Annotated in this window: 100 protein-coding genes and 3 pseudogenes (1 of these 103 running past the window's edge); 30 read left to right on the top strand and 73 right to left on the bottom strand. The window is 64.2% G+C overall.

Annotation, left to right across the window (positions count from 1 at the left end):
- The 15 genes from trpB to LDZ27_RS14995 all read right to left on the bottom strand — a co-directional run.
- Window positions 1-360, bottom strand: the 5' end (the start) of a protein-coding gene (gene trpB / locus LDZ27_RS15065; RefSeq protein WP_244816798.1) for a tryptophan synthase subunit beta. The gene continues 834 nt to the left of window position 1, outside the view; only the first 360 of its 1,194 coding nucleotides appear in the window; its start codon is at window positions 358-360; the stop codon falls past the left edge of the window.
- A gap of 62 nt (window positions 361-422) precedes the next feature.
- Window positions 423-1,091, bottom strand: a complete 669-nt coding sequence (locus LDZ27_RS15060) for a phosphoribosylanthranilate isomerase (protein WP_244816797.1) — start codon at window positions 1,089-1,091, stop codon at window positions 423-425.
- 2 nt (window positions 1,092-1,093) lie between these two features.
- Window positions 1,094-1,891 (bottom strand): tRNA pseudouridine(38-40) synthase TruA, encoded by a 798-nt coding sequence (gene truA / locus LDZ27_RS15055; RefSeq protein ID WP_244816796.1) that lies wholly within the window; start codon window positions 1,889-1,891, stop codon window positions 1,094-1,096.
- 1 nt (window position 1,892) lies between these two features.
- Window positions 1,893-4,043 (bottom strand): FimV/HubP family polar landmark protein, encoded by a 2,151-nt coding sequence (locus LDZ27_RS15050; protein ID WP_244816795.1) that lies wholly within the window; start codon window positions 4,041-4,043, stop codon window positions 1,893-1,895.
- 175 nt (window positions 4,044-4,218) lie between these two features.
- The gene (gene asd / locus LDZ27_RS15045) at window positions 4,219-5,340 is read right to left on the bottom strand and encodes an aspartate-semialdehyde dehydrogenase (protein ID WP_244816794.1); all 1,122 of its coding nucleotides are present in this window, start codon (window positions 5,338-5,340) and stop codon (window positions 4,219-4,221) included.
- Between the two features lie 400 nt (window positions 5,341-5,740).
- On the bottom strand, window positions 5,741-6,808 hold the full coding sequence (gene leuB / locus LDZ27_RS15040) for a 3-isopropylmalate dehydrogenase (protein WP_244816793.1): 1,068 nt from the start codon (window positions 6,806-6,808) through the stop codon (window positions 5,741-5,743).
- A gap of 17 nt (window positions 6,809-6,825) precedes the next feature.
- Window positions 6,826-7,476: a 3-isopropylmalate dehydratase small subunit gene (gene leuD, locus LDZ27_RS15035; protein WP_244816792.1), complete on the bottom strand. Its 651-nt coding sequence runs from the start codon at window positions 7,474-7,476 to the stop codon at window positions 6,826-6,828.
- Window positions 7,477-7,500: 24 nt separating this feature from the next.
- Complete coding sequence (leuC, locus tag LDZ27_RS15030; protein ID WP_244816791.1) at window positions 7,501-8,910, bottom strand: 3-isopropylmalate dehydratase large subunit; 1,410 nt, start codon at window positions 8,908-8,910, stop codon at window positions 7,501-7,503.
- 246 nt (window positions 8,911-9,156) lie between these two features.
- Complete coding sequence (gene gltA / locus LDZ27_RS15025; RefSeq protein ID WP_244816790.1) at window positions 9,157-10,458, bottom strand: citrate synthase; 1,302 nt, start codon at window positions 10,456-10,458, stop codon at window positions 9,157-9,159.
- Window positions 10,459-10,614: 156 nt separating this feature from the next.
- Window positions 10,615-10,908 carry a succinate dehydrogenase assembly factor 2 gene (locus LDZ27_RS15020; RefSeq protein WP_244816789.1) on the bottom strand — a complete coding sequence of 98 codons (294 nt, stop codon included), beginning with the start codon at window positions 10,906-10,908 and terminating at the stop codon, window positions 10,615-10,617.
- A gap of 2 nt (window positions 10,909-10,910) precedes the next feature.
- Window positions 10,911-11,612, bottom strand: a complete 702-nt coding sequence (locus LDZ27_RS15015; protein WP_244816788.1) for a succinate dehydrogenase iron-sulfur subunit — start codon at window positions 11,610-11,612, stop codon at window positions 10,911-10,913.
- 22 nt (window positions 11,613-11,634) lie between these two features.
- The gene (gene sdhA, locus LDZ27_RS15010) at window positions 11,635-13,410 is read right to left on the bottom strand and encodes a succinate dehydrogenase flavoprotein subunit (RefSeq protein ID WP_244816787.1); all 1,776 of its coding nucleotides are present in this window, start codon (window positions 13,408-13,410) and stop codon (window positions 11,635-11,637) included.
- Between the two features lie 5 nt (window positions 13,411-13,415).
- The gene (gene sdhD / locus LDZ27_RS15005) at window positions 13,416-13,784 is read right to left on the bottom strand and encodes a succinate dehydrogenase, hydrophobic membrane anchor protein (RefSeq protein ID WP_244816786.1); all 369 of its coding nucleotides are present in this window, start codon (window positions 13,782-13,784) and stop codon (window positions 13,416-13,418) included.
- Between the two features lies 1 nt (window position 13,785).
- Complete coding sequence (sdhC, locus tag LDZ27_RS15000; RefSeq protein WP_244816785.1) at window positions 13,786-14,196, bottom strand: succinate dehydrogenase, cytochrome b556 subunit; 411 nt, start codon at window positions 14,194-14,196, stop codon at window positions 13,786-13,788.
- A 188-nt stretch (window positions 14,197-14,384) separates the two neighbouring features.
- Window positions 14,385-15,182, bottom strand: a complete 798-nt coding sequence (locus LDZ27_RS14995) for a GntR family transcriptional regulator (protein WP_370653426.1) — start codon at window positions 15,180-15,182, stop codon at window positions 14,385-14,387.
- 609 nt (window positions 15,183-15,791) lie between these two features.
- Here LDZ27_RS14995 and LDZ27_RS14990 point away from each other — a divergent pair.
- The 6 genes from LDZ27_RS14990 (at window position 15,792) to acnA (ending at window position 24,062) form a co-directional block, all read left to right on the top strand.
- Window positions 15,792-16,778, top strand: coding sequence for a malate dehydrogenase (locus tag LDZ27_RS14990; protein WP_244816783.1), 987 nt, complete (start codon window positions 15,792-15,794; stop codon window positions 16,776-16,778).
- Window positions 16,779-16,913: 135 nt separating this feature from the next.
- Window positions 16,914-17,906: a CoA ester lyase gene (locus LDZ27_RS14985; RefSeq protein WP_244817284.1), complete on the top strand. Its 993-nt coding sequence runs from the start codon at window positions 16,914-16,916 to the stop codon at window positions 17,904-17,906.
- Window positions 17,907-18,016: 110 nt separating this feature from the next.
- Window positions 18,017-19,192, top strand: a complete 1,176-nt coding sequence (prpC, locus tag LDZ27_RS14980; RefSeq protein ID WP_244816782.1) for a 2-methylcitrate synthase — start codon at window positions 18,017-18,019, stop codon at window positions 19,190-19,192.
- Between the two features lie 97 nt (window positions 19,193-19,289).
- A complete protein-coding gene (locus LDZ27_RS14975) occupies window positions 19,290-19,811 on the top strand; it encodes a hypothetical protein (RefSeq protein WP_244816781.1) in 522 nt (173 codons plus the stop codon).
- A gap of 33 nt (window positions 19,812-19,844) precedes the next feature.
- On the top strand, window positions 19,845-21,296 hold the full coding sequence (locus LDZ27_RS14970; protein WP_244816780.1) for a bifunctional 2-methylcitrate dehydratase/aconitate hydratase: 1,452 nt from the start codon (window positions 19,845-19,847) through the stop codon (window positions 21,294-21,296).
- A 60-nt stretch (window positions 21,297-21,356) separates the two neighbouring features.
- Window positions 21,357-24,062, top strand: coding sequence for an aconitate hydratase AcnA (gene acnA / locus LDZ27_RS14965; RefSeq protein WP_244816779.1), 2,706 nt, complete (start codon window positions 21,357-21,359; stop codon window positions 24,060-24,062).
- A 101-nt stretch (window positions 24,063-24,163) separates the two neighbouring features.
- On the opposite strand, the gene LDZ27_RS14960 is transcribed toward acnA, so the two are convergent.
- The 3 genes from LDZ27_RS14960 to LDZ27_RS14950 are packed head-to-tail and all read right to left on the bottom strand — an operon-like array spanning window position 24,164 to window position 26,136.
- Complete coding sequence (locus LDZ27_RS14960; RefSeq protein WP_244816778.1) at window positions 24,164-24,775, bottom strand: hypothetical protein; 612 nt, start codon at window positions 24,773-24,775, stop codon at window positions 24,164-24,166.
- A gap of 52 nt (window positions 24,776-24,827) precedes the next feature.
- Window positions 24,828-25,610, bottom strand: a complete 783-nt coding sequence (locus LDZ27_RS14955) for a molybdopterin-dependent oxidoreductase (protein ID WP_244816777.1) — start codon at window positions 25,608-25,610, stop codon at window positions 24,828-24,830.
- 4 nt (window positions 25,611-25,614) lie between these two features.
- The gene (locus tag LDZ27_RS14950; protein ID WP_370653451.1) at window positions 25,615-26,136 is read right to left on the bottom strand and encodes a cytochrome b/b6 domain-containing protein; all 522 of its coding nucleotides are present in this window, start codon (window positions 26,134-26,136) and stop codon (window positions 25,615-25,617) included.
- Between the two features lie 241 nt (window positions 26,137-26,377).
- Here LDZ27_RS14950 and LDZ27_RS14945 point away from each other — a divergent pair, with 241 nt between their 5' ends.
- Both LDZ27_RS14945 and LDZ27_RS14940 read left to right on the top strand, forming a co-directional pair.
- A complete protein-coding gene (locus LDZ27_RS14945; protein ID WP_244817283.1) occupies window positions 26,378-27,049 on the top strand; it encodes a heavy metal response regulator transcription factor in 672 nt (223 codons plus the stop codon).
- Window positions 27,046-28,446, top strand: a complete 1,401-nt coding sequence (locus LDZ27_RS14940) for a heavy metal sensor histidine kinase (protein WP_244816775.1) — start codon at window positions 27,046-27,048, stop codon at window positions 28,444-28,446. Before LDZ27_RS14945 ends, LDZ27_RS14940 begins: the two co-directional genes overlap by 4 nt.
- A 12-nt stretch (window positions 28,447-28,458) precedes the next feature.
- On the opposite strand, the gene LDZ27_RS14935 is transcribed toward LDZ27_RS14940, so the two are convergent.
- The 13 genes from LDZ27_RS14935 to LDZ27_RS14875 form a co-directional block, all read right to left on the bottom strand.
- Complete coding sequence (locus LDZ27_RS14935; RefSeq protein WP_370653450.1) at window positions 28,459-30,183, bottom strand: FAD-dependent oxidoreductase; 1,725 nt, start codon at window positions 30,181-30,183, stop codon at window positions 28,459-28,461.
- Between the two features lie 62 nt (window positions 30,184-30,245).
- Window positions 30,246-31,337: a DedA family protein/thiosulfate sulfurtransferase GlpE gene (locus LDZ27_RS14930; RefSeq protein ID WP_370653449.1), complete on the bottom strand. Its 1,092-nt coding sequence runs from the start codon at window positions 31,335-31,337 to the stop codon at window positions 30,246-30,248.
- Between the two features lie 206 nt (window positions 31,338-31,543).
- Window positions 31,544-32,509, bottom strand: a complete 966-nt coding sequence (gene denD / locus LDZ27_RS14925) for a D-erythronate dehydrogenase (RefSeq protein WP_244816772.1) — start codon at window positions 32,507-32,509, stop codon at window positions 31,544-31,546.
- A gap of 20 nt (window positions 32,510-32,529) precedes the next feature.
- The gene (otnI, locus tag LDZ27_RS14920; protein WP_244816771.1) at window positions 32,530-33,318 is read right to left on the bottom strand and encodes a 2-oxo-tetronate isomerase; all 789 of its coding nucleotides are present in this window, start codon (window positions 33,316-33,318) and stop codon (window positions 32,530-32,532) included.
- Window positions 33,319-33,359: 41 nt separating this feature from the next.
- A complete protein-coding gene (locus LDZ27_RS14915; RefSeq protein WP_244816770.1) occupies window positions 33,360-34,001 on the bottom strand; it encodes an aldolase in 642 nt (213 codons plus the stop codon).
- On the bottom strand, window positions 34,001-35,296 hold the full coding sequence (gene otnK, locus LDZ27_RS14910; protein WP_370653425.1) for a 3-oxo-tetronate kinase: 1,296 nt from the start codon (window positions 35,294-35,296) through the stop codon (window positions 34,001-34,003). The genes LDZ27_RS14915 and otnK overlap by 1 nt, the downstream gene beginning before the upstream one ends.
- Complete coding sequence (gene ltnD / locus LDZ27_RS14905) at window positions 35,293-36,186, bottom strand: L-threonate dehydrogenase (RefSeq protein WP_244816769.1); 894 nt, start codon at window positions 36,184-36,186, stop codon at window positions 35,293-35,295. Before ltnD ends, otnK begins: the two co-directional genes overlap by 4 nt.
- A 21-nt stretch (window positions 36,187-36,207) precedes the next feature.
- Window positions 36,208-36,912, bottom strand: a complete 705-nt coding sequence (locus tag LDZ27_RS14900) for a FadR/GntR family transcriptional regulator (protein ID WP_244817281.1) — start codon at window positions 36,910-36,912, stop codon at window positions 36,208-36,210.
- 90 nt (window positions 36,913-37,002) lie between these two features.
- Complete coding sequence (locus tag LDZ27_RS14895; RefSeq protein ID WP_244816768.1) at window positions 37,003-37,341, bottom strand: thioredoxin family protein; 339 nt, start codon at window positions 37,339-37,341, stop codon at window positions 37,003-37,005.
- A 58-nt stretch (window positions 37,342-37,399) separates the two neighbouring features.
- On the bottom strand, window positions 37,400-37,927 hold the full coding sequence (locus LDZ27_RS14890) for a chromate transporter (RefSeq protein ID WP_244816767.1): 528 nt from the start codon (window positions 37,925-37,927) through the stop codon (window positions 37,400-37,402).
- Entirely contained in the window at window positions 37,924-38,472 is a 549-nt protein-coding gene (locus LDZ27_RS14885; protein ID WP_244816766.1) for a chromate transporter, read from the bottom strand. Before LDZ27_RS14885 ends, LDZ27_RS14890 begins: the two co-directional genes overlap by 4 nt.
- Before the next feature lie 73 nt (window positions 38,473-38,545).
- Window positions 38,546-39,481 (bottom strand): 2-dehydropantoate 2-reductase, encoded by a 936-nt coding sequence (gene panE, locus LDZ27_RS14880; protein WP_244816765.1) that lies wholly within the window; start codon window positions 39,479-39,481, stop codon window positions 38,546-38,548.
- Between the two features lie 35 nt (window positions 39,482-39,516).
- Window positions 39,517-39,858 (bottom strand): hypothetical protein, encoded by a 342-nt coding sequence (locus LDZ27_RS14875; protein WP_244816764.1) that lies wholly within the window; start codon window positions 39,856-39,858, stop codon window positions 39,517-39,519.
- 251 nt (window positions 39,859-40,109) lie between these two features.
- Between LDZ27_RS14875 and gndA the strand changes: the two genes are divergently transcribed.
- The gene (gene gndA / locus LDZ27_RS14870) at window positions 40,110-41,516 is read left to right on the top strand and encodes an NADP-dependent phosphogluconate dehydrogenase (protein ID WP_244816763.1); all 1,407 of its coding nucleotides are present in this window, start codon (window positions 40,110-40,112) and stop codon (window positions 41,514-41,516) included.
- Between the two features lie 47 nt (window positions 41,517-41,563).
- Here gndA and LDZ27_RS14865 read toward each other — a convergent pair whose 3' ends face one another.
- The 8 genes from LDZ27_RS14865 to LDZ27_RS14830 form a co-directional block, all read right to left on the bottom strand.
- Complete coding sequence (locus LDZ27_RS14865; protein ID WP_244816762.1) at window positions 41,564-42,064, bottom strand: DUF4411 family protein; 501 nt, start codon at window positions 42,062-42,064, stop codon at window positions 41,564-41,566.
- A gap of 2 nt (window positions 42,065-42,066) precedes the next feature.
- Window positions 42,067-43,233 carry an XRE family transcriptional regulator gene (locus LDZ27_RS14860; protein WP_244816761.1) on the bottom strand — a complete coding sequence of 389 codons (1,167 nt, stop codon included), beginning with the start codon at window positions 43,231-43,233 and terminating at the stop codon, window positions 42,067-42,069.
- 176 nt (window positions 43,234-43,409) lie between these two features.
- A complete protein-coding gene (locus LDZ27_RS14855; RefSeq protein WP_244816760.1) occupies window positions 43,410-44,531 on the bottom strand; it encodes a Gfo/Idh/MocA family protein in 1,122 nt (373 codons plus the stop codon).
- Window positions 44,528-45,601, bottom strand: a complete 1,074-nt coding sequence (locus LDZ27_RS14850; RefSeq protein ID WP_244816759.1) for a sugar phosphate isomerase/epimerase — start codon at window positions 45,599-45,601, stop codon at window positions 44,528-44,530. The genes LDZ27_RS14855 and LDZ27_RS14850 overlap by 4 nt, the downstream gene beginning before the upstream one ends.
- A gap of 4 nt (window positions 45,602-45,605) precedes the next feature.
- Window positions 45,606-46,568 carry a substrate-binding domain-containing protein gene (locus LDZ27_RS14845; protein WP_244816758.1) on the bottom strand — a complete coding sequence of 321 codons (963 nt, stop codon included), beginning with the start codon at window positions 46,566-46,568 and terminating at the stop codon, window positions 45,606-45,608.
- A gap of 27 nt (window positions 46,569-46,595) precedes the next feature.
- Window positions 46,596-47,612: an ABC transporter permease gene (locus LDZ27_RS14840; protein WP_244816757.1), complete on the bottom strand. Its 1,017-nt coding sequence runs from the start codon at window positions 47,610-47,612 to the stop codon at window positions 46,596-46,598.
- Window positions 47,593-49,080, bottom strand: coding sequence for a sugar ABC transporter ATP-binding protein (locus LDZ27_RS14835; RefSeq protein WP_244816756.1), 1,488 nt, complete (start codon window positions 49,078-49,080; stop codon window positions 47,593-47,595). The genes LDZ27_RS14840 and LDZ27_RS14835 overlap by 20 nt, the downstream gene beginning before the upstream one ends.
- 2 nt (window positions 49,081-49,082) lie before the next feature.
- Window positions 49,083-50,102, bottom strand: a complete 1,020-nt coding sequence (locus LDZ27_RS14830) for a LacI family DNA-binding transcriptional regulator (protein ID WP_244816755.1) — start codon at window positions 50,100-50,102, stop codon at window positions 49,083-49,085.
- Between the two features lie 192 nt (window positions 50,103-50,294).
- On the opposite strand from LDZ27_RS14830, the gene LDZ27_RS14825 reads away from it, so the two are divergent.
- Together LDZ27_RS14825 and LDZ27_RS14820 are read left to right on the top strand one after the other, a co-directional pair.
- Window positions 50,295-50,711 (top strand): YciI family protein, encoded by a 417-nt coding sequence (locus tag LDZ27_RS14825; protein ID WP_244816754.1) that lies wholly within the window; start codon window positions 50,295-50,297, stop codon window positions 50,709-50,711.
- A gap of 470 nt (window positions 50,712-51,181) precedes the next feature.
- A complete protein-coding gene (locus LDZ27_RS14820) occupies window positions 51,182-52,339 on the top strand; it encodes a branched-chain amino acid ABC transporter substrate-binding protein (RefSeq protein ID WP_244816753.1) in 1,158 nt (385 codons plus the stop codon).
- A gap of 2 nt (window positions 52,340-52,341) precedes the next feature.
- On the opposite strand, the gene LDZ27_RS14815 is transcribed toward LDZ27_RS14820, so the two are convergent.
- Window positions 52,342-53,244 (bottom strand): LysR substrate-binding domain-containing protein, encoded by a 903-nt coding sequence (locus LDZ27_RS14815; protein WP_244817280.1) that lies wholly within the window; start codon window positions 53,242-53,244, stop codon window positions 52,342-52,344.
- 112 nt (window positions 53,245-53,356) lie between these two features.
- Between LDZ27_RS14815 and LDZ27_RS14810 the strand changes: the two genes are divergently transcribed.
- The 3 genes from LDZ27_RS14810 to LDZ27_RS14800 all read left to right on the top strand — a co-directional run bounded on the left by LDZ27_RS14810 (window position 53,357) and on the right by LDZ27_RS14800 (window position 56,988).
- The gene (locus tag LDZ27_RS14810; protein WP_244816752.1) at window positions 53,357-54,511 is read left to right on the top strand and encodes a methionine aminotransferase; all 1,155 of its coding nucleotides are present in this window, start codon (window positions 53,357-53,359) and stop codon (window positions 54,509-54,511) included.
- Window positions 54,512-54,559: 48 nt separating this feature from the next.
- Complete coding sequence (locus tag LDZ27_RS14805; protein ID WP_244816751.1) at window positions 54,560-55,342, top strand: ABC transporter substrate-binding protein; 783 nt, start codon at window positions 54,560-54,562, stop codon at window positions 55,340-55,342.
- Between the two features lie 74 nt (window positions 55,343-55,416).
- Complete coding sequence (locus LDZ27_RS14800) at window positions 55,417-56,988, top strand: DHA2 family efflux MFS transporter permease subunit (RefSeq protein ID WP_244816750.1); 1,572 nt, start codon at window positions 55,417-55,419, stop codon at window positions 56,986-56,988.
- A gap of 30 nt (window positions 56,989-57,018) precedes the next feature.
- On the opposite strand, the gene LDZ27_RS14795 is transcribed toward LDZ27_RS14800, so the two are convergent.
- From LDZ27_RS14795 to LDZ27_RS14785, 3 genes are all read right to left on the bottom strand, one after another.
- Window positions 57,019-57,456, bottom strand: coding sequence for a DUF29 domain-containing protein (locus LDZ27_RS14795; RefSeq protein WP_244817279.1), 438 nt, complete (start codon window positions 57,454-57,456; stop codon window positions 57,019-57,021).
- A 90-nt stretch (window positions 57,457-57,546) separates the two neighbouring features.
- A complete protein-coding gene (locus tag LDZ27_RS14790) occupies window positions 57,547-61,224 on the bottom strand; it encodes a DUF748 domain-containing protein (RefSeq protein WP_244816749.1) in 3,678 nt (1,225 codons plus the stop codon).
- Between the two features lie 165 nt (window positions 61,225-61,389).
- Window positions 61,390-62,859, bottom strand: coding sequence for a DUF1254 domain-containing protein (locus tag LDZ27_RS14785; protein WP_244816748.1), 1,470 nt, complete (start codon window positions 62,857-62,859; stop codon window positions 61,390-61,392).
- A 253-nt stretch (window positions 62,860-63,112) separates the two neighbouring features.
- Between LDZ27_RS14785 and LDZ27_RS14780 the strand changes: the two genes are divergently transcribed.
- Both LDZ27_RS14780 and LDZ27_RS14775 read left to right on the top strand, forming a co-directional pair.
- A complete protein-coding gene (locus tag LDZ27_RS14780) occupies window positions 63,113-63,763 on the top strand; it encodes an FMN-binding negative transcriptional regulator (RefSeq protein WP_244816747.1) in 651 nt (216 codons plus the stop codon).
- 157 nt (window positions 63,764-63,920) lie between these two features.
- Window positions 63,921-66,209 (top strand): heavy metal translocating P-type ATPase, encoded by a 2,289-nt coding sequence (locus tag LDZ27_RS14775; protein ID WP_370653448.1) that lies wholly within the window; start codon window positions 63,921-63,923, stop codon window positions 66,207-66,209.
- On the opposite strand, the gene LDZ27_RS14770 is transcribed toward LDZ27_RS14775, so the two are convergent.
- On the bottom strand, window positions 66,134-66,637 hold the full coding sequence (locus LDZ27_RS14770) for a thioesterase family protein (RefSeq protein ID WP_244816745.1): 504 nt from the start codon (window positions 66,635-66,637) through the stop codon (window positions 66,134-66,136). The two genes, LDZ27_RS14775 and LDZ27_RS14770, sit on opposite strands and share 76 nt — an antisense overlap.
- A gap of 377 nt (window positions 66,638-67,014) precedes the next feature.
- On the opposite strand from LDZ27_RS14770, the gene LDZ27_RS14765 reads away from it, so the two are divergent.
- From LDZ27_RS14765 to purU, 3 genes are all read left to right on the top strand, one after another.
- The gene (locus LDZ27_RS14765) at window positions 67,015-70,083 is read left to right on the top strand and encodes an acetoacetate--CoA ligase (RefSeq protein WP_244816744.1); all 3,069 of its coding nucleotides are present in this window, start codon (window positions 67,015-67,017) and stop codon (window positions 70,081-70,083) included.
- A 138-nt stretch (window positions 70,084-70,221) separates the two neighbouring features.
- On the top strand, window positions 70,222-71,538 hold the full coding sequence (locus tag LDZ27_RS14760) for a hypothetical protein (protein ID WP_244816743.1): 1,317 nt from the start codon (window positions 70,222-70,224) through the stop codon (window positions 71,536-71,538).
- Between the two features lie 117 nt (window positions 71,539-71,655).
- Complete coding sequence (gene purU / locus LDZ27_RS14755) at window positions 71,656-72,531, top strand: formyltetrahydrofolate deformylase (protein ID WP_244816742.1); 876 nt, start codon at window positions 71,656-71,658, stop codon at window positions 72,529-72,531.
- Between the two features lie 67 nt (window positions 72,532-72,598).
- Here the strand turns inward: purU and LDZ27_RS14750 are convergent, their stop codons facing one another.
- From LDZ27_RS14750 to LDZ27_RS14710, 9 genes are all read right to left on the bottom strand, one after another.
- Window positions 72,599-73,453 carry a glycine betaine ABC transporter substrate-binding protein gene (locus tag LDZ27_RS14750; protein WP_244816741.1) on the bottom strand — a complete coding sequence of 285 codons (855 nt, stop codon included), beginning with the start codon at window positions 73,451-73,453 and terminating at the stop codon, window positions 72,599-72,601.
- A gap of 124 nt (window positions 73,454-73,577) precedes the next feature.
- The gene (locus tag LDZ27_RS14745; protein ID WP_244816740.1) at window positions 73,578-74,777 is read right to left on the bottom strand and encodes a hybrid-cluster NAD(P)-dependent oxidoreductase; all 1,200 of its coding nucleotides are present in this window, start codon (window positions 74,775-74,777) and stop codon (window positions 73,578-73,580) included.
- Window positions 74,778-74,807: 30 nt separating this feature from the next.
- Window positions 74,808-76,103, bottom strand: coding sequence for an SRPBCC family protein (locus tag LDZ27_RS14740; RefSeq protein WP_244816739.1), 1,296 nt, complete (start codon window positions 76,101-76,103; stop codon window positions 74,808-74,810).
- 50 nt (window positions 76,104-76,153) lie between these two features.
- Window positions 76,154-76,912, bottom strand: a complete 759-nt coding sequence (locus LDZ27_RS14735) for an electron transfer flavoprotein subunit beta/FixA family protein (RefSeq protein WP_244816738.1) — start codon at window positions 76,910-76,912, stop codon at window positions 76,154-76,156.
- Window positions 76,909-78,069 carry an electron transfer flavoprotein subunit alpha/FixB family protein gene (locus LDZ27_RS14730; RefSeq protein WP_244816737.1) on the bottom strand — a complete coding sequence of 387 codons (1,161 nt, stop codon included), beginning with the start codon at window positions 78,067-78,069 and terminating at the stop codon, window positions 76,909-76,911. The genes LDZ27_RS14735 and LDZ27_RS14730 overlap by 4 nt, the downstream gene beginning before the upstream one ends.
- A gap of 4 nt (window positions 78,070-78,073) precedes the next feature.
- Entirely contained in the window at window positions 78,074-79,987 is a 1,914-nt protein-coding gene (locus tag LDZ27_RS14725) for a (Fe-S)-binding protein (protein ID WP_244816736.1), read from the bottom strand.
- Window positions 79,988-80,002: 15 nt separating this feature from the next.
- Complete coding sequence (locus LDZ27_RS14720; RefSeq protein ID WP_244816735.1) at window positions 80,003-82,066, bottom strand: NADH:flavin oxidoreductase; 2,064 nt, start codon at window positions 82,064-82,066, stop codon at window positions 80,003-80,005.
- Window positions 82,067-82,097: 31 nt separating this feature from the next.
- Entirely contained in the window at window positions 82,098-82,634 is a 537-nt protein-coding gene (locus tag LDZ27_RS14715) for a DUF5943 domain-containing protein (protein WP_244816734.1), read from the bottom strand.
- A 23-nt stretch (window positions 82,635-82,657) separates the two neighbouring features.
- Window positions 82,658-83,629: a dipeptidase gene (locus tag LDZ27_RS14710; protein ID WP_244816733.1), complete on the bottom strand. Its 972-nt coding sequence runs from the start codon at window positions 83,627-83,629 to the stop codon at window positions 82,658-82,660.
- A 414-nt stretch (window positions 83,630-84,043) separates the two neighbouring features.
- Here LDZ27_RS14710 and LDZ27_RS14705 point away from each other — a divergent pair, with 414 nt between their 5' ends.
- Window positions 84,044-85,039 (top strand): GlxA family transcriptional regulator, encoded by a 996-nt coding sequence (locus tag LDZ27_RS14705; protein WP_244816732.1) that lies wholly within the window; start codon window positions 84,044-84,046, stop codon window positions 85,037-85,039.
- Between the two features lie 12 nt (window positions 85,040-85,051).
- Here LDZ27_RS14705 and LDZ27_RS14700 read toward each other — a convergent pair whose 3' ends face one another.
- Genes LDZ27_RS14700 through LDZ27_RS14675 form a run of 6 tightly spaced genes read right to left on the bottom strand, consistent with a single transcriptional unit; the run spans window position 85,052 to window position 92,128 of the window.
- Entirely contained in the window at window positions 85,052-85,495 is a 444-nt protein-coding gene (locus LDZ27_RS14700; protein WP_244816731.1) for a dihydroneopterin aldolase, read from the bottom strand.
- A complete protein-coding gene (locus tag LDZ27_RS14695; RefSeq protein WP_244816730.1) occupies window positions 85,492-86,151 on the bottom strand; it encodes a sarcosine oxidase subunit gamma in 660 nt (219 codons plus the stop codon). The genes LDZ27_RS14700 and LDZ27_RS14695 overlap by 4 nt, the downstream gene beginning before the upstream one ends.
- Window positions 86,141-89,143: a sarcosine oxidase subunit alpha family protein gene (locus tag LDZ27_RS14690; protein ID WP_244816729.1), complete on the bottom strand. Its 3,003-nt coding sequence runs from the start codon at window positions 89,141-89,143 to the stop codon at window positions 86,141-86,143. Before LDZ27_RS14690 ends, LDZ27_RS14695 begins: the two co-directional genes overlap by 11 nt.
- On the bottom strand, window positions 89,140-89,439 hold the full coding sequence (locus tag LDZ27_RS14685) for a sarcosine oxidase subunit delta (RefSeq protein ID WP_244816728.1): 300 nt from the start codon (window positions 89,437-89,439) through the stop codon (window positions 89,140-89,142). The genes LDZ27_RS14690 and LDZ27_RS14685 overlap by 4 nt, the downstream gene beginning before the upstream one ends.
- A gap of 13 nt (window positions 89,440-89,452) precedes the next feature.
- Window positions 89,453-90,697, bottom strand: a complete 1,245-nt coding sequence (locus LDZ27_RS14680) for a sarcosine oxidase subunit beta family protein (protein WP_244816727.1) — start codon at window positions 90,695-90,697, stop codon at window positions 89,453-89,455.
- 36 nt (window positions 90,698-90,733) lie between these two features.
- Window positions 90,734-92,128, bottom strand: a complete 1,395-nt coding sequence (locus LDZ27_RS14675) for an L-serine ammonia-lyase (protein WP_244816726.1) — start codon at window positions 92,126-92,128, stop codon at window positions 90,734-90,736.
- A gap of 288 nt (window positions 92,129-92,416) precedes the next feature.
- Here LDZ27_RS14675 and LDZ27_RS14670 point away from each other — a divergent pair, with 288 nt between their 5' ends.
- From LDZ27_RS14670 to LDZ27_RS14660, 3 genes and pseudogenes are all read left to right on the top strand, one after another.
- Window positions 92,417-92,731: a hypothetical protein gene (locus LDZ27_RS14670; protein WP_244816725.1), complete on the top strand. Its 315-nt coding sequence runs from the start codon at window positions 92,417-92,419 to the stop codon at window positions 92,729-92,731.
- Window positions 92,732-92,851: 120 nt separating this feature from the next.
- On the top strand, window positions 92,852-93,940 hold the full coding sequence (locus LDZ27_RS14665) for a GlxA family transcriptional regulator (RefSeq protein WP_244816724.1): 1,089 nt from the start codon (window positions 92,852-92,854) through the stop codon (window positions 93,938-93,940).
- Window positions 93,941-93,989: 49 nt separating this feature from the next.
- A pseudogene (locus LDZ27_RS14660) lies at window positions 93,990-94,753 on the top strand (class II aldolase/adducin family protein).
- 4 nt (window positions 94,754-94,757) lie between these two features.
- On the opposite strand, the gene LDZ27_RS14655 reads toward LDZ27_RS14660, so the two are convergent.
- From LDZ27_RS14655 to LDZ27_RS14625, 7 genes are all read right to left on the bottom strand, one after another.
- Entirely contained in the window at window positions 94,758-95,750 is a 993-nt protein-coding gene (locus LDZ27_RS14655; RefSeq protein WP_244816723.1) for a GlxA family transcriptional regulator, read from the bottom strand.
- A gap of 7 nt (window positions 95,751-95,757) precedes the next feature.
- On the bottom strand, window positions 95,758-96,660 hold the full coding sequence (gene choW, locus LDZ27_RS14650) for a choline ABC transporter permease subunit (protein ID WP_244816722.1): 903 nt from the start codon (window positions 96,658-96,660) through the stop codon (window positions 95,758-95,760).
- The gene (locus LDZ27_RS14645; RefSeq protein WP_244816721.1) at window positions 96,653-97,831 is read right to left on the bottom strand and encodes a glycine betaine/L-proline ABC transporter ATP-binding protein; all 1,179 of its coding nucleotides are present in this window, start codon (window positions 97,829-97,831) and stop codon (window positions 96,653-96,655) included. Before LDZ27_RS14645 ends, choW begins: the two co-directional genes overlap by 8 nt.
- Before the next feature lie 242 nt (window positions 97,832-98,073).
- On the bottom strand, window positions 98,074-98,691 hold the full coding sequence (locus tag LDZ27_RS14640) for a flavin reductase family protein (protein ID WP_244816720.1): 618 nt from the start codon (window positions 98,689-98,691) through the stop codon (window positions 98,074-98,076).
- A gap of 227 nt (window positions 98,692-98,918) precedes the next feature.
- Entirely contained in the window at window positions 98,919-99,071 is a 153-nt protein-coding gene (locus LDZ27_RS14635) for a hypothetical protein (RefSeq protein ID WP_008354186.1), read from the bottom strand.
- 205 nt (window positions 99,072-99,276) lie between these two features.
- Window positions 99,277-99,861: a hypothetical protein gene (locus tag LDZ27_RS14630; RefSeq protein WP_244816719.1), complete on the bottom strand. Its 585-nt coding sequence runs from the start codon at window positions 99,859-99,861 to the stop codon at window positions 99,277-99,279.
- A gap of 149 nt (window positions 99,862-100,010) precedes the next feature.
- Complete coding sequence (locus LDZ27_RS14625; RefSeq protein WP_244816718.1) at window positions 100,011-100,694, bottom strand: MgtC/SapB family protein; 684 nt, start codon at window positions 100,692-100,694, stop codon at window positions 100,011-100,013.
- Between the two features lie 107 nt (window positions 100,695-100,801).
- On the opposite strand from LDZ27_RS14625, the gene LDZ27_RS14620 reads away from it, so the two are divergent.
- Entirely contained in the window at window positions 100,802-101,914 is a 1,113-nt protein-coding gene (locus LDZ27_RS14620) for an AGE family epimerase/isomerase (RefSeq protein ID WP_244816717.1), read from the top strand.
- 6 nt (window positions 101,915-101,920) lie between these two features.
- Here the strand turns inward: LDZ27_RS14620 and LDZ27_RS14615 are convergent, their stop codons facing one another.
- On the bottom strand, window positions 101,921-103,462 hold the full coding sequence (locus tag LDZ27_RS14615; RefSeq protein WP_244816716.1) for a methyl-accepting chemotaxis protein: 1,542 nt from the start codon (window positions 103,460-103,462) through the stop codon (window positions 101,921-101,923).
- 250 nt (window positions 103,463-103,712) lie between these two features.
- Between LDZ27_RS14615 and LDZ27_RS14610 the strand changes: the two genes are divergently transcribed.
- Window positions 103,713-104,150 (top strand): PaaI family thioesterase, encoded by a 438-nt coding sequence (locus LDZ27_RS14610; RefSeq protein ID WP_244816715.1) that lies wholly within the window; start codon window positions 103,713-103,715, stop codon window positions 104,148-104,150.
- Between the two features lie 98 nt (window positions 104,151-104,248).
- On the opposite strand, the gene LDZ27_RS14605 is transcribed toward LDZ27_RS14610, so the two are convergent.
- Genes LDZ27_RS14605 through LDZ27_RS14590 form a run of 4 tightly spaced genes read right to left on the bottom strand, consistent with a single transcriptional unit; the run spans window position 104,249 to window position 107,829 of the window.
- Window positions 104,249-105,097, bottom strand: coding sequence for an ureidoglycolate lyase (locus LDZ27_RS14605; RefSeq protein WP_244816714.1), 849 nt, complete (start codon window positions 105,095-105,097; stop codon window positions 104,249-104,251).
- Between the two features lie 44 nt (window positions 105,098-105,141).
- Entirely contained in the window at window positions 105,142-105,885 is a 744-nt protein-coding gene (locus LDZ27_RS14600) for an SDR family oxidoreductase (protein WP_244816713.1), read from the bottom strand.
- Window positions 105,886-105,937: 52 nt separating this feature from the next.
- The gene (locus LDZ27_RS14595; RefSeq protein ID WP_244816712.1) at window positions 105,938-106,786 is read right to left on the bottom strand and encodes an amidohydrolase; all 849 of its coding nucleotides are present in this window, start codon (window positions 106,784-106,786) and stop codon (window positions 105,938-105,940) included.
- Window positions 106,783-107,829: an aldo/keto reductase gene (locus LDZ27_RS14590; protein WP_244816711.1), complete on the bottom strand. Its 1,047-nt coding sequence runs from the start codon at window positions 107,827-107,829 to the stop codon at window positions 106,783-106,785. Before LDZ27_RS14590 ends, LDZ27_RS14595 begins: the two co-directional genes overlap by 4 nt.
- Before the next feature lie 285 nt (window positions 107,830-108,114).
- Here LDZ27_RS14590 and LDZ27_RS14585 point away from each other — a divergent pair, with 285 nt between their 5' ends.
- A complete protein-coding gene (locus LDZ27_RS14585) occupies window positions 108,115-108,915 on the top strand; it encodes an IclR family transcriptional regulator (RefSeq protein ID WP_370653424.1) in 801 nt (266 codons plus the stop codon).
- An 83-nt stretch (window positions 108,916-108,998) separates the two neighbouring features.
- Window positions 108,999-109,544 carry a hypothetical protein gene (locus LDZ27_RS14580; RefSeq protein WP_244816709.1) on the top strand — a complete coding sequence of 182 codons (546 nt, stop codon included), beginning with the start codon at window positions 108,999-109,001 and terminating at the stop codon, window positions 109,542-109,544.
- A 2-nt stretch (window positions 109,545-109,546) separates the two neighbouring features.
- On the opposite strand, the gene LDZ27_RS14575 is transcribed toward LDZ27_RS14580, so the two are convergent.
- Window positions 109,547-111,946: a GNAT family N-acetyltransferase gene (locus LDZ27_RS14575; protein WP_244816708.1), complete on the bottom strand. Its 2,400-nt coding sequence runs from the start codon at window positions 111,944-111,946 to the stop codon at window positions 109,547-109,549.
- Between the two features lie 242 nt (window positions 111,947-112,188).
- On the opposite strand from LDZ27_RS14575, the gene parA reads away from it, so the two are divergent.
- The 3 genes and pseudogenes from parA to LDZ27_RS14565 form a co-directional block, all read left to right on the top strand.
- A complete protein-coding gene (gene parA, locus LDZ27_RS14570) occupies window positions 112,189-112,851 on the top strand; it encodes a ParA family partition ATPase (RefSeq protein WP_244816707.1) in 663 nt (220 codons plus the stop codon).
- Between the two features lie 24 nt (window positions 112,852-112,875).
- Window positions 112,876-112,981 (top strand): annotated as a pseudogene (locus LDZ27_RS29035) (chromosome partitioning protein ParB); the annotation flags it as partial.
- A gap of 83 nt (window positions 112,982-113,064) precedes the next feature.
- Window positions 113,065-113,937 (top strand): annotated as a pseudogene (locus LDZ27_RS14565) (ParB/RepB/Spo0J family partition protein); the annotation flags it as partial.
- Window positions 113,938-113,978: 41 nt separating this feature from the next.
- Here the strand turns inward: LDZ27_RS14565 and LDZ27_RS14560 are convergent.
- Window positions 113,979-115,343 (bottom strand): replication initiation protein, encoded by a 1,365-nt coding sequence (locus tag LDZ27_RS14560; RefSeq protein WP_244816705.1) that lies wholly within the window; start codon window positions 115,341-115,343, stop codon window positions 113,979-113,981.

Here is a 115,343-nt window from a genome sequence, read left to right as displayed (position 1 = left end):
CACGCCGTGCTGGCCCGCGCCGGTTTCGGCGATCACGCGCGGCTTGCCCATTTTGCGCGCGAGCAGCGCCTGGCCGATCACGTTGTTCACCTTGTGCGCGCCGGTGTGATTCAGGTCCTCGCGCTTCAGATAAAGCTGCGCGCCGCCGAGCATGTCGCTCCAGCGTTTCGCGTGATAGATCGGGGAAGGACGGCCGACGTAGTGCTTCAGTTCGTAGTCGTATTCGGCCTGGAAATGCGGGTCCTGTCGGGCCGCGTCATAGGCTTCGCGCAGTTGGTCCAGCGCGTGAATGAGCGTTTCGGAGACGAATACGCCGCCATATTGGCCGAAATGGCCTCGTTCGTCAGGCAAGTTGTACATTGCGTCACTCTCTCGGTGGCGGACCGGCGGATCTGGGATCGACGTTCGGCCCGCATTCGGAATCAGCCGGCGTCCGCTTCGCGCACCGCGCGCACGAACGCCGCCATTCGGGCGGAATCTTTCACGCCCTTGGCGCCCGGCACTTCGATGCCGCTGGAGACATCGACCGCGAACGGGCGCACGCGCCGGATGGCGTCACTGACGTTTTGCGCGTTCAACCCACCACTCAAAACGGCCCGATGCCCGAGATCTGTTGGAATAAGTGACCAATCGAATGCCTTTCCGCCGCCGCCGAAACCCTCGACGAGCGCGTCGAGCAAAATACCGCCTGCGGCTGAATAGTTAAGCGACGATTCTACCAAATCGCTTGCAGCCGCATCAGGCCCCACGCGCACGGCGCGCCACCAGGGCAAACCCGCAATCGCGGCGAGTTCGGCGCATTGTTCGGGCGTTTCGTCGCCGTGAAATTGCAAAATGGACAGCGGCACGTTCGACGTGACTTCCTCGATCCACTCCGGCGTCGCGTTGACGAAAAGGCCGACCGCCGCCACGAGCGGCGGCACGCGCCGTGACAACTCCACCGCCTGCGACACACTCAGCGAACGCGGGCTCGGCGGATAAAAGACGAAGCCCACGGCATCCGCGCCGAGCGCGACAGCGTGCTCGACGTGTTCCACGGTGGAAAGCCCGCACAGCTTGATTCTGGTCCGATGCAAATCTCGATCGTTCATGGCTAGTCAGCCCAGATGGCGCTCCACGGCATGCTGGCGATATGCGGCGGCGGCACCGCGAAATGCTCGGGGTAGCCGACTTCCGCCAGATACAGCCCGTCGGGCATGAAGGTCGGCGCGGCGGCGCGGCGGTCGCGCGCGGCGAGGACGTCGGCCATCCACGAAGCGGGATGCCGCCCACGCCCGATCGCGACGAAGCATCCCATCAGGTTACGCACCATGTGATGCAGGAACGCATTGGCGCGAAAACGGAAATGGACGAAATCGCCCTGTTCGCGCACGTCGATCTGATAGACGTGCTTCACAGGCGTCTTCGACTGGCAATCCGCCGCGCGAAACGACGAAAAGTCATGCTCGCCGATGAGGCAGGCCGCGGAATCGCGCATGGCGGCGACGTCCAGCGGCGTGTGCACCCAACCGGCGCGTTTCGTCAGCATGGGTGAACGCACCGGATTGACGTACAGCACGTAAAAATACGTCCGCTCGAAGGCGGCGAAACGCGCGTGGAAATCGTCGGGCATCGGCTTCGCCCACCGCACGGCGACCGATTCCGGCAAGAACGCATTCGTGCCGCGCACCCAGGAAAACTCAGCGCGGTCCAGTTCCGTATCGAAATGGACGACCTGGCCGACGCCGTGAACGCCCGTATCCGTGCGTCCGGCGACAACCGTCTGAAGCGGCGTCTGCGCGAATCGCGCGAGCGCGCGCTCCAGTTCGTTCTGCACCGTGTTGCCATGCGGCTGCGACTGCCAGCCGCAAAACGCCGCGCCGTCGTACTGAATGCCAAGCGCGATACGCATGTCAGGAATGCGGCGCGAGCGTCGAAAGCAGCGCGGCGGCTTGCGGGCGCGTGCCCGAATCGTTCGACGCGATGACTTCCTGCAGCAACGTGCGCGCGCCGGACAGATCGCCGAGTTCGATGTATTCCACGGCCAGTTCGAGCTTGTTGCGCGCGATGGTCGCGAGTTGCGCGGCGGTCAGCGCGGGCAGCGGCTCGGTTTGCGTCGACGGCAGATCGAGGTCGAAGTCCAGACTGAGCGGTCCGAACTGCGTTGCGCCGAGACCCGCAACCGACGCCGCGCCCGCCGTTCCCGCCTCGATTTCCTCGGCGGCCGAAGGTGGCGCGGCATCGGCGAGTGGCGGGAGCGCGACGGCCTCGGCTTGCTGCGCGGCGTCCGTCTCGGCGACGGGCTGCGGCACGAACGGCACCGGCTCGATCGGCGTGTGCGCGTCCGCGTGCGGCGCCGCCAGCGGCTCCTGATGCGCCGACGATGCGTTGCCATCGGACGGGGCGTTCAACGTCAATTCCATGCGCGGCGGCAGGCTCATGTCGAGCGAATCGAGCGCATGAACGGCCTCGGTCGGAAACTTGGGCATCGGAAAACGATGCGCGGCGGGCGGCTCTGCATCCTCGACAGCCTCGTCGTGCTGCTGCGCCTCGCGCGCCGCTTGCTCTTCGATCGCGCGCTGATCGGCGGCGCGTTGTTCCGCGGCCTCTTCGTGGGCCGCGAGCGCCTGCGCTTCGCGCAACTCGGCTTCGCGCGCAATGATTTCGCGCGCCGCCGCCTCGCGCGCCGCTTGTGCCTGGGCCTCGCGTTGTGCGGCTTCGAGCGCTTGTGCGTCGCCCGAACGGGTATCGCGCTCGGCCATTTCGCGCGCCAGCGCCTCGCGCGCCGCCGCTTCGCGGGCGCGGATTTCGCGCGCTTCCGCCTCTTGCGCGGCGGCCTGACGCGCGGCCGCCTCGCGTTCCTCGGCTTCCCATTTCTCGGCTTCCCGATGCGCCGCTTCACGGGCGGCGATTTCGCGGGCGTGAGCCTCGCGCTCGTCGGCTTCCTCGGCTTCGTCCGATTCGGCCGGACGCGGCGGCACGAACCCGGCGTGCAGCGCCGCGGGCGGTGCCGGCACGAACGGCGCGGCGTGATCCGTGGCATTCGCATGCCCGGCGTGTGTTTCGGGGGCGCGCGGCGTCGCTTCGGGCGGAGCGGCGGGAGCGGTTTCGGCGGATGCCGGCGCGTCGTCGTCGGACGGCGCGGCGAACGCCTGTGCCGCCTCGTAGCTCTCCATGCTCGCGGCCACGGCGTTCAGCTCGGACGCGTCGCGCTGAACGGCCTGGCCTTCGAGATCGGCGGCGCCGGTGGCGTCCGTCTGCGGCTTCGCGGGCGGAACGGGCGTCGATGGCGGAATCGGCGGAATCGGCGCGCGCGCCGACGAGCGCGCCTGCGCTTCGGCTTGCGCCTGCACGCGGCGACGCTTGCGCGAACGCAGCATCATCAACAGAAAGAGGACGACCAGCACCGCGATAGCGATGCCGAATAACATCGGATCGGCGCCCGAGCGAGGCTTGCCCGCGCCCGGCGCGGCGGGTGCAGGTGCGGACGCGGCGGGCGCCGCTTCGGTGGCCGGCTGCGACGCGCCTGCAACGTTCGCCGGCTCGCTCGCCCCGCTCGCGGCAGGCGCGACGGCCGGCGCGCTCGCGGGTGCAGGCGCCATCTCGACGCTTGACGCCTGCGCGGTCGCGCTCGCGGCATTCGTCGGCTGCTCCGCCTGGGGCGCCGACGCGGGCGCAGCGTCCGACGCACCGCCCTGGCCGGTCGACGGCACGTTGAGCACCGCCCCGAGCTTCAGCCTGTTGATGTCGTGGCCCGCGAACGCGTTCGGATTCGCATCGAACAGCGCGCGCGCCATCTTTTCCTTGACGGCCCGTTCCTTCGAGCCGGTGATCTCGCCAGCGATGTCGTTCAGCGATTGCCCCGGCTTGACCGCGTACCGCTGCGCGGGCGCGTCGGCGGACGAGGCGGCGTCGGCGGACGAGGCGGCGTCGGCGGACGGGCCGCTCGCCTGCGCAAGCACCGCGCCGGAGTTCGTCCAGAGCGCCGCGCAGACGGCGACGCTTGCCGCGGCGAGCGCCGCACGCGATGACGGGAGGAAGGACCGGCGAGGTGGTCGAATCATTGATGCTCCAGGTACAACAAGGGTTGAATCACAAGCGAAGTCTGACGGGCGCGATGGCCGCAACGGGCAGCCGATTCGCACGCAGTCCCAAAAAAGCGGCCGCGCAAAACAAAAAGCGCCGCGATAACGCGACGCTTCCTGTTCGAGGTCCGCGCTCTCAGGCGCGTAGTTTACTTTACTTGTCCAGCAGAATGCGAAGCATGCGGCGCAGCGGCTCAGCGGCGCCCCAAAGCAGCTGGTCGCCGACCGTGAACGCCGACAGATATTCGCCGCCCATCGCGAGCTTGCGCAGACGGCCGACCGGCACCGTCAGCGTGCCCGTGACGACGGCCGGCGACAGATCGCGCATCGACGCTTCGCGCTCGTTCGGCACGACTTTCACCCAGTCGTTCGCCGAAGCCAGAATGCCGTTGATTTCGTCGAGCGGCACGTCGCGGTTCAGCTTGATCGTGAGCGCCTGCGAGTGGCAGCGCATCGCGCCGATCCGCACGCAGAGGCCGTCGACGGGAATCGATCCCGGCTCGCCCATCGCCGGCTTGCCGAGAATCTTGTTGGTTTCCGCGCCGCCCTTCCACTCTTCCTTCGACATCCCTTTGCCGAGATCCTTGTCGATCCACGGAATCAGCGAACCGGCGAGCGGCACGCCGAAGTGGTCGGTCGGCATTGCGTCGCTGTTCATCGTGGCGAGCACCTTGCGGTCGATGTCCAGAATGGCCGACGACGGATTCGCCAGATCGCCCGCCACCGAAGCGTTGAGCGCGCCCATTTGCGAGAGCAGCTCGCGCATGTTCTGCGCGCCCGCGCCCGACGCGGCCTGGTACGTCATGGCCGTCATCCAGTCGACGAGGTTTTCGCGGAACAGGCCGCCGAGCGCCATCAGCATCAGGCTGACCGTGCAGTTGCCACCGACGAAATCGCGCCCGCCCTTGACGAGCGAATCCTTGATGACGTTCAGATTGACCGGATCGAGAATGATGACCGCGTCGTCCTTCATGCGCAGCGCCGATGCCGCGTCGATCCAGTAGCCCTTCCAGCCCGCCGCGCGCAGCTTCGGATACACGTCGTTCGTGTAGTCGCCGCCCTGACACGTGATGATCGCGTCGCACTTTTTCAGGTCGTCGATGCTCGTCGCATCCTTGAGTTTCGTCTCGTTTTTGGCGAACGACGGCGCGTTGCCGCCCGCATTGCTGGTGCTGAAGAACACCGGTTCGATCAGATCGAAATCGCCTTCCTGCTGCATGCGCTGCATCAGGACGCTGCCGACCATGCCGCGCCAACCAACGAGACCTACGTTCATGACTAACCTTATCTGTGAGAGCTTCCCCGCATCCTTACCCGGCGTGGCCGCGCGGGGAAGACGCTCGGACACGAGGGACGATCAGCGAATCGTGATCGCTTTGATGGAGCGTTTCGTAATCGTAACGCGCGTCTTGGCGATGCCAGCGGCGGCAACGTCGCGCTTGATGATGGCGAGTTCCGTCGCGACGGCTTGCGAGCCGCGTCCGAGGCAATTCAGAGAGAATTGAGAGTTCTTCGCCATGACCAAAGAATATACACGATACCCGGGCGTTTTCGTCAGGCAAGTGCGGCTTGCGCGCAGAATCGACGCCGATCGTGCGTCTACGCCACCGATGCAGGGCGAAATACCGCGATCGGCCGCTTCACGGAAAACGGCCGATCGTGCGCGAGCCAGCGTCTTAGAGCGCAGCGAGCACCGCGTCGCCCATTTCCTTCGTGCCGACGATCTTGCCGTCCTGCGTGGCGATGTCGCCGGTGCGGTAGCCTTGTTCCAGCACCTTCCTCACCGCGTTCTCGATGCGGTCCGCCTGCTCCGTCTTGCCGAGCGAATAGCGCAGCATCATCGCGGCGGAAAGGATGGTTGCGAGCGGATTCGCGACGCCCTTGCCCGCGATGTCCGGCGCGGAACCGTGCGACGGCTCGTACAGGCCCTTGTTGTTCTTGTCGAGCGACGCCGACGGCAGCATGCCGATGGAGCCGGTCAGCATCGCGGCCTCGTCCGAGAGAATGTCGCCGAACATGTTGCCGGTCACGACCACGTCGAACGCTTTCGGCGCCTTGACAAGCTGCATCGCCGCGTTGTCGACGTACATGTGCGACAGCTCGACATCCGGATATTCCTTTGCGACGTCGATCATCGTGTCGCGCCAAAGTTGCGACGTTTCGAGCACGTTCGCCTTGTCCACGCTTGTCAGCTTCTTCTGCCGCTTTTGCGCGGCGGCAAACGCCACATGCGCGATGCGCCGCACTTCCGGCTCGGAATAGCGCATGGTGTCGAAGCCTTCGCGCGCGCCTTCGAACGGGCCGTCCGGCGCCTGACGCACGCCGCGCGGCTGGCCGAAGTAGATGTCGCCGTTCAGCTCGCGCACGATCAGGATGTCGAGACCGGACACGATCTCGGGCTTCAGGGACGACGCGCCCGTCAATTGCGGATAGCAGATCGCCGGACGGAAGTTGGCGAAGAGTTGCAGATGCTTGCGCAGGCCGAGAATCGCCTGTTCGGGGCGCAGCGCGCGCTCGAGCGTGTCGTACTTCCAGTCGCCGACCGCGCCGAAGAGAATCGCGTCGGCTTCTTTTGCGAGCGCGAGCGTCGAATCCGGCAGCGGATGGCCTTTCGCCTCGTAGCCCGCGCCGCCGACGGGCGCCTCTTCAAGCTCGAACTTCTCGCCGAGCGCGTTCAGCACCTTGACCGCTTCAGCCGTGATTTCCGGACCGATCCCGTCGCCGGGCAAAACTGCAATCTTCATCGTCTCTTCCTTTGGGTTTATCCGATCACGCGGTTATTCAGCCACGGCTGCTTGGCGAGGCGCTCCGCTTCGAACTGGCGAATCTTGTCGGCGTGGCGCAGCGTGAGGCCGATGTCGTCGAAACCGTTCAGCAGGCAATACTTGCGAAAACCGGGGACGTCGAACGCGTATTCGGTGCCGTCGCCGGTGCGCACGACTTGCGCTTCCAGATCGATCGTCAGCTTGAAACCGACGAACGCATACGTTTCGTTGAAGAGCTTGTCCACCTGCTGCTCCGTCAGCACGACCGGCAGCAGACCGTTCTTGAAGCAGTTGTTATAGAAGATGTCCGCGAAACTCGGCGCGATGATCGCGCGAAAGCCGTACTGATCCAGCGCCCACGGCGCGTGTTCGCGCGAACTGCCGCAGCCGAAGTTCTTGCGCGTGAGCAGAATGGACGCGCCCTGATAGCGCGGCTGATTCAGCACGAAATCGGGATTCAGCGGCCGGTTGCTGTTGTCCTGACCGGGCTGGCCGACATCGAGATAACGCCATTCGTCGAACGCGTTGGGACCGAAGCCCGTGCGCTTGATCGACTTGAGAAACTGCTTCGGGATGATCGCGTCCGTATCGACGTTTTCGCGATCCAGCGGCGCCACGAGCCCGCTATGAACGATGAACTTTTCCATGGTCTGTCTGAGTGTCCCGTTGGATCAGGCGAGCTTGCGCACGTCGACGAAATGGCCTTCGATGGCGGCAGCCGCGGCCATCGCCGGGCTGACGAGATGCGTGCGGCCGCCCGCGCCCTGACGTCCTTCGAAATTGCGGTTCGATGTGGAGGCGCAGCGCTCGCCCGGATCGAGGCGGTCGGCGTTCATCGCAAGGCACATCGAGCAGCCCGGCTCGCGCCATTCGAAACCGGCGTTCGTGAAGATCTTGTCCAGCCCTTCGCGCTCGGCCTGCGCCTTGACGAGACCCGAACCCGGCACGACCATCGCGAGACGCACGTTCGACGCGACGCGCTTGCCGAGCGTCTTCACGACATACGCGGCGGCGCGCAAGTCTTCGATGCGCGCGTTCGTGCACGAACCGATGAAAATCTTGTCCGGACGGATGGATTCGATCGGCGCGTTCGGTTCCAGCGCCATGTACTTGAGCGCGCGCTCCATCGCGTCGCGCTTGACCGGGTCCTTCTCGCGGTCGGGATCGGGCACGCGGCCGTCGATCGACGTCACCATTTCCGGCGACGTGCCCCACGTCACTTGCGGCACGATCTCGGCGGCGTTGATCTCGACGACGCGATCGAATTGCGCGTCCGGGTCCGACTTGAACTGGCGCCAGTACTCGACCGCCTGATTCCATTCGACGCCCTGCGGCGAGTACGGACGGTCCTTCAGGTAATTGATGGTCGTGTCGTCCACGGCGACCATGCCGGCGCGCGCGCCCGCTTCGATCGCCATGTTGCAGACGGTCATGCGGCCTTCCATCGTGAGCGCGCGAATGGTCGAGCCGCCGAATTCGATGGCGTAGCCGGTGCCGCCCGCCGTCCCGATCTTGCCGATGACCGCGAGCACGATGTCTTTCGCCGTGCAGCCGCGCGGCAGCGCGCCTTCGACCTTGACGAGCATATTCTTGCTCTTCTTTTGCAGCAGCGTTTGCGTGGCGAGCACATGCTCCACTTCCGACGTGCCGATGCCGTGCGCCAGCGCGCCGAACGCGCCGTGTGTGGACGTGTGCGAGTCGCCGCAGACGATGGTCATGCCCGGCAGCGTCGCGCCCTGCTCCGGCCCGATGATGTGCACGATGCCCTGACGCAGATCGTTCATCTTGAACTGCGTGATGCCGAAGTCGTCGCAATTGGCGTCGAGCGTATCGACTTGCAGCTTGGAGACCGGGTCCGCGATGCCGTTCGAACGATCGGTCGTCGGCACGTTGTGATCGGACACGGCCAGATTCGCGCTGATGCGCCAGACCGGGCGCTCGTGCATCTTCAGGCCCTCGAAGGCCTGCGGGCTCGTCACTTCATGCAGCAGGTGCCGGTCGATGTAGAGGATCGAGGTGCCGTCCTCTTCGGTGTGGATGACATGCGTGTTCCACAACTTGTCGTAGAGAGTCTGGGACATGATGAGCGCTTTCGTGGATGACTGCGGGGTGACGCTGCTTCGCTTCGTTCGCAGCTTGTCCGCCGATTATGCCACCTTCCCCGGCGCGCCGGGTACCACTCAATCGCAAAAAAACCAATCAAAACAGAGGCTTATCGTAGTGCCATCAGTACCCGGATGCGCACTACCAGCCTCGATCTCGTTCCGAATGAAAAAACCCCGGCAACTGCTTGCCGGGGTTCTTGCGACGCATGAGCGCCGATTCGCTTACCGCTGATCCAGCGGCTTCGCCTCGCGCGGCGTCTGGCCGATGAACAACTGACGCGGGCGGCCGATCTTCTGCTCGGGATCCGCGATCATTTCGTTCCACTGCGCGATCCAGCCGACGGTACGCGCCATCGCGAAAATGCAGGTGAACATCGACGTCGGGATGCCCAGCGCGCGCTGCACGATGCCCGAGTAGAAATCGACGTTCGGATACAGCTTGCGCGACACGAAGTATTCGTCTTCCAGCGCGATCTTTTCCAGTTCCATCGCGAGCTTGAAGAGCGGATCGTCGTGCAGGCCGAGTTCGTTCAGGACTTCATGACACGTTTCGCGCATCAGCTTCGCGCGCGGATCGTAGTTCTTGTAGACGCGGTGGCCGAAGCCCATCAGCTTCACGCCCGAGTTCTTGTCCTTCACCTGCTTGATGAACTCGGGAATATTGTCGACGGAGCCGATTTCTTCGAGCATGTTCAGCGCGGCTTCGTTCGCGCCGCCGTGCGCCGGGCCCCACAGACACGCGATGCCCGCCGCGATACAGGCGAACGGATTCGCGCCCGACGAACCCGCAAGACGCACCGTCGAGGTCGACGCGTTCTGCTCGTGGTCCGCATGCAGGATCAGGATGCGGTCGAGCGCGCGCACCAGCACGTCGTTGACCTTGTACTCCTCGCACGGGTTCGAAAACATCATGTGCATGAAGTTCGCGCTGTACGACAGGTCGTTCTTCGGGTACACGAACGGCTGGCCGATGCTGAACTTGTACGCCATCGCGACGAGCGTCGGCAGCTTCGCGATCATGCGAATGGCCGACACTTCACGGTGACGCGGATCGTTGATGTTCAGCGAATCGTGATAGAACGCGGACAGCGCGCCGACCGCAGCGGTCAGCACGGCCATCGGGTGCGCGTCGCGACGGAAGCCGCGGAAGAAGAAGTGCATCTGCTCGTGCACCATCGTGTGACGCGTAACCGTGTCCACGAATTCCTTGTTTTGCGCGGCGGTGGGCAGTTCGCCCTTCAGAAGCAGGTAGCAGGTTTCGAGAAAGTCGGCATTCACGGCCAATTGCTCGATCGGGTAGCCGCGATACAGCAGCTCGCCCTTGTCGCCGTCGATGTACGTGATCGCCGAATTGCACGAGGCCGTCGACATGAAGCCCGGGTCATACGTGAACTTGCCGGTCTGCCCGTACAACTTGCGGATGTCGATCACGTCGGGGCCCATCGTGCCCTTGTAGATCGGCATTTCGACGCTCGGCGAATTATCGCTGAACGATAGCGTGGCTTTAACATCTGACGGGGTCATAGCACATCCTCAATCGAAGTATGGGTACAGGTTTTCGATAATTTGCACGACGGAAGCTGGGCGGCAAGACTGTCGTGTCAGCCGCTGTTGCGCTTGGCTCGTTCTTTCGCCTTGTGACCGGCGTATTTTGCAGAACTCCCGCGATTTCTGCCGAAATCACACGGAACGCAGCCACTGCAGCAGGCGCATCACGTCCGGCGTGGCGAGATCGCCTTCCGGTTCGGTGCGCGCGAGCAGCAGGTCCATCAGTTCGTTGTCGCTCAGTTCCAGCAGGCGGGTCAGGGCGGCCACGTCGGCGTCACTGAGGTCATGCTCATATCGGCTGAAAAAACGTTCGAAAATCAGATCGTTTTCCAGCAGGCCGCGCCGCGCGCGCCAGCGAAGACGCGCGCGGCGAAGAGGGTCGGACTGATGCGAGTCGTCCTGCTTGTCGACCATGTCATCGTCCATCGTCAAACCGCCCGACGCACCAGCATTTCCCTGATCTTGCCAATCGCCTTCGTCGGGTTGAGCCCCTTCGGGCACACGTCGACGCAGTTCATGATCGTGTGGCAGCGGAACAGGCGATACGGGTCTTCGAGGTTATCCAGGCGCTCGCCGGTGGCCTGATCGCGGCTATCGGCGATAAAGCGATACGCCTGCAGCAAGCCCGCCGGCCCCACGAACTTATCCGGATTCCACCAGAAGCTCGGGCACGATGTCGAGCAGCTCGCGCACAGAATGCACTCGTAAAGGCCATCGAGTTCATCGCGCTCCACCGGCGACTGCAAACGCTCCTTCTCCGGCGGCGGCGTGTCGTTGATCAGATACGGCTTGATCGAGTGATACTGGTTGAAGAACTGCGTGAAGTCGCAGATGAGATCGCGCACCACCGGCAGCCCCGGCAGCGGACGCAGCACGATGCGCTGCGGCAACTCATTCAGATTCGTCAGGCACGCAAGCCCGTTCTTGCCGTTGATGTTCATCGCGTCCGAGCCGCACACGCCTTCGCGGCACGAACGACGGAACGACAGCGTCTCATCCAGCGCCTTCAACTTCACCAGCGCGTCGAGCAGCATGCGTTCGTGCTGAATCTCCAGCTCATACGTCTGCATGCGCGGCGCGGCGTCCTTATCCGGATCGTAGCGATAGACCTCAAAAATTCTCTTTACCATTTCGATTCCCTTGCTTTGTGCCTTAGAAGGTACGCGCCTTCGGCGGCACCGATTCGACCGTCAGCGGCTTCATCTGCACCGGCTTGTAGTCGAGGCGATTGCCTTCGCTGAACCACAGCGTATGACGCATCCAGTGCTCGTCGTCGCGATGCTCGTAGTCGCTATGCGCATGCGCGCCGCGGCTTTCCTTGCGCGCTTCGGCCGAGACCATCGTCGCGCGCGCCACGTCGATCAGGTTCGCCAGTTCCAGCGCTTCGACCTTCGCCGTGTTGAACACCTTCGACTTGTCCTTCAGATGCACATGCTTCACGCGCTCGGCCAGTTCAGCGATCTTGCCGACGCCTTCTTCCAGCAGCTTCGCGGTGCGGAACACGCCCGCATGCGCCTGCATCGTCGCGCGGATGTCGTTGGCGATGTCCTGCGTGTATTCGCCCGACGTCGATTTCTCCAGCACCGCGAGACGTTCGAGCGCGAAGTCGGCGGCATCGGCCGGCAGCGGCTTGTGCTCCTTCATCTCGCTTGCATGCTTGACGATGTGATTGCCCGCCGCGCGCCCAAATACGACGAGATCGAGCAGCGAGTTCGTGCCCAGACGATTCGCGCCGTGCACCGAGACGCACGAGCATTCGCCCACTGCATAGAAGCCGTTGACCGGATCGTTGTAGCCGTTGGCGGTGCCGACCACTTGTCCGTGCATGTTGGTCGGAATACCGCCCATCTGATAGTGGATGGTCGGCACGACAGGGATCGGCTCCTTGATGCAGTCGACGTTGGCGAACTTCAGCGCGATCTCGCGAATCGACGGCAGACGCTTCATGATCGTCTCGGCGCCGATGTGCGACAAATCCAGCAGCACGTGATCCTTGTTCGGACCCACGCCGCGGCCTTCCTTGATCTCCTGGTCCATCGAGCGCGAAACGAAGTCGCGCGGCGCGAGGTCCTTGAGCGTCGGCGCATAACGTTCCATGAAGCGGTCGCCGTTGGCGTTGCGCAAAATGCCGCCTTCGCCGCGCACGCCTTCGGTGATCAGCACGCCCGCGCCCGCCACGCCCGTCGGATGAAACTGCCAGAACTCCATGTCCTGCAGCGCGATGCCGGAACGCGCGGCCATGCCGAGGCCATCGCCGGTATTGATGAACGCATTGGTCGAGGCCGCGAAGATGCGCCCCGCGCCGCCTGTTGCGAACAGCGTGGTCTTGCCTTCGAGGATGTACACGTCGCCCGTTTCCATCTCGAGCGCGGTCACGCCGAGCACGTCCCCATCGGCGTCGCGAATGAGATCGAGCGCCATCCATTCGACGAAGAAGTGCGTTTTAGCCGCGACGTTCTGCTGATACAGCGTATGTAGCAATGCGTGGCCGGTGCGGTCCGCTGCGGCGCATGCGCGTTGAACGGGCTTCTCGCCATAGTTCGCGGTATGGCCGCCGAACGGACGCTGATAGATGGTGCCGTCCGCATTGCGGTCGAACGGCATGCCCATGTGTTCGAGTTCATACACGGCATTGGGCGCTTCGCGGCACATGAACTCGATCGCGTCCTGGTCGCCGAGCCAGTCGGAGCCCTTGATCGTGTCGTAGAAGTGGTAGTGCCAGTTGTCCTCGCTCATGTTGCCAAGCGATGCGCCGATGCCGCCTTGCGCGGCCACCGTGTGCGAGCGCGTCGGAAACACCTTCGACAGCACCGCGACGGAGAGGCCCGCGCGCGCCAGTTGCAGCGATGCGCGCATGCCCGATCCGCCCGCGCCGACGATGACCACGTCAAAGCGACGACGCGGCAGGGAAGTCTTGATTGCAGCCATGTTCTTTAAACTCTCCAGAGAATCTGTGCAGCGTAGCCGGCGCATCCGATGAGCCACAGCACGGTCAGCACTTGCAGACCGAGGCGCAAGCCGACGGGCTTCACGTAGTCCATCCAGATGTCGCGCATGCCGACCCACGCGTGATAGAAGAGCGAGAGCAAGGCGACGAACGTGGCGAGCTTCATCCACTGCATCGCGAAGATGGAGGCCCAGCCTTCGTAGGAGAAGTTATGCGCGCCGAAGAAAAGCACGAGCAAGACGAGCGTATACACCGCGACGACGATAGCCGTCACGCGTTGCGCGAGCCATTCGCGCAGGCCGTAATGCGCGCCGACGACAAGACGCTTCGGGCCGACTCTGTTCTGAGTTGCCATGTTAGAAGGCTCCGAAAAGTTTGAGCGCGACGGCGAGCGTCAGCACGAGCGAGACGACGAGCACCGCGATGGCGGTCTGACGCCCGCCTTCCTTGTTCACGGCGACGTGTGCATCGAGCGCGAGAAAGCGGATGCCCGCGCAGAAGTGATGCAGATACGCCCACGACAGCACGAGCGTGATGATCTTGACGACGGGGTGCGCGAGAAAGCCCTTGAAGGCGTCGAAGCTGATTTCCGAGGTGAGGCTCTGATCGAGCAGATACAGCAGGAATGGCAGCGCGATGAACAGCAGCAGGCCGCTGATGCGATGCAGGATCGACACCTTCCCCGCCCACGGCAAGCGATACTTCGCGATCTGTCCAAGCCCGATGTTCCGGTACTCGGGCCTTGGTTTTTTTACGGCTTCAGCCATGCTAGACCCCAACTCGTTATTACACTAACCCGCGATTTTAGCGCCATTTCATTTCGCGCTGCAGCGAAAAGCCGCCTAAGAGACTATTGCTGCTCACGCGAAAATGGCGCCCTCGAGAACGCCTTTCACGCCTTTTCCATGTTGGACCGGCATCCGGTTGCGGATGCCGCGGCCCCGCCCTTCGTCGTTCAACTCAAGTCGTTTTGATAGTAGTAGCCGGTCGTGACGTACCAGCCGCGCCGCACTTCCACGGGACGATCGCCATACGTGTAGGACACACGTTCGACCGACAAAAGCGGAAAGCCCGCCTGGACCTCCAGCAATTGCGCGACCGGCTCTTCGGCGGCGACCGCGCGGATCTTCTCCGAAGCGCGGATCATGCGCGTGCCGAACTCGGTCTCGAACATGGCGTACAGCGGACCCTTGTAGTCGGCAAGGCGTTCCGCCGTGAGTCCGCGAAACACCGCGCCCGGCAGCCAGATTTCGTCGAAGACGGTCGTCGCGCCGTCGAATTGCAGCAGGCGTCTGATGAGCACGACGGGATCGGCGGGCTTGAGATCGAGCTGGCGCGCGATTTCGGCGGGCGCGCGCAGGCGTCGGCATTCGAGCAGGCGGCTGACGTGGGGATGAACGTCGCCATCGTCGGGCAAAAGGCGCAGGAACCGGAACTGCACGCGGTCTTCGCTATGCGTCGCAACGAACGTGCCTTTGCCCTGACGCCGCACGAGCAGATTGTCGGCGGCGAGTTCGTCGATCGCCTTGCGCACCGTGCCCTGGCTCACTTTGTAGCGTGCGGCGAGTTCGACTTCGCTCGGGATGATCTCGCCCGGCTTCCATTCGCCGGATTCGAGGCCGTGCGTGATGAGCGCCTTGATCTGCTGATAGAGCGGGCTGAACGTCGGCGACGCCGTGCCGGCAGCCTCAGCCGCCTGTGCGCTGCCGTTTTGTGGGGGCGTGCCCGCCGGGTTCGCCGGATTGGAATTCATGCCGCGCATTTCAACACAAAGGCCCGCCGCACGTCCACATTTTCACGCGAGATCTTATGTCTTATATAAGACATAAGATAGTGTTGACTTTGCCTCTGCGCAATCCTACACTCCTTGTCGAGCAAGGGTTTGCGGGTCGTCGCGCGGTTCGCCGCATGTCCGTTCGGCGCTGTTTTTTCGGCAGTTTTCCGCTGAAGCGGTCGCTGTCGCGGGCGTACCGGTTCCACGCCACAAGCCGCCAGGCACGCCCTTTCGCTTTCGCCTCACGCCGATCGGCCACACGATTCGCGCGCCGCTGCCTGCCTACCGCCTCGCAACGTCAAGCGCCGTATCGAATGGGCGCTTGCCGTCAGACTCGAGCGAATCTCCGCGTCCCTGCGCAACGCCGCACCTTCCTCGCTCAATGTGAAGATTTCATGGCATGCCAGTCATGCCGCCACGCAGCCATGCGGAACAGGCGCCGCGCATCCATCGCGCGAGACCCCGCGTTGCAGAACGCTTTCGGGCGTTCGCGGGCGGCGTGGCCGGGATGTCTTCATCACGCTTGGCGTATCGCGCATAAAATGGCGTTTTTCCCTAGCGTTCCACGCACCGTCCAGGAGAGTTTCAATGGCTAAGTCCGCAAAGCGCGTTGCCGTCACCGGCGCCGCAGGTCAAATCGGCTACTCGCTGCTGTTCCGTATCGCCAATGGCGATCTGCTCGGCAAAGACCAGCCCGTGATTCTTCAGTTGCTCGATCTGCCGCAAGCGCAAGCCGCCGTGAAGGGCGTCGTGATGGAACTGGAAGACTGCGCGTTCCCGCTGCTGGCGGGCGTCGTCGTCACGGACGATCCCAAGGTCGCGTTCAAGGATGCCGACATCGCGCTGCTCGTCGGTGCGCGTCCGCGTTCGAAGGGCATGGAGCGCAAGGACCTGCTGTCGGCCAACGCCGAGATCTTCACGGTTCAGGGCCGTGCGCTGAACGAAGTCGCGAGCCGCGACGTCAAGGTGCTGGTCGTCGGCAATCCGGCCAACACGAATGCATACATCGCGATGAAGTCGGCGCCGGATCTGCCGAAGAAGAACTTCACCGCCATGCTGCGTCTGGACCATAACCGTGCGCTCTCGCAACTGGCGGCGAAGTCGGGCAAGCCGGTGGCGTCCATCGAAAAGCTGGCCGTGTGGGGCAATCACTCGCCGACCATGTACCCGGACTTCCGCTTCGCGACCGCCGAGGGCGAGAACCTCACGAAGCTCATCAGCGACGACGAGTGGAACCGCAACACGTTCATCCCGACCGTCGGCAAGCGCGGCGCGGCGATCATCGAGGCGCGTGGCCTGTCGTCGGCGGCATCGGCGGCTAACGCTGCGATCGACCACGTGCGCGACTGGGTGCTCGGCACGAACGGCAAGTGGGTCACCATGGGCATTCCGTCGGATGGCTCGTATGGCATTCCGGAAGACATCATCTACGGCGTGCCGGTTACGTGCGAAAACGGCGAGTACAAGCGCGTCGAAGGTCTGGAAATCGACGCGTTCTCGCGCGAAAAGATGGACGGCACGCTGAACGAACTTCTGGAAGAGCGCGACGGCGTGGCGCATCTGCTCGGCAAGTAAGTTCCGCTGTACGCGGCGCGGACGCTCGACGGCGTTCGCGCCTGATTCGAACGCGCTTGGACACGCGCCGAGCGCGGCCGAATCAGAAGCATGAGCAGCATCGCATTCACTTTCCCTTCGGACCCGACGCCGACAATGCCCGCTCTCACTCCCGCCGAAGTGCTGTTTGACGGCGAGCCGCAACCGGCCGTTCTGCCGCCCTGCGACCACTACGCCGGCAGCGAAAAGCTGGTCCGCAAGTCGCTCGCATTGCAGGCGCAGCTCGGCCCGGTGTTCGACATCACGCTCGATTGCGAAGACGGCGCGCAAGTCGGCCGCGAAGCCGAGCATGCGGAGATGGTCGCTTCGTTCGTCGGCGGCGAAGACGATCGTTTCGGGCGCGTCGGCGTGAGAATTCACGACTTTCATCATCGCGCGTGGCGTGACGATGTGCGCGTCATCCTGCGCCAGGCGAAGAAGGCGCCCGCCTATGTGATGCTGCCGAAAATCCGCGGCGTCTTCGATGCCGCCGAGATGATTGCGTTCATCGAAGCATCGCGCTGCGAGTTCGGCATCGCGCAATCCATTCCCTGTCATCTGCTGATCGAAACGCATGGCGCGCTCGCGGAAGCGTTCGAACTGGCCGCGTTGCCGGGCGTCGAGTCGCTCAGTTTCGGCCTGATGGACTTCGTGTCCGCGCACAACGGCGCCGTTCCCGATACCGCGATGCGCTCGCCCGGCCAGTTCGATCATCCGCTCGTGCGGCGCGCGAAGCTGGAGATCGCGGCGGCATGCCACGCGCACGGAAAGGCGCCGTCGCATAACGTGTCGACGGAAGTGCGCGACATGACCGTCGTCGTGAACGACGCCGCGCGCGCTCGCAATGAGTTCGGCTACACGCGCATGTGGAGCATTCATCCGGAGCAGATTCGGCCTATTGTCGAGGCCTTCTCGCCGCGCGCCGACGAAATCACGCTCGCCGCAGAGATCCTGCTTGCGGCGCAACGCGCGCAGTGGGGGCCGACGCGCCACGGCGACACGCTGCACGATCGCGCGAGCTATCGCTATTACTGGTCGGTGCTGCGCCGCGTGCACGCGACAGGCCACGCGCTGCCCGACGAATGCGCGCCGCTTTTTGCTGCGGGATAGATGCGAACGGAACAAGGTTTAGGTCACGCCGCGCGAGCTACAGGTTCGACGCGCCTTTCAAGCAAAAGAGACGACGCTGCTGCACGGGCGTCCACAGGAGACTTGAAGCAATGAGCGATACCGTATCGACCGACGCGCCCGCCGCAGCGGGTGGTTTCAAGCCGAAGAAATCCGTCGCGCTGTCAGGCGTGACGGCGGGCAACACCGCGCTGTGTACCGTCGGCAAGACCGGCAACGACCTGCACTATCGCGGCTACGACATTCTCGACGTTGCGACCACGAGTGAATTCGAGGAAATCGCGCATCTGCTCGTGCATGGCAAGCTGCCGAACGTCGCGGAACTGAAGGCGTACAAGACGAAGCTCAAGGCATTGCGCGGCCTGCCCGCGAACCTGAAAGCGGCGCTCGAATGGATTCCCGCGTCGGCGCATCCGATGGACGTCATGCGCACCGGCGTCTCCGTGCTCGGCACCATCCTGCCGGAGAAGGACGATCACAACGTTCCGGGCGCGAAGGACATTGCTGACAAGCTGATGGCATCGCTCGGCTCGATGCTGCTCTACTGGTACCACTATTCGCACAACGGCAAGCGCATCGAAGTCGAAACCGACGACGATTCCATCGGCGGCCACTTCCTGCGTCTGCTGCATGGCGTCGAGCCTTCGCAGTCGTGGGTACAGGCGATGCACGTCTCGCTGAATCTCTACGCCGAGCATGAGTTCAACGCGTCCACGTTCACGAGCCGCGTGATCGCCGGCACGGGATCGGACATGTACTCGGCGATCACCGGTGCCATCGGCGCGCTGCGCGGCCCGAAGCACGGCGGCGCGAACGAAGTCGCGTTCGAGATTCAATCGCGCTATCAAACGCCCGACGAAGCCGAAGCCGACATTCGCCGCCGCGTCGAAAGCAAGGAAGTCGTGATCGGCTTCGGGCATCCGGTCTACACGATCTCGGACCCCCGCAACAAGGTCATCAAGGAAGTCGCGAAGTCGTTGTCGAAAGAAGCGGGCGACACGAAGCTCTTCGACATCGCCGAGCGGCTCGAATCCGTGATGTGGGACGCGAAGAAGATGTTCCCGAACCTCGACTGGTTCAGCGCGGTCTCGTATCACATGATGGGCGTGCCGACCGCGATGTTCACGCCGCTTTTCGTGATCTCGCGCACGTCGGGCTGGGCGGCGCACATCATCGAGCAGCGCATCGACAACAAGATCATCCGGCCGAGCGCGAATTACACCGGTCCCGAGAATTTGAAGTTCGTGCCGATAAATAAGCGAAAATAGCGGGCTGCGCGATCGGAACCGGCGATGCGCCATTCCCGCCATTCCCATCCGCGCAACAACCGCCACTCAACTTACATGTTTTTGAAAGGTTTTATCGATGAATAAACTTCTGATCGCTGCAATCGTCGGCACTCTGGCAACCACGAGCGTCTTCGTGAGCGCCGACGCCTTCGCCGCGACAACCGAATCGAGCGCGGCCAAGGCCAAGCGCCCCGCTCCCGCGCGCCGCCTGATCAAGCGCAAGCCCAAGGCCGAAGCGGCCGCGGCAGCGAAGACCGACCCGGTTCCGGAAGGCGCGGTGAAGTGGTCGTGCAAGGACGGCCTCGCTTTCTATCTGAAAGGCGACATGAAGCGCGACGCGATCGTCACGGTGAACTGGGCGAAGAAGGACTACAAGCTGCCGCGTCAGGACACGACGACCGGCGCCGACCGCTTCCATGATTCGGCAACGGGCATGGATCTGGTCGTCATCCCGACGAAGGCGATGCTGTTCTCGGACAAGGACTCGTCGCGCCTCGCCGACGAGTGCATGACTTCCGAAATGGCCGCGGGCGCCGCCGCTCCCACGCAGGCAGAAGCGCTGAAGCAGAACCCGCTGATGCTCCAGCCGGCGAAATAAGCAAGGTCAGCACCCAAAATACAGGAATCCTCGATGTCCGCACCGATCTCCAATGTCCGGCCCGATCCGGACAAGGTACTCGTCGACATAGTCGATTACGTTCTCAACTACGACGTCGACAGCACGCTCGCGCTGGAAACCGCGCGCAACTGCCTCATCGACACGCTCGGTTGCGGACTCGAAGCCCTCTCCTACCCCGCCTGCACCAAGCTGATGGGACCGATCGTGCCCGGCACGGTCGTCCCCAACGGCGCCAAGGTGCCGGGCACCCAATTCCAGCTCGATCCGGTTCAGGCCGCGTTCAACATCGGCGCGATGATCCGCTGGCTCGACTTCAACGACACCTGGCTCGCCGCCGAATGGGGCCATCCGTCGGACAACTTAGGCGGCATTCTCGCCACCGCCGACTGGCTCTCGCGCAACGCCGTGGCGTCGGCCAGAAAGCCGCTCACGATGAAAGACGTCCTGATCGCGATGGTCAAGGCGCACGAAATTCAGGGCTGCATCGCGCTCGAAAACTCGTTCAACAAGGTCGGACTCGATCACGTCCTGCTGGTAAAGGTCGCGTCCACGGCGGTCGTCGGGCAGATGATCGGCCTCACGCGCGAAGAGCTCATCAACGCGGTGTCGCTCGCGTTCGTCGACGGTCATTCGCTGCGCACGTATCGCCACGCGCCGAATACGGGGTCGCGCAAGTCGTGGGCCGCCGGCGACGCAACCTCGCGCGCGGTGCGTCTCGCGCTCATCGCGAAGACCGGCGAAATGGGCTATCCGTCCGTTTTGACCGCGAAAACGTGGGGCTTTTACGATGTCCTCTTCAAGGGCAACGCGTTCCAGTTCCAGCGTCCGTATGGCTCGTATGTAATGGAAAACGTGCTCTTCAAGATTTCGTTCCCGGCCGAGTTCCATTCGCAGACGGCAGTCGAAGCCGCGATGACGCTGCACGACAAGCTGAAAGAAGCCGGCAAGGGCGTCGAGGACATCAAGCGAATCACCATTCGCACGCACGAAGCGGCGATTCGCATCATCGATAAAAAAGGACCGCTCGATAATCCGGCCGACCGCGATCACTGCATCCAGTACATGATCGCCGTGCCGCTGATTTTCGGCCGCCTCACCGCCGCCGATTACGAAGATTCGGTGGCGAAAGATCCGCGCATCGACACGTTGCGCGCGAAGATGGAATGCGTTGAAGACCCGCAGTTCACGAAAGATTATTTCGACCCGGACAAGCGCTCGATCGCGAATGCGCTGACCGTCGAATTCAACGACGGCACGACGCTAGGCGAAATCGAAGTGGAATATCCGATCGGTCACAAGCGCCGCCGCACGGACGGCATTCCGCTGCTCGTCGAGAAATTCAAAACGAATCTCGCGCGGCGCTTTCCCACGAAGCAACAACAGGCGATCCTCGCGGCATCGCTCGATCAGGCAAAGCTGGAAGCAATGCCGGTCAATGAATACGTCGATCTGTACGTCATCTGAACGGACTTACTGAAAACGTTGCATTGAAGTCTTTCCTCGTTTAGCCCAAGGAAAACAAACATGGCCCATAACCTCCACAGTACGCTCAAGGAATTCGACAGCGGTTCCGGCAAAGGCAAGTTCTACTCGCTGCCGCAACTCGGCAATGCGCTGAAGATCGATATCCAGCGCCTGCCGGTTTCGATCCGTCTCGTGCTCGAATCCGTCCTGCGCAATTACGACGAAAAGAAGATCAGCGAAGAGCACATCAAGCAACTCGCGAACTGGAAGCCGAACGCGCCGCGCGTCGATGAAATCCCGTTCGTCGTTGCCCGCGTGGTGCTGCAGGACTTCACCGGCGTGCCGCTGCTCGCCGACATCGCCGCAATGCGTGGCGTCGCGAAGCGCACCGGCAAGAACCCGAAGGCGATCGAGCCACTGGTGCCGGTCGATCTCGTCGTCGATCACTCGGTGCAGATCGACCACTTCCGCGAGCCGAACGCGCTCGACCTGAACATGAAGCTGGAATTTCAGCGCAATAACGAGCGCTACCAGTTCATGAAATGGGGCATGCAGGCGTTCGACACGTTCAAGGTCGTGCCGCCGGGTGTCGGCATCGTTCACCAGGTCAACCTCGAATATCTCGCGCGCGGCGTCCACAAGAAGGACGGCGTTTATTACCCGGACACGCTCGTCGGCACCGACTCGCACACGACGATGATCAACGGCATCGGCGTGGTCGGCTGGGGCGTGGGCGGCATCGAAGCCGAAGCGGGCATGCTCGGCCAGCCGGTCTACTTCCTCACGCCGGATGTCGTCGGCGTCGAGCTGAAGGGCAAGCTGCGCGAAGGCTGCACGGCAACGGACCTCGTGCTGACCATCACGGAAATGCTGCGCAAGGAGAAGGTCGTCGGCAAGTTCGTCGAGTTCTTCGGCGAAGGCACGGCGTCGATCGCGGTGCCGGATCGCGCGACCATCGGCAACATGGCGCCGGAATACGGCGCGACGATGGGCTTCTTCCCGGTCGACGAAAAAACCATCGACTACTTCAAGGGCACGGGCCGCACGGACGAAGAAATCGCCGCGTTCGAAAGCTACTTCAAGGCGCAGAACCTGTGGGGCGTGCCGAAGGCCGGCGACATCGACTATACGAAGACGCTCACGCTCGATCTCTCGACCGTCGCGCCGTCGCTGGCCGGTCCGAAGCGTCCGCAAGACCGCATCGAAATCGGCGACGTGAAGAGCACGTTCAGCGACCTGTTCTCGAAGCCGGTCGGCGAAAACGGTTTTGCGAAGAAGCCGGAAGAACTGCAAGCCTCGTACAAGACCGCTGACGGCATCGACGTGAAGAACGGCGACGTGCTGATCGCCGCGATCACCTCGTGCACGAACACGTCGAACCCGAGCGTGCTGCTCGCCGCCGGCCTGCTCGCGAAGAAGGCCGTCGAAGCGGGTCTGACGGTCGCGCCGCACATCAAGACGTCGCTCGCGCCGGGATCGCGCATCGTCACCGAATATCTGACGAAGACGGACCTGCTCCAGTACCTCGACAAGCTCGGCTTCACGCTCGCCGCCTACGGCTGCACGACGTGTATCGGCAACGCGGGCGACCTGACGCCGGAACTGAACGACGCCATCGTGAAGAACGATATCGTCGCGGCCGCCGTGCTGTCCGGCAACCGCAACTTCGAGGCGCGCATCCACCCGAACATCCGCGCGAACTTCCTGGCTTCGCCGCCGCTCGTCGTCGCTTACGCGATCGCGGGCAACATCACGCGCGACCTGATGACCGAGCCGGTCGGCAAGGGCACGGATGGCCGCGACGTCTATCTCGGCGACATCTGGCCGACGAGCGAAGAAGTGCACGCGCTGCTCAAGTTCGCGCTGGACGCCGACGCGTTCCGCAAGAACTATTCGCAGCTCACGAAGGAAGGCGACCTGTGGAGCAAGATCGCGGGCGAAACCGGTCAGGTCTATGACTGGCCGAAGTCCACGTACATTGCAGAGCCGCCGTTCTTCGGCGACGACTTCTCGATGAAGCCGGCCGATTCGATCCCCGCGGTGAAGGGTGCGCGCGCGCTCGGCATCTTCGGCGATTCCGTGACGACCGACCACATCAGCCCGGCGGGTTCCATCAAGGAAACGTCGCCGGCAGGCATCTGGCTGAAGGAAAACGGCGTGCAGAAGGCCGATTTCAACAGCTACGGCTCGCGTCGCGGCAATCACGACGTGATGATGCGCGGCACGTTCGCGAACGTGCGGATCAAGAACCTGATGATCCCGGCGAAGGCGGACGGCACGCGCGTCGAAGGCGGCCTGACGATCCACAAGCCGAGCGGCGAACAGCTCTCGATCTACGACGCCGCGATGAAGTACATCGACGAAGGCACGCAGACCGTGATCTTCGCGGGCGAAGAGTACGGCACGGGTTCGTCGCGCGACTGGGCGGCGAAAGGCACGCAATTGCTGGGCGTGAAGGCGGTCGTTGCGCGCAGCTTCGAGCGTATCCATCGCTCGAATCTCGTCGGCATGGGCGTGCTGCCGCTGCAATTCAAGGGCGCGGACAGTGTGCAATCGCTCAATATCACGGGCGATGAAACCTACGACATCGAAGGCCTCGGCGCGGACTTCAAGCCGCAACAGGAAGTCACGCTCGTGATCCATCGCAAGGATGGCAGCGATCAGCGCGTGCCGGTGCTGCTGCGCATCGATACGCCGATCGAAGTCGACTACTACAAGCACGGCGGGATTCTGCCGTTCGTGCTGCGCTCGCTGCTCGCGGCGTAAGCGCGTCTGTTTTGCAGGTGACCGCGCCCGAAAGGGCGCGGGAACATTGAACCCGGCCTTGGCCGGGTTTTTTTTCGCGCGTTACAGCGCCCGCCCGCGCGTCACATCGGCGGCGCAACGCCATCCTTCTCGACGACGATCCGCTGCGCGGCAAACTCCCCACCCGCCGGACTCGCCAGGACGAATACCTTCTTGCCCGGCTTCAAATCGTCATGCGAAGCCGGCGCGAACGTGACGACGGGCACGTTCTCCGGCACCGTCACCGAGTTCGATCCGCCCTTGTACGAGAGCTTGAGATCGCGGCCGCTCGTGCCCTGCACCACCTGATCGACGTTGGCGTTCGTCATCGAGCTTTGCGGACCGAGATCCCACGCGTAATGGCCTTCGCCGGTGCCGCGCGCCGCTTCCGGGAACACGAGGACTTCGGTTGCCGTGAGCTTGCCGTCGGTGCCGGCGGTCGCCGCCGTGCCGACGAATTCGCCCGGCTTGATGTCCTGCAGCCGGATGTTCTTGAGCGCGGTGACGGGCGTATCCGACTTCACCGCGATCTTGACCGTATCGCCGCTACGACGATGCACCGTCAACGTATCGCCCGACAGCGCGACGATATCGCCGCGAATGCGCGTGGGCTTGGCGGCGGGCGTGTCCGCGAAGGCGGCGCTCGTCAGTGCGAGCGCCGCGATGCTGACGCCGAGTTTCATGCGGATCGACATGCAATCTCCTTTGAGTGGAACGACAAAAAGCGCGTTTGAAACAGAAGCGTCCTCAGGAACCGCCGAACCAGTTGTAGCCCTGGTTCTCCCAATAGCCGCCGGGATAATCGTTCGTCACGGTGATCGCGACGATATGCTTCGGGTTCTTGTAGCCGAGCTTGGTCGGCATGCGCAGCTTCATCGGGAAGCCGTATTTCGGCGGCAGGATCTGGCCGTCGTAGGTGAGCGTGAGCAGCGTCTGCGCGTGCAGCGCGGTCGGCATGTCGATGCTCGTCGAATAGTTATCCGCGCAATGGAACGCAACGTACTTCGCGCTCGTATCCGCGCCCGCGCGCGCCAGAAAATGCGCGAAGCGCACGCCGCCCCATTTGCCGATCGCGCTCCATCCTTCGATGCAAATGTGCCGCGTAATCTGGCTTTCCTGCGGCATCGCGTGAAGCTCGTCGAGCGTCCACACGCGCTTGCCGTTGACGCGTCCGCCCACTTGCAGCCTGTATGCCGATGCATCGACTTCCGGCACTTCGTCGATGTCGTAGAACGCGTTGAACGGAAACGGCCGCGTAATCATCGACTCGGGATACGTCGGCGCGAGCGTGTTCGGATCGAAGAGCAGCGCCTGCGCGTCGTCGTTGAAGGACGATATCTTGCGCAGCATCGCGTTCACGGAATTGTCGTCGGTGATATTGCAGCCCGACAGCATCACGAGGCCACCCAGCGAAAGAATGCGCTTGCCGAACAAACGTCGCGCGGGCGCTTTCAGTTCCTTCGCGGCGTCCTTGATGATGGACTGCGCATCGAGCTTCGGGGCAGTCGGGTCTGATCGACGGATCGGCATGGCTTCAACGTCCTCTTATCATCAGCAGGAGCGAACGCGGCACGAGCGCGACCATCGCGACGTGCAGCGCCACGAACGCAACCAGAAAACTCATGCCGAAGAAATGCACGACGCGGGCATTGTCGTAGCCGCCCATGAGCGTGCGAAGCAACGGGAACTGCACGGACTTCCACACGACGAGGCCCGACAGCACGATCACGACGATATCGACGATCACCGCGAGATACGCTAGCTTCTGCACGGCGTTGTAATGCGCGAGGTCATCGTGGCCGAGCTTGCCGCGCAATGCGGCGAGCGCATCGCGTATCACGCTTTTGATGCTCAACGGAAACATGCGCTCGCGAAAGCGGCCGGTCGCAAGGTTCATCGCAACGTAGACGATGAAGTTGACGACGAGGAGCCACATCGCGGCGAAGTGCCATTGCAGCGCGCCGCCGAGCCAGCCGCCGAGCGTGATCGACGAAGGAAACGTGAAGCCCTTGAAGATCGGCGATGCGTCGTAGATTTGCCAGCCACTCGTCACCATGACGACGATGGCAAGCGCGTTGAGCCAGTGCGTGATGCGCAGCCATAGCGGCTGAAGCGTTCGTTGCTGCACGTCGGGCCTCGCGATGCGTTAGGGGGATAGGTTAGCGAGCATGAATCGCATGCTAGCGGCGCGGCGCTGATCCATCGATGACGACTCGATGACTTTTTTGTCATCATCGGCGAGGCGCGCGAAGACGCTGGCTAGAATGGCATCAACGTTAATGACGAAGCCCGCGCGCATGACCATCCTCGTGATCGAAGACGACCGCAAGACCGGCGACTACCTGAAAAAAGGGCTCATCGAGTCCGGCTATCAGGTCGATCTCGTGCGCAACGGCACGGACGGTCTGCATCAGGCGCTGGCGAACGCCTACGAACTGATCGTGCTCGACGTGATGCTGCCCGGCATCGACGGATGGCAAGTGATGGCCGCATTGCGCGCAAAGCGTGACTTGCCTGTCATTTTTCTCACGGCGCGTGACCACGTCTCCGACCGCATTCACGGCCTCGAACTCGGCGCGGACGATTACCTCGTCAAGCCGTTTTCGTTCACCGAACTCGTGCTGCGCATTCGCACGCTGCTGCGCCGCGGCGTGATGCGCGAATCCGATACCTTCCAGATTGCCGATCTGCATGTCGATGTTTTGCGCCGCAAGGTCACGCGCAAGGGCATCGACATCGTGCTCACGAACAAGGAATTCGCGCTGCTGCATCTCTTCTGCAAGCGTCAGGGCGAGGCGCTGTCGCGCACGCTCATCGCGTCCGAAGTGTGGGACATGAACTTCGATAGCGACACCAACGTGGTCGATGTCGCAGTCAAACGTCTGCGCGCGAAGATCGACAATCCGTTCGACGTGAAGCTCATTCACACGGTGCGCAGCATCGGCTATTCGTTCGGGGAAGACGCTTGAACCGGCCTTCGCGCTCGCTCGCGGTACGCATCGCGCTTTCGTTCGCGGCGATCGTCTGCGTGGTGGTCGGCATGGTCGGCGCGTCGCTTTATCAGGCGACGAATTCGGCGCTTTCCACGCGCGCCGACTATCAATTGATCGGCCGCGTCGAACACTTTCGCTCGCTGCTGCACGACCTTTACACGATCAACGAAATCGAAGCGCGCCCGAGGCTTTTCGAAACGATGCTCGGCGACCGGCAGGACGTGATTCTCTTTCGGCGCGCGGGCGCCGCGCCTTTCATCAACGTGAATCCCGAACGCATGCCGCTGCCGCCGCTCGATATCGTGCCGGTGAGCCGCGCGGTCGGACTGGACGATCTCTACGAAGGCACGCGCGCCGATGGCGTGCGCATGCGCTGGCTCGGGGCGCAGGCGCGCATCGGCGATAGCGGCGAAGTGGTCGAGATCATCGCGGCGCACGTGATGACGCAGGAAGCGCGCGTGCTCTCGGCGTATCTCGAACGCGTGTGGCTGACGGTCATCGGCGCGGTGCTGGTGACGATGCTGCTCGCGTACTGGGTCACGAGCCGCGGTCTCATGCCGCTCAAGCTGATGGCCGGCAAAGCCGCCGAAATCACGCCGAACCGCATGTCCGCGCGGCTCGACGTGGCGCACGCGCCGGCGGAATTGCAAAGCCTCGCCGCATCGTTCAACGCGATGCTCGATCGCCTGGAAAACGGCTACGAACGTCTGCTGCAATTCTCGGCGGATCTCGCGCACGAAGTCCGCACGCCGATCGGCGTGTTGATCGGCGAGACGCAAGTGACGCTCGCGCACGAGCGCAGCGTGGCGGAATACCGGAGCGTGCTCGAATCGAATCTGGAGGAACTGGAGCGGCTTGCGCGCATCGCCCAGAACATTCTGTTTCTCGCGCAGGCCGATGACGGGCAGCAGGACATCGAGCGCGAGCGGCTCGACATCCGGGAAGAACTCGAAACCATCGCGGCGTATTTCGAGGGCATCGCGGAAGAGCGTCGCATTGCGTTCGCCATCGACGCCAGCGGCGACATGCACGCGAACGCGATCATGTGCCGGCGCGCGATCGGCAACGTCGTCGTGAATGCGGTGCGGTATGCGACGGCGGGCACCGTCGTGCGTCTCGCGGGCCACGCGGATGCGGCGGGCGCGCGCATCGTCGTGGGAAATCGCGGCGCGCCGATCCGCGATGAAGAACTCGCGCGGCTCTTCGACCGCTTCTATCGCGGCGACGCGGCGCGCAGCCAGTGGACGGAATCGAGCGGGCTCGGGCTTTCCATCGTTCAGGCGATCATGCGCATGCACGGCGGCAGCGCCTCGGCTGCATGCACGCCGGACGGGTGGATCGAATTCACGCTGCGCTTTCCGGCGCGCGTGTAAGTCAACAGGCAGTCAAGTCTGCGCGACGCCCATCGCCTCGCGTTGCGCGAGCAGCGCGTGAATCTGCGCGACGACCGCCGCGCCCTCGCCCACCGCCGCCGCGACGCGCTTCGTCGAACTGGACCGCACGTCGCCGATGGCGAACACGCCCGGCACGCTCGTCTCCAGTCCCATCACGCCCTGCGTGCGTCCGCCATGCGCCTCGGGGCCGGTCAGCACGAAGCCCTTTCCATCGACGTTCACGCTGCAATCGCGCAACCAGTCCGTATTCGGGTCGGCGCCGGTGAAGAGAAACAGATGCCGCGATTCGAGCGTGAGCGGTCCATCCGGCGTCTTGCAGTGGATGGCGGTGAGCGCGCGGTCATCGCCTTCGAGCGACGTGATCTGCGTATGCGTGCGAACCGTCACGTTCGGCAACGAGCCGATGCGCTCGACCAGATAATGCGACATGCTCGCCGCCAGCCCGCCGCCGCGCACCAGCACATGAACGTGCTTAGCGTGCGTGGCGAGATACACGACGGCCTGTCCCGCCGAATTCCCGCCGCCGACCAGCACCACTTCCGCGTTCTTGCAGAGCTTCGCCTCGACCGGCGACGCCCAGTAGTACGTGCCGCGCCCTTCGTAGCGTTCCAGCCCTTCGATGGCCGGCCGCCGATACGCCGCGCCCGACGCGACCACGACCGTTCGCGTCGTCACGCGCGTGCCGTTTTCGAGTTCGATCTGAATCGGCGATGCCCCGCAGTGCAGCGCCTTGATGCGCGTCGGAATCGCGATATGCGCGCCGAACTTCTGCGCCTGCACGAACGCGCGCCCCGCGAGCGCCTGACCCGAGATGCCGGTCGGAAAGCCGAGATAGTTCTCGATGCGCGAACTCGCGCCCGCCTGTCCGCCCGGCGCGCGGCAATCGAACACGGCCACCGAAAGCCCTTCGGATGCCGCGTACACCGCCGTCGCGAGACCCGCCGGCCCCGCGCCGACGACAGCGACGTCATAAACATGCTCGGAATCGAATTCCGGCAGCCAGCCGAGCTGCGTCGCGACCTGATTCTCGTCGGGCGCGCGCAGCACGGTGCCATCCGGACAGATGACGAGCGGAAAATCCGCGGTCGATGCCGAAATGCGTTCGAGCAGCGCGATGGCGTCCGGGTCCGAGCAGGCGTCGATGACCGTGTGCGGATAGCCGTTGCGCCGCAGGAAGCCTTGCAGCGAAACGAGCCGGCCATCGTCGGACTGGCCGAGCAGCACCGGCCCGCTGCCCTTCTCGATCAGCCCGACGCGCCGCAAAATCAGCGCGCGCATGATGCGCTCGCCGAGTTCCGCCTCCGCGACGAGCAGCGCGCGCAACCGCTCCGGCGGCACCACGATGCCTTCGACATCCTCGGCCGCCATGCCGTCGACGAGACACGGCTTGCCGGAAAGCTGCGCGACTTCGGCCATGAAATGCCCCGGCCCGTGTTCGCCGATGAGATGCGAACTGCCGAGCGCATCGCGCCGGGTGACGCGCACGCGCCCCTTCAGGATGATGACCATGCCGCGGCCCGCATCGCCCATGCGGAACATCCAGTCGCCCGCACGCCAGCGCGCCGCCGTCCCGAAGCGGCTCGTGCGCTTGATTTCGTCATCGGTCAGGCGCGGAAACATCTGATGCGCGCGCGTGTGCAGCGGCGAGAACGGCGCGCTGTCGCCATCGGGCGCGGGCGCGCCTTGCGCGGCGCTGGAATCGTCGGGCGGCGGCATGCCCGGACTCCACGCGACGACATCCGGCATCGGCTCGTTGTGCTTGCTGTCCGGCGCGGTGCTCATGCGCGATCTCCGTGAGGTACGTGCGGCAGGCCGGCCTCATGCAGCGACGCCGCAGCCGCCTGCTGCACGAGGGGCAGCGAACAGGTGGCCGCGAGCTGCTCCGCTTCCTCGGGCGTGGCCGCGACCAGTTCGCCGAACTCGGTCAGCTTCGCGACATCGAAGCCGGCGAGCCGCCAGGCGTCCAGTCCGCCGGTAAGGGGGAGCACGTCGTTGAAGCCCGCGTCGCGCAGGGTTTTCGCCATCCACGCCGCCGATACTTCGTTCGGACACGAGCAGTAAATGACGAGCTTGCGCGACTTGTCGTAGCCCTCGATGATCTTCTGCAGCTCGCGCTCGTCGGCGAAGACCGCGCCGGGAATGGCGAAGGGATCGAGCATGCGCTTCTCGGGCGAACGGATGTCGAAGATCACGGGCAGCGGCTCGCCGTGCATCAGCGCGTAGAGATCGTCCACGGTGATGCGCGCCTTCTCGAGCGTTGCCATCAGCGCGCGGCGACGCCACCAGCGATACGCCACGTAGATCGCGAGCAGCACGGCGACGACCATCACCGCCTGCCGCCCGAGCCGCGAGATCATCGCGAAGACCATCTCCAGCTCGGCCGCGAAGATCACGCCAACGGCCAGGCCGACCGCGCCCCAGAGCGCGATGCCCGCGCCGTCGTGCGCGACGAAGCTGCGCAGGCGCACGCCCATCGCGCCGGCGAGCGGCACCGACACGAGCGAAAGACCGGGGATGAACTTCGCGACGAGCAGAATCCGCACGCCCCAGCGACCGAAGAAGCGTTCGGTCTGCTTCACGCAGGTATCGCGCGACAAGGACAGCTTGCAGATGGTCTTGAGCGTGCGGTCGCCGTACTTGCGCCCGCCCTGGAACCAGACGAGATCGCCGATAACGCCGCCCGCCACCGCGACGCACAGCACGCCGACGAGCGGCGGCCAGAACGCCGCGCCGTTCACGGCCATCAGCGCGATGGACGCGCCGACGACGATCATCGTCGGCATCGCGGGCACGGGCAGCCCGAGCGCGGAGCCCATGACGTTGACGAAAACGATCGCCGGGCCGAAACGATCGACTAGCTGATGGAGCAGCATGGGAATCTCCCGCGTGCGCGACGGCATATTGACGTGGCGAGGCGCTTGCCGCGCGAGAGCGGCGGGATCAGGGAGAGACGGGCATCGAATGCCCAGGGTCCGCTGCGGCCTTCGTCACATTTAAGGGATGAGTGTAGCGCGGAAACGGAGATGTAAGCATGACACCGCGCAGCCCGCGCGGCGCCATGCGTGAGCGTCAGGCATCAGGCGCGCTGCTCGCTGATGTAGGCGCGGATGACGTCCGCGAACGACGCGTCGCCCGTGAGACCGAGTTGCTCGGCGCGCGACGTGTTCCACGCGCCCGGCCAGCTTTCGACGATCTTCCCGATGCGCTCGTCGCGCTGCCAGTCGATGCGCGCGACGGCTTCGTCGCCGGCCACTTCGCGCAGCGCCGCGACCATCTCGTTCACGCTCACCGACAAGCCCGGCAGATTCACGACCGGACGATTGCCGAGCGTCGCGCGGTCGAGTTCGCAGCCGGCGATCAGCGCATCGATCGCGCTTTGGGGCGACAGCAGCCAGAGCCGCGTTTCGCCGTCGACGGGACACGTCGAGCGTTCGCCGTTCAGCGGCTCGCGAATGATGCCGCTCGCGAACGACGACGCCGCCGCGTTCGGCTTGCCGGGACGCACGCTGATGGTCGGCAGCCGCAGCACGCGGCCATCGACGAAGCCGCGCCGCGCATAGTCGCAGAGCAGCAATTCGGCGATCGCCTTTTGCGTTCCATACGACGATTGCGGATTGAGCGCGGTGTCGTCCTGAACGACGTCGGGCAGCGTGCCGCCATAGACCGCGACCGAGCTCGTGAACACGACGCGCGGCGCGTGCCCCGCGCTGCGGCACGCTTCGAGCAGCGCGCGCGATGCATCGAGATTGATGCGCATGCCGAGATCGAAGTCGGCTTCCGCCTGGCCCGACACGATGGCCGCGAGATGGAAGATCGCCTGCGTGTCCGTATCGATCAGGCGGTCCAGCACCGCGCGATCCGAAATATCGCCGGTTTCGGCGCGCACGCGCGCGTCGGACAGGAGCGTCGCGTCGGCGGGACGCGCGACGTCGAGCAGCACGAGTTCCGTGACGGGCTGGCCGTCGAGCGTGCCGCGTTCGAGCAGGCGCTTCGCGAGCCGCTGACCGAGAAAGCCCGCGCCGCCGGTAATGAGAATTTTCATGTTCGATCGCTCCGCTTCGTTCAGAGATACGGCTTGAGCCAGCCGAGGCCGTCGGACGTCGCCGCTTTCGGCCGGTATTCGCAGCCGATCCATCCGTCGTAGCCGAGCGAGTCGATCAGATCGAAGAGATACGGATAGTTGAGTTCGCCGATATCCGGCTCGTTGCGATCCGGCACGCCCGCAATTTGGATGTGCCCGATGCCCGCGTTCGGCCGCTTCATGTCGCGCTTGAGCTTGACGGCGATATCGCCTTCGACGATCTGGCAGTGATAGATGTCGAACTGCACTTGCAGATTCGGCGCGCCGATTTCGTCGCAAATGGCTTGCGCTTCGTCCTGACGATTCAGGAAGAAGCCGGGAATATCGCGCGTGTTGATCGGCTCCAGCACGATGCCGACGCCCGCCGATTGCGCCGCCTTCGCCGCGTATTCCACGTTCTTCAGATACACCGCGCGATGCGCTTCGCGCGGCTGGTCCGGCGCGATCAGGCCCGCCATCACATGCAGCTTCTTATTGCCGAGAAGCGCCGTGTATTCGAGCGCCTTGTCGACGCTCTGGCGGAATTCGTCCTCGCGCCCCGGCAACGACGCGATGCCGCGCTCGCCCGCCGCCCAGTCGCCGGGCGGCGCGTTGAAGAGCGCCTGCGTGAGTCCGTTGTCCGCGAGCCGCGCCTTGATGTCGGCGGCGGGAAAGTCATACGGGAACAGGAATTCCACGGCCTCGAAGCCGTCCTTCGCGGCGGCGGCGAAGCGGTCGAGGAACGCGTGTTCGGTGTACATCATCGTCAGATTGGCGGCGAAGCGGGGCATCGCGAGTTCTCCTTGGGCGTGTTGTCGTTGCGGTCCGGCGGCTACCAGCGTGCGCCGAACAGCGTGCGCAATTCGTCGATGGCGGCGTCGGGCAAAGGCTCGGGGCGCGGCGTCGTCGAAAGATAGAGTTGCGCGGTTTCTTCCAGTTCTTCGAGCGCATACGACGCGTGCGAGACCGACTTCTCCCACACGACCGGCCCGAGCCGTTCCAGCAGCACGGCGCGCACGGTCGAGGCGAGCGCCGCGACTTCTTCGGCGACGGCGGGGTCTCCCGGCCTGCGATACGGAATCAGCGGCACATGGCCGACTTTCATCACGTAGTACGGCGTGATGGGCGGCAGCACGTCGCCGGCGCGCCAGACGCCCGCGAGCGTGAGCGCGACGAGATGCGTCGAATGCGTATGCACGACGCCGCGCGTCTGTCCGTTGTTTTCGTAGATGCGGCGATGCAGCGCGAGCGTCTTCGACGGCCGTCCGCCCGACACGTGATTGCCGTCGAAATCGACTTTCGCGATGTCGTTCGGATCGAGCCGGCCGAGACAGGCGTCGGTCGGCGTGATGAGCCAGCCGTCGTCGAGACGCGCGCTGATGTTGCCCGCGCTCCCGACCGTATAGCGGCGCTCGTACAGGCTCTTGCCCGTGATGCAGATTTCCTCGCGGATCAGCGTTTCGGTCGATGCCATCACAGTGCCTTCGGCGCGTTCAGTGCGTTCAGCGCTTTTTCGAAGAAATCCGTCGCGCCGAAATTGCCGGACTTGAGCGCGAGCGCGAGCGGTGCTTGTGTGTGGGTGTCGTCGTCCGCGCCGATGGATTGCGTCGCCGGCACGCCGGGATCGATCTGCGGCCCGATGCGCAAACTGCGCACGCCGAGCGCCTGCACCACAGCGCCCGATGTCTCGCCGCCCGCGACGACGAACTTCGTCACGCCGTGGTCGCGCAAGCGGCGCGCGATCGACGCGAGCGCGTCTTCGACGAGTTGCCCCGCGCGCTCCACGCCGAGTTCCTTTTGAACGGCTTTCACTTCGTCGGGCGATGTCGTCGCGTAGATGAGCGCGGTCTGATTGCGCGCGAATTCCACTGCTTCATCGACGACGGGTTCGCCGCGCGCGAGCGCCAGCGGGTCGATGCGCAAGCTCGGCTTCGATGCGCGCCATTGCGCGACCTGCGCATTCGTCGCTTTCGACGCGCTGCCCGCCAGCACGACCGCCTTTCCTTCGATGCCGGGCAAGTCGGCGGCGTGCTCCGCATGCGCGAGCAGACCCGTCGCGCGGAAGTTCTGCGGCAGGCCGAGCGCGATGCCCGAGCCGCCCGTAATCAGCGGAAGGTCGCGGCACGCCTCGCCGAGCGTGTGGAGATCGGCGTCGGAGATCGCGTCGGCAATCGCGAGACGCACGCCGTCGCGCTTCAGTTCGCCGATGCGCGCGCGAACCGCGTCCGCGCCCTTCGCGATCGCGTCGTAGCGAATCAGCCCGACCTTCGATTGCGTCTGACGCTGCAAGACGCGCACGAGGTTCGGGTCGGTCATCGGCGTGAGCGGGTGATGCTCCATGCCCGATTCGCTCAGCAGCACGTCGCCGACGAACAGATTGCCGCGAAAGATCGTGCGGCCGGTTTCGGGAAACGCGGAGCACGCGATGGTGAAGTCGCTTCCGAGCGCGTCGAGCAGCGCGTCCGCGACGGGGCCGATGTTGCCCTCGTCCGTCGAATCGAACGTCGAGCAGTACTTGAAGACGAACTGGCGGCAGCCTTGCGCGCGCAGCCATTGCAGTGCGTCGAGCGACTGGCGCACGGCGTCGGCGGCGGGAATGGTGCGCGATTTCAGCGCGACGACGATCGCGTCGGCTTCGATTCGCGCGTCGACCTCCGGCACGCCGATGGTCTGCACGGTGCGCATGCCGCCGCGCACGAGCATGTTCGCGAGATCGGTGGCGCCGGTGAAATCGTCCGCGATGCAGCCCAGCAATGCGTCCGCCATCATTTCGCTCCCTTCGGAATGTCGATGCCCGGAAAAATCCTGATGACCGCCGAATCGTCCTCGCCGCCGTGCCCGGCGGTGGACGCCATCATGAACATCTGATGCGCCGCAGCCGAAAGCGGCAGCGGAAATTTCGTCGCGCGCGCCGTGTCGAGCACGAGGCCCAGGTCTTTCACGAAGATGTCGACGGCGGAAAGCGGCGTGTAGTCGCCCGCGAGAATGTGCGGCACGCGGTTCTCGAACATCCACGAGTTGCCGGCGCTGTGCGTGATGACATCGTAGAGCGCGTCCGGATCGACGCCTTCGCGCAAGCCGAGCGCCATCGCCTCGGCCGCAGCCGCGATGTGCACGCCCGCGAGCAACTGATTGATGATCTTCACCTTCGAGCCCGCGCCGTGCGCGTCGCCGAGCCGGTAGACCTTGCCCGCGATCGCGGCCAGCACGTCTTCGCATGCGGCGTAGGCGTCGGCGGGGCCGGAGGTCATCATCGTCATTTCGCCGCTCGCCGCCTTCGCCGCGCCGCCGGACACGGGCGCATCGAGCATCAGCACGCCTTTTTCCGCGATGCGCGCGGCGAGCGACACCGCGAAATCCGGCGCGACGGTCGCGCACGCGAGCACGACGCCGCCGGGTTTCATCGCGTCGAGCGCGCCGTTTTCGCCGAAGAGCACGGCCTGCGTCTGCGCCGCATTGACGACGAGCGTCACGACGACATCGCACTTGCCGCCCAATTCCGCCGGCGACGCGCACGCGACGCCGCCTTCCGCGGCGAATGCATCGAGCGTTTCGCGGCGCACGTCGCAGGCATGGACGGCGAAGCCCGCGCGCAACAGCGAACGCGCGACGCCCATTCCCATTGCGCCCAGGCCGATGACTCCCACGTTTCTTGACATGGCGATTCCCTTCGAGTGAGGTTAGCGGATGCCGGCTTGCCCGAGACGGCGCGCGGCGTTATAGAGATGCGCTTGCGCCGCGTTGCGCGCCGCCGTGGGATCGCCCGCGCGGATCGCGTCCGCGATGGCGGCGTGCTCTTCGCGCACCTGCCGCGAGAAATCCTCGCGCAGCGCTTCGTTGCCGCGCGTGACGAGCGTGCCGGCTTCCAGATATTGGTTCAGAAAGGCGAGCGTCTTCAGGAAATACGGATTGCCCGTCGCGTTCGCGATCTCGCGATGAAACGCGACGTCTTCGGCCACGCCGTCGCGGCCTTCGCGCACGGCATCGCCGATGCGGGCGAGCGCGGCATCGATCGCGTCCATCTGCGCGCCGGTGCGATGCATCGCGGCTTCGGATGCAACTTCGGCTTCGATCGCCCGGCGCAGCGCGAGAATCTGCACGACCGCGCCCGGCTCGACGGCCTGCGCGTAGTCGATGCGCAGCGGCCGGATGCCCGCGCGCTCGACGATGAACACGCCGCTGCCCTGTCGCGGCTCGACCATGCCTTCGTTCTTGAGACGCGAGACGGCCTCGCGGATTACCGTGCGGCTCACGCCGAATTCCTGCGCGAGCACGGCTTCGCTCGGCAGCTTGCCGGTGGCGGCAAAGCTGCCGGCCTCGATCAGCTTCTGCAATTGCTGCGCGACCGTGTCGGAAAGCGCGCGAGGCGGGATTTTCTCGAACATGCGCGGCGGCGAGTCTTGTAAAGTCATCGGGTCATCATACAAGTTGACCGCGCCGCCGTCTCTCTGGCGATAACCCTTAGCGGCGCCCCGTCATTGGGCGAGCGGCTCGTCGATCAGCGCGAGCGCGTCGCGGATCTCCCCGACATCGCCGGGACGCACGAGCCGCGCGACTTCCTTGCCGCCGAGCATGAAAACGAGCGTCGGCCAGAGCTTCACGCGAAACGAGCGGCCGAGCGGCCGGCCGGGGCCATCCTCGATCTTGATGTGATGCACGTCGCGATGCGCCTGGAACGCCTGCGCGATGAGCGGCTGCGCGGCGCGGCAAAAGCCGCACCAGTCGGTGCCGAACTCGACGACGATCGGGCCGGTCATCGCGTCCACTTCGCTGCGTTCGGGCGCGGTCTTCGCGTATTCGGTGGTCATGGTCATGGCGCGTTCCTTTGTGTGTGCATCGGCTTGGGAGGAGCAGAAATCCTGCCCGCTTTCGTTATTGCCCGAAGCCAGTCAGTCCGATCAACGCGCCGCCCGCGAGCAGCCACAGCGGATGCAGCTTCGTCCGGTACGCGAGCGCCGCGACGACCGCCGTGATGCCCGCCAGCGCCGCCGTGCGGTCCGACGCCTCCGCGATCAGAAGCGCGCTCGCCGCGACCAGCCCGACCGTGATCGGCGCGAGTCCGAGCTGGATGTATCGCCGCCACGGACGGTCCTTGAAACGCTCCCACGCGTGCAGCGCGGCGATGGTCACGAGCGACGACGGCCCGAACTTCGCCAGCGACGTGACGAGCACGCCCGGCCATCCCGCGACGTGCCAGCCGATCAGCGTGACGACCATCATGTTCGGCCCCGGCGCGGCCTGCGCGAGCGCGAAGAGCGCGGAGAAATCCGCCTTCGTCATCCAGTGATGCACCTGCACGACTTGCCGCTGCATCTCCGGAAGAATCGTGTTGCCGCCGCCGAACGCGAGCAGCGACAACTGGCTGAAGATCGCGGCGAGCGAGTAGAGATCGTCTTTCATCGGCGCACCTTCCAGGCGATCAGCACGGAAACCGGCGTTAAGACGAGCATCGACGGGAGAAGCGGCGTGCGAAACAGCGCGATGGCCGCGAACATCACGAGCGCGACGACCGCCGCTTCCGGCTTCTTGCGCAGCGGCCACATGATCTTGACGGACATCGCGACGAGCAGCCCCGCCGCAGCCGCCGCCAGCCCCGCGAACAGATGCGCGACGCGCGGGTCCTGATGCGTGCGCTGATAGACGACGCCAAGCGCGATCACGATCAGCGACGGCCCGACGAGCAGCCCGAGCAGGCCCGCGAGCGCGCCCGGCACGCCGCGAAAACGCATGCCGAGCGCCACCGACAGGTTGATGACGTTGCCGCCCGGCAGAAACTGGCAGAGGCCGAGCAGATCGGTGAAGGCGTCGGCATCGAGCCACTTGCGGCGCTCGACGATTTCGCGGCGCGCAAGCGGCAGCGCGCCGCCGAACGCGGTGAGGCCGAGCGTCAGAAAGCCGGTGAAAATTTCGGCAACGGTCGGGCGGGGGGATGAGTCCTGTTGCATGGCGCGGGATCGAGGGCGAGGAAGCCGAGAGCGTACAGCGTGCGGCCGCGCGACAAAAGCGGCCTGTGCATCGTCACGCCTGCGCTTCGCGCGCGCGCCGCGCCTCGTATGCCTTCAGATGCGCATACGCGACTTTTAGCAGCGACGCGCCATCGAGCGGAGCGCGCTCGCGCGCGATTAGATCGCCGACGATGTGATCCGCCTCGATCGGCGCGCCGCTTTCCAGATCGCGCAACATCGACGCGGTCATGAGCGATTCGCTGTCCGTGAAGAACGAGCGGCCGCGCGCAACCGCCGCGTCGCTCAGCGCATAGCCGTTCTGCGCGGCGATGTTCAGGCATTCGCCGAAGAGACGCTGCAGCACGTCCGCGCCGCCGGGCGAAGCGAGAATGTCGCGAATCGGCGCGCGCATGAGGCATGTGCCCGTCGCGAGCGTCGCGAGAAACACCCACTTGTCCCACATCGACTGAAGGACGTTCTCGCTCACGGTCAAGTCGAAGCGGGCGTTGCCGAGTTGCGCGGCGATGGCGTCGATGCGCGCCGGACGGCCGCCCTTGCGATCGCCGAAGACCATCGCGTGCAGGTTGCTCATCTGCACGATGTCGCCGTCGCGGTTGAGCGTCGCGGCAATCGAGCATTGGCCGCCGAGCACGTTGTCGGGATCGAAGCGCGCGTCGAGCGCATCGAGATGCGCCATGCCGTTCAGAAGCGGCAGGATGGCCGTATCGGGACCGACGGCGGGCGCGAAGGAATCCATCGCGCCTTGCAGATCGTAGGCCTTGCAGCTCAGCACGACGAGGTCGAACGGCGCGCCGATGTCCTTCGCGAGCACGATGGGCGGGTCGTCGAACGTCAGATCGCCTTGCGGCGTTCGCACCTTGAGCCCGCCTTCGCGCAGCCGCGCCGCGCGACGCTCGCGCACGAGAAAGGTCACGTCCCTGCCCGCTTCGAGCAGCCGCGCGCCGAAATATCCGCCGATGGCCCCCGCGCCCACGATCAGAATCCGCATGCTTTATCTCCGTTGTATTGGCTTATGCCTGCCGGTCACGCCTGCCACACGCCATAGCCCGCTTCCCGCAGGCCGATGGCGAGTTCCACTTCCATGTCGCGTGCGCCGTCGTAAGGCATCGGGTTGTACATCTCGTAGAGATGCGGCAGAAGCCGCAGCCCGAAGTCCCGCACGTAGCGGTTCGACTGAATGCCGGCCTTGTGCTTGTCGAAACGCACGTCGGGATCGATGCCCGTCATTCCCACATACACGAACGGCTTGCCGAGCACATAGCCGGGATTCGCGCGACGAAAGCGCGCTTCGTTCCAGACCGCGTCCGCCAGTTCGACGACATACACCGAATAGTGATGCGCTCGCGAGCGCCTTGACACCGCCATCGTTCGTTCAATGCCATGCGGGACGTTCATTCTATGACGGCGCCGCCGCGCGCGCCCGGCCGGGGCCGCTGCCGGTTGCGCCTCAAAGTGGTAAATTCGGGCGGTCTCTCGCTCGCATCGGCCGGGCCGATCACTCGCCCGCCGAACATGAGACGACCTCTCAGCCGCGAGCGGCACAACCATCGACACGTTTTCATCCCGAAGCGCCCGCGCCACGAGCCGCGAGCGCTTCGGTCATTCGGAGATCAAGCATGAGCAAACAAGCTATCGGCGTAGTCGGCCTCGCCGTCATGGGCCGCAATCTGGCCTTGAACATCGAGAGCCGCGGACACGCCGTTTCGGTCTACAACCGCAGCCGCGCCAAAACCGACGAACTGATTGCCGAACAGCCCGACAAGAAGCTCGTGCCGACCTACACGCTCGAAGAGTTCGTGCAATCGCTCGAAAAGCCGCGCCGCATTCTGATGATGGTGAAGGCGGGCGCGGGCACCGACGAAACCATCGCCGCGCTGCGTCCGCTACTCGAAAAAGGCGACATTCTCATCGACGGCGGCAACACGCATTTCACCGACACCATCCGCCGCAATCAGGACCTCGCGAAGTCGGGCCTGCATTTCATCGGCACGGGCGTGTCGGGCGGCGAGGAAGGCGCGCTGAAAGGTCCGTCGATCATGCCGGGCGGACAGAAGGAAGCCTACGAGCTCGTCGCGCCGATCCTGCACGAAATCGCGGCGAAAGCGCCGGACGGCGAGCCGTGCGTCGCGTACATGGGACCGGACGGCGCGGGCCACTTCGTGAAGATGGTGCACAACGGCATCGAGTACGGCGACATGCAGTTGATCGCGGAGAGCTACGACGTGCTCAAGCGCGTCGCGGGCCTCTCGAACGAGGAACTGGGCAAGGTCTACGTCGAGTGGAATCAGGGCGAACTGGACAGCTATCTGATCGAGATCACGTCGAAGATTTTCTCGAAGAAGGACGATGAAACGGGCCACGATCTCGTCGATGTCATTCTGGATCGCGCGGCGCAAAAGGGTACCGGCAAGTGGACGAGCCAGAACGCGCTCGATCTCGGCGCGCCGCTGCCGCTGATTACCGAAGCCGTGTTTGCGCGCGTGCTGTCGTCGCTGAAGGATCAGCGCGTGGCGGCGAGCAAGGTGTTGTCCGGACCGTCGCCGAAGTTCGACGGCGATCGCGCGGCGTTCATCGAATCGGTGCGGCGTGCGTTGTATCTGAGCAAGATCGTGTCGTATGCGCAGGGCTTCGCGCAGTTGCGCGCGGCATCGGACGAATACAACTGGGACTTGCAGTACGGCCAGATCGCGAAGATTTTCCGGGCGGGCTGCATCATCCGTGCGCGCTTTCTGCAGAAAATTACCGACGCCTACGAGACGAACCCGGCGCTCGCGAATCTGCTGCTCGATCCGTACTTTAGCGACATCGCGGCGAACTATCAGGACGCATTGCGCGACGTGGTCGTCGCTGCGGTGAAGGCGGGGATTCCGGTGCCGGCGTTTTCATCGGCGATTGCGTACTTCGACGCGTATCGCTCGGAACGGCTGCCCGCGAATCTGGTTCAGGCGCAGCGCGATTTCTTCGGCGCGCATACGTTCGAGCGGACGGACAAGGCGGGGAGTTTTCACGCGAACTGGGCGTGATTGTTAGCGAGTAAGGCGAGGCGGCCGCCCCGCCTTACTCCCTATACTCAAGCCGCGCGCGCCCACCCAAACGAGATTCGCAGTTCACGCAACATCTCGAATGTGTCGCAGTTCTCCACACCGAAACTGCGGCACACGTTTGGAATTTTCACCTTAGTCGATTGCTCGCTGAATCGTTCGTGGGTTGCTAGCCTCCAGCCCATTGTCCGCGCCTTGGCAATGAGCCAGGGGTCTGCGCCAGCTAAGAACTGGTCTTTGTTGGGCCGAGAATATTGCTTCGCTGCTTCGATGTGCTTAATAATCTCAACAAATGAAGATTGAGTTGCGTCGTCTGTTACGTCGAGAAACCAGCTAGTGTCTTGTCGTGCTTTGATCCAGCGGGCAAGAGGGTCTGTCCTGCCAGCAAGCTCGTCAAATACTTCACTGATACTCGCGACCAGTCCCTTACGGTTCGCATCGTCGAGCCATTCCCAGAAACCTGGGCAAATATCGTTCGCATAATACCGATTCTGTGCTTCGATAAAAATATTACTGTCCAGCAGGTACATGCTCAGCCTTCTCCATACACACTGCCTGCGAGCTTTTCAAGGCTCGAGGGATTTACTCCAAGCAACTGACCGGCGTCTCGCAATAACATCCGCCCTTCGAGAGCTGTCTCGAGTACCGCTCTAGTCAGACGCTTGCTGTTCCGGGTGGCCGATGTTTCATAGTAGTTCCCGCCAGCGGCGCGCTTGCGGGCCATCGCAGCCCACCTGTCCCGTTCAGCCAAGTAGAAGTCGTCGAATTCTTGCCGGCTCGCGAGTCCGAGTTCAGCAGCACGCCGAGCAGCTACAACATTGCTTACCTTGAGTTCCCTGGCTATCTGGCGAACTTGCCCTGTGAATTCAGTGTGGCTTGTCCATCGGCTTCTGAACGCTTCTTCGGGAACGAGAAACTCCGCCGCAACCGCATTGCAAAATCGTTCGACGTCGACATTGCTTGTCTGCTTGGCACTCAGTCTTTCATTCGATACGCTGCTGACGCCGACCCATAGATGCGCAGCTTCGTGAATGAGCGTGAAAATCTGCGCCGCCTTCGCATCTTTGCCGTTCAGGAAAACGACGGGCGCGTCGTCATCGGCGATTGCGAAGCCCCGAAACTCGTCGACCGAAAGCGGACGATGCGTATTGTTCCCAACGATGCCCGTTCGCATGACGAGCACGCCCACCGCTTCCATTCTTTCTATTAGAAGACGCAAGTAGCTTTCCCAATTCGCGCTCTGCGTAAGATCGGCGGGACCGATGGCTAGGACGCGCTTGATATCGCTTGCAATGGCGGCAACGGAATCGCGTATTCCGAAGCGCCCGATGAACGGAAGCGGGCTCTCACGCTGAAGCCTCCTGTATTCGCGATACCAGCTTTGCTTCCGCAGAACGTCGTTCAGAGCGTCACGGAACTCGGGGCTCAGCGGCTTCAACGGAGCGTCAGCGACAGTACGGAAATCGGCGAGCGGCAATGGCTCGTCTGGAGGCGCGGGCAGATAGAGGTAACCGAGCGGGATATGCGTGATTTCAGCTATCCGCTTCGCCTGCTTGAACGTCGGCTTTCTTTCCCCTGCTTCCCACGCGGCGACCCTCGCAACCGGCGTTCCGAGTTTGTCGGCCAAGATCGGCCCGTCAATGCCAGAGCGCTCCCGCGCCCAGGTCAACATTGCGGGATTGATTCGTGCGTCGGCCATATGGGAAGACAGTTCGATTCTCGTCGCGAGCATGTGTCGCAATGGACTTTGATCGTATCCCGAGCGCAAAGTGGCTCCGGATCGTATCGGCTAAAGAGTGAAACAGCGTAGCACCAAGTGCACCCGCCAGTCGTTGACTGCGGGCAGGCAGGCGGTGAAAAAGTACTAGCACCGACTCAGGATAAATCCGTCCACGCCCCATTCTTCCCACTACTCCGCAACACCCCCTCCACGAACCTCAACCCCGCGACCCCATCCTCGACGGTCGTCAACCACTCATCCCCCCGCGTCGTTCCGCTCGCGATACACGCCGCCGCATCCGCATAAACCTGCGCGAACGCTTCGATATACCCTTCTGGATGGCCCGCCGGCACGCGCGTCGCGTGCAGCGCTTCGGGGCTTTGCACGCGCCCGCGCGTGATCCGCTGCGACGTCCCGCCGACCGGCGTGAACCACAGTTCGTTCGGCGCTTGCTGATCGAACGACAAACCCGCCTTCGTCCCATAGACGCGCAAGCGAAGCGCATTCTCCTCACCTGCCGCGACCTGGCTCGCCCATAACATCCCGCGCGCGCCGCTCGCGTAGCGCAACATCGCCTGAACATGATCGTCGACGCGTCTTCCCGGCACGAACGTCGACACGTCCGCCGACAACGCCGCGGGCCGCATGCCCGTCACGTATTCCGCAAGTTGATACGCGTGCGTGCCGATGTCGCCGAGACAACCCGCCGGGCCTGCGAGCGATGGATCCGTGCGCCACACGGCCTGCCGATTCGCTTGCGTCTCGACAGGAAGCGAGAGCCAGTCCTGCGCATACTCGACCTGCACGACGCGGATATCGCCGAGCAAGCCCTGCCGCACCATCGCGCGCGCGTGGCGCACGAGCGGATAGCCGGTGTACGTGTACGTCACCGCGAACACAAGCCCTTTGTCGCGCGCGAGTGTCGCCAGCGCCTCGCCTTCATCGAGCGATACCGCGAGCGGCTTGTCGCAGATAACGTGGATGCCCGCTTCGAGGAACGCCGTCGCAATCGGCGCATGCAGATGATTCGGCGTGACGATCGCCACCGCTTCGATGCCGTCGGAGCGCCCCGCCTCGACGCGCGCCATCTCGCGATAATCGCCGTAGCTGCGCGCAAGTCCGATCGCCGCCGCGCTCGACGCCGCCCGCGCCGCATCGGACGACAACGCGCCCGCAAGCAGCTCGTAGCGATCATCGAGGCGCGCCGCCATCCGATGCACCGCGCCGATGAACGCGCCCTCGCCGCCGCCGACCATGCCGAGCCGCACGCGCTTCATCGCTTCTCTCCCGCTTCGTTCGCGATCCCGAGCACGCCGCGCAACTGGTCGCGGCTCGCGCCGCTGCCGGCAAAGTCGTCGAAGGCATGTTCCGCCACGCGAATGATGTGGTCGCGGATGAACATCGCGCCTTCGCGCGCGCCGTCTTCCGGTGCTTTCAGCGCGCATTCCCATTCGAGCACGGCCCAGCCGGCGAAGTCGTACTGCGCCATCTTCGAGAAGATCGCCTTGAAGTCGATCTGCCCGTCGCCGAGCGAACGAAAGCGCCCCGCGCGCTCGACCCATCCCGAGTAGCCGCCGTACACGCCTTGTCGTCCGTTCGGCCGAAACTCCGCGTCCTTCACATGAAACGCCTTGATGCGCGCGTGATAGATGTCGATGAACGCGAGATAGTCGAGTTGCTGCAAGACGAAATGGCTCGGATCGAAGAGGATGTTCGCGCGCGGATGATCGTCCACGGCGGCGAGAAAGCGCTCGAAGGTCACGCCGTCGTGCATGTCCTCGCCGGGATGCAGTTCGTAGCACACGTCGATGCCCGCGCGGTCGAACTCGTCGAGAATCGGGCGCCAGCGTTTCGCGAGTTCGTCGAACGCGGCTTCGACGAGTCCCGCCGGACGCTGCGGCCACGGATAGACATACGGCCACGCGAGCGCGCCCGAAAACGTGACGTGCGCCGTGAGGCCAAGACGCTGCGACGCCGCCGCCGCGTGCTTCAGTTGCGCTATCGCCCACTGAGTGCGCGCTTGCGGGTTGCCGCGCACGTGCGGCGCGGCGAAGCCATCGAAGAGCGTGTCGTATGCGGGATGCACCGCGATCAATTGCCCTTGCAGATGCGTCGACAATTCGGTGATCGCGACGCCCGCATCCTCGACGGTGCGGCGAATGTCGTCGCAATAGGCATCGCTCGATGCGGCCTTTTCCAGATCGATGAGACGCGGATCAGCCGGCACCTGTACGCCTTCGTAACCGAGCGAACGCGCCCACGCCGCGAGATTCGCGAGCGAATCGAACGGCGCGGCATCGCCCATGAACTGCGCGAGAAAGATCGCGGGGCCCTTGATGGTCTTCATGATGTCAGAACGGCGAGTTCGGGAAATAGAACTGCTTCGCGTTGTCCTTCGTGATGAGCACCGAAGGAATGATCGTCGTCGCCGGCAGCTTTTCGCCTTTGAGACGCGCTTCGGCGGTCAGCTTGATCGCGTCGTAGATGAACTTCGGCGAGTACGAGACGTCGGCTTTCACGAGCTTGTCGCCATCCATGATGCGCTTGACTGCTTCCTTCGATCCCGCGCCGCCGAACACTTCCTTGATATCCGTGCGATGCGCCTGATCGATCGCCTTCAGCACGCCGATCATCATGTCGTCGTCGGCGGCCCAAACCGCGTCGATATGCTTGAAGCGCGTGAGATAGTCCTGCATCACCTTGAAGGCGTCGTCGCGGTTCCAGTTCGCGTACTTCGCATCGAGAATCTTGATGTCGGGATGCTGCTTCATCACGCCTTCGAACGCGGCCCAGCGTTCGTTGTCGAGCGTCGTCGGAATGCCGCGCAGCGCGACGATATCGCCCTTGCCGTTCAGCGTTTTCGCGAGATATTCGGCGGGCAGCTTGCCGAACGCGGTGTTGTCGCCCGCAACGTAGGCGTCTTGCGCGCTGGTGTCGGTGAGACCGCGATCGACCACCGTCACATACACGCCCTTCTTCTTGACCTGCGCGACCGGCTGCGTGAGCGAGGCCGATTCGAACGGGAAGATCACGAGCGCGTTGATCTTGTTGACGGTCACGAGATCCTGCAACTGGTTCGCCTGCTCGGGTGCGCCGGCCGCCGTTTTCACGATGATCTTGAGATCCGGATGCGCCTTCTCCAGCTCCTTCTTCGCCTCGTTGGCCCACCAGACGATGCCGCCCGTGAAGCCGTGCGTGGCCGTCGGGATGGCGACGCCGAGAATCACCTTGTCGGCGGCGGATGCGAGGGAACTCATGCCGAATGCGCTCGCTGCAAGCGTGAGCGCGGAAAGCGCGTGAAAGAGTTTCTTCATGACGATGTCTCCTGTTTTATGGGGTTTTCAACGACGGCCACGCTGCAAGAACGCGACGAAGATGATGACGGCGCCCTGCACCGCCGCGTTCAGATACACGCTGATGATGCTCGTGAGATTCAGGATGTTGTTGATGACCGAAAGCAGAATCGCGCCGATGACCGTGCCGATCACGCGCCCTTCGCCGCCCTTGAGCGCCGTGCCACCGACGACCACGGCGGCGATCGCTTCGAGTTCCCATAGAAGGCCGGTGGTCGGCGTGGCCGAGCCTAAGCGCGGCACGTACAGCACCGTCGCCACCGCGACGCACAGGCCGAGCAGCACGTAAGTCGCGATCTTCACGTTGTCCACGCGGATCGCCGCATAGCGCGCGACCTGTTCGTTCGAACCGATAGCCTGAACGTGCCGCCCGAACACCGTGCGATTGAGCACGAGCGCGCCGCCCGCCGCGACGATCGCGAACACCCAGATCGGCACCGGCACGCCGAAGAGGTTCGCGTAATAGACGGGGCCGTAGAGATCGACGAGCGAATTGTCGAGCGTGAGCGCGCCGCCATCGGCGAGCCATGTCAGAAGCGCGCGAAACACGCCGAGCGTCCCCAGCGTGACGATGAACGGCTCGATGCGCCCTTTCGTCACCAGAAGGCCGTGCGCAAGGCCGAAGAGCGCGCCGAGCACGAGCGCGAGCACGATGCCGAGCGCGACGATCACAAGCGGCGGCACCGCGTGCCCGCGCACGCCCTGCATCAGCCCGTTCATCATGTAGATCATGCTGCCCGCGATGAGCGCGGCCATCGATCCGACCGACAGATCGATGCCGCCCGAAATGATGACGAAGGTCATGCCCACCGCGATGATGCCGATGAACGACGTGCGCGTGAGCACGTTCATCGCGTTGTCGAAGGTGGCGAAGTCGCTGTTGAGCAGCGTGCCGCCGATGCACAGCGCAACGAGTCCGATCAGCGGCCCGACGCCGAGCAGAAACCGCGCGAAGGCGGTCAGGCGGCTTTCCTGCGCGGTGTCTTCAGTGTGTGCCGGTCGCATGCGCGATCAACCTCTCTTCGGTCAGAAGGTCCATGCCGAGTGTCGCGACGAGTTCGCCCGCGCGCATCACCGCGACGCGATGACATAGCCCGATCAGTTCGATCAGCTCGGAAGAAATGACGATCACCGCGCGGCCTTCGGCGGCCAGGCGATGAATCAGAAAATAGATGTCGCGTTTCGCGCCGACATCGACGCCGCGCGTGGGTTCGTCGAGCACGATCACGCGCGGATCGGGATGCAGGAACTTCGCGAGCGCGAGCTTCTGCTGATTGCCGCCCGACAGCATCCGCGCGCGGCTCGACGCATTGCCCGTCCGAATGCCGAAGTCCTTCAACGCGAGCTTGAGCGCATCGCGTTCGGCGCGCGTATCGACGAGCGGATGCGCGTAGCGTTCGAGCGTCATCATCGTGAGATTGTCTTTGAGCGCCATGTCGACGTGCAGGCCGCGTCCCTTGCGGTCTTCGCTCAGATACGTGATGCCGTGGCGCATTGCGTCGCGCGGGCTTTTGAGCGCGACCGTCTCCCCTTCGATGACGACGCGTCCCGCCGCGAGCGGCCGCAAGCCGACGAGCGCCTCGAACAACTCCGTGCGTCCCGCGCCGACGAGTCCCGCGAAGCCGAACACTTCGCCCTTGCGCACCGAAAAACTCACGCCCTCCGCCCAGCCCGGCACGGACGCGCCGTCTACCTGAAACGCGACGGCGGCATCGTCGGCGAGCGCGGGTTTCTCCGGGAACATGTCGGAGACTTCGCGGCCGACCATCAGATTCGCCATCTGCTCGCGCGTGAGCTCGGAAGTCGGCGCGCGCGCGACGAAGCGGCCATCGCGCATCACGATCACGTCGTCGGTCACGCGCTCGACTTCATCGAGCTTGTGCGAGATATAGACGATGGTCGCGCCCGCGTCCTTCAGGCGCGCCATCAGCGCGAAAAGACGCTGCGTTTCGGACGGCGTGAGCGTCGCGGTCGGCTCGTCCATGATGAGCAGGCGGGCGTCGCGCAGCATCGCCTTGGCGATCTCGACCAGCTGCTTCTCCGCGACGATCAGCTCGCGCACCTTCGTGTCCGGATTCTTGTGCAGGCCGACTTCGTTGAGCGCGGCGCGCGCGTCGTCGCGCATCGCCGCTTCGTCGAGGAAAAAGCCCTTGCGCAGTTCGTGGCCGAGAAACATGTTCTGCGTGATGCTCAAATGATCCGCGAGATTCAGTTCCTGATGAATCAGCACGATGCCCGCGCGTTCGGCATCGCGCGAGTTCGCAAAGGCGGTCTCTTTCCCGTCGATGAAAAACGCGCCCGCGCTCGGGCGCTCGTAGCCCGCGAGAATTTTCATGAGCGTGGACTTGCCCGCGCCGTTCTCGCCGAGCAGTCCGTAAATGCGCCCCGGCGCGAGATCGAAGCTCACGCCGTGCAGCACGCGCACTGGCCCGAACTGTTTCTCGATTCCTTCGAAGCGCACGGCCAGGCTCATCGTCACGCGCTCCTTCGTTGAATGAGGCGATGCGGCAGCAATACGCCCGGCACGTCCGCGCGCGGATCGCGCAGGCGCTTGAGCAGCAGACGCGCCGCGGTTTCGCCGAGCGCCTGCATCGGCTGCGCGACGGTCGTGAGCGGCGGATCGACGTGCGCGGCCACGGCGATGTCGTCGAAGCCGACGACGGCGACATCTTCCGGCACGCGCAAGCCCGCGCCGCGCAAGCCGTTCATCACGCCGATGGCGAGCGTGTCCGACACCGCGAAGACCGCGCTAGGCCGCTCGCGTCCGAGCGACGACAGTTGCGCGGCGGCGCGCCCGCCCGCGTCGTAGTCGAGGCTGTCGAGTTCGATCAGCCACGCCGGATTCGCGTCGATGCCCGCGTCGCGCAGCGCGTCGCGATAGCCCGCGAGCCGCTGGCGCCCGTACAGATAGCCCTGCCCCGAATTGATGAGCGCGATGCGCTCGTGACCTTTCTCGATCAAATAACGCACGACGTCGCCGGCGGCAAGATGATTGTCGATGCCGACATACGGCACGCGCGCCGCCGGATCGAATTCGCAGCACGCGACCCACGGCAGTGTCGATGCCTCTTCCGCGAGTGCTTTCTGCACGGCGGCGGGATCGAGGCAAATGGCGCCGTCGGCGCGGCGTCCGCGCAGGAGATCGAAGTAGCTGCGCTCGCGCAGCGCGTCGGCGCCGGTATCGCAGAGCAGCATGAAGTAGCCGTTTTGCCGCGCGACGGTGTCGATGCCGCGCACGATGGCCGCGTAAAACGGATTGCCGAAGTCGGGGACCATCGTGAGCAGCAGGCGGCTTTCCGCCGTGCGCAGATTGCGCGCAAGCTCGTTGATGCGATAGCCGCTCGCCGCCACCGCCGCGCGCACTTTGTCGCGCGTGACCTCGCGCACGTTGGTGTGGCCGTTGAGCACGCGCGAGACCGTCGCCACGGACACGCCGGCACGCTCGGCGACATCGGCAATCGATACTTCCTCGCGGGAACGAACGGTATCGGACATGCTGCGCGCCGGCCGGCGGACGAGATGTAATGGATTACATTATTTGGCGCGACCCGCGCGGAAGGCAACCCGAATCGGATAGGGATAAACGCTTAACCAAATTTGACCGCGCGTTGTCGATCCGCGAGCCGCTTGCGCGTCGTAAGGTGTGAGCGCGAATTTTCGCCACCACTACGAACGAGGAGCACTCCCATGCGTTTCATGATGCTGATGATCCCGCGCGGCTATGAAAGCGCGGAACCCGGCGCGATGCCGAGCGCCGAAGCCGTCGCCGCGATGATGAAGTACAACGAAGAACTGCAAAAGGCGGGCGTGCTGCTCGCGCTGGACGGGCTGCACCCGCCGTCGATGGGCGCGCGCGTCACGTTCGAGGACGGCAAGCCGCGCGTAACCGACGGCCCGTTCGCCGAAGCGAAGGAAGTGCTCGGCGGCTACTGGATGATCCAGGTGAGCTCGCGCGAGGAAGCAATCGAATGGGCCAGGCGCTGCCCGGCTTCCGCGAACGAAATAATCGAAGTGCGGCAGGTTCAGGAGTTCGGCGACTTCCCGCCGGATGTGCAGGAAGCCGCCGCCGGTTTCGACGAAATGCAGAAGCGCGCAAGGACGTAGGGCGCGTCTGCGGGGAATGTCCGCGAGGCAGAAGCGATTGCTTGACCGCGCGGCCGGTGTCATCGGCGAGCATTTCTGCTTCGTCGCGCGCAACGCGCTTCCAGCATTCGCTCGACGCCACCCGGACGCACGCCCGTCGCGAGCCTGCCCTGCCCGCGCCATGCGTCGCGCAGCGCGTTGGCGATGCGCACAAATCGTCGCGAATGCAAAGCCGCCAAATCGCGCCTTGCCGCGTCCGTGCTGCCGCGGCGGTCGCTCGCGGCTGTGCCGAAATCCGCAGTCCGCGCGCGACTTAACGACAAGACGCGGCGAATTTGGCTTCCTACATTGCGCTTGTTCGCTGCGGCGCCCTTCGCCTGAATGTCACGCAGACGGCAAGGGCAACTCCCGCTTGCCCGCCGCGTTTTGGTCGTGTTCCATGCAGTAGCCGCGTTCCATTGGATTACCAAACCACAAAAGGAGAGGAAACCATGCGTATCCCAACGAGCCTCAGACCGCTCGCATGGCTCACGGCGTGCGCCGCCGCGCTCGCTGCCGCGCCGCTGACCGCCGCAGCGGAAGACGTCACCGTGAAAGTGGGTTTCGCCGCGCCGCTCACGGGCGCGAACGCGGGCTACGGAAAGGACCTTCAGAACGGCGTGCAACTCGCCCTCGACGAAGCGAACGCGAAAAAGATCAGCATCGGCGGCAAGACCGCGAAGTTCGAGATAGCGGCGGAAGACGATCAGGCCGATCCGCGCATCGGCGTGCAGGCCGCGCAGAAGCTCGTCGATGACGGCGTGGCCGTGGTCGTCGGTCACTTCAATTCGGGCACGACGCTGCCCGCCTCGCCGATCTACAACAACGCCGGCATTCCGATGATCGATCCGGCGGCGACGAATCCGACCATCACCACGCGCGGCCTCGAAAACGTCTTCACCGTGATTTCGAGCGATGCGCAGAACGCGGGCAACGCCGGCATGTACGCGGTGACGACGACGAAGGCGAAACGCATCGGCATCATCGACGACAGAACGGCCTTCGGTCAGGGCGAAGCCGACGAGTTCGAGAAAGCGGTCAAGGCGAAGGGCGGCACGATCGTCGCGCGCGAGTTCAGCGACAACCAGACCGTCGATTTCAGCGCGCAGCTCACGCGTCTCAAGGCCGCGAACGCCGATCTTATTTTCTTCGGCGGCCTCGACCGGCAAGCGGCGGCGGTCGCCAAACGCATGAAGCAGCTCGGCATCAACGCGCAGTTCGTGGGCGGCGGCGGCGTGATGGACGCCGATTTCCTGAAGCTCGCGGGCGATGCCGCCGAAGGCGCGCAGGCGTGGGAATACGGCAGCCCGCTCGACAAACTGCCGCAAGGCAAGGCGTTCGGCGACAAGTTCCAGAAGCGCTTCGGCGTCGCGATTCTTTCGTATGCGCCGTTCGGCTACGACGCGGCGTGGGCCGCCATCAACGCGATGCAGAAGGCCAATTCCGCCGATCCGAAGGTGTATCGGCCGGTGCTTAAGAAAATATCGTTCGAGGGCATCACGGGACCCATTGCGTTCGACGACAACGGCGCGCTGAAGAATGCGTCCTCGACGCTGTATCAGGTGAAGAACGGGCAGTGGGAATCGGTCGTGACGAAGCACGGCATGTAAGGTCACGCGCGCAGCTTTTCGCGCGTCGCGGCGGCTTCGCCTTCGAGCCAGCGCGCGAACTGCTGCAACGCGGGCGACGGCGCGGGCCGCTCCGGATAAACGAGGTAGTACGCCGCGCCGCTTCGCACGGAAAGCGAAAACGGCGCGATCACGCGCCTGGCGCGCAAGTCTTCCTCGATCAGCGAGACATCGCCGATGGTGACGCCGAGTCCCTGCATCGCCGACGACATCGCGAGGTCGAGCGTGTCGAAGTGCTGCGCCTTCGCCGACGGCAAGCCCGCGTATCCATATGCGCCGAGCCACAGCAGCCAGTCGCGGCGATCGCGCGTCGGATGCAGCAGCATCTTGCCGGCGAGGTCGTCGGGCGTGGGCCGCGCGTTCCTGCCCGGCTTCCACAACTCGGGCGCGCAGACCGGCGTGAGCACTTCATCGAAAAGATGATGCACGCTCGCGCCTTTGAGCGATGGCTTGCCGAAGACGATGGCCGCATCGAACTGTTCGGCGTCGAACTCCACGCCATGCGACACCGAGGCCGTCACTTCCACCACCAGTTCCGGCCGCTCGTTCTGCAGGCGAATCACCCGCGGCAGCACCCAGCGCATCGCGCAGGTCGGACACTTCACGCGCAGCGTGCCGGACTGAGCGCCGCCTTTGGCAAGCGCGTCGTCGATGTGCGCGAACGCCTGCTGAAGCGGCGCGAGCAGGAGCGCGCCGTGATGCGTGAGCGCGAGGCCGCGCGCTTGCCGCACGAAAAGCGCATAGCCGAGATGCCCCTCCAGCCCCGCGATCTGACGGCTCACCGCGCCTTGCGTCACGTTCAGCACGTCGGCGGCGCGCGTGAAGTTGAGCTTTTGCGCGACGACGAGAAAGGTTTTCAGCACGTCGAGGGAAGGCAGCGGTTTCATCGGGTTTTGGAAGATAGCCATGAGCGGCACGCATGGCTAGTATGACAAAGTTTCGATTGTCCGCGCTTTATGGCTGCGGTTGAATCGTCGGACCGCAATACTGGAGAAAGCCGTGCAAAGCGCCTGCGTTCCCGAGTCGAAGCTGCCGAATGTCGGCACGACTATCTTCACCGTCATCGGCCAGCTCGCCGACGAGCATCACGCGCTCAATCTCTCGCAGGGCGCGCCGAACTTCGCGTGCGATCCGCGGCTCATCGAGAGCGTCACGCGAGCCATGCAGGCAGGACATAACCAGTACTCGCCGATGTCGGGCGTGCCCGCGCTGCGCGAGGCCATCGCCGTCAAGACGCAAAAGCTCTATGGCGCCGAGTACGATCCGGGCACCGAAGTCACGGTGGTCGCGAGCGCGAGCGAAGGCCTGTACGCGACGATCAGCGCGCTCGTGCATCCCGGCGACGAAGTCATCTACTTCGAGCCGTCGTTCGACAGCTATGCGCCGATCGTGCAGCTTCAGGGCGCGACGCCGATTGCGATCAAGCTGTCGGCTGCGGACTTTCGTATCGACTGGGACGAAGTCGCCGCCGCCATCAGGCCGCGCACGCGCATGATTCTCGTCAACACGCCGCACAACCCGACGGGCAGCGCGTTCGATGCGAACGACATCGCGCGGCTCACGGCGCTCACGCGCGGCACGAAGATCATCGTGCTGTCCGACGAGGTGTACGAGCACGTCGTGTTCGACGGCGCGCCGCATCACGGCATGGCGCGCTATCCGGAGCTTGCCGCGCGCAGCGTGATCGTGTCGTCGTTCGGCAAGTCGTTCCATGTGACGGGCTGGCGCGTCGGATACTGTCTCGCGCCCGCCGCGCTGACCGCCGAGATCCGCAAGGTTCACCAGTTCATGACGTTTTCCGCCGACACGCCGATGCAGATGGCGTTCGCCGAAGCTCTCGCGGACGAATCGAGTTATCTCAACCTCGGGCCGTTCTATCAGCACAAGCGCGACGTGCTCGCAAGCGCGCTCGCCGGCTCGCGTTTCGAACTCTTGCCGAGCGCGGGCAGTTTCTTCATGCTCGCGCGCTACAGCGCGATTTCCGACGAGCCGGACAGCGACTTCGTGCTGCGGCTCATTCGCGAGGCGCGCGTCGCCACCATTCCGCTGTCGGCGTTCTATACGGACGGCACGGACCATCGCCTGATCCGTCTTTCGTTCGCGAAGGACGACGACACGCTCATCGAAGGCGCGCGCCGCCTTTGCTCGATTTAGTCCCTCGCTTTAGTTCCTCGACTCAGCCCCTTTCCCGGAGACCACAAGATGAAAGTGAATTCACTCGCTGCCGCGCTCCTCGTCGCGTGCTCGTTCGCGAGCGGCGCGGCGCTCGCCGCCGACACGCTGCGCTTCGGGCTCGAAGCGCAATATCCGCCGTTCGAATCCAAATCGGCGACGGGCGAACTGCAAGGCCTCGACATCGACGTCGGCAACGCCGTCTGCGCCGCCGCGAAGATGCAGTGCAAGTGGGTCGAAACGTCGTTCGACGGCCTGATTCCCGCGTTGCAAGGCCGCAAGTTCGACGCGATCAATTCCGCGATGAACGCGACCGAGCAGCGCCGCCAGGCGATCGACTTCACGACGGTCGTGTATCGCGTGCCGACGCAGCTCATCGCGAAGACGGGCAGCGGCATCGAACCGACGGCGGGCTCGCTCAAGGGCAAGAGCGTGGGCGTGCTGCAGGGATCGATTCAGGAAACGTTCGCGAAGGCGCACTGGGAAAACGAAGGCGTGAAGGTGGTGCCGTATCAGGACCAGAATCAGGTCTACGCCGATCTGAAGTCAGGCCGGCTCGATGCCACGCTCGTGCTCGCGCCCGCCGGACAGAGCGGCTTCCTCTCGAAGCCGGACGGCGAAGGCTTCTCGTTCGTCGGCGCGCCGGTTCGCGACGACAAGATTCTCGGCAGCGGCATCGCGTATGGCATCCGCAAGGGCGACGATGCGCTCAAGGCGAAGCTCAACGCGGCGATCGAGAAGGTCAAGGCGGACGGCACCATCGACAAATACGCGAAGAAGTATCTGGGCAACATCGACATTTCGGCGAAGTAAGCGGGCGCGGCGGCGGCTCTGCAGCTTTTTCGAAGCGCAGGCACACTGGCGGATTCACCGAAACGGGAAGACGCATGAGCACGCCGCCGACGCCAACTAATGCCGCGCCGCCTCCTCCACCGCTGCACGGCGCGCAACTCGTGCTCGCCACGTTCGCCGTCGCGCTCGCGACGTTCATGAACGTGCTGGATTCGTCGATTGCCAACGTCGCCATCCCGACCATTTCCGGCAATCTCGGCGTGTCCGTCAACGAAGGCACCTGGGTCATCACCGTGTTCGCGGCCTCGAACGCGGTGTCGATTCCGCTCACCGGCTGGCTCACGCAACGGCTCGGGCAGATCCGGCTCTTCGTCGGCGCCATTTTGATGTTCGTGCTGTCGTCGTGGCTGTGCGGGCTCGCGCCGAATCTTCCGGTGCTGCTGATCGCGCGGGTGTTGCAGGGCGCGGTCGCCGGGCCGCTGATTCCGCTTTCGCAGGCGATTCTGCTCGGCTCGTATCCGAAAGAGAAAGCGTCGATGGCGCTCTCGCTCTGGGCGATGACCGCGACCGTCGGTCCGATTGCCGGCCCCGCGCTCGGCGGCTGGATCACGGACAGCTATTCGTGGTCGTGGATTTTCTACATCAACATTCCGGTCGGCATCTTCGCGGCGGGCGTCACATGGATGATCTACCGCGACCGCGAAACGCCGACGCGCCAGGCGCCTATCGACGTGATCGGCCTCGCGCTGCTCCTCACGTGGGTCGCGTCGCTGCAGATCATGCTGGATAAGGGCCGCGACCTCGACTGGTTCTCGTCGCCGGTGATCGTCGTGCTCGCGATCATCGCGGTCATCGCGTTTGCGTTCTTCGTCGTGTGGGAGCTGACGGAGGCGAACCCCGTCGTCGATCTGCGGCTTTTCACCGGGCGCAATTTCTTCGGCGGCACGGTGGCGATTTCGGTCGCGTATGGCGTGTTCTTCGGCAATCTCGTGCTATTGCCGCAATGGATGCAGCAGTATCTGAACTACCGCTCCGTCGACGCCGGCCTCGTCACCGCGCCGCTCGGCATCTTCGCGGTGATTCTCGCGCCCGTCATGGGCAAGGTGCTGCCGCGCAGCGACGCGCGCGTGATCGCGACGATGGCCTTCATCGGCTTCGCGTTCGTGTTCTGGCTGCGCTCGAAGTACGTGATCGAGATCGACACCTTCCATCTCGTCCTGCCGACGCTTCTGCAAGGCATTCCGATGGCGATGTTCTTCGTGCCGCTCACGGCGATCGTGCTATCGGGCCTGCCGCCCTCGAAGATTCCGGCGGCGGCGGGTTTGTCGAACTTCGCGCGCGTGTTTTGCGGCGCGGTGGGCACGTCCCTCGCCGGCAATGCGTGGGACGACCGCATCGCGCTGCATCACGAGCGGCTGACCGAACAGGCGAACCTGTATAACCCGGCGTTCGGGCAATCGCTCGGCATGTCGCAATCGACGCTCAATATCAGCGAAGCGCAGGCGCGCGGCATGTTCAACTTCACGGTGAATTCGCAAGCCGCGATGATGGGCCTGAACGATATCTTCCTGATCTCGGCGGTGATCTTCATTTTGATCATTCCGCTCATCTGGATCACGAAAGTGGCGAAGGGCGGCGGCGGAGGAGCGGCGGCCGGGGCGCATTGAGGGGGCGCGGGTTGCGGTCCGCGCTAGCGATCATTCCGGAAGGAACCCTTCCTCGAGCACGCATCCGATCGGCCACGGGCAGATTTCGGGGAAGTCGTCGAAGTCGATACCCGTTTCCGACTCCGCCAACGTTCGCGCTTTCGACCACACGACGTCGAGCCATTTCGATTCATCGAAGCGTCGCCGCAGGCTCGGTGCTTCCCCAAGGAGATAGTTCGCGTCCTTGCGCTGTGTGCGGATCGTACTCGACCAACTCTTGCTTCGCCGTTCCGGCTGATACTGCCACTTCAGGAGATGCGCAAGCAGCACGGATATCCTGCTGCCCAACTCGCGTAATTGACTCTTCCCCACGTCCTCGATTTCCTCTGCAATATGCTCGATATCGATGGCCGAGAGCTTTCCTGCCCGCAGCAGCGCGGCCTGTTCATTGGCCCACGCCACCACGTCTTTCTCATAAGGCGTTCCCATCGGCTCACTCCCGTTGTCGTCAGGATTTCCGGTATCGATCATGCTATGCAGTCCCTCGCTCATCGAGTCGTCCAAACGGCTGATGCCGCGCTATTTCAGCCCCAGTTCTACGCGGCTTCCGGCGCCCTTGTCTTCGATGCCCTGCGCATCGAGCTTCGGCGCGACCACGAAGATGCGGCTGCTGTCGATCTTGCCGTCGAAGTACTCCTTCACCGCCTGCGCGCGCCGCTGCGCGAGATCGCGCAACGAAGCGTCGTCGACCGGCGCGTTCTCCATCAGCGCGGCTTTCATGTCGGCATCGGGCAGCGTCTTCGTCATGCCGATGAAGTTGCGGGGCTTCTTGAAGTCCGCTGACTTGTAGACCTTGGTCAGATACTTGTCGTAGTCGTCGGGGGACACCGTCACCGACGTCCAGTCGACGTTCTGGCCGCTGCCCGACATGTCGCGCACCTTCGCGCGCTTCACCTGGCCGTCGAGCCACGCGCGGCGCAAGCCGGGTTCGTCCACCTTCGGGTCCACGCGCCCGATCACGTCGAGCCGGATCGACGGCTTGTCCGCAAGCGCCTTCGCGACCGTATCGAGTTTCTTCTGCGCGGCGTCCCCGAGCGTGGCGGAGCCGGCGTCGAATTCCACGTAGTTCAGTTCCTCGCCGCTGCCGCCGAACGCATGCGCGAGCAACGAGAACGGCGCGGTCACGGCCTTCTGCACGAGATTGACGATGGCCTGCCACACGAGCCCGCCGACAGAAAATTCCGGGTTCGACAGCGAGCCGGAGATCGGAATATTGACGTCGATTTCGCCGCGCGAGTTCTTGAGCAATGACACCGCGAGCCGCACGGGGAGCTTCGTCGCGCTCGGATTGTCGATGTGGTCGCCGAACGTAAGCTGATCGATGAACAGGTGATTGTTCGCGGTCAGCTTGTCGTCGGCGAGCATGTAGTGCAGATCGACGTTGAGCTTGCCCTTCGTGATCGGATAACCCGCGTACTTCGACGAATACGGCGTGAGGTTGGTCAGTTCGACATCGTGCGCGCTCGCGGTGAGATCGAGCGCGGGCTTCGCGATCAGCGGATTCACCTGTCCCTTGATCGACACCGGCCCATTCGCCGCGAGCTTCGCGGTGACATCGACGGGCGCGGGCGTCGTCGACTGCGTGCCGAACGCGCCGACCGTTCCGTTGATCGCGACGAGATTCGCGGTGTAATTCGGCTTGATGAAGTCGTCGGTGTACGTGACGCGGCCGTTCTGCAGCACGAGCTGGCCGAAGCGCATGTTGACCGGCGGCCCCGACTGCCCGGACTTCGAGGCATCGGCGGGCGCGCTCGCGGCAACCGGCGCGGACGCCGCCGGCCGTGTCACGGATTGCGTCACGGCTTGAGCGCGCCCGTTGTCGCTCGCCACGACGCTCTTCAGGTTCAGCTTGCCCTGCGCGTCCAGCAGCACGCGGCCATAGAAGTTGGCGAACGTGATGCGCGCGGCCTCGACGTCCGTGCCGCGCTCGCCGTAGCTCGCCTTGAGACTGGTCAATCCGAGCAGCTTCCAGCTTGCGAAGCGGTCGGACGTGGCCTTGTCGAGCATGCGGACGTCCGTGAGCGACGCGTCGCCCTTGTAGGACGCGGCGAGCGTCTTGCCGCTGCCCGACACCGCCAGGTCGCCGCTCGCGTTCAGATACGCGCTCGCCACGTCGACGTTGAGCTTGTCGCCGAAATACGGCTCGAACGCGGAAGCATCGACCTGATCGCCTTTGACGTGCAGCGCGAGCTTGAGCGGACTGACGGTGACGCTGCCCGCGACGGCAAGCGATCCCTTGCCGTTCAGCGTGAGCTTGCCCTCGACGGGAAGCGGCTTCGTCAGATCGTCGCTGAACTGCCTGACGCCGACAGAGAGCGGCGCGACGCGCAGCTTCACGGGCCGCGCGGGCGTCTCGTCGGTGAAGCCCGCGGATGCGTCGTCGAGCGAAATCTGGCCGATCTGATAGCGCCACGCCGGCCCGCCCTGCTGCTCCTTCTGAATCTTGCGCGTGGCGCTCGGCTCCGGCGCCGCTTCGTGCGGCCCGGCGAGCGCCGCCAGATCGATGCTGCCGTCCCTGCGGCGCGCGGCATCCAGCGCGAGGCCGGACACTTGCACGCTGTCGAGCGCGGCGGTGCGCGCGGCGAGATCCACCTTCGCGATTTTCGCAACCGCCGAGCGCAGCGTGATGGGCGACGCGCCCGGCGCGTTCGTCGGCACGAGCGTGAGCGCATCGAGCTTCACGTCGCCCGCGCCGACCTGCAAGGCCGCGTCCGGCTTCGACCAGTCGACCGACACCGGCAGATGCGCGCCGAGCGTGCCGCTTTCGACGCGCGCCGCCACCGCATTCGCGATGTACGGCTGCAGCGGCGGCACCGCGAGCGCGTCGAGTGCGAGCTTCGCGTCGGCGGTTTTGGCGGCGAGCGTCACGCTGCCCGATGCGTCGAGCGTGCCGCCTTTGTCCGACGCCGCCTTGAGCGCGAAACGCGCGGGCGTTTTGGCGAGCGTCGAAAAGCCATCGAGCGTGACCGCGAGCTTCGTCACCGCGGCTTCGACGTGCTGTTTCATCAGATCGTCGGCGAACGCGATGCGGCCGTCGTCGATGGCCACGCGACGAATCGCCAGATCGAGCGGCGGGCCTTCCTTCTGCGCGGGCTTTTGGTTGTCCGGCTTCGACGGCGACGCGAGCTTGCCGACGTTGAGCGCGCCCGATGCGTCACGCGAAAGATGCACTTCGGGCGCGGCGAGCGTGATTTCGTCGAAGTGATAGACATCGCGCAGCGGCTCCATGTCCGCGATCCGGACGTGCAGCGCGCGCGCCGAGAAAAGCGGCGCGCCGGCGCGCTCGGTCACGGCGGCGTCGGCGAGATCGGCGGTGCCGTCGATGCGGATCGTCGGCGCGTTGCCAGCAATCGCAAAGCGCACGTTGAGGTCGGTCGAGAGCCGCCCGCTTTTGACCGCGACCGGCAGCGAATCCGGCGCATACGACGCGATCTTCGGCACGTCGAGGCTGTCGAGCGAGAGCGCGATCTCGGATTCCCGCGACTGCGCGAACGGCTTCGTGCGGCCCTTGAGCAAGAGCGGCGAGCCGTCGATGCGCGCCTGCAAAAGCGGCGTCACGAAGATGTCCGTGGCCGACGGCAGCGTGGCGATGAACGGAATGCCGAGCGCGAAGCGGTCGATGACGTGCTTCGCCTTCGTGAGGCGGTCGTCGAAGAGAATGCTGCCGTTCTCCACGCGGATGTTGGAGACGGAGAACCGCGCCGGGCCGCTCGACGGCGCGGGCGCCGGTTGCGAAAACTTCGCGATCAGATCGGAGAAATTGAAATGCCCGGCGTCATAACGCACGATGACGAAGCGCGGCGAATCGATCTTCAGTTCATCGACGACGGGCGCGAGCCGCACGAGCGACGCCCACGACGTGCGCACCACGAGCCGCGATACATCGACGAAATTCGCCGCGCCGCCCCGCGCGATGTTGGCGGCGGATTCGCCGATATGCACGTCGTCGGCTTCGACATCGAGCGTGTAGGGATTGAGCGCGACGCGCCGGATGCTGACGGGCCGGTCGAGCTGTTTCGCGAGCTGCTGTTCGGCGATATGACGAATGACCGGCGGCGCGACGAAGAAGCCGAGAATGCCGACGACGAGCAACGCAACGATCAGCCCGATTGCGATGCGCCGCGTGCGACGCGCGTGGATGACGCCGCGCAGCGTTTGCCCGGCCGACGTGAAACCCGATTTGGTAGTGCTTGACATTCGATGCGCGGCGACGCGATGCGCGCGTGGAGCGCCGCGCGGACTCGCCGACTCGGGAAGGAGGATGTCCGAGTATACGACGATGCACCGCGCGAACGTCGTCAAAACGCTCGCGGCAGCGCGTGTCCGACGAGCGAAATTACGCCGTTATTGCCGCTATTGTTGCTATTGCCGCTCGACGGGCGGCGGCGCCCAGGTGCCGTCGCTGGCCTGCGGATCGGGCGCGTAAAGGCGCATCGTCAATTGAAACTCGCCCTGCGGCGCGGGCAGCCAGTTCGACGCGCGCGCCTTGCCCGGCGATTGCGCCGACACGATCACGTCGACCGAGCCGTCGCGGTTCTTCTTCAGACGGTCTCGATCGGAGAGCGCGAGATGCGGGAGCTTCGCATCAGCGAGCGCGCCTTGCTTCGTGTACGCGGTGAGCGTCCAGAAGCCGCGCACGGGCGGAAGCTGGTTCGGCGCGAAGTGCAGCACATACCGGTTGGCGCCGTTGAGCGCGTGGCCTTCGCTGTCGTTCAGCGCGACGGGCTTCACTTCGCCATTCTTCGTGCTTGTGGCCGTCTGCCGGCGAGCCAGATACGCGCGCAGCGTGTAGTCCGTTCCGTAATTGCCGACGCCTTCGCCGAACCACGTCCAGCCGTTCTTCGTGATGGCGTTGGGCGGCACGGTCGCAAGGCGCTCGCGCGCACCGGCGAGGCCCGAGTCGAGCAGCGGCGCGTCCGTCGTCCTGAATTGCACCGGTTCGCCGGGCTTCACGCCGAGATCGGCGAGACGGTTCATCGCGGGCGCGTCGGCGGTGGCGGGCGGGTTGTCGTCGAGCGAGCGGGCGAGGCGCGCGAAGAACGCGTTGGCGTCGAGCGCTTCGGCCTGCGCGCCCGGCGATGCGCTCGGCGGCGCGGCAGGCAGCGGCGGCACCGACGGCTGTTGTCCGCTGCTTCCGCCCGGCCACGCGCCGGTGACGGCGGCCGTGACATCGGCTGCGGCATCCTTCGCGGGCGTGAGCGTCTGAATGTGCATCGCGGCTTGGAGCTTGCGCGCCTCGCGCACGTCGCGCGGGCCGTTCACGCGCACACGCACGGATAACCAGACATAACGCGTGCGCGTTTCGACGCGCGTGGCATTCGCCGGCACCGTGCCGGTCCAGCCGGCGGGCACGAACGCGATCAGTTGCATCTTCGGATACGGCGTCGTGTCGGCGCTGGAATAGAGCGCGTTGGTCCACGCATCGAACGCGCGCGTGTCGAGGTAGCGGCCGCGCGGCGCGGCGGGCAGCGAGACGATCACCGGATCGGCGGAGACATCGAGCCACGCCGTCGAATCGATCGTATCGACGCTCGGCCAGCCGGTCGCGCCGACAGGCGGCAGCGCCGTCGCGTGGCGGAACGTGTTGAGCGCGGCCTGGCCGGGCTGCGCGGGATTGCCGCTCGCCCGCTCGCGCGCGATGTCGGAGGCGACGAGCGGAAACCCGAACGTATAGGCATCCGCGACCTGATCCTTCACCCAGCCGCCGCTCGCTGCCTTGACCTCGCGCGGCTTGTCGGCGGCGCAGCCGGCAACGAGGCTGATTCCGGTCAGGCTTGCGCTCATCCAGAAAGCGGCGTTGAGCGGGAAGGTCCAGCGTCGGTTTGCATTCATTCGATTGGGAATCCGGTTCTAGTTCTGCATGGAGTCGCGCGCCGGCCGCCTTTCCGACGCATGCCGCGCGGCACGGGCGCTATCTCGGAATTCGGGTTGTATCTTATCCGCTGACCATAGGCAAGAAGAGAGGACGCAAGATAGGAAACAAAGATGGCGAAGATGCGCCCACGATGCAGCAAACCGCGTGCATCGGCATCGCGTACCATGACGATACGCGCCGTCTTTTCACTCAACCGACACAGAGCCGCCGATGTATCTGCCCGCCCATTTCGAAGAAAACCGCACCGACGCGCTGCACGCGCTGATCGCCGCGAATCCGTTCGGCGCGCTCGTCACGCACGGTCCGAACGGTCTCGACGCGAATCACATTCCGTTCGAGTTCGACGCCGCCGCCGGCGAGCACGGCACGCTGCGGGCGCACGTCGCGCGGGCGAATCCGCTCTGGCGCGAAGTAGCGCCGCGCGACGAAGTCCTCGCCATCTTTCAGGGCGAGGCGGGCTACATCTCGCCGACGTTCTACCCGAGCAAGCAGGAAACGCATCGGCAGGTGCCGACGTGGAACTATCTCGTCGTGCATGCGCACGGCCGCATCACCGTTCGCGACGACGAAGCCTACGTGCGCGGCGTCGTCGCCCGGCTCACTCGCAAGATGGAAGCCGGCGAACCCGCGCCGTGGAAGATGGGCGACGCGCCGCGCGATTACATCGAGCAGATGCTCGCGGCGATCGTCGGCATCGAGATCGAGGTGACGCGGCTCGTCGGCAAGGCGAAGCTCTCGCAGAACAAGGCCGACGCCGACCGCGCCGGCGCCGTGGATGGCCTGCGCGCACGCGGCGGCGACGCGGCCAACGCGCTCGCGGACGCGATGCGCGCGACGATGACCGATGCCTCGCGCGGCTAACGCGCCCGCTTGACCTTCCAAGCATTGGAAGCCTGATACTGGTGAAATCGAAGCGGGCGTTTGCCGCCGTCCAGCCAGATTCGGAGCGTTTCATATGTCATCGGTTTCGACCCAGCCCAACGAGCCAGAGCGGACGGCGGAGTTTTCCGTGAGCGGCATGACGTGCGCGTCGTGCGTCGCGCGCGTCGAGAAAATGCTCAAGCGCGTGCCGGGCGTGGATTCCGTCGCCGTCAATCTCGCGACGGAACGCGCCACGGTTCACGCGAGCCATGCCGTCACGGACGATCAACTCGTCGCCGCGATCACGAAAGCGGGCTACGAAGCCGCGCTCGTTGTCCGCGACGCGCCGCTCGCCGCGTCCGCCGATTCGGCTGATTCCGCCGCGCGCGCATGGAACGGCGAAGTCGCGGCGGTCGTCGGCAGCGCGGTGCTCACGCTGCCGCTTCTCTCGCCGATGTTCGGCTTCGCTCTCTCGCCGTGGCTGCAGCTCGCGCTCGCGAGCGTCGTCCAGTTCGGCTTCGGCGCGCGCTTCTACAAGGGCGGTTATCGCGCGGTGCGTGCGTTCGCGGGCAACATGGACTTGCTCGTCGCGCTCGGCACGTCGGCGGCGTGGGGCGTGTCCGTCTATCAGATGTTCGCGCACGGCGGCGCGCACGCGCATCTGTACTTCGAGGCGTCGGCGGTGGTCATCACGCTCGTGCGCTTCGGCAAGTGGCTCGAGGCGCGCGCGAAGCGGCAGACGGCCGATGCGATCCGCGCGCTCAACGCGCTGCGCCCGGACAAGGCGCGCATACGCGATCGCGCCGATCCGTCGCGGGAACGCGAAGTCGCGCTCGCGGACGTGCGAATCGGCGACATCGCCATCGTGCGGCCGGGCGAGCGCGTACCGGTGGACGGCATCGTGCGCGAGGGCCGCACGCACATCGACGAATCGCTGATTACCGGCGAAAGCCTGCCGGTCGCGAAGGAACCGGGCGCGCGCGCGACGGGCGGCTCGATCAACGGCGAAGGCGTGATCGCCATCGAAACGACGGCCATCGGCGCGGAAACGACGCTCGCGCGCATCATCCGGCTCGTGGAATCGGCGCAGGCGGAGAAGGCGCCGATCCAGCGGCTCGTCGATCGCGTGTCGGCGGTGTTCGTCCCGGCGATTCTCGGCATCGCGCTCGTGACGCTCGGCGGCTGGCTTTTGCACGGCGCGAGCGGCGAAACCGCGCTGCTGAACGCGGTCGCGGTGCTCGTGATCGCGTGCCCGTGCGCGCTCGGCCTCGCGACGCCGACCGCGATCATGGCCGGCACCGGCGTCGCGGCGCGCCAGGGCATTCTCATCAAGGACGCGCAGGCGCTGGAGCAGGCGCATGCCATCCGCGTCGTCGCGTTCGACAAAACCGGCACGCTGACGCTCGGGCGGCCGAGTCTTGTCGCGTTCGAAGCCGCGCCCGGGCAGGACCGCGACGAGGCGCTCGCGCTCGCGGCGGCGGTTCAGCGCCAGAGCGAGCATCCGCTGGCGAAGGCCGTCGTCGCCACCGCCGACGCGCATCCGGCCGCCGCCGCGCCGCGCTTCGTGGCGAGCGCGGTGCGCGCGGTGGCGGGGCGCGGTGTCGAAGGACGCGTGTCGCGGGCCGTGTCCACGCACATCGACAGCGCTTGCGACGATGAACGCGCGACCGCGCGCATCGCGATTGGCAGCGGCCGCTGGCTCGCCGAGCTGAACGCGCACGTTCCGCCCGCGCTCACCGCGCGCGCCGATGAACTGCAAGCGCAAGGCAACACGATTTCGTGGCTCATCGACCTCGACGCGCCCGCCGTGCTCGCGCTGCTCGCTTTCGGCGACACCGTGAAGCCAACGGCCCGCGCCGCCATCGAGCGTCTTGCGCGCATGGGCGTGCAGAGCGCGGTCGTCACCGGCGACAACGCGGGCAGCGCGCGGGCCGTCGCGCGCGCGCTCGGCATCGCGCCCGACGCGGTCTACGCCGACACGCTGCCCGAGGACAAGGCGAACGTCGTCGCGCATTTGCGGGCGTCCGCGCGAGGCGTCGTGGCGATGGCCGGCGACGGCATCAACGACGCGCCCGCGCTCGCCGCCGCCGATATCGGCATCGCGATGGCGAACGGCACCGACGTCGCGATCGAAGCCGCCGGGATCACGCTGATGCGCGGCGACCCCGCGCTCGTCGCGGACGCCATCGACATTTCGCGGCGCACGTACCGCAAGATCCGGCAGAACCTGTTCTGGGCGTTCATCTACAACCTGATCGGCATTCCGCTCGCGGCGTTCGGCATGCTCGATCCGATGTTCGCCGGCGCGGCGATGGCGTTTTCGAGCGTGAGCGTCGTGACCAACGCGCTCCTGTTGCGGACGTGGCGCGCTCAGGCCGGCGCGGCGGAACTTGCGCCCGCCGGATCGTCCGAACGCGCCGGCAAGCCGATCACGCGTCCCGCATGACGCGCGTCCTTCGCCGCGACCGTCGGCTGGGCGGCGATGCGCGCGGCGATGTCGTCGTCGAATGAAACGGATTTCGGCGCGCCGCTGGAATCGATATGCAGCAGCATCAGTTCGCACGCCGACACAGGTGGCGCGGCATCGCCCTCGAACATTTCCATATAGAGATGGATGCGCTTTTTGTCGTGCGCAATCACGCGCGCGTCGATGCGAACCGCCGCGCCTTCCTTGATTTCCCGCAAATAGCGCACATGCGCCTCGAGCGTATAAAGCGTGCGACGCCGCTCGCGACGGCCCGCGTCGTCCAGCCCGATGCTGTCCATGAAGGCGTCGGTCGCGAAGCTGTAAATCACCAGATAAAACGCGTCGCGCAAATGGCCGTTGTAATCGACCCATTCGGGCCTCACGGTGTCGCGATGAATCGTGGTCATTGAATCTCCATTTTGTTGTTTGAATCGAACGTTCGGTTTGCAGTGTCGTAAGTTCGATATAAGGCATCGCCTCTTTTATGCCGACGATTAAAACCACGCATTCCTATGAATATCGATGCGCGGATTGGTCATTGTTGCAGTTCGTGTTACGAAGCGATTTTTGACTGTCATCCATCAGCAGAAATACCTGCCGAAACGCCGCGATGTTTTGTGAGTGGTCGCACATTGCGGCGCGTTGGCTAGCTGTAATCTGATTCGCAAAGGAAGAAAACCTGACTCCGGCGACGAGACGCTTCACCGCGAAAAGAGAGATTCGCGGCTGTCTTCGCGCGGCACAAAAATTCATAACGCAGTACAAACCACGGGTGCTTCGGAAGATGCAACGTCAAGACGCCATTCACAAGCATGCGCGCGTCTATTCGCGCGAGTCCCTATTCCAGCCGGATGCAGAACGTATATCGCGTTCGCGCATGACGGGTTTTATCCGGGGTTTCGAACAACTGACGGGCGCGCAATTCGCCGATTACGCCGCATTCCACGATTATTCCGCACGCGAATTCCGGCGCTTCTGGCAAACCTTTCTCCGGTCCGCCGATGAACTCGAATGGTCGGGATCGGATGAGCCGGTGTGCATCGGCGATCGATGCGAGACGGCGCGCTTCTTTCCGAATCTGCAACTGAATTACGCCGAGAATCTGCTTGGCTCGCGCATCGCTGCCGACGACGCGCCCGCGCTCACATCGTGTCTCGCGGACGGCGGCCGCGTCGCCTACACGCGCGGCGAATTGCGCGAGCGCGTGATGCGGCTCGCGCAGGCGTTGCGCGAACTCGGACTCAAGCCCGCCGATCACGCCGTCGCGATCATGCGCAACGACGCTGATGCGATCACCGCCGCGCTCGCCGTCACCGCGCTCGGCGCGACGCTTTCCACCGCCGCGCCGGAAAACGGCGTGCAGGCCATCGTCGATCGCTTTTCACCGCTCGCGCCGCGCATGCTTTTCGCGCACACGATGCAGCGCTCGTTCGATACGGCGGGCGCACTCAGCGCGCACGTCGCGGCGGTCGCGAACGCGCTGCCGTCGCTGACCGATATCGTCTGCCTCGACGAAACGCCGCTGCCGAGCAGCGTCACGACACCGCAACACGAACTGCGCGAACTCATCGTGCGCGGCGATCCCGCGCGCTTCACCTGGCCGCGCTTCGCGTTCGATCATCCGCTCTTCGTCATGTTCTCGTCTGGCACGACGGGCAAGCCGAAGTGCATCGTGCATGGCGCGGGCGGGACGTTGATCGAGCATGTCAAGGAGCATCGGCTGCATAGCGATCTCGGCCCCGGCGACACGCTCTTCTTCTTCACGAGCTGCTCGTGGATGATGTGGAACTGGCAATTGTCGGCGCTCGCATCGGGCGTGCAGATCGTCACTTATGACGGCCCCGTCGCGGCAGTGGACACGTTATGGCGCATCGTCGCTAACGAGCGCGTGACGGTGTTCGGCACGAGTCCCGCGTATCTCAAGATGAACGAGGACGCCGGTATCGAACCGGGCGTCCAGTTCGATCTCTCCGCCCTGCGCGCGATGATGTGCACCGGCGCGGTGCTTCACGACGCGCAGTTCCACTGGGTCAACAGGCACGTCAAGCCGCTGCAACTGCAGTCGATTTCGGGCGGCACCGACATCCTCGGATGCTTCGTGCTGGGCAATCCGAACCTGCCCGTGTATGCGGGCGAAGCGCAGTGCAAGAGTCTCGGCCTCGACGTGCAGGCGTTCGAACGCGGCGCGCCGACGACGATGCCCGGCGAGCTTGTCTGCACGAATCCGTTTCCCTCGCGCCCGCTCGGTTTTTTCGGCGACAGCGACGGCGCGCGCTTTCACAAGGCGTATTTCTCGGAGAACGAAGGCGTCTGGACCCACGGCGACGTGATCGAGTTCTCGCCCGAAGGCTCCGCGCGTCTGCATGGCCGCAGCGACGGCGTGCTCAACGTGCGCGGCATCAACGTGAGTCCCGGCGAGATTTACCGCATCCTGAGCGACATTCCCGAGATCTGTCACGCGATGGCCGTGCCGCAAACCGGCGCGCGCGCGGGCGATGCCGGTCAGCGCGTCGTGCTGTTGCTCGTGCTGCGCGCCGATGTGCACCTCAACGCGACGCTCGCGGTGCGGATACGCCGCGAACTCATGCGGCAAGGCTCGGCGGCGCTCGTTCCGGATGTCATCGCGCAGGTCGATGCGCTGCCGGTCACGCACAACGGCAAGCCGTCCGAAGCCGCCGCCCGCGATGCCGTGAACGGCCTGCCGGCGCGCAATGTGTCGTCGCTTGCGAATGCGGATTGTCTCGACGCCATCCGCGCGCATCCGATGCTCGGGCGCGAGCATCCCGAACTGCCCGCGCCCGGAGAAACGGCGGAAAGCATCGAAGCGTGGCTGTGCGCGTTGTGGGAACGCTACTTCAGCTTCGCGCCGATTGGCCGCGACGACAATTTCTTCGAACTCGGCGGCCATTCGCTGCTCGCCGCGCGCATGCTCGCCGACATCGGCCGCGCGACCGGCCGCACGCTGCCCATCGCCACGATGATCGTCGCGCCGACCATCGGCAGGCTCGCCGCCGTGATCGTCGCGGATCAGGGCACGAGCGCCGCCAGTTCCACGCTGGTGCAGATGCGCGCCGGGCGCGGGCGGCCGCTTTTCATGGTTCACAGCATCACCGGCTCGGTGATGGAATGTCTGACGCTTGCTGGCACGCTGCAAAGCGAGCGCCCGGTGTACGGCCTGCAGGCGCAAGGACTCGACGGCGATGAAACGCCCCAGCGCAGCGTCGAGGACATGGCGCGCGCGTACATCCTGCGCATGCGCGGGCTGCAACCGAGCGGGCCGTATGCGCTCGTCGGCTATTCGTTCGGCGGGCTCGTCGCGTTCGAAATCGCGCAGCAACTCGTGAAAGCGGGCGAGAAAATCGAAATGCTCTGTCTGCTCGATACCTACGTCCACGAGCGCTGCCTGCCGCTTCCCGAGTGGACGCGCTTTCAGGCGGCCATGCTCGGTTATCGCATGCGCGAGTTCCGCTCGCTCGCCGGGCGCGAGCGCATCGCGTATGTGCGCGGCAAGGCCGTCGCGCTGACGGACCGCGTGCGCATGCGGCTCGGCAAGACGGCGCAGCAGCCCGCGCCGGACGCACGCGGCCTGCCGCCGACGCTCCTGCAACTGCGCGAGTCGATGCGCGTCGCAATGACGACCTACAAGCCGCGCCGCTACGTGGGCGGGCCGATCGTCTATGTGCGCGCGTCGATCCAGCAGGACGACCGCGGCGATCCGCTGCCGGTGTGGCAGCGCGTGGCGAAGCACGGCTTGCGCATCATGCGCGTCGAGGGCCGGCACACCGATCTTGTCGTCGAACCGCAGCTCGCCACCGTCGCGACGGCGCTGGCGCAGGCGTTGTCGAGCGCGTAGGCGCATTGGGGCGCGGCGAGGTCCATCGAATAAGTTCGAATTCAGACATGCCCGATACCGCGGCGCGCCCGCGGTACTCATACTGCGCTGTCTGTAAAAAACTGCACCGCCGCACGATACCCGTCGCCAATACGCTTTATGACTACTCGCTGCCTCAGCTTCCTCTCGGTCAACGCCCCTCACGTCCTCGCCAATCACAAGCTCTACTGCGCGCGAATGGGTTACGAGCACGAAACCGTGTCCCTCGTCGATCTCCCCACGCGCGCGCAACGTCTTCTGCTCAAGTACGAAACCGTGCTGCACCATTTGCGGCAGATGCCCGACATGGCGCTGCTCCTCTGCTTGAGCGAAGACTGCCTCGTTCTGAACATGCTGGCGGTCGAACCGATGGCCGACGGCCGTCAACACCTGCTGCCCGCGATCGCCGGCGATTCCGGCGACAAGCACACCGCGTTGCAGGTCTGGCGCAACACGCAGCAGATTCGCGATTTCATCGTTCACTGCATCGCGCAGTGCAAGATTTGCGGCCCGACCGACGACGAAATCGCGATGCTGTCCCCGCTCGACTACATCGAGCCGCACGGCGTGCGCGGCGGGGCCATGTGCACGATGTTCTGCAATCCGCGCTTCTCGCCGATCTGGGCGAAGCAGCCGAACCTGTGGACCATCACGATGGCGGAGCAGGAAATTTACGGCTTCATCCATCCGGCCTTTCGCAACGCGCTCGCCGAGCACGTCAACGACTGTCATCTGAAAGGCGCGCAATTGCTCGATTTCTCGGGCCATGCGAGCGCGCACGCCGAGCCGTTCAGCGTCTACAACCCCGGCCGCCCGATTGCGCTCGTCACGTACTACACCGCGAGCGTGCGCGAATACGGCGCAATCGCCGAACAGAACATGCGGCGTTATTGCGAGCGCCACGGCTATACGCTCTACGTCTACCGCGACACACCCGCCGACGCCGATCCCGGCAGCACCGGCACATGGCTCAAGCCGTGGTTTCTGCGCAAGCACATGCCGCATCACGAGTGGATGATCTGGATCGATGCCGACATCCTCTTCGTGGATCAGCGCAAGCCGCTCGAACCGCTGCTCGCTAACCGCGACATTCTCGCCGCACACGATATCGGTCCGTGGCTCATCAACGCGGGCGTGCTCGGTTTCCGTCGCACGGAAAGCAATGTCGCGTTCGTCGAGGAGATTCACCGGCACGTCAGCGCCGCGCCGGACAAGTCGAGCACCTACGCGAACGGCGGCGATCAGACGATCATCGCCAACTTGCTGCGCGATCGACTCGGCTGGACGCTCGCGCACGGTCACGACTGCGTGAGCCTCAACACGCCGTGGTACTTCCAGCAGCCGACGAGCCTCATGGTGCACTTCGTCGCGATCCAGCACGCGATGCGCGCCATGCTCATGTCCGCGCAGGAGCGCGCGAGCCTGCAACTCGGCTGACGCTTTCGTACCAGCGCGACGGCGCATCGCTTCTATCCATCGTGCCCGCGCGCTTGCTCTACTAGCGAGACGCCCGCCCACTCTTGCGGCGCGCGATCTCTCGAATGTGGAGCACGCATGTCAGCCGAATCACGCCTCAATCAACTGGTGCTCACCGTCGCGTGCCCGAGCGCGGCGGGGCAAGTCGCCGCGATCGTCGGCTTTCTCGAACACCATCACGGCTATATCGACGAACTGAGCGTCTTCGACGACGATCTCAGCGAACGCTTTTTCGTGCGCTGCGTCTTTCATGCCGCGCGACGCGATGAAACTCTCGATCTCGCGATGCTCCAGCGCGAGTTCGGTCCCATCGCGGCGCGTTTCTCGATGACCTGGGCGATGCACGATCTCAGCGTGCGTCCGAAAGTGCTCATCATGGTATCGAAGCTCGAGCACTGTCTTGCCGACTTGCTGTTCCGCTGGCGCATGGGCGAACTCAAGATGGATATCGTCGGCATCGCGTCGAATCATGCCGATCTCGCGCCGCTCGCGCAGCAGCACGGCCTGCGCTTCCATCATCTGCCGATCACCGCCGACTCCAAGCCGCAGCAGGAGGCGCGCTTGCTCGATCTCTTCGATTCATCCGGCGCGCAATTGCTGATTCTCGCGCGCTACATGCAGATTCTTTCCGGCGAGACGAGCCGCAAGCTCGCGGGCCGCGCGATCAACATTCATCATTCTTTCCTGCCGGGCTTCAAGGGCGCGAAGCCGTATCATCAGGCGCATGCGCGCGGCGTGAAGCTCATCGGCGCGACGGCGCACTTCGTTACCGACGATCTCGACGAAGGCCCGATCATCGAGCAGGAAGTGGAACGCGTCGATCATTCGTATAGCCCCGAGCGCCTGCTCGCCACCGGTCGCGATGTCGAATGCATTACGCTCGCGCGCGCGGTCAAGGCGTTCGTGGAGCGGCGCGTATTCATCAACGGTGAGAGGACTGTCGTGCTGCGTTGAGCGGCCGCATACGCAAAACGCCGCTTTTTAGCGGCGTTTTCGCGTTCAAGCGTCGTACAGGCGCGCGCTACTTCACCCAGCTATCGACGCGGTCGCCATGCGCGCCGATCCACGCATCGGCGGCGGCGGCGGGCTTTTCGCCGTTTTGCGTCGCGAGCATCACGCTATCGATTTCGCCCGGCTTCCACTGGAACTTCTTGAGGAACGCGACGACAGGCGGCGCCTTCTTTTCCAGCTCCGGATTCACGACGTTATCGACATGCTCGGCCTCGCCGAAGACCTTCTTGGGATCGTCGAGGAATTTGAGCTTGTACTTCGCGAACATCCAGTGCGGCTTCCATCCGGTCACGATGATCGGCTTGTTCGACGCCTCCGAACGCGCCAGTTCCGCCGTCATCGCGCTGCCCGAACTCGGCAGCAGCTTGTAGTCGAGGTTGTACGCCTTGATCGCTTCGCTCGTCTTCTGCATGACGCCCGCGCCCGCATCGATGCCGACGATGCGCGAATCGAACTCGGCGGTTTTCGCGGGCAGATCCGACAGGCTCGATACGTCCGCGTTTTCCGGCACGATCAGCCCGATCTTCGCGTCGTTGAAGTTCGGCCCGAGGTCCACGACCTTCGACTTGAAGTTGTTCCAGTACGCGCCGTGCGTGACGGGCAGCCATGCGGAAAGCGTCGCGTCGAGGTCGCCGCGCGCCACGCCCTGCCACATCACGCCGGCGGCCACGGGAACGAGTTGCACCTGATAGCCGAGTCGCTTCTCGATGATGCGCGCCGCCACGTTCGATGTCGCCACGCTGTCGTCCCAGCCTTCGACGTAGCCGATCTTGATGGTCGGTTTCGAATCGGCGCTCGCCCCCATGCTCGCGGCCAGCGCCGCGCTCATCGCGCACAGCACGAACAGTCTTCTCGTCGCTTTCATTGCTTTCCCCCTTGGGTGTGCCCCTTCGGTTTGCGCCTACGGTGTGCGTCCAGAATCGCCAGCCAGAATTGCCGCGTAACGTGCATTTGCGACACGCAGTTGTCAGGAAACGACGCGGCGCGCGTCACTTATCCACGACGAGATCGCTCAACGGCTTGCTGCAACACAGCAGCACCATGCCCTGATCGATTTCGCGCTGACGTATGCCGCCCGCGTGCTTCATCGCCACTTCGCCGGAGACGAGCTTCACCTTGCACGTTCCGCACATGCCCTGCGTACACGACGACGCGAGGCGCACGCCCGCCTTCTTCGCCGCGTCGAGCACATGTTCGCCGCTGCCGCATTCGATTTCGCGCCGGCTTTTGGCGAACGTGACATTGAACGTGGTATCGACCGGCGCGGGTGACGGCGCGAAGCCGCTCGCTTTATCGCGAGCTTCGATCACATCGGCGTGCGTGGCGATGGCATCGGCGACATGCGCGGTCGTCAGTTGCGCGGCCACTTCCGCGATCGTTTCGAACGAGAAACTTTCCTCGTGATAATGCGTGCGGTCGAAGCCGCCTTCGTCGAGAAGATCGCGCACGGCCTTCATGTAAGGCGCTGGGCCGCACGTGAATATCTCGCGTTCGAGAAAATCGGGTGCGACGAGCCTGAGCAGCGGCAAGCTCAAAAAGCCCGTGATTCCAGGCCAGTTCGTGCGCGCGCCTGCGCGCTCGCATACGAACGACGTGCGGAAATGCGCGTGGTTCGATGCGATGAGATCGAGTTCGCGCGCGAAGATGATGTCGTCGGGCGTGCGGGCGCTATGCACGAACACGATATCGGCGTCGTCACCGAGTTCGTGATGCGCGCGGCTCATCGACATGAGCGGCGTAATGCCCGATCCCGCCGACAAGAACAGGAACTTGCGCGCCGGATGTCGCGCGCACGTAAAGTCCCCCGATGGCCCCAGCACGCGCACGCGCGATCCGGCCATCACGTTGTCATGCAGCCAGTTCGAGACCTTCCCGCCCGGCACGCGCTTGACCGTGATCGAAATGGTATGTGGGCGCGTTGGCGCCGACGAGATCGTGTAGCAGCGGTTGACGGGCTCGCCGTCGATCTCCAGTTCTAGCGTGATGAACTGCCCCGGTTCGAAGACGAACGCACGTTCGTCGGGCGCTCTGAAGAAAAAGCTCTTCACGTCATGCGTTTCCTGCCGGACGTGACAGCAGACGAGCGTATCGTCGATGTCGCTGTTCCAGCGCGCGGGCAATGCGCTCCAGAACCGCGGCTGGCTCACGCGGCTCGTCGCCGGCTCGAACGTGGCCTGATCGCGCATCATGTTCATTCTCCTGCCTCAGTGTTTTGCGCGTCAGCGCATGAACGAAACAACCTTCTCGCCGTGCGCGGGCGCGTCGCTGTCGGGCGTGTTCGCGTAGGCATCGAGACGCCCGATGTACCACTCCGAGAACTTCTCGACGAGGCCCTCCGTATAGGGCGAATACGGGCCCGGCTCATACGCGCTGCTGGTCGCGCCGAGGTGCGAATACTGGACGAGCGTGCTGTCCTGCGCGTTCGTCGCGCGCCATACGACCGTGAGATTGTCGACGTCGTAATCGACGCCTTCGCGCGCGTCCTTGTGCACGAGCCACTTCGTTCGCAAGAGCGTTTCGCCCGCCGAAAGCGGAATCACGCTGAACGTCACGATGTGATCGCTCATGAAGTGATGCCACGAATTCGGCTGCGTCCAGAACGAAAGGCCGCCGAGGTCCGCGCGCTCGAAGCCGCCGAGCAGCTTTCTCGACGCGACTTTCGCATCCAGCGTCTGCGACTCGCCGTCGCGATCGAGCGGCAGCCGTTGCGTGCGAAAGCCGGTGACGAGGTCGGAGAGACGTTCGATCTCGGCGGACGGCAGGTTCATCGCTTCCCATTGCTTCGCGTGTTCTTGCACCGTGCGTTCGAACGCGTCCATGCCCTCTTCGTTAGCGGGCGAGCGCTGATAACCAAAGCCGTATTCATAGAGGGATACAGTGAGTTCCGGATGGTTCGCGACGCAGTGATAACACTCGCGATTGTTCTCCATCGTGAGTTTCCAGTTGCCCTTCTCGACAATGTCGATGCTCGCCGCAACCTTGCAGTCCCTGATTCCATGAGGCAGCAGATACGGCTCCATGGCGGCGCGCATGACGGCGAAATCGGCGGGCGGTTCATCGGCGAGACAGATGAAGATGAGTCCCGCGAGACTTTCGACGTGCACCTTCTTCAGGCTGTGCTTGCAGCGGTCGAACTGGTCGCCCATATGCTCGGCGAATAACAGGTCGCCGTCGAGGTTGTACGTCCAGCTGTGATACGGGCACACGATGTTGCCGAGCGAGCCTTTCTCGTTGTTGCACAGCCGCGCGCCACGATGACGGCACACGTTATGGAACGCGCGAATTTGCATGTCGTCGTCGCGCACGATCAGAATCGAATCGTGGCCGATTTCGACTGTCGTGTAGTCGCCCGGCTCCGGCACGTCCGGCTCGACGGCGACATGAATCCAGTGCCGCGCGAAGATCGCATCGAGATCGAGCGCATGAATTTCCTCGCTCGTATAGAAAGGCGCTTCGAGCGTGTAGCCCTTTTTGCGGCGTTCGATCATTGCGCGAACGTCTGCCGAAACTTTCATCGTGTGCACCTCATGAGCGCGGAGTGTGGCGTCGATACGGGCGGTAGAAATCAGTAATCCACGAGTCGATGCTCGCGCAAATACGCCAGTATCACTTGTGCTTTTTCGACTGAACTCCCTTCAATTACGACGCTTCCGCCGCGGCTTTCCGTCGTCGTCGCACAGAGCATGCGCGCGTGGCCCGAGCGCTTCTCGGGTGCGGCGAGCCGTTTGGGTCTCGCGGTCACGGGGCCGAGCGTCCATGCGCTTCGTTCGCTGTCGGCAGGCGCGCTTGCCGCAACGGGCGCGACGCGCCCCTCGCGCATGCGCGCATACGCGAAACGCGGCGCGGCATTCGCAAGCGGATGCACCGCGACGAGCGCGGGCAGCGACACGCGCACGCGCCTTCGCAAGCCCTTCGGCATGAACTGCCGCACTTCGAGGCCATCGCTCTTCACGTCGATGTCGACAGCCGAGCCGACGAGCGCAATGTTCAACGCATCGGCGATCCTGTACGGCAGCGTGCCGCTGTCGAATGCGCCTTCCGCGCGCGTGCCGGTCATCACGAGGTCGTAGCCCGCGATGCGCCCGGCAAGCGCCGCACATGCATCGCCTTCGGTGTTGAGCACTTCGACGCGCGTCGCGCCGAGCGCGAGATATTCCGCGAGCGCCGGACTCGCGGGATCGCCCGCGTGCAGCACGTCGAGTTGCGCGCCGTGCTGCCTAGCGATATCGAGCGCGATGCACAGCGCCGCCGCATCGTTGCGGCTGTAACGCGCGGTGCCGCTCACCGGGTGACGTCCCACGGAAACGAGTACGGCGATCTTCATGCGAGCGCTCCTTCCGACAGCGCTTTCTCGACAATCGACGCACCGTTCGCACGCGATGCGCGCGCGGCGGCGGCCGCATCGGTCAGCGCCTTGATGGTCTCTTGCGTATCCGCGACGACGGTGAGATTCGCGCGCTTCGCAATCGGCGCGCTCGCGTCGAGATTCACTGCAATGACGTGACGGCAATCCTTGATGCCCTGCAAGTGCTGCACCGCGCCCGATATGCCGAACGCGATCACCACGCTTGCTCCGACCGTCTTGCCCGTCGCGCCGATCTGCTTGTCGCGCGTGAACCTGCCGTCGTCCACGGCGACGCGGCTCGCGCCGATCGCGGCGCCGAGCGTAGTCGCGAGCGCTTCGAACGCGGGAATATCGGTGACGCCATTGCCCGCCGATACGATGAAGTCCGCTTCTTCGAGCGCGACTTGCGCGGCGTCCATTTCCTCGATGCCGAGATCGGCATACGCGCTTCCCATCGATGCCGGCACGATGCCTTCGCTCTTCACGCGCTCCCCGCCGCCGACGAAAGGCAGCTTCGCATCCACGGCGTTCGGCGCGAGCAGAATCACATCGGGCAACGCGCGCGATGCCCACGCACGGCCCGCGTCCGCATACGAAGCGACATGCGTTGCCTCGAGTTCGACAACGTGCGTCGCGATGCTCGCATCGGCGCGCGCCGCGTAGCGCCGGCCGAGATCGCCGTCGCCGGACGCGTTGTCGGGCATGAAGATATGCGCGGGCGCGAACGCCGCGACGCAAGCCGAGAGCGCGATGAGTTCTTCGTCGGGTGCGTAGCGGCGTGCATCGAACGCGTCCAGTTCGATATAGCGGTCCGCACCGAGCGATGCCGCGTCGTCGCTCAAGGCGCCGAAGGCGAGCAGCGCGACTTCGGTCTCCTCGTCCGCAAGCAGTGCGGCGGCGGCCAGCGCCTGACGCGCGTGATCGTCGAGCGCGCCGCGATCCGTGTGCGCCGCGACGAGCAACGTGCGACGCGCAAGTCTAGTCGTGCGGCGAGGCTTCGCTTCGAGTTGATGCACGGCATGCGCGAAGTCCATTACTACGCCATTGCCTATTTCACCGAGCGTAATGCGTTTGAGCCCTTGCGCCGTCACGATGAACGGCCGACGAGGATCGATACGTCTGATGTCGTGGGTCATCGTGTCACTCCAGCGCGGCTGCAACGAGTTCGGCGATGTCCAGCACTTCGGGACGCTGACCGACGACGCCTTCGAGCATCGCCGTGCATTGCGGGCATCCCACGGCGACGACGTCCGCACCGACCGACTTCGCATCCGCGATGCGTATGTCGGGAATGCGCTCTTTGCCGGGAATGTCGGTCAAGGGCGCACCGCCACCGCCGCCACAGCAACGCGCACGCATGCCATGACGCTCCATCTCGATCACCTCGATGCCGATCGTCTTCAGCATCTTGCGCGGCGCTTCTGTTTCGCCGTTGTATCGGCCGAGATAGCAGGGATCGTGATACGTGATCTTTCTTTGCGCGAACGCGGCGGCGGCCTTCGGTGCGAGCTTGCCGTTCGCGACGAGTTCGGCCATGAACGCGGTGTGATGCTGCACCTCGTAGAAGCCGCCGAGCGCGCGATATTCGTTGCGCAGGCTATGCAGCACATGCGGGTCCGTCGTCACGATGCGCGTGAACGTGTATTGCGAAAGCGTCTGTATGAGCCTCGCCGCGCACTGCTGGAACGTGGCTTCGTCGCCGAGGCGTCGCGCGGTGTCGCCCGTATCGGTTTCCACGCCGCCGAGCACAGCGTAATCGACGCCCGCCTTGTTCAGCACCTTCACGAATGCGCGCAGCGTGCGTTGATAGCGCATGTCGAACGCGCCTTCGCCCGCGATCAACAGCACGTCTACATGACGGCCCGGCTGCGCGAGCTGCACTTGCAGGTCCACGGACCAGTCGTAACGCGCAGCGATGTCGTAGCCGTTCATGCTGCCGGTCTCACGCAGATTCGCAAGCGTGAGCGGACCTTTGCCCGGCACCGCGCCTTCCACGAGCGTCTGGTTGCGCCGCATATCGACGATGGCATCGACATGCTCGATCAGCATCGGGCACTCTTCAACGCAAGCGCGGCACGTGGTGCACGACCAGATGGTGTCGGCTTCGATCATGCTCGCGATGAGCGGCTTGTCAGGCGCGCCCGCATGTTTGCCGACCCGGATGCCCGGCGTGGGACTGCCCGCATAAGCCGCGTCCGTGCCGCCGACCATGCCGGTCACGAGATCCTGAATCAGCTTCTTCGGGTTGAGCGGTTGCCCCGATGCGAACGCGGGGCACGCCGCTTCGCACTTGCCGCATTGCACGCACGCATCGAAGCTCAACAACTGATTCCAGCGAAACTCGACGGGCTTGCCGACGCCGTATTCCTTCGCGTCGAGAACCGGCTGCTTGAGCGCGGTGGGCGGCACGACATCATGTTCACGATCCGGCTTGAAACGCTCCTGGCGCGGATGAAACGCGAGATGAAGGAGACCGGCCATCGCGTGCTTCATGGGGCCGCCGCGCGCCGCGCCAAAGGTCATCGTGTACGCGCCCGCCGCAATCATCAACGCGACGACGATCGCGAGCGCGCCCGACATCCACGATGCGGGCAGCAGCATGAAGAGCGCAAGGCCGAGCGCGAACGAGCCGAGCAACAGAGGCAAGCTGTCCCACGGTCCGCGCGAAAGACGTGCGGGCACTTCCTTCGCACCGTGCCGGCGCCGATACACGAACGCCGCGCCGACGAGCATCACGAGCGCCGCGAGGAAGATCAGCTTGTCGATCCACGGCGAGTAGAGCGCGAGACCGTAGTTCAGAAAGACGAGCGCCATCGCGAGGATCGCGCCGCCAGCGGTCGCAACGTGCGTCTTCGCGATATACGGATCGCGCGCGACGACGTGATGCAGGTCCACGAAATAGCGCTTCGGAATGGTTAGCAGATTGCCCCATCCATACGCGCCCGCAGCCGTCGCGCGTCCGACGCGCCAGTATGCGGCGCGCTTCATGATCGCGAAGGCGAGACCCGCGACCGAAATCCACAACAAGAGAGTGATGACAAACACGGGGTTCATCGTGCAATGCCCTCGTCAAAAGTCCTTGCAAAGACGCAGCGCGTCGTAGATTGCGCCGTGGATGTTGTGCATCGAGATGCAGTCGCCCACGCGAAAAAGCAGGAAGCGTCCATTGCCGAGCTCCTCGCTCAGGCACGGCTGCGCCTCTGCCGCGAAAAGCGTGTGAACGTCCACTTGCCCGCGATTGATCGACTCGGGCTTCAGCTTCCAGTAGAGCGCATCGTTAGGTGTACTGCCATGTTCGATCACCACCTGATCCACCGCGCGCTCTTCCTGCTCTTCGGTGTACTCGTTGCGCAGCACGGCGATCTTTTTGCCGTTCTCCTCGTACACCTTGTCGAGCCAGTAGTTCGGCGTATGAACGACGCCGTGCGCATACAGACGCCGATAAAAGATGGGGAACGTGGTGCCCCCGACGTCGTCGGCGACCTTCACGTCAGGCGTCACGATCTCGACGTTCGATCCACGCGACGCGATGTAGTCCGCGACGCCAGCGCCTGCATGCGTGCTCACGCCGTCATAGACGAGCACGTTCTTGCGCGGCTCGACCTTGCCCGAGAGCACGTCCCATGCACTCACGGCAAGTCCATCGTCGACGCCCCACGCAGGCACCTGATGCGTGAACGCGGAGCCGCCCGTCGCGAGCACGACGATGTCCGGCTTCTCCGCCATGATCGTTCTGTCGTCGGCGGCCACACCGAGACGGCGATCCACGCCGAGGCGCTTCGTTTCCATATCGAACCAGCGAACGATGCCCGCCATCTGCTCGCGTTGCGGCGCCTTCGCGGCCAGCATGATCTGCCCGCCGACATACTCGTTCTTCTCGAAGAGCACGACGTCATGACCGCGCGATCTCGCCACGCGCGCCGCTTCCAGCCCCGCCGGTCCCGCGCCCACGACCACGACGCGGCGCTTCTGCCCACGCGTCTTTTCGATGACATGCGGCATCGTCGCTTCACGCGATGTCGCCGCGTTCTGCACGCACAACACGTCGAGCCCGCTGTACTGACGGTCGATGCAATAGTTCGCGCCGACGCATTGCTTGATCTCGTCCTCGCGGCCATCGCGAATCTTGATGACCATGTGCGGGTCCGCTATCTGCGCGCGCGTCATGCCGACGAGATCGACCATGCCGTTGGCAAGCAGACGCTCCGCTTGCCCCGCATCGCGAATGCTCTGCGCATGCATGATCGGCAGCTTGACGACCGACTTGATGCCCGCCGCGAGATGCACGAAAGGCTCGGGCGGCAACGCCATCGGCGGCATGCAGTTGGCGAGCGTGTTATGCGTATCCGCGCCCGAGCCGATCACGCCGATGTAATCGATGAGGCCCGTCTCCGCCATCGCGTGCGCGATCTCTTTCAGTTGCTCGTGATCGAGGCCGTCTTCATGGAACTCGTCGCCGCACATGCGCAAGCCCACGCAAAAATCAGCGCCGACCGCTTCGCGCACGGCCTTCAGCACTTCAGTGCCGAACCGCAGGCGGTTCGCAAGCGAGCCGCCCCATTCATCGGCGCGAAAGTTCGTGCGCGGACTCCAGAACTGATCGATGAGATGCTGATGCGCTGCTGAAATCTCGATGCCGTCCATGCCCGCGTCCTTCACGCGCCTGGCGGCCGCTGCGAAGTCCCCGATGATGCGCCGAATCTCTTCGACTTCGATGATCTTCGCGTTGCCGCGATGCACCGGCTCACGCACGCCGGACGGCGTCATCAGGTGCGGCCAGTTCTCGCCATGCCACGCCGAGCGGCGGCCCATATGCGTCGCCTGGATCATGATTTTCGCGCCATGACGATGCATCGCTTCGGCGAGACGCGCGAGCGGATCGATCACCTTGTCGGTGGAGAGATTCACCGACTTCCACCAGCCTTGCGGACTATCGATGGAGACGGGGCTCGATCCGCCGCATATGGCGAGGCCCACGCCGCCCTTCGCCTTTTCTTCGTAATAGCGAACGTAGCGGTCGCCCGGCAAGCCGCCCGGCTCCGCATACACCTCCGCATGCGCCGTGCTGACGATGCGATTGCGCAAGGTCAGCGTGTTCAGCGTGAGCGGCTTGAAAAGGTTCGGGTAACGCATTGCGGTCGGCCTCGGGATGAATTGACGCGAACTACGCTACAAGCGGCGATACCTCGAATATGCAGCACGTACAGCCTTCGGCGGCGCATTGCGATTCGCGCGAGCGCGAACGTGGTCCCGTCGTCGCGTGATCGCCGGATGCGTCGTTCACCCAGTCCATCGCGCCCGCGAACCATCCCGCGAACATGTAGCAGAGCTTGCCCGCCTTGCCCGGCTGCGCGAGCACGAACGACGAGTGATGCAACTGAATGCGCGCATGCGACGTGGACGGGTCGGCCTCGACGATGTGGAAGAGGCCCCATCCGCGCTGCGAAAGACGCGTGAGATAGTGCTCGAACACGGCCATGCCGTTAATGCCGTGCTGCTTCGCTTCTTTCTCGCACCAGTGATAAGCGGACTTGTAGCCCGCTTTGTAGAGAATCTCGGCATAGGCGTCGCGGCCGAGCGCTTCTTCGACGGCGACATGATTGTTCGTGAAGAAATGACGCGGCACGTAGAGCATCGGCAGCGCGTCGGTGGTCCAGACGCCGGTTTGCGGATCGACGTCGATAGGCAGTTGCGGTTGCATCGCGGGTTCCTGTTGTTTTAGGTTCAGACGTCCCAGACCTCACCGAATACGCGCAGCCAGTTTTCGCCCATCACCTTCCTGATGCGCGGCTCGCTCCAGCCTGCGCGCTGCATCGCGGCGGTCAGGTTCGGGAACTCGCCAATCGTTCGGATTCCTTCGGGATTCACGACCTTGCCGAAGTCCGTCAACCGGCGATAACGTCCCTTGTCGTGCGTGATCCAGTCGAAGAACTCGGTGCTGTAGCCTTGCGTAAAGTCCGTGCCGATGCCCACGCAATCTTCCCCGACGACATCGATCACATAGTCGATGGCTTCGAGATAATCCTCGACGGTCGCGTCCGGGCCGCGCTTCAGAAACGGCGCGAACATCGTCACGCCGACGAAGCCGTTTGCTTCGACGATCTCCCTCAGTTGCTCGTCGGTCTTGTTACGCGGATGCTCCTTCAACCCCGAAGGACAGCAATGCGAGTACGTGACGGGTTTCTTCGAGCATGCGATGGCATCGGACGAAGTCTTGGCGCCGACATGCGAGAGATCGACGAGTATGCCGACGCGGTTCATCTCCTGAATCACTTCGCGGCCATAGCCGGAGAGACCGCCGTCGGCTTCGTAGCATCCCGTGCCGACGAGATTTTGCGTGTTGTAGCAAAGCTGGACGACGTTCACGCCGAGTTCCTTGAACACCTCGATATAGCCGAGGTTGTCCTCGAACGCATACGAATTCTGGAAGCCGAAGATGATGCCGGTCTTGTTCTCCTTCTTCGCGCGAAGAATGTCGCCGGTCGTGCGCACGAGCGTGAGAATCTCGCCGTATTCGCGAATCTGCTGCTTCATGTGCGCGATGTTGTCGACGGTCTTCTGAAAGTCTTCCCAAACCGAGACCGTGCAGTTCACCGCGGTCACGCCGCCCTTGCGCATGTCTTCGAACACGGAGCGCTCGAACTTCGAGATGTTCAGCCCGTCGATGATGATGCTGTTGTCGTGCAGAGTGCTCATCGCTTGTTGCTCCGTGTTTGTCAGTGAATGGGGAGCGTTTTATCGGCCCATTCGACGTCTGGTGAGTGATGACGGCGACTTTCCGTTGCGTCTATTCTTGACGTTCCCTCTTCCGGCCGATTTACGAATTCAGACGCGTTCTTGGCCTTTTCCGACATGCGCGTCCTTTTTCGACAAGCGGCCTGGCGGCATTCGGTGTAGTGCGTTGCGACGAAGCCGCGCTGCACTGCGGCGGAACGGTCGTGCGCATTCGCAGTGCTTCGCGCTTTGGCTTAAACGCCGCCTTAGTGCGCGCCCGATCATGCGCTCAGGGTTTCGCCCGATGGCATGCTAGTTGCCTTGGAAATCAGAATGCAACGTGGCGCAACGCCGAAACGGACGGCGTCAACAATGGATTCCAAGGAATCGCTCCCCATGTCTCCCGATCGCACAGCGTCGCTGTCGCACTTCGCCTTCATGCCGCTTCCCAACTTCACGATGATGGCGTTCACCAACGCCATCGAAGTGCTTCGGATGGCGAACTATCTGTCGGGTCAGCCGTTGTATCGATGGTCTGTGGTGAGTCCGGAAGGCGGGCCGGTCGCGGCGAGCAACGGGCTATCCGTCGATACGGGACCGATCGAATGTCTCGGCCGGCCCGACATCGTGTTCGTGGTTGGCGGTATCGACGTGCAACGCGCGACCGCGCCCGCGCATCTGTCGGCCTTGCGCCGTTTCGCGCGCATGGGCAGCGTGCTCGGCAGTCTTTGCACCGGCACGTATGCGCTCGCGCGTGCGGGTCTGCTGGCAGGCTACGCATGCGCGATTCACTGGGAGAACATGTCGGCGCTCAAGGAAGAGTTCCCGGACACGCGCTTTCTCAAGGAGCTTTTCGTGATCGACCGGGATCGCGTGACGTGCACGGGCGGCGTCGCGCCGCTCGACATGATGCTCAATCTGATCGCCGCGCGCGTCGGCATGGCGCGCGTCACCCAGATCGCGGAACAGTTCGTCGTCGAGCATGTGCGGGATACGAGCGCACAGCAGCGCATGCCGCTTGTCGCACGGCTCGGATCGGCCAACAAGTCCCTGTTCGAAGTCATCTCGCTGATGGAGAACAACATCGAAGAGCCTTTGTCGCGCGAAGAGCTTGCGCGGCTCGCCGGCATGTCGCAAAGACAATTGCAACGGCTCTTTCGAGAACATCTCGGCATGACGCCGACGCATTACTATCTGACGCTGCGATTGCGGCGCGCGCGTGAACTGCTATTGCAGACGGACATGTCGATCATGCACATCACGATGGCGTGCGGCTTTCAATCCGCGTGTCATTTCTCGAAGAGCTATCGCGACGCCTTCGGTACGGCGCCGACACGCGAACGCCGAAAGCACACGCCATCGTTGACGCCCGTTCCGGCGATGGTGGCCTGACGACGCTGCGTCTCATGGCTCGTGCTTCATACCCTCGCGCACCGCTGAACGCGCGCGCCATGCATCGTAGTCGGCGCGCCGCCAGTCGAGTTCCAGCGCGAGCCTGCGCGCGTTATCGCGAATCTTCGGCTTGTGCAGGGTCAACGTGAGCGCATCGAGCGCGGGCCATTCATCGAAGGACAACGCGGCGATCTCCGCGGCAAGCGTTTCGAGCAGGCGCGTATGCGGCTTCTTCCGCAAATACGCGGTAATGCGATTGCACCACGCTTCGTAGTCGAGGAAGCCGTCGCGCGATTCGTCCGGCATTCCGTGATAACGCAGACTCGCATCGATGCAAACGGGCTGCGGCGCATGATGCTCATGCTCGTACAGGCCGACGCGCGTCCCGACGACCAACTCATCGACGACGACGCGCCAGCCCTGACCGCTCACGTCGAAAGGCTCGAAAGGCTTCACGACAAGAGCGGCTCGGCTGCATCGAGCATGATCTTCACGAAATAATCCGCGAAGCTGCGACGCACGATGATCTCGAAGCGATCGCCGCCAAGCGGCACGAGCGTGATCGATGCCTTGAAGTAGTGGCTCTGCGCGCACTGCCCCACGCCGAACGCTTTCCGATGCAGATCGAGCGGGCAGCCGCGCGCAAGCACATCGCGCGTGCGCGGACCGTCGATGTCGAGCACCGTGTACCCGCTGCCGATATCCACCGCCGACGCGAACGTACCCGCGTCCGCGAATGCATCGCGCAGCTTCGCTTCCATCGGCGCGGCGCGCGATGCGTCGTGCGCGGCCTCGGATTGCAGAAGCCATTCGTCGGGGCCGAGCCACAGCATCGTGTAGCCATTGCCCTTCGCAACAGTGTTCGGCTGCGCGGGCGGCGCACAGCCGGTCACGCTTTGCAGCGCGCGCACGAAGGCCGCGTCGCGCGCATCGCCGCGCACGTTCACGAGCTCCAGGAACGGGCGCTCGCTCAGACGAAACGCCTTGAACGCGCCGGCCTGATGCGCCTTGACGAGCGCATCCGCGCCCACGAGCGGCGACTCCTGCCACACGCCCTGCCCGACTGTCACGCGATCGACGACGGTCGCGGAACGCTTGATCTCATTCAACATGCTGACGTGCTCCTTCGCTGTCATAGAACACCGAACTCGTGATTTTTGCGCTGATCTGCTTGCCGCCCGCGAGCGGAATCGTGACCGATTCGCCGATCTTTTCCAGACCGCCCTTCACGACGGCCAATGCAATCGAGCGCTTCAAAACAGGGCTGAAATAGCTCGACGTGACGTGACCGAGCATCGGCGCGGTGTCGCCCTGGAAGGGGCCGGCCACGATCTGCGCGCCTTCCGGAATGACGAAGGACGCATCGTCGGACAAGAGGCCCACGAGCTGCTTGCGTCCCGTCTTCGATGTATCAGAGCGAGCAAGTGAGCGCTTGCCGATGAAGTCCTTCGACTTCGCGACCAGCCCGCCCATGCCGAGATCGTAGGGCGTCATCGAGCCATCCGTATCCTGTCCGACGATGATGTAGCCCTTCTCCGCGCGCAACACGTGCATCGTTTCCGTGCCGTATGGCGTGATGTCGAACTCCGCGCCGGCTTCCATCAGCGCTTCCCACACGGCGCGGCCCACGTTCGCGGGCACGTTCACTTCATAGGCCAGCTCGCCGGAGAAGCTGATCCGCATGACGCGCGCCGATGCGCCCGCAACCGTGCCATCGCGATAGCTCATGAACGGGAACGCCGCGTTCGCAAAGTCGATGTCGCGGCACACCTTCTGCAGCACCTTGCGGCTGTTGGGGCCGACGACCGCGAAGGTCGCCCAATGGTCCGTCACCGATGCGAGCCGCACGCGCATGTCGGGCCATTCGGTTTGCAGCCAGCGTTCGAGCCACGTCAGCACGCGCGCGGCGCCGCCCGTGGTCGTCGTCATCATGTAGTGATGTTCGGCGAGGCGCACGGTCACGCCATCGTCGAAGATCATGCCGTTTTCATCGAGCATGAGACCGTAGCGGCACTTGCCCACTTCGAGCTTGCTCCACGGATTCGTATAGACCCAGTTGAGCAGCTTGGCCGCGTCAGGCCCCTGAATGTCGATCTTGCCGAGCGTCGATGCATCGAGAATGCCGACGCTCTCACGCACTGCCAGCGATTCGCGCGCAACCGCCGCGTGCATGTCCTCGTTGCCGCGCGGGTAGTACCACGGCCGCTTCCAGTTGCCGACATCCTCGAACAGTGCGCCGTTCTGGACGTGCCATTCGTGAATCGCGGTCTTGCGCACCGGATCGAGGAATTCGCCGAGTTCGCGGCCCGCGAACGTGCCGAACGTAACGGGCGTGTAGTTGGGGCGAAACGTCGTCGTGCCGGTTTCGGGAATGGTCTTGCCGAGCGCGTGCGCAAGAATCGCCATGCCGTTGATGTTGCCGAGCTTGCCCTGATCGGTGCCGAAGCCCATCGCCGTATAACGCTTGACGTGCTCGACCGATTCGAAGCCTTCTCGCGCGGCGAGATAGATATCGGCGGCGGAAACGTCGTTCTGGAAATCGACGAACTGCTTGGGGCCGCGCGTCGCCATCTCCTTGTTGCCGACGATCCACAGCGGCATCAACGGCGCTTCGACGATCTCCGCGACCTGCACAGGCTCTGCTCGCGCGACGATGCAGCCTGCCGCACGCGCGGCTTCCGCGCCCGCATCGAACCCGAAGCGGATGCCGCGTGCGAGCGCGAACTCGCCCGCGCATGCGCCGACACTGCTTTCGGCCTGCATCGCCTTGCCGGGCACGAAGCACGCCTTCTCGTCGTGCCAGTGCGCCTTGCCGCCCGATTGCGCGAAGAGATGCAGCACAGGACTCCAGCCGCCCGACATCGCGACGAGATCGCACGGCAGATCGGCCTGTTTTGCGCCGACCTGACCGTTCGCATACGCAGCCACTTCCACCGACGACACGCGCAGCTTGCCATGCGCCGCCGTGACGACCGCGTTGTTCAGCACGCGCACGCCATAGCGTCGCGCGGTTGCGGGCAGCGTGCCCTTGGATTCCATCGGGCGCGGATCGACGACCGTCACTTGCGCGCCCGCTGCCTTCAGGTCGAGCGCGCATTGATACGCGTCGTCGTTGTTCGTGAAGACAACGGCATTGCGCCCCGGCAGCACCGCATAGCGATGCAGATACGTCGATACCGCCGATGCCAGCATCACGCCCGGCAGATCGTTGTTGCCGAACACGATGGGACGCTCGTGCGCGCCCGTCGCGAGCACGACGCGCTTCGCACGCACCTTCCACATGAGTTCGCGCGTGCCCTTGCGCAGCGAAACGGGCAGATGGTCCGTCAGACGCTGCGTCACGGTGACGAGGTTGTGGTCCTGATAGCCGAACGCCGTGCTGCGCGAAAGTATCTTCACGTCGGGCATATTTCTCAGTTCGGCTTCGATTTTTTGCACCCATTGCAGCGCGGGCTTGCCGTCGATCTGCGCGCCGCACGACAAGAGCGAGCCGCCGAGTTCCGGCTGATCGTCGACGAGCATCACGCGCGCGCCCGACAAACCCGCTGCATACGCAGCAGCGAGACCCGAAGGGCCGCCGCCGACCACGAGCACATCGCAATGCGCGAAGCACTTGTCGTAGCGATCGGCGTCGCGTTCGTCGGGCGCCTTGCCGAGACCGGCCGCATCGCGGATCACTTCTTCGTACTTCGGCCACAACTTGCGCGGCCACATGAACGTCTTGTAGTAGAAGCCCGCGGGAATGAAGCGCGCGAACTTCTGGTTGATCGCCATGCGATCGCGCTCGATGTCGGGCTTCGCATTCACGCTCGTCGCGACGAGGCCCTGATACAGCTCGACTTCGGTTGCGCGCGCGTTCGGCACCGTATAAGCGCCCGTTTCGAGTTGCACGACGGCATTCGGCTCTTCTACGCCCGCCGTCACGATGCCGCGCGGCCGGTGATATTTCCAGCTACGCGCGACGAAATGCTGGCCGTTCGCGAGCAGCGCGGACGCGAGCGTGTCGCCCTGATAGCCCTCGAACGTCTTGCCGTTGAACGTGAACGTCAGCGCGATGGCGCGATTGATGCGCCCGCCCATGCCGAGTCGGTCTTTCTGGCTCATTTCGCCGTGCCTCCGTTGTTGTCCATCGCAGCCAGCGGACGGTCGAACGTCTCGTAGCCCTGAATCTCGTATGTCACCGTGTCGCGCTGAACCTTGAACCAGCGGCGGCAGCCTTGCGCATGCATCCATTGCTCGCGATGCACGCCGCGCGGGTTTCTTCGCATGAAGAGGTAATCGCCCCATTCCTTGTCGGTGAGCTTGTCGGTATCGAGCGGACGCGCGATATCCGCTTCGCCGCCGCAGGAAAATTCGGTTTCGGCGCGCGGTCCGCACCACGGACATTCGATCATCAACATAGTTCGGACTCCTTTAGTGCGCAACGGCTGCCGCGCCGTGTTCGTCGATCAAGTGGCCGGTATAGAAACGATCCAGCGAGAACGGCGCATTCAGCGCATGCGGTTCGTCGTTCGCGATGGTATGCGCATACGCCCATCCCGATCCCGGCGTCGCCTTGAAGCCGCCCGTGCCCCAGCCGCAATTGAAATAGAGGCCCTTCACGTCCGTCTTGCTGATGATCGGACACGCATCCGGCGACACATCGACGATGCCGCCCCACTGCCGGTTCATGCGCACGCGCGAAAACACCGGGAACATTTCGACGATCGCTTCCAGCGTGCCTTCGATGATGTGAAAACTTCCGCGTTGCCCGAAGCCCGTGTACTGATCGACGCCCGCGCCGATCACGAGATCGCCCTTGTCGGACTGGCTGATGTACGCATGCACCGCGTTCGACATCACGACCGTGTTGACCACCGGCTTGATCGGCTCGGACACGAGCGCCTGCAACGGATGGCTCTCGAGCGGCAGGCGCACGCCGGCCATGTCCGCGAGCGTCGTCGTGTTGCCCGCCGCGACAATCGCGACCTTCTTTGCCTTGATATGGCCTTTGGTCGTATCCACGCCGGTCACGCGATTGCCGTCGCGCCGGATGCCCACGACCTGACAGTTCTGGATGATGTCGACGCCCGCGCGATCCGCGCCGCGCGCGTAGCCCCACGCGACCGCATCGTGACGCGCGACGCCGCCGCGACGCTGTATCGACGCGCCCAGCACCGGATAGCGGCTATTCAAGTTGATGGTCGGCTCGATTTCCTTGATTTGCGCGGGCGTGAGGAACTCGGCATCGACGCCATTGAGACGGTTCGCGTTCACGCGGCGCTCGGTGTCGCGCACGTCCTGCAGCGTATGCGCGAGGTTCATCACGCCGCGCTGACTGAACATCACGTTGTAGTTGAGGTCCTGCGAGAGGCCTTCCCAGAGCTTCATCGCCTTCTCGTAGAGCGCGGCGGATTCATCCCACAGATAGTTCGATCGAACGATGGTCGTATTGCGCGCCGTGTTGCCGCCGCCGATCCAGCCTTTCTCCAGAATCGCGACGTTCGTGATGCCGTGTTCCTTCGCGAGGTAATACGCCGTGGCGAGCCCATGCCCGCCGCCGCCGACGATCACCACGTCGTACTCGCGCTTGGGCTCGGGACTGCGCCACTGACGCTCCCAGTTCTCGTGATACGACATGCCGTTGCGCAGCAGGCTGAATATCGAATAGCGGGTCATGGTGTTTCCTTCATGCGTGTTATGCGTTGAATCGAATCAGCACTCGATGACGTTCACGGCAAGCCCGCCGCGCGACGTCTCCTTATATTTCGTCTTCATGTCCGCGCCGGTTTCGCGCATCGTCTTGATGACTGAATCGAGCGACACGTAATGCTTGCCGTCGCCCTTCATCGCCATGCGCGCGGCGTTGATCGCCTTGATCGCGCCCATTGCGTTGCGCTCGATGCACGGAATCTGCACGAGTCCGCCGACCGGGTCGCACGTCATGCCGAGGTTGTGTTCCATGCCTATTTCAGCGGCGTTTTCCACTTGCTCGGGCGTGCCGCCCATGACAGCCGCGAGCGCGGCGGCGGCCATCGAGCACGCGACGCCGACTTCGCCCTGACAGCCCACTTCCGCGCCGGAGATGGAAGCCGTCTCCTTGTAGATGATGCCGATGGCCGCAGCCGTCAGAAGAAAGCGCACGATGCCTTCGTCGTTCGCGCCGTGCATGAACTTCACGTAGTAATGGAGCACGGCGGGTATGACGCCCGCCGCGCCATTCGTCGGCGCAGTCACCACGCGGCCGCCCGATGCGTTCTCCTCGTTGACGGCCATCGCGTAGAGATTCACCCAGTCGAGCATCGACAGCGGATCGCGCAGCGATTCCTCGGAACGCGCGCGCAGTTGCGCGCAGAGGTCCGCGGCGCGGCGCTTGACGTGCATCGGGCCGGGCAGCTCGCCGCGCTCCTTGCAGCCGCGCTCGACGCACGCGGCCATCACGCGCCACACGGCGAGCAGGCCTTCGCGCACGTCGTGCTCGCTGCGATTCGCGCATTCGTTCTTCATCGCGACATCGGCGATAGACAGACCTGTCTCCCGGCACACGCGCATGAGATCGTCGCCGGTGCGAAACGGATACGGCACGTTCGCACCCGCGCGCACGCCGTTGACGCGGTCGCCTTCGCGGTTCACGACGAAGCCGCCGCCGACCGAGTAATACTCTTTTTCGACGAGCAACTGGCCGTGTTCGTCGAACGCCTGAAAGCGCATGCCGTTCGGATGCACGATGCTCGATCCCGGCGCGCCCGGCATCAGCTTGCGATAGAAGCCGATGTGCTCGCGCTCGTCGAACGCGACGGCGTGCTTGCCGAGCAGCATGAGGCGCCGCGTCTCGCGAATCGCGGCAAGACGGGGCGCGATCACGTCCGGATCGATGAGATCGGGCAGATTGCCTTCGAGACCGAGCAGCACGGCCTTGTCCGTGCCGTGGCCCTTGCCGGTCGCGCCGAGCGAGCCGAACAGCTCCGAGCGCACGCGCGTGACGAAGCCGAGCAGATTCGCGTCCTCGATATGCGACGCGAAACGGCACGCCGCGATCATCGGCCCGACCGTATGCGAGCTGGAAGGACCGATGCCGATCTTGAACAGATCGAAGACGCTGACGTTCATGGGGTGCCCTCAGGTTGGCGGTTCGCTTCGTCGCCGGGCGCACGCCCGACTCGACATGGCCTCAATTGCACCAAACCGCAAATCCGGCTGATAGAACAAAAACGGCATCGAAATGGGATGGCGGCGTCAGCGCCGCAATGGCGCGTCGGCGTGTCGTCGGATTAAGCGATTTTTGAGATTGGTCCGAGAGGCTGCGAATGAGCGTCTCGGTATATTCCCTAGGTCTTGAGATGCCGCCTTCACTGGCGTCTCGTCTTCAATCTCCCCGTTCAATTCGCATCTGCAACCATGGAAAGTCACGCCCTTCCCGATCAGTTCTTCAAGTCCTGGGTTTTCGCGTTCGTCGTCGGCGCCACTGTGGTCGGCGTGCTTCAGGCCATCGGCGTCGTTGCGCCCGAGCGCGTGCTGACGCGCGAAGCGCCGCTGTGGGGCGCACTCGTGGTCGTGTGCTCCATCGGCCCGGTGCTGCGCTACTTCGGTCTGTTGAAAGCTGAAGTCGAGCAACGCTGGGGCGATTACACCGTCGCAAGTCTGCTCGGCCGTTCGACTGGCGCGCTGATCGGCGGCGTCTTTGCGTGGGGCTTCGCCGTCCTCGGCGGCTGATTTTCCTCTTCGCCCCGCGCCGCTCGCGCGCGGCGCTTCCCCTGTCTGACCATGCGCCCGGGGCTTGCACCCGGTGTTATGCTCGCTGCATCGATCCCACGCCGCAGCACGCTCACGCGCATGAGTTCCACCGAGTCTCTTCCGCCGCTTTCCGTCGACGGCCACGCGAAGTCGCGCATTCGTTTCGGCATCGTGCTGTTGCCGAACTTCACGCTGACCGCGTTTTCCGGCTTCGTCGACTTGCTGCGCCTGTCCGCCGACGAAGGCGACTTCAGCCGCCCGGTGCGCTGCTCGTGGAGCGTGATCGGCGAAACGCTCGCGCCGGTGCGCGCGAGCTGCGGCATCCAGATCACGCCGTGGGAAACGTTCGATGAGGCCGAGCCGTTCAATTACGTCGTCGTGGTCGGCGGCCTGCTGCATTCCGGTGCATCCGCGAGCGATGCCACGCTGCGCTTCATCCGCCGCGCCGCCGCTTGCGAAGCGACGATCGTCGGCATGTGCACCGGCGTCTTCACGCTGATGCGCGCGGGCGTGCTCGAAGGGCATCGCGTCTGCGTAAGCTGGTTCCACTACTGGGATTTCGTCGAGCGCTTCCCGCATGCCGACGAGCAATTGCTCGTCGCGGACCGGCTCTTCGTGATCGACCGAAGGCGCATTACGTGTTCGGGCGGTCGCGCATCCATCGACGTGGCCGCCGCCATTTTGCTGCGTCACTTCGAAACGGCGACGGTGCAGAAGGCGCTGCGCATTCTTCTCGTCGACGACATGCAAAAGGGCAACGCGCCGCAGCCGCATCCGCCGGGCCTCGCGCCCGCGACGCATCCCAAGGTCAAGCGCGCGATCCTGCTGATGGAGCAGCACGTTGGCCGCACGCTCACGCTGGATGAACTCGCGCACAAGCTCGATCTTTCCACGCGGCAGCTCGAACGGCTTTTCAAGGCGGAAACGGGCAAGGCGCCGCAGGCGTATGCGAAACAGGTGCGGCTGCGCACGGCCGCGTGGCTGCTCACGAGTTCCGACAAGACCGTGGCCGACATTGCATCGAGCTGCGGCTTTTCCGATGCATCGCATCTTGGCCGCGAATTTCGCAAGCAATTCGGCCTTCCGCCGATGATGTATCGCGAGCAACGCGGTGCGCAGGACGCTCACGAACCGAATCACGCAATGGACTACGACGAGACTTTCCCCGGCCGCGCGCAGGCGATCTAGACATCAGGCAAGAGCGTTTTCCGCGGCTTTCCACTCGAGGAGCAACGGCATGCAGACTCACGGTTATTCGCAGGAAGAATGGGCGCTGCGCTGCGATCTCGCGGCGCTCTACCGCGTGATGGCGCACTTTCGCTGGACCGACATGATCTTCACGCACATCAGCGCGCGCGTGCCGGGGCCGGAGCATCACTTTCTCATCAACCGATACGGCGTGCTCTTCGACGAGATGCGCGCTTCCGACCTCGTTCGCATCGACAGCGAAGGGCGCGCGGTCGATGCGCGCGCCGCCGACGATGCCGAGCGGTATCGCGTGAATCCAGCGGGCTTCACGATTCATTCGGCCATTCACATGGCGCGGCCCGATGTCGTCTGCGTCGTGCATACGCATACGCCCGCGGGCGCCGCCGTGTCCGCGCAGAAGCAGGGCCTCTTGCCGATCAGCCAGCACGCGCTGAAGTACTACGGGCACATCGGCTATCACGATTACGAGGGCATCGCGCTGGATCTCGCTGAGCGTGATCGGCTCGTCAACGATCTCGGTCCGCATAACGCGATGATCCTGCGCAATCACGGCCTGCTCGCATGCGGCAAGTCGATTCCGACCGCGTTTCAGGAAATGTACTTCCTCGAACGGCGTGCGAGATTCAGCTTCGCGCGCTCGCGGGCGGCGGCGAACTGAATCTGCCATCCGCGAAAGTGTGCGAAACAACGGCCGCGCAGTATCGCAGCGATGAGATCGAAGGCGTGACCGCGCTGCAATGGCAAGCCGCGTTGCGCATGATCGAAGGCGGCAAGACGGACTATCGAAGCTGACGCGTCACGCGGAAAGACGTCGCTCCGCGCTCGGCGCATGACCGAATTGCGCGCGATACGCCTTGCTGAAATGGCAGGGCGAATGAAAACCGCAGACGCTCGTTACGCGCGCAATCGACGCATCGGTGTTGCGCAGGAGATCGCGCGCGCGTCGCAGGCGCAGCGTCAGGTAGTAATGCGTCGGCGATACGCTCAGGAACATCTTGAACATGCGCTGCAAATGTCGTTGCGAAAGATGAACGAGCCGCGCGAGTTCGTCGAGCGAAAGCGGCTCTTCGATATTCGCCTCCATCAGCCGCACGACTTCGACGAGTTCGGCACGCGAGAAGCCGACGCGCGCATCGACCGGAATGTGCTGGTAATCGGACGATCCGCGTATGCGCTCGACGATGAACTGCTCCGACACTTGCGCGGCATGTGCTTGCCCGAGCCTCAGGCTCACGAGGTTCAGCATGAGATCGAGCGGCGCGGTGCCGCCCGTGCACGTCACGCGGTCGCGGTCGATCACGAAGAGTTCGTCGGCGAAGCGCACATGCGGAAAGCGCTTGTTGAGCGGCGACATGTCTTCCCAGTGCACCGTGCAGCGATAACCGTCGAGCAGCTTCGCGGCGAGCAGCGCGTAGGCGCCGGTGCAGATGCCGCCGAGCGGAACGCCTGCCGCATGCACGCGCTCGAGCAGCGCGATAACGGCGTCGTCCACCTGATCGGCGACGTGCCAGCCCGCGCAGACGATGAGCACATCGGGCATGCCGGCTTCGTCGAGCGTCGTCGTCGGCTTCACGGCAATGCCGTTGCTCGCGCGCGCGGGCGCGCCGTCCGTCGTGATAACCGACCACCGGTAATGTTCCGCGCGACCGACGTAGTTCGCCATGCGCAGCACTTCGACCGCGCTCGTGAACGCGATCATCGAAAAGTTGGGCAGCGTCAGAAAGCCGAAATGCGCGAGCTTCGCGAGCGGCGAATCCGTGACGGCCGCAACGATCGCATCGCGCATCATGACCGCATCAGCCTTGTTGCGCAGCCGTCGCGCGGCGCACGCGCATCACGCTGCGAAGGCCCGAAAGAAGCGGCGCGCGCGCCATGCCGGGCGAACGCCCGAAGCTCTCCGTGATGCGATCGAGGATGATCGCGAGCAGCACCACGGACAAACCGCTTTCGAACCCAAGCCCGATATCGAGCCGCTGAATGCTCGCGAGCACGTCGTTGCCGAGGCCGCCCGCGCCGACCATCGACGCGATGATGACCATCGAGAGCGCCATCATGATCGTCTGGTTCACGCCCGTCATGATCGACGGCAGCGCGTTCGGAATCTGCACCTTGTAAAGCAGTTGCCATTGCGTGCAGCCGAACGCCTGTCCCGCTTCGACGATCTCCCGATTGACGTGCTTGATACCGAGCGACGTGAGGCGCACGGCAGGCGGCATCGCGAAGATGACCGTCGACAGAATGCCCGGCACGCGGCCAAGACCGAAGAGCATCGCGGCGGGAATCAGATAGACGAACGCGGGCATGGTCTGCATGAGATCGAGCACCGGACGCACGGCCATTTCGACGTACCGGCTCTTCGCCATCCAGATACCAAGCGGTATGCCGAGCAACAGGCTGATGAACGTCGACGACAAGGTAAGGCCGAGCGTGATGACCATCTGATCCCAGAAGCCTGTTGCATAGACGAGCAGCAGCGAGAGCAGCGTGAAAGCCGCGAAACGCCAGCCGACGCGCCACAAGCCGATGCCGACGAACAGCGCCATGAGCGCCCACATCGGAATGGACTGCAAGCCGTGTTCGATGACCGCGGCGAAGCTCTCGATCACCTTGCCGATGGAATCGAAGGTTTTCGCGTCGTGGTCGAGCAGATAGTGGACGCCGTGATCGACCCAGCTACCGAGCGGAATGATTTCAGACATGGGAACCTCGATGGCGCGTTAGGACCTGCAGCACGTTCGTCTTGTTGACCGACCCGCAATACGAACCGTCCGCCTCGACGACAGGCAGCGGCGCGCGGCTCGCGACCACGCGGTTCACGACGTCGTCGAGCGCCATGCTGCGCTCGATGCATTCGACCTGATTGACCTGCGGCGCCGCCTGACCGTTCGCATCACGCCCGACGAAGCCGCGAATGCGGCGCTCGCCATCGAGCACGAACGCATAGTCCGCGCTGCCGTTGAGCGTCGCCGCGACGACCGACGCGTCGAGCTTCGGCGCGTGCTTCATGAGCGGCACGGCGTCCGTCTGCATGAGATCGCCCGCCGTCAGATAGCGGCTCGTGTCGATGCCTTCGAAAAAGGCCTCGACATAATCGTCGGCGGGATTCGTGATGATTTCCTGCGGCGTGCCGATCTGCACCACGCGGCCGCCTTCCATGATCGCGATGCGCGTGCCGATGCGCATCGCTTCCTCGAGATCGTGCGAGACGAAGAGAATCGTGCGGCGCTGCTCGCGCTGAAGGTCGAGCAGCACGTTCTGCATTTCCTTGCGCTTCAACGGATCGAGCGCGGAGAACGCTTCGTCCATGATCATCAGCGAAGGATTGACGGCGAGCGCCCGCGCGAGACCGACGCGCTGCTGCATGCCGCCCGACAATTGCGACGGCAGCTTCTGCGCGAATGGCGCGAGGCCGACTTGTTCGAGCACGGCCATCGCGCGCTTTTCGCGTTCCTTGCGCCCGACGCCCGCGACTTCGAGGCCGAACGCGGCGTTGGACAAGACCGTGCGTTGCGGCATCAGCGCGAAGGACTGGAACACCATGCTCATGTCCTTGCGACGCAGCGCCGTGAGTTCCGAGCGCGGCACGGCGGCGACGTCGCGGCCGTCGATCAGCACTTTCCCGGCGGTCGGATCGACGAGCCGGTTGATGAGGCGGATCAGCGTCGATTTCCCCGAACCGGACAGGCCCATCAGCACGAAGATTTCGCCTTCCTTCACGTCGAACGAGACGTTGTGAACGCCGACGATCTGCCCGGTGCGCGAAAAAACCTCCTCCTTGGTCGCGCCGCCCGCGAGCATGTCGAGCGCCTGTTTCGGGCTGTTGCCGAACACCTTGCACAGTCCTTCGACGACTACCTTGGGGGAATTCATCGAAATCTCCGAAAAAAGCGTGCGGACGCGCGTCCGCGCTGTGCATACATGGTTGCCAGAAAAAAGTGCTGCGAGCCGACTATTTGCGACAAACAGATGTGGAAATACGACACTGCGATGTCGCACTTCCACTGTAGGCGCGGCAACGCCCTTGTGCGACAAGGGTTTGCGCGAAGCGAAGGGAAAAACCGGCGGTTTTCAGCTTGTCGCGCCGGAACAAGTCGCGGCGCTCTCCGGGGCTTTCAGGCGCTCGGGCGCACCATCTGGAACATCTCGCCGATCTCGGCATAGTCGGCGCGATAGCCGGCACGCATGATCGGGCGGGCGGCGGCGGTATCGAAAAGGCCGTCTTTCAGGAATTCGCCGCGGATATGCACCCCGACCACCTGGCCGAGCGCGAGCCAGTTGTTCATCGGCTCGCCGTCGAGATTCGTCAGACGAATCACCTGCAACAGACGGCATTCGAGCGCGGCGGGCGATTCCGCGACGTGCGGCACGGCGACATTGCGGCCCGGCGCTTTGGTGAGGCCCGCGAGTTCGAATTCGTCGACATCCGGCGCGACGGGCGCGGACGTGCGATTCATGCGCTCGGCGAGCGGCCGCGTCGACATGTTCCAGACGAATTCGCCGGTCGCCTCGATGTTGCTGATGCTGTCCTTGCGGCCTTCGCTCGAAAAGCCGATCACGTAGGGAAAGGTCGCGAATGCGCCGAAGAAGCTGTACGGCGCGAGATTGATGCCGCCAGTGGCAGTGCGACTCGAAATCCAGCCGATGACGCGCGGCGCGACGATGGCCTTGAACGGGTCATGGGGCAGGCCGTGGCCTTGGCTGGGATCGTAGAAATGGACGTCGGCGGTCATCTCGGGCGGCGCGGTGCGCGGAGGTTCGTGAGACCGGAAAGGATACCGCGGCTCTTCGCCGGACGACGCGAAGCTATTTGGCGAGGGGGCGGGGAAAGGTGTGGAGAACTGCGTGGTGAACTGCTAGAAAAAGTACAGCGGTACGGCTAAATGGCGGGCGGGGTGTGCGGCGATTGCCGTCGCGTTTTGCTGGTGTTGGTGTATCCCGCGCCGCCTTCAGTCACGCATTACAGACGGAAGCCGAAAGCCGTGCCGCGTGCCTTGCGCTGACGCTCCGATTCACGGAAACGCGCTTGATACGAGTAGTCTTTGTCCATTGGCAGGTGCGCCGATTCGAACATCGAAGCAAATTTTTGAAGCAGGGCGAAGAGATAGCTCATGTCGGACTCCGGTTGATGTTTGAGGGTTTTCCCTTAGCGATGATTATAGGGTTGGCCCTGACGGATTCCTAGTGCAATGCAGCATTTCCACGTCGGAAATGTGGTAGTTTTTCTACACGAACGGAAATTTCGGCCGATTAGAAAGGGGACAGCACGTGCACGCGCGACGCATCGGCGATGCCTCGGGGAAGCGGTAAAGATTAGGTCAATGCGCCGATGGATCGGCGCGTTCTTCAGGCGACGCGCCGGCAATGCCGAAGCGCGAAAAGAAAAAAGTCTGAGCGATGCCGGTGGCGAACGTCGCGAGCATGGCGCAGGCGGCGACGGCGAGCAGCACGCCCGCATGCCGCGCGCCGCCCGCGTCCGCTACCGGCGACAAGGCCGAAGACGCCACGCTGGCCGGCCGCGCGATTGCGATAGCTTTGGTCCGCGCGTTAACCGGCGCGGGCGCATCCGCGATTAATTCGCCTTGTTGTGGCGTCGGCGTCTGCCCCGAAACCGAAGCAGCCTCTGCCTCCGCCTCCGCTGCCTGCGGACGCGCCCCACGACGCCGCGCCGTCGATTCCACCGCAGCCAGAAACACCTCCGGCAGCTCGAAGCCCTCGAACGTGCCCTGACGAATGTCCGTGTTCATTGCCTGGAGCGTCGCGCGTTCGGCGTCCTCGGCGAAGAGGTCGAGCGTTTCGCCGCATGCCGCCGATGCGTCCGCGCGGCGGCGGCGGGGCTTCGCGGTCGAGGCGGGATCGTCGGAAAGAATGTCAGGATTTCGGGTTACTGCAGAATCGGGCATAGGTCGAAAAGCTGCGCTCTGCTGACGCGCGACATGCGACGCGGTCCGGCATTGATTTCGAGAGGCCGCATTGTCGCACGGCCGCGCGCCTTATCCAGCGGCTTTGTGCGGTGTTTCGCGGCCAACGCGCGAGCCGCCGGGCGCGCCGGTCAATTCGCCTCTTCCTCGCGGAAATCGCGCACCACGTCGAGTTGCCGCAGGCGCTCGCAGATCGTCTGATATTCCCGCGCCGACACGCGCGACAGCTCGACCTGCACCTCGTCCAGATCCGGCGATTCCTCGCTTTGCTGAACGACGAACTGCTTCACGCGCACACTGCCCGTTCCGAGCGCCTCATGCAGTCCGTGAAACGAGAGCGAGCCGCGATCGACGAGCATCGTCAGTTGCCGGCGCTGCCTGACGGTGATGAAGCGGCGCTCGAGCGGCTTCAGTCCCGCGAGAATCACGAGGATGATCGCGGTCGCCGCAATCGACGCCGTGTACAGTCCGCCGCCGACCGCCAGCCCGATCGCGGCCACGGACCAGAGGCTCGCGGCGGTCGTCAGGCCGCGCACGATCTCGCCGCGCATCAGAATCGACCCCGCGCCGAGAAAGCCGATGCCCGAGACGACTTGCGCCGCCACCCGCGACGGATCGAGCACGACGTGTTCCGCCTTCAGCGCGTCCGCGAAACCGAAGGCCGAAACGATCATGATGAGCGCCGAGCCGACGCACACGAGCATGTGCGTGCGCAGCCCGGCCGCCCACGAAAGCCGTTCGCGCTCGAAGCCGATCACGCTGCCCAGCATGGCGGCCATGACGAGCCGCGATACGAGTTCGACGTTGCTCAACATGTTCGTTATCTCCACGCGTTGACTGGCCGCGGCGCGCCCGGCCCGGTTTGCTATGCTTCATCGGCGGGCCTCGGAGCCCGTTCGACACACCTCATATTCCCTGTCTTATGCAAGATCAACCTACGCATGGCGCGCCGGCGGCACCGTCGACGAATCCGGATTCAGGCGCGGCGCTGCGCGCGCATTATGCGAGCGCCGTGTTGCCCGTCTGGCGCGGCGCCGGCTTCAACGCGGCGCTGCGCCTGCCGTTCGAAGCGGTCAATCCCGACGATCACGCGCCGCTGCCGCCCAAGCGTTATCGCGCGATGGCGTGCGCGCGGCAGCTTTTCGTTTTCTCCGATGCCGGCGATCTGAATCACGCCGCGACGCTCTTCGATTCGTTGCGGCACTACTTTCAGGACAAGCGCCACGGCGGTTGGTTCTATAGCGTGGATGCAAACGGCGCGCCGCTCGAACGCCAGAAAGACTTGTACACGCACGCTTTCGTCGTGTTCGCGTGCGCGCACTACGCGCGCCAAAGCGGGTCGGCGGATGCATTCGCGCTGCTCGATGAAACGTCGCGGCTGATCGAAGCGCGCTTCGGCAACGGCGGCGATGTCCTGAATGCGGCGCTCGCGGAAGACTTCGCGACGACGCTGGAAGGACCGCTGCAGAATCCGCTGATGCATCTGGCCGAAGCGTGGCTCGCCGCGCGCGATGCCACAGGCGATGCCGCCTACGACACGCGCCTCGCCACGCTCGCGCAGACGGTCGCGCGTTTGTTCGTGCACGAGCCGACCGGCTGCATCGCCGAATTGCCGGTGGGCGCGGCGGGCAACCGGCTGGAGCCGGGGCATCAGTTCGAATGGTATTTTCTGGCGATCGGCAGCCGGCACGCGGCGTTCGAATCGGCGGGATTGAACGCCCGCCTGGAACGCGCGTTCGACTTCGCGCAAAGATACGGCATCGACGCGCGAACGGGCGGCGTCGTTGCCGCGCTCGACGAAGCGGGCAACGTCATCGACGGAACGGAGCGCATTTGGGCGCAGACCGAATATCTGCGCGCGCTCGCCACGCGCGGCGACGCGCTCGGCCAGCAGATCGAACGTTATCGCGCGCGCTTTCTGCATGCGCGCGGCTGGGTGGAATGCCGGTCGGCCGATGGCAACATCAGCCGCGCCGATATGCCATCGACCACGCCGTATCACCTCGCCACGGCTTACGCGTCGCTGCCGGCCTGAGCGCGATCAGGCGATCTGGAACACCGAGACCGCCGCCTTCAACTGTCGCGTCTGTTCGTGCAGCGACGACGCGGCAGCCGCCGCCTGTTCGACGAGCGCCGCGTTCTGCTGCGTCATCTCGTCCATTTGCGTGACGGCCTGGTTCACCTGCTCGATGCCGACGCTCTGCTCGAGCGACGACGCACTGATTTCCGCCATCATCTGCGTGACGCGCGAGATCGACGTGGACACTTCGCGCATCGCGGCGCCCGCGCGCTCGACCAGTTCTGAGCCGTCGCTCACTTGCGCGACGGATTCGCCGATCAGCTCCTTGATTTCCTTCGCCGATTGCGCCGAGCGCTGCGCGAGCCCGCGCACTTCGCCCGCGACGACCGCGAAGCCGCGGCCCTGCTCGCCCGCGCGCGCCGCCTCGACTGCGGCGTTCAGCGCGAGAATGTTGGTCTGGAACGCGATTCCATCGATGACCGAAATGATTTCCGCGATCTTGTCCGAACTCTGCGCGATCACGCGCATCTTCTCGACGACATCGTCCACGACACCCGATCCGCGCGACGTCGCTTCGAGCGCTTCGCCCGCGAGCGTGTTGGCCTCGCGCGCATGTTCGGCGTTCTGGCGCACGGTGGCGGTCAGTTCTTCCATGCTCGACGCGGTTTCTTCGAGCGACGCCGCCTGATTCTCGGTTCGCGCGGACAAATCGGCGTTGCCGCTCGCGATTTCGTCGGCGCCGAAGTTGATCGAATCCGACGTTTCGCGCACGGTCTTCACCGTGCCGGCGACGCTCGCCTGCATCGTGGCGAGACCCGCGAAGAGACGGCCGATCTCGTTGGTGCCGCGATCCGCGATGCGTTCGTCGAGACGCCCTTGCGCGATGCGCTCGAAGTGGCGGCCGGCTTCTTCCAGCGGCGCGATCACGCCACGGCGCAGCGCGAAATGCACGAATACGATGCCCGCGATGAGAAGCGCCGCGACCGCGAGACCGACGGCGCGGAACAACGCGTAGCGCGTGTCGATGGATTCGAGATACGCATTGCTCGACGCATTGCCGAAATCAACGAACTTCTGCTGTTCCGCGAGGTAGTGGTCCTGGAAGCCCTGCGTCGGCTGGTCCAGGAACGCCTGAATGTTGTTCGAATCGAGATACTGAACCAGTTCCGAGAGCGCCTTCGCGTAGTCGGCGTATTTCGCCTGCAGCGCGTTCGTGCGCGCCGTGTTCTCATCGTTCGTCTTCGGCGCATTTACGAAAGCCGCGAACGACTTGTCGGCGCTCGCGAGTTCCTCACGCGCGTGCTGCACGATCTCGACCGGCTCCGTGCCGCCGCGCACCATGCGCGTGCCGGCGCGCGAGAGGTTGATGCGCGCGTCCATCAGATGCTGCGTGGTCTTGTTGACCGCGTTGACCTGCTGCAACGCGATGTCCGACAGGTTGCCGACATCGTCGTGCGTGCGCGAAAGCGACCAGAACCCGAGGCCTTCCGTCGCCAGTTGAAACACGCAAAACACCACCAGTACGGCAAGCAAACCTGACGCAACCTTGATTTTTCCAAACATCACTTCACCCGAATTTCCGTGTTGACCGTTCCATGACGGCGACAGTGCGGGTTTACGGCAAGGCGGGCGCGGAGCTTGAATCGTTTGCCCTTGAATGTGTCTATGCGAGTGGATCGCGAGCGCGCGTGCTATCGGCGCGGATGTGTCGAAACGAAGCATTGCACGTTTTTTGCCGAACTTTCTTGCACAGCGCGCGAACGCCCCCTATTGTCTTTGCAGGACGGCGCCGTCCCCACCAAGGAGTGTCCGAATGGCCGAACTCGTCGATATCGCGCGCGGTGCGCTCAATGCGCAACCGTTCAGCGCCTTGCTCGGAACCAAGCTGATGCAGGTCGATGCAGCAAGTCTCACGCTGTGTCTGCCGATCCGCGACGAGCTGAGGCAACAACACGGCTTCGTGCACGGCGGGGTGGTGAGCTATCTGGTGGACAATGCGCTGACCTTCGCGGGCGCATTGCGGCTCGGGCCGAAGGTCGTCACGGGCGAGTACAAGATCAACTATCTGCGCCCGGCCGTCACGGGCACGCTGATGGCGCGCGCTCGCGTGGTGCATGCGGGCATGACGCAGGCGACGTGTCAGTGCGATGTCTTCGTCACCGATGGCAACACCGAGCGGCTCGTCGCCGTCGCGCAGGGAACGATCACGCGCATCGGCGAAGGCGCGGCCGAAGCGGTCTACCACGCATAGGCGTTCGCGTTTGGCTCGCGGGCAAGCAAAAAACCTCGCCAAGCGGCGAGGTTTTTCGTTGATGCGAGTGCGGCTTATTTCGCGGCTTGCTTCGCGGCTTACTTCGCCGCGACGGTCTTCTGCTGCTGCTCGCCGAGGCCCTGAATGCCGAGACGCATCGTCTGGCCGGCCTTGAGGAAAACGGCGCTCGGCTTCACGCCCATGCCCACGCCCGGCGGCGTGCCGGTCGAGATGACATCGCCGGGCTGCAGGCTCATTGTCCTGGACAGATACGCGACCAGTTGCGCAACGGTGAAGACCATCGTCTTCGTGTTGCCGTTCTGGTAACGATGACCGTCCACTTCGAGCCAAAGATCGAGCTTCTGCGGATCGGCGACTTCGTCCTTCGTGACGAGCCACGGACCGATCGGGCCGAACGTGTCGAAGCCCTTGCCCTTGTCCCATTGCGTGCCGTGTTCGAGCTGCCATTCGCGCTCGGAGACGTCGTTGATGACGCAATAGCCCGCGACGTAGTCGAGCGCGGTGGCTTCATCGACATACTTCGCTTCCTTGCCGATCACCACGCCGAGTTCGACTTCCCAGTCGGTTTTCTTCGAGTCGCGCGGGATTTCCACGTCGTCGTTCGGGCCGCAAATCGCGCTCGTCCATTTGCCGAAGATGACGGGCTCGGTCGGCACCGGCAGATTCGATTCGGCGGCGTGATCCGCGTAGTTCAGGCCGATGCACACGAACTTGCCCACGCGCGCGACGCACGGCCCGATGCGCGGATTGCCTTCGACGACGGGCAGCGACGCCGGATCGACGGCGCGCAGTTTCGCGAGGCCGGCATCGGTCAGCGTGGCGCCGGCGATGTCGTCCACGACGGAAGAGAGGTCGCGAATCTGGCCATCGGTGTCGAGCAGGCCCGGCTTTTCCTGACCCTTGGGGCCGTAACGCAGCAGCTTCATCTGATTTGATCCTCGTGTATCTGAAGTTGAGAAGCGATGGCGCGTCAGTTGGACCAGCCGCCATCGATGATGTGAATCTGACCCGTCGTGAAGGACGATTCATCGGAACCGAGATAAAGCGCCAGCGCCGCGATTTCCTCCGCGCGTCCGACGCGGCCCATCGGCTGACGCGCGACGAACGCGGCCTGCACCTGATCGACGCTCGCGCCTTGCGCCTGCGCCTGCTCCGCGATGCGCTCCTTGAGCGACGGCGACTCCACCGTGCCCGGACAGATCGCGTTGCAGCGGATGCCGCGCGTGACGAAATCCGCCGCGACCGACTTCGTGAGGCCGATGACCGCCGCCTTCGACGCTCCGTACACGAAGCGATTCGGCACGCCTTTCACGCTCGATGCCGCCGACGACATGTTGATGATCGAGCCGCCGCCCTTTTCCAGCATCGCCGGGAGAAACGCGCGGATCGTGCGATACATGGCCTTCGCGTTCAGGTCAAAGGCGAAATCCCAGTCGGCTTCGGTCGCCTCCAGAATCGAACCGGCGTGAACGTAGCCCGCGCAGTTGAAGAGCACGTCGATCGGGCCGATTTCCTTCGCGAGATCGCTAATGGCCTGTGCGTCGAGCACGTCGAGCTTGCGCGCCTCGAACGGCTTGCCTTCGAGCGATTCGACGCGGATGTCCGTCGCGATCACGCGCGCGCCCTCGGCTGCAAACATGTGCGCGGTCGCGAGCCCGATGCCTTGTCCCGCCGCCGTGATCAGCGCGGTCTTGCCTGCCAGTCTTTGTACCATCCACTGCTCCAGTCCGAGTAATTTTTGAGACATGCCGGGTATATGGCGACGCTCAAAGGCGATAGAACGCGCGGGCGTTTGCGCCGAAAATCGCCTGTTGCCCGGCTTTTCCGAGATGCGCGGTGAGACGCGTCGCAGCGGCGTGCCAGTCAGTGTAGCCGCCGTTGAGCGTCAGCACCGGCCAATCGCTGCCCCACAGCAGCCTTTCCGCGCCGAAATGCCCGATCAGGTGCGCGACGTAGGGTTGCAGCGTCACGTCGGTCCAATTTCCCGCCGCTTCGGTCGCGAGTCCGGACAGCTTGCAGCAGAGCTTCTGCGGCAGCGCCGCGAGTTGCGCGATGCCGTCGGCCCACGGTTGCCAGCCGGATACGATGCCGTCGCGTATCGGCGGCTTGGCGCCATGATCGACGACGATCCTGAGTTTCGGATAACGCCGTGCGAAATCGATCAGCGACGGTACATGCCGCGCGAAGATGAGCGCGTCGAACGCGAGATCGAGTTCGATCAGGCGCTCGATGGCATCCGGGCGCGGCGCGTGGGCGATCCATGTATCGTCGGGCAGGTCCTGGAGCATCGGGCGAACGCCCTTGAACTTCGGTTCGCGCGAGAATTCGTCGATGATTTTTACGCCGTCGACGGAATCGAGCGGAACCCAGCCGACGACGCCGGCAATGGAATCGTCGTCGCGCGCGAGATCGAGGAGATAGCGCGTTTCGTCGACCGTAGGCGCCGCCTGCACGACAACCGTGCGATCGATGCCTGCCGCCGCGCGCATCGGCGCGAGGTCGCTCGGGCCGAATGCGCGATAGAGCGGTGCAAGCGCGGGCGTGAGCCAGCCGTAGTCGCCGCGCGCCGGATCCCAGTAATGCTGATGCGCGTCGATGCGCTCGTCCGCGTTCATTGCGGCACCGGCGCGTTCGCGTGCAGCAGCCCTTCAGTGCGCAACGCGTCCCAAAGCGCGGATGGAATCCGCGTCGCAAATGATGTCGCGTTCTGGCGCACTTCGTCCGGCGTGCGGGCGCCCATCAGCACGGTCGCGACAACTTTATGCGCATAAGGAAACTGGAGGGCCGCGCTCGAAAGCGCGACACCGTGCGCCCGGCACACGCGTTCGAGGTTCCCGACGCGCTCGATGATGTCGGCAGGCGCGTCGCCATAGTTGAACTTGAGATCGCCGTGCGCGTGGGTGTCGAGGCCGCGCGCGAGGATGCCCGAGTTGAATGCGCCGCCCAGCAAGATGCTGACGCCGCGCTTCTCGCACTCGGGAAGAAGATCGTCGAGCGTGTTTTGCTCGAGCAGCGTGTAACGGCCAGCGAGCAGCGCACAGTCGATGTCGTATTCGGCCAGCGCTTCCATCACCGCAGCGCCTTCGTTCACACCGAGCCCGACCGCCTTCACGCCGCGCGACTGCTTCAGTTCGTCGAGCGCGCGAAAGCCGCCCTCATCAGTGAGTTGCCGCCAGTAACGCGCGTTGTTTTCGCCGTGCGTGTATCGGCCAATGTCGTGAATCAGCACGATATCGATGTCGACAATGCCGAGCCGCTGCTGACTATCCTCGAACGAACGGAGGATGCCGTCGTAGGTGTAGTCGTAGATCGCCTGAAACGGCAGCGGATCGACCCAGCCCTCGCTGCCGTCATAGGGCGTCGTGCGCGGCACGAAGCGGCGGCCCACTTTCGTCGAGAGAACGAAATCGCCGCGCGGATAACGTCGCAACGCATCGCCTAGACGGTGTTCCGCCTTCGTGTGGCCGTAATGCGGCGCAGTGTCGAAGAAGCGCATGCCCGCTTGCCACGCGGCATCGACGGTGGCGCGCGCCTCTTCTTCGGCCAACGCGTGATAGAGGCCGCCGAGCGGCGCGGTACCGAGCGACAACGCCGTCACTTCGAGCGATGTGCGCCCGATTTTGCGCCGGCGTAGTAGCTGCTGCGATTCATCGGTCATCGGCAAGCCTCGGTCAGTTGATGCGGTTGCGGCGCATGGAGTCACTTGGCTAGCGCGCTGCGCTTGGGGAATCGCCCTTCATCGCGAGCGCGGATGGCTGGATGCTGCGGACCGCTTCGACGAGTCAGTGAGACGGGATGCGCTCGTTCATCAATGAACGTATTATTCATAGACGCACAGAACGAAGTCAACAATGGTGGCGCACGCAGCACTCGGTGGTTTCCCCTACGCCGTTCGCCTGCGATCGCCCCTTCGCGTGAACGAATGCTCAAACTCGCCGGACTCATGAACCGACACTCGCCAAACGCCGTGGACGTAGATGACAACGACGCTGACCGCTATCGAGCCCCCGCGCTCGATAAAGGTCTCGACATTCTTGAGCTACTTTCTGAGCAGAAGTCCGGGCTGACGCGCGCCGAAATCACGAAGCGGCTCGGACGTAACGCGAGCGAGATGTATCGGATGCTCGAGCGGCTCGTTGCGCGGCAATATGTGGTGCGCTCGCCCGAAGGTGACCGTTATTCGTTGAGTCTCAAGCTGTACGCGCTTGCGCATCGGCATCCGCCGATGAATCGCCTGATCGCGGAAGCGCTGCCGGTGATGCAGCGTTTTGCCGAAGCCGCCGAACAATCGGTGCATCTCGCTGTGTACGATCGCGGCAATCTGCTCGTCATCGCGCAGGTGGACGGACCGGGGCCGTGGGGCATTTCGGTGCGGCTCGGCTCGCGCGTCGGTCTCATCGATACGGGATCGGGCCGCGTGATGCTCGCTTTTCAGACCGACGAACAGCGCGAGCACATGCTGACCGAACACACGCGAGTCAAGGGCGAACTCGCGCTCGATCGCGGCGTGCTCGACGCCGACTATCGACAGATTCGCGAAACAGGCTTCCTGACGAAGGACAGTCAGCAGACATTCGGCGTCACGGACCTGGCGTTCCCGCTGCTCGGGCCGTCCGGACAAGCGATCGCCGCGCTGACTTGCCCGTACATGCGTCGCATCGACGAGTATGTGGCGCCGACCATCGACGATGTCACCGCCCTGCTCAAGGACGCCGCTGCAGCGCTTTCGATGACGCGCGACTGACGCGCACGTATCACGTTAGAATGACGGCCCTCTCAAAAACGGCTGCTATTCCGAGCCGCCGTGTCCGACCCGACGCATCATCCATGGCGAAACTTCTTTCCGATTCCGAATTCCAGCGTTTTTCCGAACTTCAACAAAAGCAGGCGAGCTTCACGATCTCGACCGACGAAGCCGACGAGCTTCGCGACATCGTCGCGCGTGCCCAGAAAAAGCGCGACGATCGCGCTGCCGCGATGCAGGCCATCGAAGCGTACATCGCACAGTTCGACATCAGCCCTGACGAGCTTTTCTCGCCCGAACAGATCGGCGAGGCGGCGCGCACGTATGGATTGATACCGGCTGCCAAGAAGGAGCGCACGTTGCCGCCGCAACTGATCCACAACGGCAAGCCGTATCAATGGACGTCGCGCGTACTGCCGGACGAGATTCGCGCACCGCTCTTCGAGGCGTTCTCATCGGGGCAATCCGTGAAGGCGTTCATCGCGACGCCGAAAGACGCCGCGCGTTGCGCGCTCACCATCGCGCGTCTCGAGCGCGAAACGGGAAGTTCGTATGCCGAAGCATTGCTCGACGAACTTTCGCTTTCGCGCGCACAAATCGACGACGCGCTCGCAAAATTTGCCGCCTGAGTTCACGCGCCCGATTGGGATTGATCGGGCGCTTTGCTCAGCCGCATCCTGAAACCGACGACGCCCGGGTCTTCGGTTCTCGTCAGTTCGAAGCCGGCCTTGCGCGCGAGCGCGATCATGCCGGCATTCTCACGCAGTGCTTCGCCGATCAGCCATCGCGTACCGCGCTTTCGCACGTACTCGACGATGCGCGCGAGCAATAGCGATCCCAAGCCCTGCCCTTTCATGTCCGACCGCGTCGCGAGCGCGAACTCTGCCGTCTCGTTGTCGGGATCGGCGATCGCGCGCGCGACGGCGAGCGTCTCGTGCGCCGCGTCACCGTTGGCACGCGTGACGATCAAGGCCATCTCGCGGTCGTAATCGATTTGCGTCATGCGTGCGAGTTGCGAATGATCGAACCCGCGCACCGTGCCGAAGAAACGCAAACGCAGATCTTCCGCAGAGTTCGCGGCCACAAACGCGCGATGGGCGTCTTCATCCTCGGGGCGAATAGGCCGAACGGTGATACGCATGCCGCGCCAGTCGAGCGTCTCTTCAAGCGCGCGCGGATACGGCACGATCGCGAGCGGCTCGCGATGCGCGCCGAGCGTAAGCTGCGGTTCGTATGCGATGACCGAATTGCGCGTGACGTGCAACGTCAGCCGCAGCGCGACGATTTCCTCGATATAGCAGACGAGTTGGGATAGCGCGGTCAGCGTTTGCAGCAACGTCTCGACCGGCAACTCACGCGAACGCGGCGATCGGGCGATGAGGTCGCGGGCCAGTACAGGATTAAGTGGCGGCAGCGCGAATTCGTGAAGCGCGTCCGCCAGCCCCAATGCGCCTTCCGCCCTGAATTCGAACACCGGCCCGAAGACGGGATGGTTCAACAAGCGCGTCTGGATCGCGACTGCATCGACGGAATCAGAATCGGTGGGACCAGGCTTCACCGTCATGCCGAAACGAGCGAGCACGCGCGCGGCGCGTTCGCCGTTCAGTTCCACGACGCCGTTCGCGAGCGAGACGCGAATCTCGTCCTGAGCGTCGTCGATGTCTTTCGGGACGTCAGCGGGAAGGCCGTCTGGCGTCTGCATCAGCAACTCGCGGCCTCGCCGGAAATCGACAAGCCGCGCAAAGCCGCGCGCGAGCCGATGCGGCGTCGTGTGAACCGGGATGCCGTTCGCATGCAGATCGTCGCGGGTCGCGGCATCGACGCAACCGAAGAAGCAGGCCAGCAAGCCGCGGTATGCGTGTCGTCGCTCGGCGACCAACGTGCGCGCGACATCCGCTACGGGCGCGCTGTGCGTCGGTGCGTGAACGACGAAGACGGTTCCAGTGTCGCGATGCGGCGCGAGCGCTTCGAGTGCGGCGCCGAAATCGGCGGGCGATGCGTCGTCGCCAAGCAAGAGCGGATTGCCCGCCTGCGCGTTCGGCAGGGCGGCGGCGACAGCATCGCGAGCGGCGGCGGGCCACGGGGCGAGGCCATCGCCGGCAACGGAGAATGCGTCCTTCGCGAGTTCGGCGACACCGCGGTCGCTCGTAATCACGGTCGCAACGTCGCATGCGGCCACGCGCCCGACACCGAGTGTCTCGATCTCGTCCAGCAGATCGTCGAGCGAATCCACCCGCACGAGGCCTGCTCGGCGGAAGGCCGCGCCGTAAAGGCGATCGAACGGGTCGTCGCGTCCGGTGCGCAGGATCAGGACCGGCTTGTTGCGTGCCGCCGCGCGCGCAGCCGACATGAACTTGCGCGCGGCGTTGACGGTGTCTATGGCGAGGAGAATCGCGCGCGTCGATGGATCGCTCGCAAGAAAGTCGAGCACGTCGCCCGAGTCGACGTCGGCCTCATCACCGAGCGCGACGATGTGTGAAAAGCCAAGGCCGCGCGCCCGCGCCCAACCGAGAACGCCGTTCGTCAGCGCATTCGACGCCGACACCCACGCGACGCCCCCCGCTTTGACGCCACATGGCGGCGCTCCCAGACAAGCGCCATTGAACGGACTGACCACGCCGACGCTGCCGGGACCGACGACGCGCAGCAGATACGGGCGGGCCGCGCCGAGCGTGCGCGCGGTCCAGTCGTCCGCGTCGCTCGGGAGAGATCCGCGCCCCTTTGCCTGGCCGACAATGACGACCGCCTTGGTGCCGCGCTCGCCAAGACGGTCGACGAGAGACGGCCAGGTATGCGGCCGCGTGCAAAGCACCGCAACACTCGGCGCCTCCGGGAGATCATCCACGTCCCGAAAGACGGTCTGCCCGCCGAGCACGCTGTGCTTCGGGTTGACAGGCCAAAGCGAGCCGCCGAAGTCCGCGCATAAGGCCCGCGTCCAAACCATTTCGCCGATGCTTCCGGGCCGTGACGATGCTCCCACGACCGCGATGGACTTGGGCGCGAAGAGGACATCGAGATTGCGGACGGTCATGACGGCTCCAAGGCGGTTTTTGGACCAGCGGAAAGGATATAGGCGATCTGTGTAGTCGGGCGTCTGACTTTATGCGCATAAAGGGCTCATCCGGTCCAACGGGAGGCGTCGTCGACTTTATGCGCATAAAGGCGCCGGCGTGCCCTTATCCGAATGGCTAAAGCGTTGCAATTTACAGGCAAAGAACTGAAATCCGTCTAGCGCAATGTAGAATTCGACTGCGAACATTTTCGGAGTAAAAAGTGGCGGCGGAAATCATAGCGATCACGCAGCAAAAGGGCGGCGTCGGCAAGAGCACAATAGCGATGCATTTGGGCGCTGCCTTCCACGAGAAAAGCAAGCGCGTGCTCGTTGTGGACGCGGACGGACAGAACACCTTGATCCACTGGTCCAGCGCCGCGTCGGACGGCGCGGCCGGCATCCCGTTTCCGGTCGTGAACTTGTCGGAGGCGGGCGGGCAGATCCATCGCGAGATTCGCAAATTCGTGAAGGACTACGACATCATCGTGGTGGATTGCCCGCCGTCGATCACGGAGAAAGTGTCGGGCGTCGTGCTTCTTGCCGCAAGCATTGCGGTAATACCCACGTCGTCGTCGCCTGCGGATTACTGGTCGAGCGTCGGCCTCGTAAAGCTCGTCCAGCAAGCCCAGGTGATGAACGAAGACTTGCGCGCCGTTTTCCTGCTCAACAAGACAGAAGAAAAGCGGATGCTCACGCGGGAACTGAAGGTCGCGCTGGAAGAATTGGGCTTTCCGCTGCTCAAGACGCAGATTCCCACCCGCGAGTGCTACAAGCAGGCGATGGCGCTCGGCCAGACCGTGCTGCAGATGGGAGATCGCGGCTCACGACTCGCCGCTGCAGAAATCCGCGCTTGTGCCGACGAGATTCTCGGCATGCTCCCCTGACTTTATGCGCATAAAGGACCCCGCATGAAACCATCGCAGTTTGCCAAGGGCTTCAAGGCCCGCCCGGATACGACCAGCAGCGAAAAGCGAACCGCGCTGGATCGGCTGAACGCCATCGACGGTATCGTGGACTTGCAGCAAGCGTCTCAGCCTGCGGCGAATGGTCGATCGAGCGCCTTCCTCGACGAACCGGCTGAGGTGGCAAGCGGCCCCGAGTCGGACGAATATCGTGCCTGGCGTCGGGCGAATCGATACACGCCCGGGCAGGTCATCGAACTGCCTTTGAAGACGATCAAACCGAGTCCTTTCAACCCGCGTCATTTCTATCTAAAGGCTTCGATCGCGGAACTGGCCGTCAATCTTGCGAAGCAAGGGCAGCAGCAGGCGATTCATGTCATTCCCGATTACGACAACCCCGGCACGTTCTTCGTCAGCGACGGTGGCCGGCGGGTACGTGCGCTGAAAGAGGCGAATAAGGAAACAGTCAAGGCCGTCGTCGTCGATCTGCCCATTGGTATCGAGAGCTACAAGCTGGGCTACGATTTGAACGTTCAGCGGGACTCCCAGACGGTATTCGACAATGCCGTTGTCTGGCGTCGCTTTCTCGACGAGCAACACTTTCAGAGCCAGAGGGAATTGGCTGACCATCTCGGCCTTGACGAGTCGACCATCGCGGTGGCGCTTTCCATCGCCAAGTTGCCCGAGAATGTGATGCACGAAATGGTCGCGCGTTCGGACCGATTCGGGTCCAACATGGCGTATCAGATTGCCCGATACCACGCGGCGCGCGGGAGCGATGCGACGCTTCGGCTCATCAACAAGATTACTTCGGATGACCTGAGCACGCGACAAGTCGCGGACATCGTCAAAGGACGCGCCAGTGCTCAGGAACCACAGAAGACACCGGGGCGTCAGCGATATGCGCAACGGCTGGAGCTCAAGCTCGATGGCATGTCGGTCGGCGATTTGAAGTCGTATGGAGAAGATCGGCTCGAATTACGGCTGCGTGGGTTATCGCGCGAGAAGCGGGACGAGTTGCTTCAGCAGATCGAAACGATACTTCAGGGGTCGGACCTCAAAAGTTAGACCGGCGCGGGCGATGCCGCCCGTTGGCGAACCACGCGCCATTAGCCGGCGCGCGACTGACTCAGCGTGAACGCGAGCAGATCGCCATCGGTGGGCTCACCCCAAGTCTTGCGGGCGAGCCAGTCGAAGAAGGACGTTTCTGCGAGCTTCGAGTCGAGACCGCGCTTGCGCCAATCGTCGCGCATGTGGGAGCCGAGTTCCGGCAAGATGTCTTGCTCGAAATTTTGGCGCGCGAGCTCCCGTTCTTCCTCACCTTGCTCGTCGTACATGGCGCGCGCCTCCTTGCGCCGATACGCGGAAAATTCGCTGAGCAGGCGAGCCTTCAGGTCGTCCGCGCCGGACGTGGCGACCGAACCGACGCGCGGCGCTGAGCCGTTCACCGCGGTCGGCAACACCTCGACCGGAGGGGCGTAACCCTTCTTGAGCGCGTCCTTGAACAGTGCCGCCGCGCTGCGCACCGGAGGCAGCGTCGTGCTGCGCATGCGCTGCTCCGTCATTTGAAGAGCCGCGCGGATGCGATTTTCCTCGCTATCGGCATAGAGCGTCTGAGCTTCCTTCAGCGGAATCCCGATCTTCACCATGCGGTCGACCAGCGTGCTGTCGAAAACGTTCGGATGCTCGTCGAGCGCGAGCATCGGTTGCTTGCGCTCCGTGACGCGAAACTGAATTTCGGCGACGCGGCGCCCCTCGCGGTGTTCCACCAATTCCACGAAGATGTTCGTTACCGCGTTCACCTCAGCGATGGCCGGGCGCAAATAGTCGCGCTTGAAATACTTGTACTCGCGCTTCGCTTCATCCCCCGCTTCTGTGTCGGGCGTGCCGGACAGGATCGGCCGCCACCATTCCCACGTTTCGCGCATCGTCAGATGGCTGGGATTGGTCAGGTAACGGACGCATATCTCGTAGAGCGCGAGGCCCGCACTGCTTCGCAACTGGCTTTGGAACTGCAGGCTCAGACGGGCATACTGCACCGGATCGAGCAGCTTCTTTTTGATCTTCGGCGCGAATGAGAATTCGACCCAGACGCGACGCGTCGTCGGGTCTTCGAGAATTTCGGCGTCCGCGATGAGCGTCGAAATTCCCCACTTGCGACCCGGTTTCTGGCTCGACGTGCCGGTACTCCACTCAACCTGCACCGACACCATGCGGCGAAGGTGTTCTTTGACGAGAGCGGTGTCGTTAGAATCGAAGGCCGAATTCGCGACGATCTCGGACAACAGCGCGCGATAGGTATCGCCGGACTCGTCCGCCTGCTGCGCGACCGCAAGCAGCACGTTGAAGAGCTTGCGGGTTAGCAGCGTGATCTTCCCGCTCTTCGGCTGAATGGCAATGGCTTCGACCGCCTTGCGCAATTCCGCGGAGCTGGGGCTGACTACGTCGGTCTTCTTTGCGCGCTTGGTCGCCAT

It is taken from the genome of Caballeronia sp. Lep1P3 (genome assembly GCF_022879595.1).
Classification (GTDB): domain Bacteria; phylum Pseudomonadota; class Gammaproteobacteria; order Burkholderiales; family Burkholderiaceae; genus Caballeronia.
Note: the sequence above shows the minus strand (reverse complement) of the source record. Positions and strands in the feature narration are given on the sequence as shown.

Coding starts and splice junctions, on each gene's coding strand:
- LDZ27_RS14580 (WP_244816709.1), top strand. CDS start 108,999: ATGGCGAAACTTCTTTCCGATTCCGAATTCCAGCGTTTTTCCGAACTT.
- LDZ27_RS14950 (WP_370653451.1), bottom strand. CDS start 26,136: ATGGTGACGAGTGGCTGGCAAATCTACGACGCATCGCCGATCTTCAAG.
- LDZ27_RS14765 (WP_244816744.1), top strand. CDS start 67,015: ATGCAACGTCAAGACGCCATTCACAAGCATGCGCGCGTCTATTCGCGC.
- LDZ27_RS14900 (WP_244817281.1), bottom strand. CDS start 36,912: ATGTTCGAGAAAATCCCGCCTCGCGCGCTTTCCGACACGGTCGCGCAG.
- LDZ27_RS14725 (WP_244816736.1), bottom strand. CDS start 79,987: ATGAACCCCGTGTTTGTCATCACTCTCTTGTTGTGGATTTCGGTCGCG.
- LDZ27_RS14690 (WP_244816729.1), bottom strand. CDS start 89,143: ATGAGCCAGAAAGACCGACTCGGCATGGGCGGGCGCATCAATCGCGCC.
- LDZ27_RS14595 (WP_244816712.1), bottom strand. CDS start 106,786: ATGAACGCGGACGAGCGCATCGACGCGCATCAGCATTACTGGGATCCG.
- LDZ27_RS14680 (WP_244816727.1), bottom strand. CDS start 90,697: ATGACCCGCTATTCGATATTCAGCCTGCTGCGCAACGGCATGTCGTAT.
- LDZ27_RS14600 (WP_244816713.1), bottom strand. CDS start 105,885: ATGGTACAAAGACTGGCAGGCAAGACCGCGCTGATCACGGCGGCGGGA.
- LDZ27_RS14970 (WP_244816780.1), top strand. CDS start 19,845: ATGTCCGCACCGATCTCCAATGTCCGGCCCGATCCGGACAAGGTACTC.
- LDZ27_RS14745 (WP_244816740.1), bottom strand. CDS start 74,777: ATGATGCGCGATCAGGCCACGTTCGAGCCGGCGACGAGCCGCGTGAGC.
- LDZ27_RS14850 (WP_244816759.1), bottom strand. CDS start 45,601: ATGAAGACCATCAAGGGCCCCGCGATCTTTCTCGCGCAGTTCATGGGC.
- LDZ27_RS14665 (WP_244816724.1), top strand. CDS start 92,852: ATGAGTTCCACCGAGTCTCTTCCGCCGCTTTCCGTCGACGGCCACGCG.
- LDZ27_RS14855 (WP_244816760.1), bottom strand. CDS start 44,531: ATGAAGCGCGTGCGGCTCGGCATGGTCGGCGGCGGCGAGGGCGCGTTC.
- LDZ27_RS14720 (WP_244816735.1), bottom strand. CDS start 82,066: ATGCGTTACCCGAACCTTTTCAAGCCGCTCACGCTGAACACGCTGACC.
- LDZ27_RS14560 (WP_244816705.1), bottom strand. CDS start 115,343: ATGGCGACCAAGCGCGCAAAGAAGACCGACGTAGTCAGCCCCAGCTCC.
- LDZ27_RS14685 (WP_244816728.1), bottom strand. CDS start 89,439: ATGTTGATGATCGAATGTCCGTGGTGCGGACCGCGCGCCGAAACCGAA.
- leuD (WP_244816792.1), bottom strand. CDS start 7,476: ATGGAAAAGTTCATCGTTCATAGCGGGCTCGTGGCGCCGCTGGATCGC.
- LDZ27_RS14585 (WP_370653424.1), top strand. CDS start 108,115: ATGAACCGACACTCGCCAAACGCCGTGGACGTAGATGACAACGACGCT.
- LDZ27_RS14815 (WP_244817280.1), bottom strand. CDS start 53,244: ATGAAACCGCTGCCTTCCCTCGACGTGCTGAAAACCTTTCTCGTCGTC.
- LDZ27_RS14705 (WP_244816732.1), top strand. CDS start 84,044: ATGTCTCCCGATCGCACAGCGTCGCTGTCGCACTTCGCCTTCATGCCG.
- LDZ27_RS15050 (WP_244816795.1), bottom strand. CDS start 4,043: ATGATTCGACCACCTCGCCGGTCCTTCCTCCCGTCATCGCGTGCGGCG.
- gltA (WP_244816790.1), bottom strand. CDS start 10,458: ATGACCCCGTCAGATGTTAAAGCCACGCTATCGTTCAGCGATAATTCG.
- acnA (WP_244816779.1), top strand. CDS start 21,357: ATGGCCCATAACCTCCACAGTACGCTCAAGGAATTCGACAGCGGTTCC.
- denD (WP_244816772.1), bottom strand. CDS start 32,509: ATGAAAATTCTCATTACCGGCGGCGCGGGCTTTCTCGGTCAGCGGCTC.
- sdhD (WP_244816786.1), bottom strand. CDS start 13,784: ATGGCAACTCAGAACAGAGTCGGCCCGAAGCGTCTTGTCGTCGGCGCG.
- otnK (WP_370653425.1), bottom strand. CDS start 35,296: ATGATGGCGGACGCATTGCTGGGCTGCATCGCGGACGATTTCACCGGC.
- LDZ27_RS14655 (WP_244816723.1), bottom strand. CDS start 95,750: ATGATGCGCGATGCGATCGTTGCGGCCGTCACGGATTCGCCGCTCGCG.
- LDZ27_RS14575 (WP_244816708.1), bottom strand. CDS start 111,946: ATGACCGTCCGCAATCTCGATGTCCTCTTCGCGCCCAAGTCCATCGCG.
- LDZ27_RS14875 (WP_244816764.1), bottom strand. CDS start 39,858: ATGGCGGTGTCAAGGCGCTCGCGAGCGCATCACTATTCGGTGTATGTC.
- otnI (WP_244816771.1), bottom strand. CDS start 33,318: ATGCCCCGCTTCGCCGCCAATCTGACGATGATGTACACCGAACACGCG.
- gndA (WP_244816763.1), top strand. CDS start 40,110: ATGAGCAAACAAGCTATCGGCGTAGTCGGCCTCGCCGTCATGGGCCGC.
- LDZ27_RS14935 (WP_370653450.1), bottom strand. CDS start 30,183: ATGCCGCCGCCCGACGATTCCAGCGCCGCGCAAGGCGCGCCCGCGCCC.
- LDZ27_RS14800 (WP_244816750.1), top strand. CDS start 55,417: ATGAGCACGCCGCCGACGCCAACTAATGCCGCGCCGCCTCCTCCACCG.
- LDZ27_RS14885 (WP_244816766.1), bottom strand. CDS start 38,472: ATGCAACAGGACTCATCCCCCCGCCCGACCGTTGCCGAAATTTTCACC.
- LDZ27_RS14675 (WP_244816726.1), bottom strand. CDS start 92,128: ATGAACGTCAGCGTCTTCGATCTGTTCAAGATCGGCATCGGTCCTTCC.
- LDZ27_RS14590 (WP_244816711.1), bottom strand. CDS start 107,829: ATGACCGATGAATCGCAGCAGCTACTACGCCGGCGCAAAATCGGGCGC.
- LDZ27_RS14640 (WP_244816720.1), bottom strand. CDS start 98,691: ATGACCGCCGACGTCCATTTCTACGATCCCAGCCAAGGCCACGGCCTG.
- LDZ27_RS14740 (WP_244816739.1), bottom strand. CDS start 76,103: ATGAAAGTTTCGGCAGACGTTCGCGCAATGATCGAACGCCGCAAAAAG.
- LDZ27_RS14615 (WP_244816716.1), bottom strand. CDS start 103,462: ATGTTTGGAAAAATCAAGGTTGCGTCAGGTTTGCTTGCCGTACTGGTG.
- LDZ27_RS14985 (WP_244817284.1), top strand. CDS start 16,914: ATGCCCGCTCTCACTCCCGCCGAAGTGCTGTTTGACGGCGAGCCGCAA.
- LDZ27_RS14790 (WP_244816749.1), bottom strand. CDS start 61,224: ATGTCAAGCACTACCAAATCGGGTTTCACGTCGGCCGGGCAAACGCTG.
- LDZ27_RS14610 (WP_244816715.1), top strand. CDS start 103,713: ATGGCCGAACTCGTCGATATCGCGCGCGGTGCGCTCAATGCGCAACCG.
- LDZ27_RS14635 (WP_008354186.1), bottom strand. CDS start 99,071: ATGAGCTATCTCTTCGCCCTGCTTCAAAAATTTGCTTCGATGTTCGAA.
- LDZ27_RS14735 (WP_244816738.1), bottom strand. CDS start 76,912: ATGAAGATCGCCGTACTCGTTTCCGTGGGACGTCACCCGGTGAGCGGC.
- ltnD (WP_244816769.1), bottom strand. CDS start 36,186: ATGTCAAGAAACGTGGGAGTCATCGGCCTGGGCGCAATGGGAATGGGC.
- LDZ27_RS14835 (WP_244816756.1), bottom strand. CDS start 49,080: ATGAGCCTGGCCGTGCGCTTCGAAGGAATCGAGAAACAGTTCGGGCCA.
- LDZ27_RS14945 (WP_244817283.1), top strand. CDS start 26,378: ATGACCATCCTCGTGATCGAAGACGACCGCAAGACCGGCGACTACCTG.
- LDZ27_RS15060 (WP_244816797.1), bottom strand. CDS start 1,091: ATGAACGATCGAGATTTGCATCGGACCAGAATCAAGCTGTGCGGGCTT.
- LDZ27_RS14845 (WP_244816758.1), bottom strand. CDS start 46,568: ATGAAGAAACTCTTTCACGCGCTTTCCGCGCTCACGCTTGCAGCGAGC.
- LDZ27_RS14760 (WP_244816743.1), top strand. CDS start 70,222: ATGACTACTCGCTGCCTCAGCTTCCTCTCGGTCAACGCCCCTCACGTC.
- LDZ27_RS14960 (WP_244816778.1), bottom strand. CDS start 24,775: ATGTCGATCCGCATGAAACTCGGCGTCAGCATCGCGGCGCTCGCACTG.
- LDZ27_RS15015 (WP_244816788.1), bottom strand. CDS start 11,612: ATGGTAAAGAGAATTTTTGAGGTCTATCGCTACGATCCGGATAAGGAC.
- LDZ27_RS14630 (WP_244816719.1), bottom strand. CDS start 99,861: ATGCCCGATTCTGCAGTAACCCGAAATCCTGACATTCTTTCCGACGAT.
- LDZ27_RS14730 (WP_244816737.1), bottom strand. CDS start 78,069: ATGACCCACGACATCAGACGTATCGATCCTCGTCGGCCGTTCATCGTG.
- truA (WP_244816796.1), bottom strand. CDS start 1,891: ATGCGTATCGCGCTTGGCATTCAGTACGACGGCGCGGCGTTTTGCGGC.
- LDZ27_RS14625 (WP_244816718.1), bottom strand. CDS start 100,694: ATGTTGAGCAACGTCGAACTCGTATCGCGGCTCGTCATGGCCGCCATG.
- LDZ27_RS14805 (WP_244816751.1), top strand. CDS start 54,560: ATGAAAGTGAATTCACTCGCTGCCGCGCTCCTCGTCGCGTGCTCGTTC.
- LDZ27_RS14605 (WP_244816714.1), bottom strand. CDS start 105,097: ATGAAGCTGCTGCGTTACGGCCCCAAGGGTCAGGAAAAGCCGGGCCTG.
- LDZ27_RS14865 (WP_244816762.1), bottom strand. CDS start 42,064: ATGTACCTGCTGGACAGTAATATTTTTATCGAAGCACAGAATCGGTAT.
- LDZ27_RS14780 (WP_244816747.1), top strand. CDS start 63,113: ATGTATCTGCCCGCCCATTTCGAAGAAAACCGCACCGACGCGCTGCAC.
- LDZ27_RS14825 (WP_244816754.1), top strand. CDS start 50,295: ATGCGTTTCATGATGCTGATGATCCCGCGCGGCTATGAAAGCGCGGAA.
- LDZ27_RS14710 (WP_244816733.1), bottom strand. CDS start 83,629: ATGAGCACTCTGCACGACAACAGCATCATCATCGACGGGCTGAACATC.
- LDZ27_RS14620 (WP_244816717.1), top strand. CDS start 100,802: ATGCAAGATCAACCTACGCATGGCGCGCCGGCGGCACCGTCGACGAAT.
- LDZ27_RS14840 (WP_244816757.1), bottom strand. CDS start 47,612: ATGCGACCGGCACACACTGAAGACACCGCGCAGGAAAGCCGCCTGACC.
- LDZ27_RS14750 (WP_244816741.1), bottom strand. CDS start 73,453: ATGAAAGCGACGAGAAGACTGTTCGTGCTGTGCGCGATGAGCGCGGCG.
- LDZ27_RS14715 (WP_244816734.1), bottom strand. CDS start 82,634: ATGCAACCGCAACTGCCTATCGACGTCGATCCGCAAACCGGCGTCTGG.
- LDZ27_RS14795 (WP_244817279.1), bottom strand. CDS start 57,456: ATGGGAACGCCTTATGAGAAAGACGTGGTGGCGTGGGCCAATGAACAG.
- LDZ27_RS14820 (WP_244816753.1), top strand. CDS start 51,182: ATGCGTATCCCAACGAGCCTCAGACCGCTCGCATGGCTCACGGCGTGC.
- LDZ27_RS14695 (WP_244816730.1), bottom strand. CDS start 86,151: ATGTTGAATGAGATCAAGCGTTCCGCGACCGTCGTCGATCGCGTGACA.
- asd (WP_244816794.1), bottom strand. CDS start 5,340: ATGAACGTAGGTCTCGTTGGTTGGCGCGGCATGGTCGGCAGCGTCCTG.
- LDZ27_RS14955 (WP_244816777.1), bottom strand. CDS start 25,610: ATGCCGATCCGTCGATCAGACCCGACTGCCCCGAAGCTCGATGCGCAG.
- prpC (WP_244816782.1), top strand. CDS start 18,017: ATGAGCGATACCGTATCGACCGACGCGCCCGCCGCAGCGGGTGGTTTC.
- LDZ27_RS14770 (WP_244816745.1), bottom strand. CDS start 66,637: ATGACCACGATTCATCGCGACACCGTGAGGCCCGAATGGGTCGATTAC.
- sdhA (WP_244816787.1), bottom strand. CDS start 13,410: ATGGCTGCAATCAAGACTTCCCTGCCGCGTCGTCGCTTTGACGTGGTC.
- LDZ27_RS14895 (WP_244816768.1), bottom strand. CDS start 37,341: ATGACCATGACCACCGAATACGCGAAGACCGCGCCCGAACGCAGCGAA.
- LDZ27_RS14890 (WP_244816767.1), bottom strand. CDS start 37,927: ATGAAAGACGATCTCTACTCGCTCGCCGCGATCTTCAGCCAGTTGTCG.
- LDZ27_RS14785 (WP_244816748.1), bottom strand. CDS start 62,859: ATGAATGCAAACCGACGCTGGACCTTCCCGCTCAACGCCGCTTTCTGG.
- LDZ27_RS14995 (WP_370653426.1), bottom strand. CDS start 15,182: ATGAATTCCAATCCGGCGAACCCGGCGGGCACGCCCCCACAAAACGGC.
- leuC (WP_244816791.1), bottom strand. CDS start 8,910: ATGTCCCAGACTCTCTACGACAAGTTGTGGAACACGCATGTCATCCAC.
- LDZ27_RS14830 (WP_244816755.1), bottom strand. CDS start 50,102: ATGTCCGATACCGTTCGTTCCCGCGAGGAAGTATCGATTGCCGATGTC.
- panE (WP_244816765.1), bottom strand. CDS start 39,481: ATGCGGATTCTGATCGTGGGCGCGGGGGCCATCGGCGGATATTTCGGC.
- purU (WP_244816742.1), top strand. CDS start 71,656: ATGTCAGCCGAATCACGCCTCAATCAACTGGTGCTCACCGTCGCGTGC.
- leuB (WP_244816793.1), bottom strand. CDS start 6,808: ATGAAGATTGCAGTTTTGCCCGGCGACGGGATCGGTCCGGAAATCACG.
- choW (WP_244816722.1), bottom strand. CDS start 96,660: ATGTCTGAAATCATTCCGCTCGGTAGCTGGGTCGATCACGGCGTCCAC.
- LDZ27_RS14860 (WP_244816761.1), bottom strand. CDS start 43,233: ATGGCCGACGCACGAATCAATCCCGCAATGTTGACCTGGGCGCGGGAG.
- LDZ27_RS14645 (WP_244816721.1), bottom strand. CDS start 97,831: ATGAATTCCCCCAAGGTAGTCGTCGAAGGACTGTGCAAGGTGTTCGGC.
- LDZ27_RS14915 (WP_244816770.1), bottom strand. CDS start 34,001: ATGGCATCGACCGAAACGCTGATCCGCGAGGAAATCTGCATCACGGGC.
- LDZ27_RS14990 (WP_244816783.1), top strand. CDS start 15,792: ATGGCTAAGTCCGCAAAGCGCGTTGCCGTCACCGGCGCCGCAGGTCAA.
- sdhC (WP_244816785.1), bottom strand. CDS start 14,196: ATGGCTGAAGCCGTAAAAAAACCAAGGCCCGAGTACCGGAACATCGGG.
- LDZ27_RS14775 (WP_370653448.1), top strand. CDS start 63,921: ATGACGTGCGCGTCGTGCGTCGCGCGCGTCGAGAAAATGCTCAAGCGC.
- LDZ27_RS15020 (WP_244816789.1), bottom strand. CDS start 10,908: ATGGACGATGACATGGTCGACAAGCAGGACGACTCGCATCAGTCCGAC.
- LDZ27_RS14975 (WP_244816781.1), top strand. CDS start 19,290: ATGAATAAACTTCTGATCGCTGCAATCGTCGGCACTCTGGCAACCACG.
- LDZ27_RS14670 (WP_244816725.1), top strand. CDS start 92,417: ATGGAAAGTCACGCCCTTCCCGATCAGTTCTTCAAGTCCTGGGTTTTC.